The organism is Streptococcus pseudopneumoniae IS7493, from assembly GCF_000221985.1.
Classification (GTDB): Bacteria; Bacillota; Bacilli; order Lactobacillales; family Streptococcaceae; genus Streptococcus; species Streptococcus pseudopneumoniae.
In genome coordinates, this window is the sequence record NC_015875.1 from 1,198,428 (window position 1) to 1,313,770 (window position 115,343).

General features: G+C 40.6%; 103 protein-coding genes, 12 pseudogenes and 1 other annotated feature (2 of these 116 cut by a window edge). Of the genes and pseudogenes, 19 read left to right on the plus strand and 96 right to left on the minus strand.

Translation table 11 applies throughout. The annotated features are described in order from the left end of the window. The 4 genes and pseudogenes from ply to SPPN_RS06215 all read right to left on the minus strand — a co-directional run. Positions 1-653, minus strand: the start of a protein-coding gene (ply, locus tag SPPN_RS06200) for a cholesterol-dependent cytolysin pneumolysin (protein WP_014017272.1). The gene continues 763 nt to the left of window position 1, outside the view; only the first 653 of its 1,416 coding nucleotides appear in the window; its start codon is at positions 651-653; its stop codon lies off the left edge, out of view. A gap of 10 nt (positions 654-663) precedes the next feature. Further along, a complete protein-coding gene (locus tag SPPN_RS06205; RefSeq protein ID WP_000595752.1) occupies positions 664-1,074 on the minus strand; it encodes a hypothetical protein in 411 nt (136 codons plus the stop codon). Further along, a pseudogene (locus tag SPPN_RS06210) lies at positions 1,067-1,676 on the minus strand (hypothetical protein). The gene SPPN_RS06205 and the pseudogene SPPN_RS06210 overlap by 8 nt, the downstream one beginning before the upstream one ends. A 12-nt stretch (positions 1,677-1,688) precedes the next feature. Next, on the minus strand, positions 1,689-2,147 hold the full coding sequence (locus SPPN_RS06215; protein ID WP_000186950.1) for a DUF4231 domain-containing protein: 459 nt from the start codon (positions 2,145-2,147) through the stop codon (positions 1,689-1,691). A 648-nt stretch (positions 2,148-2,795) separates the two neighbouring features. Between SPPN_RS06215 and SPPN_RS06220 the strand changes: the two genes are divergently transcribed. Then, entirely contained in the window at positions 2,796-3,752 is a 957-nt protein-coding gene (locus SPPN_RS06220; protein WP_000531569.1) for a hypothetical protein, read from the plus strand. A 241-nt stretch (positions 3,753-3,993) separates the two neighbouring features. Here SPPN_RS06220 and SPPN_RS06225 read toward each other — a convergent pair whose 3' ends face one another. Genes SPPN_RS06225 through SPPN_RS06245 form a run of 5 tightly spaced genes read right to left on the minus strand, consistent with a single transcriptional unit; the run spans position 3,994 to position 8,183 of the window. After that, the gene (locus SPPN_RS06225) at positions 3,994-4,683 is read right to left on the minus strand and encodes a sugar phosphate nucleotidyltransferase (protein WP_000643965.1); all 690 of its coding nucleotides are present in this window, start codon (positions 4,681-4,683) and stop codon (positions 3,994-3,996) included. An 11-nt stretch (positions 4,684-4,694) separates the two neighbouring features. After that, entirely contained in the window at positions 4,695-5,573 is an 879-nt protein-coding gene (locus SPPN_RS06230) for a DMT family transporter (protein WP_000791828.1), read from the minus strand. After that, the gene (gene licA, locus SPPN_RS06235; protein ID WP_000411221.1) at positions 5,563-6,432 is read right to left on the minus strand and encodes a choline kinase LicA; all 870 of its coding nucleotides are present in this window, start codon (positions 6,430-6,432) and stop codon (positions 5,563-5,565) included. Before licA ends, SPPN_RS06230 begins: the two co-directional genes overlap by 11 nt. A 16-nt stretch (positions 6,433-6,448) precedes the next feature. Next, positions 6,449-7,471, minus strand: a complete 1,023-nt coding sequence (locus SPPN_RS06240; protein ID WP_000609873.1) for a ribitol-5-phosphate dehydrogenase — start codon at positions 7,469-7,471, stop codon at positions 6,449-6,451. 4 nt (positions 7,472-7,475) lie between these two features. Further along, positions 7,476-8,183, minus strand: a complete 708-nt coding sequence (locus tag SPPN_RS06245; RefSeq protein WP_000638486.1) for an IspD/TarI family cytidylyltransferase — start codon at positions 8,181-8,183, stop codon at positions 7,476-7,478. Positions 8,184-8,623: 440 nt separating this feature from the next. Here SPPN_RS06245 and tacF point away from each other — a divergent pair, with 440 nt between their 5' ends. From tacF to SPPN_RS06260, 3 genes are read left to right on the plus strand one after another with little or no spacing between them, the layout of a single operon-like run. After that, the gene (tacF, locus tag SPPN_RS06250; RefSeq protein WP_000835906.1) at positions 8,624-10,111 is read left to right on the plus strand and encodes a type IV teichoic acid flippase TacF; all 1,488 of its coding nucleotides are present in this window, start codon (positions 8,624-8,626) and stop codon (positions 10,109-10,111) included. 9 nt (positions 10,112-10,120) lie between these two features. Continuing rightward, the gene (locus SPPN_RS06255) at positions 10,121-10,924 is read left to right on the plus strand and encodes a LicD family protein (protein ID WP_000811881.1); all 804 of its coding nucleotides are present in this window, start codon (positions 10,121-10,123) and stop codon (positions 10,922-10,924) included. 1 nt (position 10,925) lies between these two features. Continuing rightward, the gene (locus tag SPPN_RS06260) at positions 10,926-11,735 is read left to right on the plus strand and encodes a LicD family protein (RefSeq protein WP_001199654.1); all 810 of its coding nucleotides are present in this window, start codon (positions 10,926-10,928) and stop codon (positions 11,733-11,735) included. Between the two features lie 69 nt (positions 11,736-11,804). Here SPPN_RS06260 and carB read toward each other — a convergent pair whose 3' ends face one another. The 6 genes from carB to SPPN_RS06290 all read right to left on the minus strand — a co-directional run bounded on the left by carB (position 11,805) and on the right by SPPN_RS06290 (position 19,156). Continuing rightward, positions 11,805-14,981, minus strand: coding sequence for a carbamoyl-phosphate synthase large subunit (gene carB, locus SPPN_RS06265; protein ID WP_001126428.1), 3,177 nt, complete (start codon positions 14,979-14,981; stop codon positions 11,805-11,807). Between the two features lie 200 nt (positions 14,982-15,181). Further along, positions 15,182-16,261: a carbamoyl phosphate synthase small subunit gene (locus SPPN_RS06270; protein WP_000166853.1), complete on the minus strand. Its 1,080-nt coding sequence runs from the start codon at positions 16,259-16,261 to the stop codon at positions 15,182-15,184. Positions 16,262-16,310: 49 nt separating this feature from the next. Beyond that, positions 16,311-17,234, minus strand: coding sequence for an aspartate carbamoyltransferase catalytic subunit (locus SPPN_RS06275; RefSeq protein ID WP_001293844.1), 924 nt, complete (start codon positions 17,232-17,234; stop codon positions 16,311-16,313). Positions 17,235-17,252: 18 nt separating this feature from the next. Beyond that, positions 17,253-17,774, minus strand: a complete 522-nt coding sequence (gene pyrR, locus SPPN_RS06280; protein WP_000850023.1) for a bifunctional pyr operon transcriptional regulator/uracil phosphoribosyltransferase PyrR — start codon at positions 17,772-17,774, stop codon at positions 17,253-17,255. A 210-nt stretch (positions 17,775-17,984) separates the two neighbouring features. Beyond that, positions 17,985-18,614 carry an endonuclease III gene (nth, locus tag SPPN_RS06285; protein WP_000244446.1) on the minus strand — a complete coding sequence of 210 codons (630 nt, stop codon included), beginning with the start codon at positions 18,612-18,614 and terminating at the stop codon, positions 17,985-17,987. Next, positions 18,614-19,156 carry a YceD family protein gene (locus SPPN_RS06290; RefSeq protein ID WP_000773219.1) on the minus strand — a complete coding sequence of 181 codons (543 nt, stop codon included), beginning with the start codon at positions 19,154-19,156 and terminating at the stop codon, positions 18,614-18,616. Before SPPN_RS06290 ends, nth begins: the two co-directional genes overlap by 1 nt. Positions 19,157-19,314: 158 nt before the next feature. Here SPPN_RS06290 and SPPN_RS06295 point away from each other — a divergent pair, with 158 nt between their 5' ends. After that, a complete protein-coding gene (locus SPPN_RS06295; protein ID WP_000389599.1) occupies positions 19,315-19,611 on the plus strand; it encodes a hypothetical protein in 297 nt (98 codons plus the stop codon). Positions 19,612-20,020: 409 nt separating this feature from the next. Beyond that, the gene (locus SPPN_RS06300) at positions 20,021-21,580 is read left to right on the plus strand and encodes an ATP-binding cassette domain-containing protein (protein ID WP_014017275.1); all 1,560 of its coding nucleotides are present in this window, start codon (positions 20,021-20,023) and stop codon (positions 21,578-21,580) included. Positions 21,581-21,623: 43 nt separating this feature from the next. Here SPPN_RS06300 and htpX read toward each other — a convergent pair whose 3' ends face one another. Both htpX and SPPN_RS06310 read right to left on the minus strand, forming a co-directional pair. Continuing rightward, the gene (gene htpX / locus SPPN_RS06305; RefSeq protein ID WP_000895740.1) at positions 21,624-22,523 is read right to left on the minus strand and encodes a zinc metalloprotease HtpX; all 900 of its coding nucleotides are present in this window, start codon (positions 22,521-22,523) and stop codon (positions 21,624-21,626) included. A 1-nt stretch (position 22,524) separates the two neighbouring features. After that, a complete protein-coding gene (locus SPPN_RS06310) occupies positions 22,525-23,085 on the minus strand; it encodes a LemA family protein (protein WP_000219833.1) in 561 nt (186 codons plus the stop codon). Between the two features lie 93 nt (positions 23,086-23,178). On the opposite strand from SPPN_RS06310, the gene rsmG reads away from it, so the two are divergent. Further along, entirely contained in the window at positions 23,179-23,892 is a 714-nt protein-coding gene (gene rsmG / locus SPPN_RS06315; RefSeq protein WP_000801938.1) for a 16S rRNA (guanine(527)-N(7))-methyltransferase RsmG, read from the plus strand. Positions 23,893-24,144: 252 nt separating this feature from the next. Beyond that, positions 24,145-25,428 carry a uracil-xanthine permease family protein gene (locus tag SPPN_RS06320; protein WP_014017276.1) on the plus strand — a complete coding sequence of 428 codons (1,284 nt, stop codon included), beginning with the start codon at positions 24,145-24,147 and terminating at the stop codon, positions 25,426-25,428. A 417-nt stretch (positions 25,429-25,845) separates the two neighbouring features. Here SPPN_RS06320 and SPPN_RS12080 read toward each other — a convergent pair. Both SPPN_RS12080 and SPPN_RS06340 read right to left on the minus strand, forming a co-directional pair. Next, a pseudogene (locus SPPN_RS12080) lies at positions 25,846-26,630 on the minus strand (IS630 family transposase). A 41-nt stretch (positions 26,631-26,671) separates the two neighbouring features. After that, positions 26,672-26,811: pseudogene (locus SPPN_RS06340) on the minus strand (IS630 transposase-related protein); the annotation flags it as partial. Between the two features lie 130 nt (positions 26,812-26,941). Here SPPN_RS06340 and SPPN_RS12085 point away from each other — a divergent pair. Continuing rightward, a pseudogene (locus tag SPPN_RS12085) lies at positions 26,942-27,742 on the plus strand (IS5 family transposase); the annotation flags it as partial. Between the two features lie 145 nt (positions 27,743-27,887). On the opposite strand, the gene aguB reads toward SPPN_RS12085, so the two are convergent. From aguB to SPPN_RS06375, 6 genes are read right to left on the minus strand one after another with little or no spacing between them, the layout of a single operon-like run. After that, positions 27,888-28,763: an N-carbamoylputrescine amidase gene (gene aguB / locus SPPN_RS06350; RefSeq protein ID WP_001246740.1), complete on the minus strand. Its 876-nt coding sequence runs from the start codon at positions 28,761-28,763 to the stop codon at positions 27,888-27,890. A gap of 9 nt (positions 28,764-28,772) precedes the next feature. Continuing rightward, positions 28,773-29,858, minus strand: a complete 1,086-nt coding sequence (aguA, locus tag SPPN_RS06355) for an agmatine deiminase (RefSeq protein ID WP_000969453.1) — start codon at positions 29,856-29,858, stop codon at positions 28,773-28,775. Then, positions 29,855-30,982, minus strand: coding sequence for a carboxynorspermidine decarboxylase (gene nspC / locus SPPN_RS06360; protein WP_000764382.1), 1,128 nt, complete (start codon positions 30,980-30,982; stop codon positions 29,855-29,857). Before nspC ends, aguA begins: the two co-directional genes overlap by 4 nt. Further along, positions 30,982-32,241, minus strand: a complete 1,260-nt coding sequence (locus SPPN_RS06365) for a saccharopine dehydrogenase family protein (RefSeq protein ID WP_000088749.1) — start codon at positions 32,239-32,241, stop codon at positions 30,982-30,984. The genes nspC and SPPN_RS06365 overlap by 1 nt, the downstream gene beginning before the upstream one ends. Further along, complete coding sequence (gene speE, locus SPPN_RS06370) at positions 32,238-33,098, minus strand: polyamine aminopropyltransferase (RefSeq protein ID WP_000366735.1); 861 nt, start codon at positions 33,096-33,098, stop codon at positions 32,238-32,240. The genes SPPN_RS06365 and speE overlap by 4 nt, the downstream gene beginning before the upstream one ends. After that, positions 33,099-34,559 carry an aminotransferase class I/II-fold pyridoxal phosphate-dependent enzyme gene (locus SPPN_RS06375; RefSeq protein WP_000732150.1) on the minus strand — a complete coding sequence of 487 codons (1,461 nt, stop codon included), beginning with the start codon at positions 34,557-34,559 and terminating at the stop codon, positions 33,099-33,101. 708 nt (positions 34,560-35,267) lie between these two features. On the opposite strand from SPPN_RS06375, the gene SPPN_RS06380 reads away from it, so the two are divergent. Continuing rightward, a complete protein-coding gene (locus SPPN_RS06380) occupies positions 35,268-35,963 on the plus strand; it encodes a VIT1/CCC1 transporter family protein (protein ID WP_000005256.1) in 696 nt (231 codons plus the stop codon). Between the two features lie 28 nt (positions 35,964-35,991). On the opposite strand, the gene SPPN_RS13940 is transcribed toward SPPN_RS06380, so the two are convergent. Genes SPPN_RS13940 through SPPN_RS06390 form a run of 3 tightly spaced genes read right to left on the minus strand, consistent with a single transcriptional unit; the run spans position 35,992 to position 38,950 of the window. Beyond that, positions 35,992-36,150 (minus strand): hypothetical protein, encoded by a 159-nt coding sequence (locus SPPN_RS13940; RefSeq protein ID WP_237701454.1) that lies wholly within the window; start codon positions 36,148-36,150, stop codon positions 35,992-35,994. Between the two features lie 51 nt (positions 36,151-36,201). Further along, positions 36,202-38,190 carry an ABC transporter permease gene (locus tag SPPN_RS06385; protein ID WP_000489385.1) on the minus strand — a complete coding sequence of 663 codons (1,989 nt, stop codon included), beginning with the start codon at positions 38,188-38,190 and terminating at the stop codon, positions 36,202-36,204. A 1-nt stretch (position 38,191) separates the two neighbouring features. Beyond that, positions 38,192-38,950: an ABC transporter ATP-binding protein gene (locus SPPN_RS06390; protein WP_000173358.1), complete on the minus strand. Its 759-nt coding sequence runs from the start codon at positions 38,948-38,950 to the stop codon at positions 38,192-38,194. Positions 38,951-39,376: 426 nt separating this feature from the next. Between SPPN_RS06390 and SPPN_RS06395 the strand changes: the two genes are divergently transcribed. Beyond that, positions 39,377-39,568, plus strand: a complete 192-nt coding sequence (locus SPPN_RS06395; RefSeq protein WP_000680781.1) for a hypothetical protein — start codon at positions 39,377-39,379, stop codon at positions 39,566-39,568. 142 nt (positions 39,569-39,710) lie between these two features. Here SPPN_RS06395 and SPPN_RS06400 read toward each other — a convergent pair whose 3' ends face one another. The 7 genes and pseudogenes from SPPN_RS06400 to nox form a co-directional block, all read right to left on the minus strand. Next, complete coding sequence (locus SPPN_RS06400) at positions 39,711-39,983, minus strand: PspC domain-containing protein (protein ID WP_001085048.1); 273 nt, start codon at positions 39,981-39,983, stop codon at positions 39,711-39,713. A gap of 58 nt (positions 39,984-40,041) precedes the next feature. Then, positions 40,042-40,491, minus strand: coding sequence for a SprT family protein (locus SPPN_RS06405; protein ID WP_001054508.1), 450 nt, complete (start codon positions 40,489-40,491; stop codon positions 40,042-40,044). Next, entirely contained in the window at positions 40,478-42,607 is a 2,130-nt protein-coding gene (locus SPPN_RS06410; protein WP_014017280.1) for a Tex family protein, read from the minus strand. The genes SPPN_RS06405 and SPPN_RS06410 overlap by 14 nt, the downstream gene beginning before the upstream one ends. Before the next feature lie 101 nt (positions 42,608-42,708). Then, a pseudogene (locus tag SPPN_RS11405) lies at positions 42,709-43,186 on the minus strand (DUF1919 domain-containing protein); the annotation flags it as partial. A gap of 300 nt (positions 43,187-43,486) precedes the next feature. Continuing rightward, positions 43,487-43,703, minus strand: a pseudogene (locus SPPN_RS14465) (IS630 family transposase); the annotation flags it as partial. 36 nt (positions 43,704-43,739) lie between these two features. Further along, positions 43,740-44,093, minus strand: a complete 354-nt coding sequence (locus tag SPPN_RS06420) for an aminotransferase class V-fold PLP-dependent enzyme (protein WP_000945719.1) — start codon at positions 44,091-44,093, stop codon at positions 43,740-43,742. Positions 44,094-44,769: 676 nt separating this feature from the next. Beyond that, a complete protein-coding gene (nox, locus tag SPPN_RS06425; protein ID WP_000036802.1) occupies positions 44,770-46,149 on the minus strand; it encodes a H2O-forming NADH oxidase in 1,380 nt (459 codons plus the stop codon). A 295-nt stretch (positions 46,150-46,444) separates the two neighbouring features. Here nox and SPPN_RS06430 point away from each other — a divergent pair. Then, positions 46,445-47,186, plus strand: a pseudogene (locus SPPN_RS06430) (FAD:protein FMN transferase); the annotation flags it as partial. Here the strand turns inward: SPPN_RS06430 and SPPN_RS12865 are convergent. From SPPN_RS12865 to SPPN_RS06535, 22 genes and pseudogenes are all read right to left on the minus strand, one after another. Next, positions 47,178-47,282, minus strand: a pseudogene (locus SPPN_RS12865) (IS5/IS1182 family transposase); the annotation flags it as partial. The pseudogenes SPPN_RS06430 and SPPN_RS12865 overlap by 9 nt on opposite strands. 105 nt (positions 47,283-47,387) lie before the next feature. Continuing rightward, positions 47,388-48,073: pseudogene (locus SPPN_RS12110) on the minus strand (transposase family protein); the annotation flags it as partial. A gap of 57 nt (positions 48,074-48,130) precedes the next feature. Beyond that, positions 48,131-50,365 carry a DNA internalization-related competence protein ComEC/Rec2 gene (locus tag SPPN_RS06440; protein ID WP_000942433.1) on the minus strand — a complete coding sequence of 745 codons (2,235 nt, stop codon included), beginning with the start codon at positions 50,363-50,365 and terminating at the stop codon, positions 48,131-48,133. Then, positions 50,349-50,999, minus strand: a complete 651-nt coding sequence (locus tag SPPN_RS06445) for a helix-hairpin-helix domain-containing protein (RefSeq protein ID WP_000387332.1) — start codon at positions 50,997-50,999, stop codon at positions 50,349-50,351. Before SPPN_RS06445 ends, SPPN_RS06440 begins: the two co-directional genes overlap by 17 nt. Before the next feature lie 67 nt (positions 51,000-51,066). After that, positions 51,067-51,636 carry a GNAT family N-acetyltransferase gene (locus SPPN_RS06450; RefSeq protein ID WP_000443735.1) on the minus strand — a complete coding sequence of 190 codons (570 nt, stop codon included), beginning with the start codon at positions 51,634-51,636 and terminating at the stop codon, positions 51,067-51,069. A gap of 212 nt (positions 51,637-51,848) precedes the next feature. Further along, the gene (locus tag SPPN_RS06455) at positions 51,849-52,853 is read right to left on the minus strand and encodes a PhoH family protein (protein WP_000658205.1); all 1,005 of its coding nucleotides are present in this window, start codon (positions 52,851-52,853) and stop codon (positions 51,849-51,851) included. Between the two features lie 84 nt (positions 52,854-52,937). After that, positions 52,938-53,153, minus strand: a complete 216-nt coding sequence (locus SPPN_RS06460) for a YozE family protein (RefSeq protein WP_001232084.1) — start codon at positions 53,151-53,153, stop codon at positions 52,938-52,940. An 8-nt stretch (positions 53,154-53,161) separates the two neighbouring features. Next, positions 53,162-54,016, minus strand: a complete 855-nt coding sequence (gene cvfB / locus SPPN_RS06465) for an RNA-binding virulence regulatory protein CvfB (RefSeq protein WP_001095471.1) — start codon at positions 54,014-54,016, stop codon at positions 53,162-53,164. Between the two features lie 59 nt (positions 54,017-54,075). Further along, the gene (gene frr, locus SPPN_RS06470; protein ID WP_001262225.1) at positions 54,076-54,633 is read right to left on the minus strand and encodes a ribosome recycling factor; all 558 of its coding nucleotides are present in this window, start codon (positions 54,631-54,633) and stop codon (positions 54,076-54,078) included. Between the two features lie 8 nt (positions 54,634-54,641). Beyond that, a complete protein-coding gene (gene pyrH / locus SPPN_RS06475; protein ID WP_000002996.1) occupies positions 54,642-55,379 on the minus strand; it encodes a UMP kinase in 738 nt (245 codons plus the stop codon). Positions 55,380-55,462: 83 nt separating this feature from the next. Next, entirely contained in the window at positions 55,463-56,797 is a 1,335-nt protein-coding gene (trmFO, locus tag SPPN_RS06480; protein WP_000083733.1) for a methylenetetrahydrofolate--tRNA-(uracil(54)-C(5))-methyltransferase (FADH(2)-oxidizing) TrmFO, read from the minus strand. A gap of 572 nt (positions 56,798-57,369) precedes the next feature. Continuing rightward, positions 57,370-58,248, minus strand: coding sequence for a 16S rRNA (cytidine(1402)-2'-O)-methyltransferase (gene rsmI / locus SPPN_RS06485; RefSeq protein WP_001166876.1), 879 nt, complete (start codon positions 58,246-58,248; stop codon positions 57,370-57,372). A 2-nt stretch (positions 58,249-58,250) separates the two neighbouring features. Next, positions 58,251-58,568: a DNA replication initiation control protein YabA gene (gene yabA / locus SPPN_RS06490; protein ID WP_000358228.1), complete on the minus strand. Its 318-nt coding sequence runs from the start codon at positions 58,566-58,568 to the stop codon at positions 58,251-58,253. Between the two features lie 39 nt (positions 58,569-58,607). Then, a complete protein-coding gene (locus tag SPPN_RS06495) occupies positions 58,608-59,498 on the minus strand; it encodes a DNA polymerase III subunit delta' (RefSeq protein WP_000806730.1) in 891 nt (296 codons plus the stop codon). Continuing rightward, on the minus strand, positions 59,495-60,133 hold the full coding sequence (gene tmk, locus SPPN_RS06500) for a dTMP kinase (protein WP_000033362.1): 639 nt from the start codon (positions 60,131-60,133) through the stop codon (positions 59,495-59,497). The genes SPPN_RS06495 and tmk overlap by 4 nt, the downstream gene beginning before the upstream one ends. A gap of 228 nt (positions 60,134-60,361) precedes the next feature. Beyond that, on the minus strand, positions 60,362-61,159 hold the full coding sequence (gene proC, locus SPPN_RS06505; protein ID WP_000689689.1) for a pyrroline-5-carboxylate reductase: 798 nt from the start codon (positions 61,157-61,159) through the stop codon (positions 60,362-60,364). 3 nt (positions 61,160-61,162) lie between these two features. Next, a complete protein-coding gene (locus SPPN_RS06510; protein ID WP_000254672.1) occupies positions 61,163-62,425 on the minus strand; it encodes a glutamate-5-semialdehyde dehydrogenase in 1,263 nt (420 codons plus the stop codon). Between the two features lie 9 nt (positions 62,426-62,434). Next, a complete protein-coding gene (gene proB / locus SPPN_RS06515) occupies positions 62,435-63,544 on the minus strand; it encodes a glutamate 5-kinase (protein WP_000875713.1) in 1,110 nt (369 codons plus the stop codon). 100 nt (positions 63,545-63,644) lie between these two features. Continuing rightward, complete coding sequence (gene cbpE / locus SPPN_RS06520) at positions 63,645-65,528, minus strand: phosphorylcholine esterase CbpE (RefSeq protein ID WP_000728244.1); 1,884 nt, start codon at positions 65,526-65,528, stop codon at positions 63,645-63,647. Between the two features lie 2 nt (positions 65,529-65,530). Beyond that, positions 65,531-66,418, minus strand: a complete 888-nt coding sequence (locus SPPN_RS06525; protein ID WP_000403211.1) for an RluA family pseudouridine synthase — start codon at positions 66,416-66,418, stop codon at positions 65,531-65,533. Beyond that, positions 66,408-66,869 (minus strand): signal peptidase II, encoded by a 462-nt coding sequence (gene lspA, locus SPPN_RS06530; protein WP_000745673.1) that lies wholly within the window; start codon positions 66,867-66,869, stop codon positions 66,408-66,410. Before lspA ends, SPPN_RS06525 begins: the two co-directional genes overlap by 11 nt. Beyond that, positions 66,866-67,774, minus strand: coding sequence for a LysR family transcriptional regulator (locus tag SPPN_RS06535; RefSeq protein WP_001025693.1), 909 nt, complete (start codon positions 67,772-67,774; stop codon positions 66,866-66,868). Before SPPN_RS06535 ends, lspA begins: the two co-directional genes overlap by 4 nt. Here SPPN_RS06535 and SPPN_RS06540 point away from each other — a divergent pair. Continuing rightward, positions 67,767-67,999 (plus strand): annotated as a pseudogene (locus SPPN_RS06540) (AraC family transcriptional regulator). The gene SPPN_RS06535 and the pseudogene SPPN_RS06540 sit on opposite strands and share 8 nt — an antisense overlap. Here SPPN_RS06540 and SPPN_RS06545 read toward each other — a convergent pair. Further along, complete coding sequence (locus tag SPPN_RS06545; protein WP_000746017.1) at positions 67,988-68,659, minus strand: CPBP family intramembrane glutamic endopeptidase; 672 nt, start codon at positions 68,657-68,659, stop codon at positions 67,988-67,990. The pseudogene SPPN_RS06540 and the gene SPPN_RS06545 sit on opposite strands and share 12 nt — an antisense overlap. Before the next feature lie 218 nt (positions 68,660-68,877). Here SPPN_RS06545 and SPPN_RS06550 point away from each other — a divergent pair, with 218 nt between their 5' ends. Together SPPN_RS06550 and SPPN_RS14410 are read left to right on the plus strand one after the other, a co-directional pair. Further along, the gene (locus SPPN_RS06550; protein WP_000593579.1) at positions 68,878-69,687 is read left to right on the plus strand and encodes a Cof-type HAD-IIB family hydrolase; all 810 of its coding nucleotides are present in this window, start codon (positions 68,878-68,880) and stop codon (positions 69,685-69,687) included. 292 nt (positions 69,688-69,979) lie between these two features. Further along, a pseudogene (locus SPPN_RS14410) lies at positions 69,980-70,349 on the plus strand (choline-binding protein C); the annotation flags it as partial. A 111-nt stretch (positions 70,350-70,460) separates the two neighbouring features. Here SPPN_RS14410 and SPPN_RS12125 read toward each other — a convergent pair. Continuing rightward, positions 70,461-71,004, minus strand: a pseudogene (locus SPPN_RS12125) (transposase); the annotation flags it as partial. A gap of 431 nt (positions 71,005-71,435) precedes the next feature. Here SPPN_RS12125 and gdhA point away from each other — a divergent pair. Next, positions 71,436-72,782 carry an NADP-specific glutamate dehydrogenase gene (gene gdhA, locus SPPN_RS06570; protein WP_000199528.1) on the plus strand — a complete coding sequence of 449 codons (1,347 nt, stop codon included), beginning with the start codon at positions 71,436-71,438 and terminating at the stop codon, positions 72,780-72,782. Positions 72,783-73,211: 429 nt separating this feature from the next. Here the strand turns inward: gdhA and rplL are convergent, their stop codons facing one another. The 28 genes from rplL to SPPN_RS06705 all read right to left on the minus strand — a co-directional run bounded on the left by rplL (position 73,212) and on the right by SPPN_RS06705 (position 100,746). Beyond that, the gene (gene rplL, locus SPPN_RS06575; RefSeq protein WP_001196965.1) at positions 73,212-73,580 is read right to left on the minus strand and encodes a 50S ribosomal protein L7/L12; all 369 of its coding nucleotides are present in this window, start codon (positions 73,578-73,580) and stop codon (positions 73,212-73,214) included. Between the two features lie 72 nt (positions 73,581-73,652). Next, positions 73,653-74,153: a 50S ribosomal protein L10 gene (gene rplJ, locus SPPN_RS06580; RefSeq protein WP_001287278.1), complete on the minus strand. Its 501-nt coding sequence runs from the start codon at positions 74,151-74,153 to the stop codon at positions 73,653-73,655. Between the two features lie 38 nt (positions 74,154-74,191). Further along, positions 74,192-74,327, minus strand: a sequence feature (ribosomal protein L10 leader region). Between the two features lie 75 nt (positions 74,328-74,402). Continuing rightward, on the minus strand, positions 74,403-75,662 hold the full coding sequence (locus SPPN_RS06585) for a TRZ/ATZ family protein (RefSeq protein WP_000862496.1): 1,260 nt from the start codon (positions 75,660-75,662) through the stop codon (positions 74,403-74,405). Positions 75,663-76,039: 377 nt separating this feature from the next. Beyond that, the gene (locus SPPN_RS06590; protein ID WP_001254298.1) at positions 76,040-77,788 is read right to left on the minus strand and encodes an ABC transporter ATP-binding protein; all 1,749 of its coding nucleotides are present in this window, start codon (positions 77,786-77,788) and stop codon (positions 76,040-76,042) included. Between the two features lies 1 nt (position 77,789). Next, entirely contained in the window at positions 77,790-79,514 is a 1,725-nt protein-coding gene (locus SPPN_RS06595; protein WP_000681711.1) for an ABC transporter ATP-binding protein, read from the minus strand. A 57-nt stretch (positions 79,515-79,571) separates the two neighbouring features. Next, complete coding sequence (msrB, locus tag SPPN_RS06600) at positions 79,572-80,510, minus strand: peptide-methionine (R)-S-oxide reductase MsrB (RefSeq protein ID WP_000818203.1); 939 nt, start codon at positions 80,508-80,510, stop codon at positions 79,572-79,574. Between the two features lie 60 nt (positions 80,511-80,570). Next, on the minus strand, positions 80,571-80,693 hold the full coding sequence (locus SPPN_RS13210; RefSeq protein ID WP_014017284.1) for a hypothetical protein: 123 nt from the start codon (positions 80,691-80,693) through the stop codon (positions 80,571-80,573). Positions 80,694-80,768: 75 nt separating this feature from the next. Beyond that, entirely contained in the window at positions 80,769-81,638 is an 870-nt protein-coding gene (gene thrB, locus SPPN_RS06610; protein WP_000692401.1) for a homoserine kinase, read from the minus strand. A gap of 1 nt (position 81,639) precedes the next feature. Continuing rightward, positions 81,640-82,926, minus strand: coding sequence for a homoserine dehydrogenase (locus SPPN_RS06615; protein ID WP_000216345.1), 1,287 nt, complete (start codon positions 82,924-82,926; stop codon positions 81,640-81,642). Positions 82,927-83,078: 152 nt separating this feature from the next. Continuing rightward, entirely contained in the window at positions 83,079-83,816 is a 738-nt protein-coding gene (mecA, locus tag SPPN_RS06620; RefSeq protein WP_000782675.1) for an adaptor protein MecA, read from the minus strand. 201 nt (positions 83,817-84,017) lie between these two features. Then, positions 84,018-85,052 (minus strand): teichoic acid biosynthesis protein TarQ, encoded by a 1,035-nt coding sequence (gene tarQ / locus SPPN_RS06625; RefSeq protein WP_000461510.1) that lies wholly within the window; start codon positions 85,050-85,052, stop codon positions 84,018-84,020. Further along, positions 85,045-86,514 (minus strand): O-antigen polysaccharide polymerase Wzy family protein, encoded by a 1,470-nt coding sequence (locus SPPN_RS06630; RefSeq protein ID WP_000565083.1) that lies wholly within the window; start codon positions 86,512-86,514, stop codon positions 85,045-85,047. Before SPPN_RS06630 ends, tarQ begins: the two co-directional genes overlap by 8 nt. A 15-nt stretch (positions 86,515-86,529) precedes the next feature. Beyond that, positions 86,530-87,516: a glycosyltransferase family 2 protein gene (locus SPPN_RS06635; protein ID WP_000446983.1), complete on the minus strand. Its 987-nt coding sequence runs from the start codon at positions 87,514-87,516 to the stop codon at positions 86,530-86,532. Position 87,517: 1 nt separating this feature from the next. Next, a complete protein-coding gene (locus SPPN_RS06640) occupies positions 87,518-88,621 on the minus strand; it encodes a glycosyltransferase (RefSeq protein WP_000225883.1) in 1,104 nt (367 codons plus the stop codon). After that, a complete protein-coding gene (locus SPPN_RS06645) occupies positions 88,611-89,456 on the minus strand; it encodes a LicD family protein (RefSeq protein WP_001062000.1) in 846 nt (281 codons plus the stop codon). Before SPPN_RS06645 ends, SPPN_RS06640 begins: the two co-directional genes overlap by 11 nt. Before the next feature lie 278 nt (positions 89,457-89,734). Further along, positions 89,735-91,009: a polyisoprenyl-teichoic acid--peptidoglycan teichoic acid transferase Psr gene (gene psr, locus SPPN_RS06650; RefSeq protein WP_000032344.1), complete on the minus strand. Its 1,275-nt coding sequence runs from the start codon at positions 91,007-91,009 to the stop codon at positions 89,735-89,737. Then, the gene (pheA, locus tag SPPN_RS06655) at positions 91,006-91,854 is read right to left on the minus strand and encodes a prephenate dehydratase (RefSeq protein WP_000686438.1); all 849 of its coding nucleotides are present in this window, start codon (positions 91,852-91,854) and stop codon (positions 91,006-91,008) included. The genes psr and pheA overlap by 4 nt, the downstream gene beginning before the upstream one ends. Then, on the minus strand, positions 91,851-92,327 hold the full coding sequence (locus tag SPPN_RS06660) for a shikimate kinase (protein WP_001151365.1): 477 nt from the start codon (positions 92,325-92,327) through the stop codon (positions 91,851-91,853). The genes pheA and SPPN_RS06660 overlap by 4 nt, the downstream gene beginning before the upstream one ends. Further along, positions 92,320-93,603, minus strand: coding sequence for a 3-phosphoshikimate 1-carboxyvinyltransferase (gene aroA / locus SPPN_RS06665; protein ID WP_000769893.1), 1,284 nt, complete (start codon positions 93,601-93,603; stop codon positions 92,320-92,322). The genes SPPN_RS06660 and aroA overlap by 8 nt, the downstream gene beginning before the upstream one ends. A 90-nt stretch (positions 93,604-93,693) precedes the next feature. Then, on the minus strand, positions 93,694-94,032 hold the full coding sequence (locus SPPN_RS06670; RefSeq protein WP_000065969.1) for a YlbF/YmcA family competence regulator: 339 nt from the start codon (positions 94,030-94,032) through the stop codon (positions 93,694-93,696). A gap of 53 nt (positions 94,033-94,085) precedes the next feature. Next, on the minus strand, positions 94,086-94,373 hold the full coding sequence (locus SPPN_RS06675; RefSeq protein WP_000421417.1) for a hypothetical protein: 288 nt from the start codon (positions 94,371-94,373) through the stop codon (positions 94,086-94,088). Between the two features lie 156 nt (positions 94,374-94,529). Further along, positions 94,530-94,679 (minus strand): hypothetical protein, encoded by a 150-nt coding sequence (locus SPPN_RS13445; RefSeq protein WP_001124152.1) that lies wholly within the window; start codon positions 94,677-94,679, stop codon positions 94,530-94,532. A 10-nt stretch (positions 94,680-94,689) separates the two neighbouring features. Continuing rightward, entirely contained in the window at positions 94,690-95,793 is a 1,104-nt protein-coding gene (locus SPPN_RS06680) for a prephenate dehydrogenase (RefSeq protein ID WP_001140489.1), read from the minus strand. 9 nt (positions 95,794-95,802) lie between these two features. Next, a complete protein-coding gene (gene aroC / locus SPPN_RS06685; protein WP_001269877.1) occupies positions 95,803-96,969 on the minus strand; it encodes a chorismate synthase in 1,167 nt (388 codons plus the stop codon). Between the two features lie 9 nt (positions 96,970-96,978). Then, positions 96,979-98,046, minus strand: a complete 1,068-nt coding sequence (aroB, locus tag SPPN_RS06690; protein ID WP_000702126.1) for a 3-dehydroquinate synthase — start codon at positions 98,044-98,046, stop codon at positions 96,979-96,981. Between the two features lie 18 nt (positions 98,047-98,064). Next, a complete protein-coding gene (locus SPPN_RS06695) occupies positions 98,065-98,919 on the minus strand; it encodes a shikimate dehydrogenase (protein WP_000762494.1) in 855 nt (284 codons plus the stop codon). Continuing rightward, complete coding sequence (gene aroD / locus SPPN_RS06700) at positions 98,909-99,586, minus strand: type I 3-dehydroquinate dehydratase (RefSeq protein WP_000767767.1); 678 nt, start codon at positions 99,584-99,586, stop codon at positions 98,909-98,911. Before aroD ends, SPPN_RS06695 begins: the two co-directional genes overlap by 11 nt. Further along, the gene (locus tag SPPN_RS06705) at positions 99,583-100,746 is read right to left on the minus strand and encodes a class I SAM-dependent rRNA methyltransferase (protein WP_014017286.1); all 1,164 of its coding nucleotides are present in this window, start codon (positions 100,744-100,746) and stop codon (positions 99,583-99,585) included. The genes aroD and SPPN_RS06705 overlap by 4 nt, the downstream gene beginning before the upstream one ends. Before the next feature lie 116 nt (positions 100,747-100,862). Between SPPN_RS06705 and SPPN_RS06710 the strand changes: the two genes are divergently transcribed. Beyond that, complete coding sequence (locus SPPN_RS06710; RefSeq protein WP_000840067.1) at positions 100,863-103,013, plus strand: LTA synthase family protein; 2,151 nt, start codon at positions 100,863-100,865, stop codon at positions 103,011-103,013. Between the two features lie 16 nt (positions 103,014-103,029). Then, complete coding sequence (locus SPPN_RS13950; protein ID WP_000390973.1) at positions 103,030-103,335, plus strand: hypothetical protein; 306 nt, start codon at positions 103,030-103,032, stop codon at positions 103,333-103,335. 153 nt (positions 103,336-103,488) lie between these two features. On the opposite strand, the gene SPPN_RS14315 is transcribed toward SPPN_RS13950, so the two are convergent. From SPPN_RS14315 to SPPN_RS06730, 3 genes are all read right to left on the minus strand, one after another. Then, entirely contained in the window at positions 103,489-103,749 is a 261-nt protein-coding gene (locus SPPN_RS14315; RefSeq protein ID WP_000590367.1) for a hypothetical protein, read from the minus strand. Between the two features lie 71 nt (positions 103,750-103,820). Beyond that, entirely contained in the window at positions 103,821-105,455 is a 1,635-nt protein-coding gene (locus tag SPPN_RS06725; RefSeq protein ID WP_001237593.1) for a hypothetical protein, read from the minus strand. After that, positions 105,436-106,185, minus strand: a complete 750-nt coding sequence (locus SPPN_RS06730; RefSeq protein WP_000569210.1) for an ABC transporter ATP-binding protein — start codon at positions 106,183-106,185, stop codon at positions 105,436-105,438. The genes SPPN_RS06725 and SPPN_RS06730 overlap by 20 nt, the downstream gene beginning before the upstream one ends. 179 nt (positions 106,186-106,364) lie before the next feature. Between SPPN_RS06730 and SPPN_RS06735 the strand changes: the two genes are divergently transcribed. After that, a complete protein-coding gene (locus tag SPPN_RS06735) occupies positions 106,365-107,819 on the plus strand; it encodes an alpha-amylase (protein ID WP_001181039.1) in 1,455 nt (484 codons plus the stop codon). An 89-nt stretch (positions 107,820-107,908) separates the two neighbouring features. Here the strand turns inward: SPPN_RS06735 and alaS are convergent, their stop codons facing one another. From alaS to SPPN_RS06765, 6 genes are all read right to left on the minus strand, one after another. Beyond that, positions 107,909-110,527 (minus strand): alanine--tRNA ligase, encoded by a 2,619-nt coding sequence (gene alaS / locus SPPN_RS06740; protein WP_000811774.1) that lies wholly within the window; start codon positions 110,525-110,527, stop codon positions 107,909-107,911. Between the two features lie 21 nt (positions 110,528-110,548). Continuing rightward, the gene (locus SPPN_RS06745; RefSeq protein ID WP_000847069.1) at positions 110,549-111,034 is read right to left on the minus strand and encodes an LURP-one-related/scramblase family protein; all 486 of its coding nucleotides are present in this window, start codon (positions 111,032-111,034) and stop codon (positions 110,549-110,551) included. 303 nt (positions 111,035-111,337) lie between these two features. Then, positions 111,338-111,643 (minus strand): hypothetical protein, encoded by a 306-nt coding sequence (locus SPPN_RS06750; protein ID WP_000661303.1) that lies wholly within the window; start codon positions 111,641-111,643, stop codon positions 111,338-111,340. An 85-nt stretch (positions 111,644-111,728) separates the two neighbouring features. Next, a complete protein-coding gene (locus SPPN_RS06755) occupies positions 111,729-112,883 on the minus strand; it encodes a GIY-YIG nuclease family protein (RefSeq protein WP_000129156.1) in 1,155 nt (384 codons plus the stop codon). Further along, complete coding sequence (locus tag SPPN_RS06760) at positions 112,876-114,807, minus strand: DEAD/DEAH box helicase (protein WP_000203246.1); 1,932 nt, start codon at positions 114,805-114,807, stop codon at positions 112,876-112,878. Before SPPN_RS06760 ends, SPPN_RS06755 begins: the two co-directional genes overlap by 8 nt. After that, positions 114,804-115,343 carry the final stretch of a class I SAM-dependent DNA methyltransferase gene (locus SPPN_RS06765; protein WP_001085251.1) on the minus strand. 2,253 nt of this gene lie beyond the right edge of the window, so the window shows 540 of its 2,793 coding nt (coding positions 2,254-2,793); its start codon lies off the right edge, out of view; it ends in the stop codon at positions 114,804-114,806. The genes SPPN_RS06760 and SPPN_RS06765 overlap by 4 nt, the downstream gene beginning before the upstream one ends.

Consider the following 115,343-nt stretch of genomic DNA (forward strand, 5'->3'; position numbering starts at 1 on the left):
ACAGTATCTTGAAACACATCTCCTGGATTTTTAACAGCATCTACGCTGACTGTATAATAAATCTGCTTAAAATTGACAATCTGAATCTGCTTTTCGCCCGAATGGACAGAATTAAAATCAATATCAAGAGAATTCCCTGTCTTTTCAAAGTCAGAACCAAACTTGACCTTGAGTTGTTCCATGCTGTGAGCCGTGATTTTTTCATACTGCATTCTAGCTGGGACATTATTGACCTGACCATAATCTTGATGCCACTTGACCAACAAATCGTTTACCGCTCCGCGAACACTTGAATTGCTGGGATCTTCCACTTGGAGAAAGCTATCACTACTTGCCAAACCAGGCAAATCAATACTATAAGTCATCGGAGCACGATCGACCGCAAGAAGAGTGGGATTATTCTCTAACAAGGTCTCATCCACTACGAGAAGCGCTCCAGGATAGAGGCGACTATCATTGGTAGCCGTCACGGAAATATCACTTGTGTTTGTCGACAGGCTCCGCTTCTTTCTTTCGATAACAACAAACTCATCGGGTAACTGATTCCCCTCTTTGATGAAACGATTTTCAATACTCTCTCCCTGATGGGTCAAGAGTTTCTTTTTATCATAATCCATAGCTAGTATAAAGTCATTTACTGCTTTATTTGTCATCTTCTACCTCCTAATAAGTTCCTGGATTGAGTTGCATAAACTCAGACTTGTTCAGCGAAATCAGCCGTGGTTGGACTAAGTGATCCAAAATTTCCTCGTACAATTCTTCTGAGACATTGCGTCGCCGTCTGGCTAGATAAGAAGTCGGAATGACCGTATTATCCAACATAAATACCTTATCTAAGTCAATCAAGGTTGGTCTTGTAAAAGGATTACGAGCTAGATCCGGCTCTTCTATCATAAAGTTCTTGACCAAACGTCTGGTCAAGAGAGCTGGTTTGAAGGTCTGATTTTTAACCAACTCTTTGTTTTTAGTCGTGCTGTTGTCAATACAGATATACATATGATTCTTCACAGCCAAATCGCTACTAATACTTGGAAAAGGCAAATAAAGAGCTACAACATCTCCTCTCTTAATCAAGCAAGAGCACCCCCTTTTTCTCCTAATGTAACATAGACAGGATTGACCAAGTCTTCTGATTGGCTCAGAATTTCCAAAGTTTGAGTTTGGCGCCCTGTCAATTTAGTAGCATCTTGTCTCTTCAATACAAAATGCTTGTCGCCAATTACCTTGACACTATAATCCTTCTCCAAAGCTGACTGGTAAATCCACATCAGATCTTGTCTGTCCTGAGAACTCAAGAGAGAAGGATGTTCAAGTCTCCCGACAGCCTGATAAAAATCAAAAACAGGAGCTAACTCTTGCCAATCTGACTGGCTAGTTGTCAAGGCTAGAAAAAGGGCTTTGCGAGCTGATACTTCTTGGTTAGCCTTGAGAGTCCCTTTTCCCTCCAAGTTTTTTAGAAATTGGGAAACTCCAGAAAGCAAATCTTTCTCTAACTGCGAGAAATAAAAACCTTGCCTTCCCAGACATAAGTCTCTCAAGTCGCTTTCTCTAGCAAATAAGAGTTCAAACATTTGATAGTAAAAGAAAAATATCTGGCACTGAGTTGCGCTCATCTTTTCCTTGTCGACTTCTTTTTTCAACCAGAGCAAGGGCAATAGGTAGCTGGATTGATACATTTCCTCCACCTCCTACTCTTTTTTCTCTGGAGCATCTGCACTAGCTGCCACTTCTTTTGACTGGCTACTTTCCCACTGGTTGATTTCCTCTGAGATAATACCTTCGCATGTCTTGACAAATAGGGCAAAAGCCTTGGTTTTTCCTGCATATTTCTCCGTTTGACATTGATAGAGGAATTTTTCTCTCTCCAGGAGTTGCGCAGTCTTTTGGTAAGAAATCCAGTGTTCTTTGGCATTATACAAATTGAGAATCCCCTCACACAGCAAGCCTAGACTGGACAAAGCAACCGAAATCAAACGGTAGCGATCACCTGGCATAGGAATAGCACAAAAAACAGCTATGAGAAAACCTGCCACGATTTCTGTTATTTTTAATACCTTATAGCGTCTACGATGTTGAACGCTTTTCTTTAAAAAATGAGCTATCTGTACATCCAATCGATCTGTCAGGTACATTTCTTCTGGCGTCATATTCGTAACCCCTTTTATCTATTCATTCTATTCAAAAAACTAGGATAACTGTCTAGTAGGTTTAGCAATTATTAATCATTTTGTCATGTTTTTTAGGAAAGGAAGTCTTATGTTTACATCTAGCGGAAAATATCGTTTCTCCCACTAGCACAGTCTCTCTATCTTAATTATTATATCATAATCGGGATAAAAAAACTTACTTACTTACTTACTTACTTACTTACTTACTTACTTACTTACTTACTTACTTATGGTAGCTGATTTTATCAATGATTGCAAGCTATTTATCTTTAAATGTCAGAATTATTAATTTTTTATTACATGCTGGTTTTTGCCATCATGAGAAGGGAGCGTTTGATTTTTTATAGCATAATAAAGTAGTAACTGAATAAAATTAGTTGAGAAATTCAAACTAATTTTTAACAATATTTTAAAAAACAAGGTCTACTATTCTAGCTTCAGTTTGCTGTATCATTCTTATTATGATTCTATCTCTGTTAAATCAAAGTTAAAATCTCCTATTTAGGTAGAGGAAGCTATCCTCTATCGGACAAAATCCATCATCTCCTCCAAGAACTGAAGACCAGCACTGAAAATCCAGAACAAGTCCAAAAACTCAAGGAAGCCTATGATAAATTCAACGAAGCATTGGGGCAATCAGAAAATGGGCTTGTCAATCAGGAGGTCTTTAATGCTGCACTTGAGGAGTATAAAAAGGCTGCTCATCTAAAGAAAGATGCAGAGGAAACTGGAGGAACCAGGAATCGTAGAAGTGTTTCCGGTCTTGTTTATGGGTTTGCTACAGGAAGTACCGGGAACGAAAAAAGATCTAGGGATGATTCAGGAAGAGAAAGAGACACTCGTAATTTATATAACGGTCAAAACTTAAACGAGATACCTTTAAAATATATTGCTACTGTAGAAACTGGAACTATTAGAAATATTTCTTTATCAGGGTTCCCAACGGTGGGTAAGGACGGTAAAACTTGGGCTACAATCAAAACAAGAATTGATAGTAATGGAAAACGAGCTGTTTTAACTATTACCGGTCAGTCTCCTAAAAATCTCTATGGGCTATACAATACAACCTTAACAGTAACTGAAGGAAGCGGTCACGTGTCTAGTAAGATTCAAGAGGTTCTGTATCAACTACCAAAACCAGAATTTGATGAATCTCCACTAAATCCAGGAAAGACTGCTCAACAAGATGTAGAGGGAAAAGCAGGAGAAAAACCTATAGTTAAGGGGAAAATTCCTACTCCACCAAATGGATTCTCTAGTTCTAATATTCCGCAAGGCTCTCAATTGAAAATGTACTTGGTTCAAGGTGGACATAATGAAAATTTTGGTGGAATTGAAACCTCAGCAGAAGGTTATGACATCGTTGCATGGGGGCTAGTAGGAGCAGATGGAACATCAGTATTATATCCGACTCAGTATAAAAAGCAATCCATAGGCGATAAACCGCTACGTCTTATCGTGGCTTATGTTCAACAAGGAACAGATCGAGTACTAAATAAGGACTTAGTTTCGCCTCTGTCTAGGGATTCCATTACACCGACATATCCGCTGGATAGGGATGGGGCTAAATCAACAAATAAATGAGCCAGAAGCTAGATAACACTCAATTGTAACCGTCCAATAACGAAGTATATTGAAAAATCTCCAAACTAGAGAACTCACTGATGGTTCCTAATCTGGAGATTTCTTATTTGCACTTTTCTTGTATAGTAGATTGAAATAGGAGACGAACACACTAATTTGACTTCCCCAATTGATTCACCTAATTCCTATTTCATTTTGATGTAACTATTTTTATCGAGACTATAACTCACATACAAAATCTTTAATTTTCGTTTTTAAGAATTTCTTCTAATTTATGATAGTCTTGGACACTATCGATCTCATAGATGCTATTACCTTCTAATTCTTCAACATAGACATCTAGCTCTTTGATGTTATCCTTAACCATATTGTCCCAGTAGAGATCAACAAATTCGCCACTTGCATAAGCCTTATCGATAAAGCTGACAATCTTTTCTGCAGTTGGAGCATCCCAGAAGGATACACCACTAAGGATGCGACCTGCCTTGCTATCAACAATAATGTCTTGAACCTTGTAGTCATCTCCATAGACCAAGAACCATTCGTTGGTACAATCTTCACGATAAACACTAAAATAAGTCGAACGTGTCAAATCATTGCGGAACATATTTTTGAAGAGATAGTTATCCGCATCAATAACATAGCTGTTAGCCAACTCTTCTTTTACAAGATAGAGAGAGTAAAAGTTATTGTAGTCAGCGTATTTATCATTGAAAACGAGGCGAACTCCATATTTTTCTTTTAAGTAATCGAATTGTTCTTTAAGGTAACCAACGATGATGATGATGTCATTAATTCCTTTTTCTTTTAAAAACTCAATTTGGTATTCAATCAAAGGTTTTTGATTAACCTGAACCAAGGCTTTAGGGGTATTTTCAGTCATAGGACGCAAGCGAGTTCCCAATCCCGCTGCTAAGATGATGGCTTTCACACGAATCTCCTTTATTCTTTAATAATAATATAAACTCCAGCAATAACGACAAGTGACGTAATAATTGTCAGCATATCTAGCGGTGCACCCAAGAAAACAACTGCAAACAAGACAGTCCAAACTACATAACTCACGTTAAGACCTGTAGCCTTGGCTGGTTGCAAGCGATTGATAGCGATATAATAAGCCAAGTAGGAAATCATATCAAAGGCTGCAAAGACAATCATAAGACCTAGCAATTGTCCATTGGCCACTTCTGCAAATGACTGATGAGAGAAGAGCACAATCACAAGATAGGACAAGAATGAAGTCACTTGACGGATTAAGAGGGCTTCGATTTCACTCAATTCACTTTCCATGGCAAAAGAGCTAAGAACACTCTCACTTCCCCATGCAATGGCACAAACCAAAGCACAAAGAATCCCAATGTAGAAGGAATTGACCTGTTCAACCTTATAGGTCTGAGCAATAATCCCTGCAATAATCAAGACAATCCCAAACACAGTATTTTTCGAAATCTTGTGCTTTAAAAAGAAGAAAGCCAATAAAACTGAAATCGCGGGGTAAATAGCCGATACAGATGAAGCTAAGGAACTTCCGATATACTTAACCGCATAAAGATTGGCCTGCATACCGATAGGACCTGCTAGCAAGGCTCCGATGATAACACTGACATTGCGAATATTTAAGAAAATTGAGAGACGAACTTTTCCTTCTTTTACCAAGAGAAAAGCTAGTAAGATAAAGATACTCAAGAAATCGTGAGCAGCGGCCACCACAAAGGGCGACAAATCTGTAAAAATCGAAAAGATATAAGCACTAATCGTTAGACCTAACCCCCAGAAAATACCTGAGAGTAGACCAAAAGAAACTCCATTTTTATTTTTCATCTGAACCTCCATAATAAGCTAGACCTTTAACAGCTCTTTGGTAACGACTCACACCATAGTCACCAAAATCTGCACCTTGCTCTTCTTTGTAGACTGTCCATAGACTCCAAATAGTGTCTTGTAAAATTTTATAAATGGCAATCTTTTCACGAGAGACAGGTGTTTGCTCACTCTCATAGTGAGATAAGAAGGCTTCTTCCTCTTGACGAGTGAATTCGGACTCTAAAAAGAGAGCAGCCAAATCCCACATTGGATCGTTCATTGATGAATATTCCCAGTCAATCAGATAAAGTCGTCCTTGTGGTGACTCGATAAAGTTTTCAGGTACCAAATCGATATGACAAGATTTTCTGTCAACACCTAAGTCAGCCAGTCTTTTTTCTAAGGAGAAGACTTCTTCTCTAACAGCTTCATAGTTGGCATAAGGGATTTTCTCTTCAATCAAGGATTCGTATTTTTTGATTTCTTCAAAAGGAGCAAATTCTCCTCTTAATTCCTTGCCAGAAGCATGAATAGTTTGTAATATTGGAGCAATTTTATCAAATTTGGTCTTGATTGACATTGAATCAAGCGTAATCGCAGATTCGATATACTCATTTACTTTGATACCAGCTTCAATATCAAAAAGATAATTTTTTACATCTAGGTCTAAATCCTTCAGTAGTTCAAGATTGTACTTTTCATCTTGACGATTGATAAGCTTTTCTGTCCCTTTACCAAAGAACTTAACAATGTATTGCTTATTTGTTGTTTTGACCAAATAGTTTTGATTGGTCATCCCCCCCAGTTGTTCAACACTGAGGACTTCCTCTTCTTGACTAAGTAGGGAAGAAATTTTTTCTTTAATGATTTTCTCCACAATTAACCTCCAGCACTTATACTTCCCACTTAAACACAGTTTTAAAGGCTGTATTTAAATCGGTAGCAAAGACACGGTGAATATCTTTAATTTCTCTTACAGGTTCTTCTAGATAAAGGATATTTTTAAGACGATTGGCAAATTTCTTGACTTCCATCATTTGGATTGCATTTTCAAAATCGATGCGACCAGAACGAGAGGAACCAACCAAGAGCAAGCCTTTTTCTAAGGCATCGCGTGTATTGAGATTGACTTTATACTCGCTAACGCCCATCATGAGAATCGTTCCCTGAGGACGAATGTAGCGAATCAGGTCATTTATAGCCGGTCCAGTACCATTACCACCACAACACTCAAAAGCATGGTCAAAGGCCAAATCTTCAGGAATATTATCAGTGATATAGCATTCTTTAGCAAATGAGAAAAGTTCCAATTTTTCCCAATGACGACCAATAACCACAATCTCTGCTTCTGGCAAAGTATAGTTGATAATATTGGCAACTACAAAAGCTAAACTTCCATCTCCGATAACGGCGATTCGGTCCCGCTTGCTATGAGCAAGGGTCAATAAGCGATTCATGGCATGCATACCGACACTGACAAACTCTGTAATGGCTGCAACCGTATCTTCGATAGCATCATAAGGCACCACACGATCTTTAGGGAGAGAAACAAACTCTCTCATAAAGCCATCAAATCCACTAGATAAGAAATGGGTCCCTGTCATGTAGTTCTCATAGAATTCTTCATCACTCTGCATAGGAGCCTGATTGGGAATCATGACAACTTTTTGCCCAACCTCATAGGTTCCTGTCGGATCAGAAATAACGGTTCCACATGACTCATGAATCATTGCCATTGGAAGCTTTTTATTCAAAATCTTGGGATCACGTTTTCCCTGGTAGTAACGCTGATCCGCATGACAGACCGCCATATAATTAGGACGGATAAGGATATGATTTTCTTGGTCAATAGCCTCTTCCTGATATTTGACATTGATAAACTTAGGCTTAGTTAGTTGATAAATTTGATTAATCATTTTACTAGTCTTTCTCAATCATACTTTTTGCAATCTTCAAATCTGTTACGGTTGTAATCTTCAGATTTGAATATTCACCCTTGGCCAAGGCTACATCTTTTCCTTTGATCACAAAGATTTTACATGCATCTGTCAAGATTTCCTTCTCTTCACCAGAAAGGGAGCCGTAAAGGTCCATGAAGTCCTTGCAACGGAATGTTTGAGGTGTTTGTCCTTGATAAAGGTGAGCACGATTTGGAATAGCTGTAATAAATTGACCGTTGGTGCTTTCAACGATGGTATCAACCGCTTCTACCACTGTATCCACTGCGTCATGATTTTGGGCAAGTTTAATATTGTCTTGAATCATGCGAAGTGTAATAAATGGACGAACAGAATCGTGGGTAACAACGATATCCTCTGGAGTAAGCGGACGATAAGCATCAATGGCTTCAATGATTTTCTCAATACTTGTATTGCGGTCAGCACCACCTTTTGTAATGATGATACGATCCTTATGAAGAGGAAGATATTTATCTACAAGATCCTCTGCATGGGAAACCCAGTCTCCATGAACCCCAACTACAATTTTTTCAATACTTGGTTCCAAGACAAATTTTTCAATTGTATGAATCAAGATAGGTCGATCACCTAGCTCTAAAAATTGTTTTGGCAAGTTACTGATTCCCATGCGTGTGCCAGTTCCACCAGCAAGAATTCCTGCATAAATCATCTATTTTCTCCTTTGTCTTACTAAAAAAACTTATTCTCTCTATTATACCACAATCTAGTCCTATCATAAAAGAAATACTAGTCATCCCGTTCTAGAATAGGAGGATTAAGCAGTTCCATTATTCATAGAAATTAGTCCACTTCTAGTAATGACTAGGAATTCTGTAGTCATTACCAATAAATGGCTGTGAAATTTTAGAGTTCTTCAGAATAATATACTTTCCTTAAAGAAAACTTAAAATTAAGATTTGAGACTTCAAAGTGATTACTTGACTTATACTCAATGAAAATCAAAAAGCAAACTAGGAAGCTAGCCGTAAGCTGTACTTGAGTACGGTAAGGCGACGCTGACGTGGTTTGAATTTGATTTTCGAAGAGTATTACTGCCCTTCATTTCTTATTAGCTGACTTTATGATATAATGAAAAACGAGGTAAATTGAATGAAAAGTATAAAATTAAATGCTCTATCTTACATGGGAATTCGTGTCTTGAATATTATTTTTCCCATCTTAACTGGAACCTATGTAGCGCGTGTCTTGGACCGAACTGACTATGGTTACTTCAACTCAGTTGACACTATTTTGTCATTTTTCTTGCCCTTTGCGACTTATGGGGTCTATAACTACGGTTTACGGGCCATCAGTAATGTCAAGGATAACAAAAAAGATCTGAATAGAACCTTCTCTAGTCTTTTTTATTTGTGCATAGCTTGTACGATTTTGACCACTGCTGTCTATATCCTAGCCTATCCTCTCTTCTTTACTGATAATCCAATCATCAAAAAAGTCTACCTTGTTATGGGGATTCAACTCATTGCCCAGATTTTTTCAATCGAGTGGGTCAATGAAGCTCTGGAAAATTACAGTTTTCTCTTTTACAAGACTGCCTTCATCCGTATCCTGATGCTGGTCTCTATTTTCCTGTTTGTCAAGAATGAACACGATATTGTTGTTTATACACTTGTGATGAGTTTATCGACTCTGATTAACTACCTGATTAGTTATTTTTGGATTAAAAGAGACATCAAACTTGTTAAGATTCACCTAAGTGATTTTAAACCACTCTTTCTCCCTCTGACAGCCATGTTAGTCTTTGCCAATGCCAATATGCTCTTCACTTTTTTAGATCGCCTCTTCCTCGTTAAAACAGGGATTGATGTCAACGTTAGTTACTATACCATGGCTCAACGAATTGTGACCGTTATAGCTGGTGTTGTAACAGGAGCTATCGGAGTGAGTGTGCCTCGTCTCAGTTACTATTTGGGTAAAGGAGACAAAGAAGCCTATGTTTCTCTGGTTAATAGAGGTAGTCGAATCTTTAACTTCTTTATCATTCCACTGAGTTTTGGACTCATGGTTTTAGGACCAAATGCCATCCTCCTTTACGGTAGTGAAAAATATATCGGAGGCGGTATCTTAACCTCTCTCTTCGCTTTTCGTACGATTATCCTGGCACTAGATACCATTCTTGGTTCCCAAATTCTCTTTACAAACGGCTATGAAAAACGTATCACAGTCTATACAGTCTTTGCTGGGCTACTCAATTTGGGCTTAAATAGTCTCCTCTTTTTCAACCATATCGTGGCTCCTGAATACTACTTACTGACAACTATGCTATCAGAGGCCTCTCTACTTGTTTTCTATATCGTTTTCATCCATAGGAAACAGCTCATTCACTTGGGACATATCTTTGGCTATACTGTTCGATACTCGCTCTTTTCACTTTCTTTCGTGGGAATTTATTTCCTGATCAATTTCTTGTATCCTGTGGATATGGTCATTAATTTGCCATTTTTGATTAATACTGGTTTGATTGTCTTGCTATCAGCTATCTCTTATATTGGTCTACTCGTCTTCACAAAAGATAGCATTTTCTATGAATTTTTAAACCATGTCCTAGCCTTAAAAAATAAATTCAAAAGATCATAGGAGTTTAAAATGAAACAACTAACCATTGAAGATGCCAAACAAATTGAATTAGAAATTTTGGATTATATTGATACTCTCTGTAAAAAGCACAATATAAACTATATTATCAATTACGGTACTCTGATTGGGGCGGTTCGACATAAGGGCTTTATCCCTTGGGACGACGATATTGATTTGTCCATGCCTCGAGAAGATTACCAACGATTTATAAACATCTTTCAAAAGGAAAAAAGCAAGTATAAGCTCCTTTCCTTAGAAACTGATAAGAACTACTTTAACAACTTTATCAAAATAACCGACAGTACGACTAAAATTATTGATACTCGAAATACAAAAACCTATGAGTCTGGTGTCTTTATCGATATTTTCCCTATGGATCGCTTTGATGATCCTAAGGTCATTGATACTTGTTATAAGCTGGAAAGCTTCAAACTTCTATCTTTCAGTAAACATAAAAATATTGTCTATAAAGATAACCTTTTAAAAGATTGGATACGAACAGCCTTTTGGTTACTCCTTCGACCTGTTTCTCCTCGTTATTTTGCACATAAAATCGAGAAAGAAATTCAAAAATATAGTCGTGAAAATGGTCAGTATATGGCCTTTATCCCTTCAAAATTTAAGGAAAAGGAAGTCTTTCCAAGTGGTACTTTCGATAAAACAATCGATTTACCCTTTGAGAATTTAAGCCTTCCCGCACCTGAAAAATATGATACTATTTTGACACAATTTTATGGAGATTATATGACCCTACCACCAGAAGAAAAACGCTTCTACAGTCATGAATTTCACGCTTACAAATTGGAGGATTAGGATGCAGTATTTAGAAAAAAAAGAAATTAAAGAAATTCAACTAGCCCTGCTAGACTATATTGATGAGACTTGTAAGAAACATGATATTCCTTATTTTCTCAGTTATGGAACCATGCTTGGAGCTATCCGCCACAAAGGTATGATTCCATGGGATGATGATATTGATATTTCTCTCTATCGTGAGGATTATGAGCGTTTACTGAAGATTATTGAAGAAGAAAATCACCCTCGCTACAAGGTTCTTTCCTACGACACTTCTTCTTGGTACTTCCATAATTTCGCATCGATTTTGGATACTTCTACTGTTATCGAAGACCATGTTAAGTACAAGCGTCATGACACCAGTCTCTTTATCGATGTCTTCCCAATTGATCGATTTACAGACTTGAGCATTGTCGATAAGAGTTATAAGTATGTAGCCCTTCGTCAACTAGCCTATATCAAAAAATCACGCGCAGTTCACGGTGATAGCAAATTAAAAGATTTTCTAAGATTATGTAGCTGGTACGCCCTCCGATTGGTCAATCCTCGCTACTTTTACAAGAAAATTGATCAGCTAGTCAAAAATGCTTCAACCAGCACTCCTCAATATGAAGGAGGAATTGGGATTGGTAAGGAAGGTATGAAAGAAGTCTTCCCAGTTGATACCTTTAAAGAACTCATCTTAACTGAGTTTGAAGACCGTATGTTGCCCGTCCCTAAAAAATATGATCAATTTTTAACCCAGATGTATGGGGATTATATGACACCACCATCAAAAGAAATGCAAGAGTGGTATAGCCACAGTATTAAAGCTTATCGCAAAAGCTGATTAAGCAGTAGTTTACAAGAAAAAATATAACAAAAAAGAGAAGATCGTTACACCTTCTCTTTTTTCTATTTAAATTGCTTCTGTGACAAAACTACGGCTTTCAAGTACCTTAAGCATAGCATTAGCTGTATCTAGGGCTGTAAAGAGTGGTACACCGTGTTCAATGGCTGAACGGCGGATTTGCTCACCATCTTCGTCAGCAGTTCGTTTGGTTCCTACTGTGTTAATGATAGCCTGGATTCTTCCTTTGCGAACAAAGCTTGGAATATCCTGATCATCATCACCAATCTTTCCAACAGGCTGAGCATGTAATCCATGACTGGCAAAGAAGGCTGCTGTCCCTTCTGTCGCGAGGATTCCATAGCCAATATTTTGGAAACGACGAGCCAAGTTCAAGGCTTCTTCTTTGGCATCATCAGCGATGGTAAATACAACGTTACCAAAAGTTGGCAAGTGGAGGTAAGAAGCTTCAAAGACTTTATAGAGAGCTTTTTCCAAAGTCGTATCAGAACCCATAACTTCCCCTGTTGACTTCATTTCAGGACCAAGTAAGCTGTCTACCTTAGCTAGTTTGGTAAAGGAGAAGACAGGTGCCTTGATATGAACGCGAGTGCTTTCAGGGTAAAGTCCATCTTGGTAGCCAAGTTCTGATAAACTTTGACCAAGAATGAGCTTAGTCGCTACTTGAGCCATAGGAATATTGGTCACCTTAGAAAGGAATGGAACGGTACGGCTGGCACGTGGATTGACCTCAATAACATAGACTTTTTCATCCTTGATGACAAACTGGATGTTCATCATTCCAAGGCAGTTAAGACCGATTGCTAGGCGTTTAGTATAGTCTGCGATTGTTTCTTGCACCTTTTGCGACAAGGTTTGTGGTGGGTAAACGGCCATTGAGTCACCTGAGTGGACACCGGCACGTTCGATATGCTCCATGATACCAGGGATGAGGACATTTTCTCCGTCTGAAATGGCATCAACTTCACACTCTTGTCCAACGATATAAGAGTCTACAAGGACTGGATGGTCAGGACTAGCCTTAACCGCTGTACGCATGTAAGAACGAAGGTCTTCTTCGTTTTCAACGATTTCCATAGCACGACCACCCAAGACATAAGATGGGCGAACGAGGACTGGGAAACCAATCTTGCGAGCTGCAAGTACTGCTTCTTCTTCATTGGTAGCCGTTTGTCCTGGTGGCTGTGGAATATCCAAATCTTTAAGAGCTTGCTCGAAGAGGTCACGGTCTTCGGCGCGGTCTAGGTCAGCAACTTGCGTTCCCAAAATAGTCACACCTGCTTTTGCCAATGGCTCCGCAAGGTTGATAGCTGTTTGACCACCGAACTGAACGATAACTCCCTTTGGTTGCTCCAAGTCGATGACATTCATAACATCTTCGAATGTCAATGGCTCAAAGTAAAGCTTGTCTGATACAGAGAAGTCTGTAGAAACGGTCTCTGGGTTTGAGTTCATGATGATGGCTTCATAGCCAGCCGCCTGGATAGCCTTAACAGAGTGAACGGTTGCGTAGTCAAACTCAACCCCTTGCCCGATACGGATTGGACCAGAACCTAGGACAAGTACAGATTCTTTATCAGACTTGATAGACTCGTTTTCCCAACCATAGGTTGAATAGAAATATGGTGTTTCAGAGTCAAATTCTGCCGCACAAGTATCTACCATCTTGTAGACTGGGACAATCTTGTTTTCCAAGCGAAGCTGGCGAACTTGGTCTGCAGTCGTTTCCCAAAGTTCAGCAATCTTACGGTCTGAGAAGCCATTGAGTTTGGCTGTTTTCAAAACTTCCAGATCTTGTGGATGGGCACCTAATTCTTGCTCAATTTCAAAGATATGCAAGAGTTTATCCAGATAGAAGATATCAATCTTAGTTAATTCAGCAATTTCTTCTGGTGTGTAGCCACGACGAATGGCTTCTGATACATAGAAGAGACGATCATCTTGGGCTTTGACTACTTTTTCAATCAAGGCATCATCAGAAACTGATGCAAGTTCAGGCATTTCATTGTGATGCACCCCAATTTCAAGGGAACGACAAGCTTTAAGGAGAGATTCTTCAATGTTACGACCGATTGCCATGACTTCTCCAGTGGCCTTCATCTGAGTACCAAGACGGCGCTCACCCTTTTCAAACTTGTCAAATGGGAAACGTGGAATCTTGGCAACAACGTAGTCAAGGGCTGGCTCAAACATGGCATAGGTTGAACCTGTAACTGGGTTGATCACCTCATCCAAGGTCAAACCTACTGCAATCTTAGCAGCTAACTTAGCAATCGGGTAACCTGTCGCCTTAGAAGCAAGGGCTGACGAACGCGATACACGAGGATTTACTTCAATAACATAATACTTAAAGCTGTGGGGATCCAGGGCCAGCTGAACGTTACATCCACCTTCAATCTTGAGGGCACGAATGATGCTCAAACTCGCGTCACGTAGCATTTGGTTTTCATAATCTGACATGGTTTGGGCAGGGGCAAATACAATGGAATCCCCTGTGTGAATCCCAACTGGATCAAAGTTTTCCATGTTACAAACAACTAAAGCATTGTCAGCTGAGTCACGCATGACTTCGTATTCGATTTCCTTAAAGCCAGCAATCGAACGCTCAATCAAACATTGGGTAACAGGTGACAATTTCAAACCATTTTCAGCGATTTCACGCAATTCTTCCTCGTTGGCACACATACCACCACCAGTACCACCAAGAGTAAAGGCTGGACGGACGATGACTGGGTAGCCAATTGTTGCTGCAAAGGCAACTGCTTCGTCTACTGTGTTGACAATTTCAGATTCTGGAATTGGTTGGTTCAATTCTTCCATCAATTGTTTAAAGAGATCGCGGTCCTCTGCTTGGTCAATAGCAGACAATTTAGTACCCAGAAGTTCCACTCCTAGCTCATCTAAAATACCATTCTTAGACAACTCCATGGCCATATTAAGACCTGTCTGACCACCGAGTGTTGGGAGCAAGGCATCTGGACGTTCCTTGCGAAGAATTCGTGTCACAAACTCAAGTGTAATCGGTTCGATATAAACCTTGTCCGCAATCTCCTTGTCCGTCATGATGGTGGCAGGGTTTGAGTTAACCAAAACAACCTCATAACCTTCCTCTTTCAACGACAAGCAAGCCTGGGTCCCAGCGTAGTCAAACTCAGCAGCCTGACCAATAATAATCGGACCAGAACCAATCACCATAATTTTTTGAATATCAGTACGTTTAGGCATAGTTTATGATACAAAGCCCGTAAAGAACACAGTGAAAATAGAAAACTCGGTGCAGACGCCTTTAGCGTCAAGACGATGTTTATCTTTTTCACACAGTTCTTAGGGCGTGTTCACTTCCGCGAACAATGTATCGTCTCCTTTCTATTCGGCAACTCTCGGGTTGCCATTAAATAAATTCTCCGACGAGCTTTTACTCGTTCTTAGTTTGATTGTTTAAAAGCTTCCATCATCTCGATAAATTCGTCAAATAGGTAGCTAGCGTCATGAGGACCAGGAGCTGCATCTGGATGGTATTGAACAGAGAAAGCAGGTTGGTATCTGTGACGCACACCTTCAACTGACTTATCATTGATTTCTTCGTGGGTGATAATCAAATGCTCTGGCAAATCCTCACGGCTAACTGCATAACCATGGTTTTGACTTGTAAAATCCACACGTCCTGTAGCAATTTCACGTACTGCATGGTTGAATCCACGGTGACCAAATTTCATCTTGTAAGTCTTAGCCCCGTTTGCCATAGCAAAAAGTTGGTGTCCCATACAGATACCAAAGATTGGGATTTTTCCTTGCACACCACGAATCATATCCAGTGCCTGTGGAACATCTTCTGGATTTCCCGGTCCATTTGACAACATAACTCCGTCAGGATTGAGATGGAGAATTTCTTCAGCCGTTGTCGAATAAGGAACAACGGTCACATTACAGTTGCGTTTAGAAAGTTCACGTAGAATTGAGTGCTTGAGACCAAAGTCCACTAGCACTACGCTCAAACCAACTCCAGGAGCTGGATAGGATGTTTTAGTAGAAACTTGTTTGATATTGTCTGTCGGCAAGACTGTCGCTTGGAGCTGGTCCGTCACATGATCCATGCTATCCCCAACATGGGTCAAGGTTGCACGCATGGTACCATGCTTACGGATAATCTTGGTAAGGGCACGCGTATCAATTCCTGAAATACCTGGAATTTTCTTGGCTTTCAAAAATTCATCCAAGGTCATTTGGTTGCGCCAGTTACTAGCTCTACGTGCTTCTTCGAAAACAACAACTCCCTTACAAGTTGGAATAATAGATTCGTAATCATCACGGTTGATTCCATAATTTCCTACCAAAGGATAAGTAAAGGTCAAGATTTGTCCATTATAAGACTGGTCTGTAATGGATTCTTGATAGCCGGTCATTCCTGTATTAAAGACGATTTCGCCTGTTACATCAATATCTGCTCCGAAGGCCTTGCCTTCAAAAACTGTGCCATCTTCTAATACTAGAAGTCTTTTTGTCATATTTTCACCTCTCGTGGACGCTCACTGGCGTCTTTTAACGTCTTGTGTTTTAGTTGGCGTTTCTACTCGCCAATACGGATTCTAAGATTGCCATTCGAACAAAGACACCATTGGTCATTTGTTGGACAATCCGTGATTTTGGTGCTTCAACCAAGTGGTCTGCGATTTCTACATCACGGTTGACTGGAGCTGGGTGCATGAGGATTGCTGTTTCTTTCAAACGATCGTAACGTTCTTGAGTCAAGCCATGTTGGGCATGGTAGTCTTCTTTGGAAAAGACTGCACCACTATCATGGCGTTCATGTTGCACACGAAGAAACATCATGACATCCACCTGATCAATGATTTCATCAATGGTTACAAACTGTCCATAATCTGCAAACTCTTGACTTCTCCATTTCTCAGGTCCAGCAAAGTAAAGTTCAGCTCCCAAGCGTTTCAAAATCTGCATATTGGATTTGGCAACACGTGAATGATCCAAGTCACCTGCAATAGCAACCTTGAGACCCTCAAAGTGACCAAATTCCTCATAAATAGTCATCAAATCAAGCAAGCTCTGGCTAGGGTGTTGGCCCGAACCATCTCCACCATTGATGATGGAAGTCGTAATCGTGGGACTAGCAATTAACTCTCTGTAGTAATCAACCTCAGGGTGGCGAATCACACAGACATCCACTCCTAAAGCAGACAGAGTCAAAATGGTATCATAAAGTGTCTCACCCTTATTGACTGAACTAGTTTTCACATCAAAGTCAAGTCGCTCCAATCCCAGTTTAATCTCTGCCACTTCAAAGGACTTATGCGTCCGTGTAGAATCCTCAAAGAAAAGATTGGAAACAATCGGATGGTCTTCATAAGGAAGCTGAGCTCCGTTTTTAAACTCAATTCCTCGCTTGATCAATTTCATCACTTGATCGACAGTGAGGTCTTCCATGGATACCACATGGTTCAATGCTTGTTGATTTTCTGACATGGCTACTCCTTTAGCTTTCTAAGCTTCTTCAGTAATCAGAACTCTGTCTTGGCCATCAAGTTCTGCCATCTCTACGATGATTTCTTCAGAACGACTGGTTGGGATGTTTTTTCCAACGTAATCTGGACGGATTGGCAATTCTCTATGTCCACGATCGACTAGAACTGCTAAACTCACGCGCGCAGGACGACCATGACCTACAATATTATCAATAGCAGCACGGATGGTACGACCTGTATAGAGCACATCATCCACCAAGATAACTTCGCGGTCTGTCACATCGACAGAAACCAAAGAAGTATCTTCTCCACTTTTAACATCATCACGGAAGGGTTTAGTATCCAATTCCACAACAGGAACTGAAAGATTTTCTAGTTGCTCCAAACGTTCTTGGATTCGGTGGGCGATAAAGACACCACGAGTTTTAATACCAGCCAAGACGATTTTATTCAAATCTTTGTTGCGTTCGATAATCTCATATGTAATACGCGTAATCGCTCGTTTGACGGTCAATTCGTCTACAACTTCTTTTGTCTTCATGACAAACCTCCAAAAAGAAAAGTCTCCTTAAACAAGGAGACTTGAAATGTATAGCCAAGCGAACCCTACTGCAAACAGTATAGACTTCACCCTTCTACTTTATCACGCTCCTTGCCTGCCTCACGGGACAGGTTTAAAGGAATATTTAATTATCACTTACTATAGCACAAAGCATGCTTAAAATCAAGCAAAAACTTTTGGTACACCATCTTATAAATTTCTAAAGTCATATAACTGTGGGTACTGGTCACACTCTGGATTTTTAGGATGGCAAATGGCTCTTCCAAAATAAATCATGGCCTGATGGGCTGCTAACCACTGCTCAGGCGGCAAGATATCCATGACCCGCTTTTCCACCTCAAGTGGTGTCGCTGATTTTTTGACGATATCGTGGTGTTTGCAAATACGCTCCACATGAGTATCCACTGCAAAAGCTGGAATCCCAAATCCTACACTCATGACAACATTGGCTGTCTTGCGACCAACACCTGCCAAACTCTCTAATTCCTGACGTGTTTGAGGGACTTGACCATCAAAATCGTCTAGTAACTGTTGGGCACATTTTTTAAGGAATTTAGCCTTATTTCGATACAGTCCCAGGCGAGAAATGTGTGAAGCAATTTCACTTTCTGTTGCAACAGACATGGCTTGTGGCGTTGGAAAGGCAGCAAAGAGACCTGGCGTGGCCTTATTTACCGCTGCATCCGTTGTCTGGGCTGACAACATGACCGCAACCAAGAGTTCAAAATGATTGGTGAAATCAAGACTGGGCTTGGCATCTGGAAACAAAGCAATGATTTCTTCTAGCACCTTTCGTGCTCGTTTTTTTGACAAGACCATTATTCGTCTCCATCAAATAGTCCTTGTAAGCCAGCAAAAGGACTATTTTCTTCTTTCTTAACTGCTTGTTGGGCCTGGTATTCTTCCTCAGTCATGATTTGCCAGTCATTTCCTGACACAAATCCTTGACCAGCCTCTTCTTCAGCCGTCAAGACCTTGATAGGAATGTTTAGTAGGATATTGTCTGACACGCTCTCAGCAAGATCAAGTTCTCCATTTTCGATAGGCAAGACCAAATCATCATCTAGCACTTCTTGATCTAGCTGGTTGGTTGCGCCTTCCATGAAAACTTCCGTAACTGGATAAGATTCAACTAACTCAACTGGCTCCATACTGCGACTTGAAGCAAGAACAATGGTATAAGATAGTTGATAATCTAAGAAATACATACAGTCTTCGTACTGTACTTTCCCAACTGCAAGGATATTTTTTACATCTAAAATTTCTTGATTACGTGCACGCAGGTCTGCGGCTAAGTCTAACGTTTGTTCAAAGTTCAAGCCTTCAGACTGCTTACGAATTTCTTGAATATTTAATTTCATACTTCCTCCATAAAGATTTACTCTCTTGATTATACCATGAAAAGCCTACAAATCAGCCCACCAAACTTTGTAAATAAAATTCGAATTTTTTACATATTTACTATGACATTTTTGTTTTTTTTATTGCTATACTACATCAGATCAAGGAGGATGCTCACATGGAAGACAAGAAACTCATTCAACTCCTATCCAAGTTAAATAAAAGCTACCAAAACTGTAAACAGGGTACGGCAGATGATATTAGACTACAAGAGCTGCTAAACACTACTATGCAAGAGCTCAAAAAAACGGAAAAGTTGAACAACAGTATCTTAATTGATCTTGAGAAATTTTACCAACCCACCAGTCCTCTGATTGGACTGGGTAGCCTAAAACTAAACGATCAAGCACGCACTGCTTGGCGAAACTATGATAAAATCCATTACGAGCATGTCAAACACGTACTAACTCTTTAGGTACCTGTTTTTGGATTTTAGAGCATAGAATTTCCAGTTTTCTGTTGACAAAATTTCCTGAAAGGTATAGGATAGAGGTACTAATACTCGGAGGTAAGGGAGACATGAACAACTAAGTCTATCAAATAAAGAACCTTTATTTAGTAGATCTTGTTTTTGTCTCTTTTTGTGTGCTCTTATGCTCTTTTTCTGGCATTTTATACTCAATGAAAATCAAAGAGCAAACTAGGAAGCGAGCTACAGGTTGCTCAAAGCACTGCTTTGAGGTTGTAGATAAGACTGACGAAGTCAGTTACATATATCTACGGTAAGGCGACGCTGACGTGGTTTGAAGAGATTTTCGAAGAGTATTGATAGAGTTTTTTTGACATAGACTTTGGCTCTACTAGGTAAAGTAGAGCTTTTTGTTATGCACTATCAACATTCTAGAAAGGGTAATCATATGATAAAAATCAATCACCTGACCATCACACAGAACAAAAATTTACGAGACCTTGTCTCTGACCTCAGCATGATCATCCAAGACGGGGAAAAGGTAGCTATCATCGGCGAAGAAGGAAATGGTAAATCAACCTTGCTTAAAACTTTAATGGGGGAATCTTTGCCTGATTTCACTATCAGGGGTGACATCCAGTCTGACTATCAGTCACTCGCTTACATTCCTCAAAAACTCCCCGAAGAGCTGAAAAAGAAAAGTCTACACGACTACTTCTTTTTGGATTTTACTGATTTAGACTACAGTATCCTCTATCGTTTGGCTGAGGAATTGCATTTTGATAGCGACCGTTTCGCTAGCAACCAAGAAATTGGCAGTCTATCAGGGGGCGAAGCTTTGAAAATTCAGCTCATCCATGAGTTAGCCAAACCCTTTGAGATTCTATTTTTAGATGAACCTTCAAATGATCTGGACCTTAAGACGGTTGATTGGCTAAAAGGTCAAATTCGAAAAATTCGGCAAACTGTTATTTTCATTTCCCATGATGAAGACTTTCTTTCTGAAACGGCAGACACTATTGTTCACTTGCGACTGGTCAAGCACCGTAAAGAAGCAGAAACGCTAGTAGAGTATTTAGACTATGATAGCTATAGCGACCAGAGAAAGGCTAATTTTACCAAACAAAGCCAACAAGCTGCTAACGACCAAAGAGCCTATGATAAAACCATGGAAAAACATCGGCGAGTCAAGCAAAATGTAGAAACTGCGCTTCGAGCTACCAAAGACAGTACTACCGGTCGCCTATTGGCTAAAAAGATGAAAAATATCCTCTCTCAAGAAAAACGCTACGAAAAGGCAGCTCAGTCCATGACCCAAAAGCCACTTGAAGAGGAAGAAATCCAACTTTTCTTCTCAGATATACAGCCATTACCTGCTTCTAAAGTCTTAATCCAACTGGAAAAAGAAAATTTATCCATTGGCGACCGAATTTTGGTGCAAGAACTACAATTAACTGTCCGTGGCCAAGAAAAAATTGGTATCATCGGCCCAAATGGTGTTGGGAAATCAACTCTGTTAGCCAAATTACAGCAACTTCTGAATGATAAAAGAGAGATTTTACTTGGTTTTATGCCACAAGATTACCATAAAAAACTACAATTAGATTTATCCCCAATAGCCTATCTCAGCAAAACTGGGGAAAAAGAGGAACTACAAAAAATCCAATCTCACCTAGCCAGTCTCAATTTCAGTTATCCAGAAATGCAGCATCAAATTCGCTCCTTATCTGGCGGACAACAGGGTAAACTCCTGCTTTTGGATTTAGTCTTGTGCAAACCAAACTTTCTCCTGTTGGATGAACCTACACGAAACTTTTCTCCCACTTCTCAACCCCACATCAGGAAACTCTTTGCAACCTATCCGGGCGGTCTCATCACTGTTTCGCATGACCGTCGTTTCTTAAAAGAGGTCTGTTCAAGCATCTACCGCTTGACAGAACACGGTTTGGAGCTAGTTAATTTAGACGATTTATAAATTTGCAACATAGCAAAAATCCAGAGACGACCTCTGGATTCTTTTACATCTGTTTCAAACGTTCGATCCGTTCTGAGATAGGTGGGTGGGTATAAAAGAGTTTTTGGAACCCTCCACCTTTCTTAGGATCATTGATATAAAGTGCACTGCTGGCATCATCGACAGGACGACTCATGGGTTTACTATTGTCTAACTTACGTAGGGCATTAATCATTCCTTGAGGATTGCGCGTCAACTCAACACTGGAAGCATCAGCTAGGAATTCCCTCTGACGAGAAATAGCTAGTTGCACCAAAGTTGCAGCGAGGGGAGCCAACACGATAGCTAGTAGGGAAACCACGAGCATAATGATTTCTAAGCCATTTCCTTCTCTGTCATCGTCACTTCGTCTGCGACCTGCGCCACCCCACCACATCATACGACCAGCCATACTAGAAAGCATGGTGATAGCACTAGCAAGGGCGACGGCAATAGTCGAAATACGGATATCGTAATTACGGATATGACTGACTTCATGTCCCATAACAGCTTCTAGCTCCTCACGATTCATGATAGCTAATAGACCTGACGTCGCAGCAACAGCCGCATTTTGAGGATTAGAACCTGTCGCAAAGGCATTTAAGGCTGGATCATCAATGATGAAAACACGGGGCATAGGAATCTGAGCGACCATAGCCATATCTTCCACTACATGGTAGAGGTCTGGTGCCGTTTGTTCATCCACCTCACGCGCTCCATTCATGGACATGACAATCTCTGTCGATTGAAAAATCATGGACAAGGCATAGATAAAGCCGATAATCAGTGCGATAACCAAACCACCAATCCCAGACCGCATAAAGAGGTAACCAACCGCATAGCCAACAAGAGCTAAGAGTAGGAAAAATACCAGCAACAAAATCCACGTTTTTCGTTTATTGCTTGCAATTTGATCAAACAACATCTTAGTCACCTAAACCGCTAAAATCAACTTTAGGAACTGCCTTTTCCTCTTCTGGTGTTTGAAGGAAATCTGCTGCTTTAAATCCAAACATTCCAGCGATAATATTGCTTGGGAAAGTTTCTAATTTTACATTGTAGTTGCTGACAACACTGTTATAGAGTTGACGAGAGTAAGAAATTTTATTTTCCGTGTTTGTCAACTCCTCTTGCAATTTAACAAAGTTGGCACTAGCTTTCAAATCTGGATAGCTTTCTGCAACTGCAAAAATACCTGAAACCTGACGAGTAAGGGCATCACTAGCTTTCATAGCTTCTGCTGGTGAAGTCGCTGCCGCCACTTGGTTACGCAGTTCTGCCACCTTTTCAAGGGTAGAACCTTCATATTTGGCATAACCTTTTACAGTCTCAATCAAGTTTGGCAAGAGATCATTTCGACGTTTCAACTGAACATCAATCTGACTCCAAGCCTCCTTTGTTTGCATACGATTCTTAACCAAACCGTTATAGCTAACAATCACAAAAATAACAATAAGAGCTAAAACTCCAAGAATAATCCAAGTCATTATATAAGTCCTTTCTGCTTTTAGATTAGTACCAGTATATCAAATTTTTAATGATTGTGGTAAAATAAGATGATACTAAAGAAGGAAATAACTATGAAACCAGAAACATTTTACAACTTGCTTGCCGAGCAAAATCTTCCACTTTCTGACCAGCAAAAAAAACAATTTGAACGTTATTTTGAGCTCTTAGTCGAGTGGAATGAAAAGATTAATTTAACAGCCATTACGGATAAGGAAGAAGTTTATCTCAAACATTTTTACGATTCGATTGCACCCATTCTTCAAGGTTTGATTCCCAATGAAACTATCAAACTTCTTGATATCGGAGCTGGGGCAGGATTTCCTAGTCTGCCGATGAAAATCCTCTATCCTCAGCTAGATGTGACTATCATTGATTCACTCAATAAGCGCATCAACTTCCTACAACTCTTGGCTCAAGAACTGGATTTGGACGATGTTCATTTCTACCATGGACGTGCAGAAGACTTGGCACAAGACAAAAACTTCCGTGCTCAATATGATTTTGTAACAGCTCGTGCGGTTGCCCGTATGCAGGTCTTATCTGAATTGACAATTCCTTACCTTAAAGTTGGCGGAAAACTATTGGCACTCAAGGCCAGCAATGCTCCTGAGGAGTTATTAGAAGCTAAGAATGCCCTCAACCTCCTCTTCAGTAAAGTCGAAGACAATCTCAACTACGCCCTACCAAATGGAAATCCGCGTTATATCACAGTGGTGGAAAAGAAAAAAGAAACACCAAATAAATATCCGAGAAAGGCTGGCATGCCCAACAAACGCCCGCTTTAAATTTTTTAGTAAAAAATGTTTACAAAGTCATCCTCGCTCTCTTATTTTTAGGCTCGGGAAAAAATGATTTACAAAATCATTTTTTTCTGCTATACTATCCTAAGCAAAGGTTTTTAATGTCATCCCGTGAGGTGACGAAGACGCAGAAATACTTGAAACTCTCTAAAATCTAGATTTTAGAGAAGTCTTACTCTGAGGGCCTATTGCTGTAAAATAATGGGCTCTTTTTTGATGCCCAAAAGTGAGGTTTATATGAAACAAGAATCAACTGTTGATTTGTTACTAGACGTTGACCAACGTCCTTCGACTGGAAAAGGAACTCTCCTTAGCTTCCAACACGTTTTCGCCATGTTTGGTGCGACCATCTTGGTACCCTTGATTTTGGGAATGCCTGTATCTGTTGCCCTTTTTGCTTCAGGTGTTGGAACACTCATCTACATGATTGCTACTGGTTTTAAAGTTCCAGTTTATCTAGGTTCTTCATTCGCCTTTATCACAGCTATGTCACTAGCTATGAAGGAAATGGGAGGAGATATATCTGCTGCTCAAACTGGAGTTATCTTGACTGGTTTGGTCTATGTCCTTGTTGCTACCAGCATCCGATTTGTAGGAACAAAATGGATTGATAGACTCTTGCCACCAATCATCATCGGACCTATGATTATCGTTATCGGTCTTGGACTTGCAGGTTCAGCTGTTACCAACGCTGGTCTTGTAGCTGATGGAAACTGGAAAAATGCTCTTGTAGCAGTTGTTACTTTCTTGATTGCTGCCTTTATCAATACAAAGGGAAAAGGATTCCTACGAATCATTCCATTTCTCTTTGCCATTATCGGTGGTTACCTCTTCGCACTAACTCTTGGCTTGGTTGACTTTACACCAGTTCTTAAAGCTAACTGGTTTGAAATTCCTGGTTTCTACTTGCCATTTAACACAGGTGGTGCCTTTAAAGAATACAATCTTTACTTTGGTCCAGAAGCCATCGCTATCTTGCCAATCGCTATCGTAACAATTTCTGAACATATCGGAGACCATACTGTTTTGGGTCAAATCTGTGGCCGTCAATTCTTAAAAGAACCAGGTCTTCACCGTACTCTTCTTGGTGACGGTATCGCAACTTCTGTTTCTGCCTTCCTTGGTGGACCAGCCAATACAACTTACGGAGAAAATACAGGGGTTATCGGTATGACTCGTATCGCTTCTGTCTCAGTTATCCGTAACGCTGCCTTCATCGCGATTGCCCTCAGCTTCCTTGGTAAATTCACTGCCTTGATTTCAACTATTCCAAACGCTGTACTTGGTGGTATGTCAATCCTTCTCTATGGGGTTATCGCCAGCAATGGTTTGAAAGTCTTGATTAAAGAACGTGTTGATTTCGCTCAAATGCGAAACCTCATCATCGCAAGTGCTATGTTGGTTCTTGGACTTGGAGGAGCTGTCCTTAAACTTGGTCCAGTTACACTTTCAGGTACTGCTCTTTCAGCCATGACAGGAATCATCTTGAACTTGATCTTGCCATACGAAAATAAAGACTAATACTCTTCGAAAATCTCTTCAAACTACGTCAACGTCGCCTTGCCGTAGATATATGTAACTGACTTCGTCAGTCTTATCTACAACCTCAAAGCAGTGCTTTGAACAACCTGCGGCTAGTTTCCTAGTTTCCTAGTTTGCTCTTTGATTTTCATTGAGTATAAGAGTCTAAACATATCAAAAAACAAGCATTTCCAATTACGGAAGTGCTTATTTTTTTGATACTTAAAAGTAAGTGTATCCCCCTAACGCTGTCTAATATGTCTCCCCTATATGCATACGCTTCCACTCAGAGAACTCTACCTTGAACAGTTCAGGGGCTTTTTTAGCATTGTTATAAACTATAATATAGTAACCTTCCTTATTCCAAAACTTTCCTAAAATCTCAGCGTCTTCCAGCTCTGCTTCATAATCTAATACTCATCTGCTTTCAAAAAGCATTCTATTCCATCTCCGATTAACGATGGACTTTATCACCTCCTTCTCCAGTCCTTGTATAACATCTTGAAGTTGATTCATGATATCTTCCAATATGGGCATCAACAGCTCCATAACAATAGCGAAATTCTCGTATATGGTGACTATGGACATGTGGACCTACTCCCATTGAAGCCCAACAAGATCCCAGTTTACTGATTCTACCGAAACCAGACTCATCTTGGTACATCAAGCGAACCTTACGAAAATGCCTACTGGTTTTAAAGCGCTTTCTTGTCTTCTTGAATTGAGATTTTATTTTTAGACGCGACAATGGTTTGAGAGTCTGCTTTCTTGGGATGTTCTGGACGTGGCCTAATATTTCGCCAACCATGGCGCTTCAAGAGTTGATAGAAGGCATCACGTGTGTAGGAAGGATCTAACTCCTTTGTATAAGCCTGAAATAAGGCATCAATTGTAACAAATTCTCCTGCCTCTGCAGCCTTCAAATGACGGGCAAGAAAGGCTTTCTCTTCCTCAATTGTCATATATGCATGGTTACGACAACCACGTGTTTCTTGAAGGAGAGAATCGCGTCCGAACTCCTCATATTTTTTTACAGTTGGCCAAATCGTTGTTTGATTACAGCCTAAAAGCTCTATAATCTCTTTATAAGATTTACCCATCAGACGAAATAGAACGATTTGAAGGCGTTTATGATATTTAGCTGTACTAGAGTCTTTTAAAAGTGTTTTGATAGCTTGGATTTCTTCTTTAGTTGATTTCATATTACTACTATATAATGCTTTTTTATTTTAGTTTAGTATGAGTGTCCTTGTTCACGTCTTTCTTTTCCCACATGAAGAGAGTTCTGACGCCAACATCAAAAACCTTGGCTGCCTCGACATGGCTGTGCCCCTCTTTGATGTAATCTAATTCTCGATGTTTAAAATCTGTACTATATGCCATAGCTTTATTATAACATGCTTGTTTGAAACTAAGAAAATATCAAAACTCCATAATTGTTTTTCTAAAATACAGCTTTCAAATATCCTTAAATATAATAGACTTCCTGTGAAACAAAAATATGATACAATAAAATTATGAAGCAAGTAAACAACTAACTGATACACGATTTAAGCTCCTTGTTGCTGTTCAGCGCACGACTTTTGAAGAGATGTGAGCTGTATTGAAAACAGCTTATCAAGGTAAACACGCAAAAGATGGATAAAAACCTAAATTAAGCCTAGAAGACCTTCTTATGGACACTCTTCAATATGTGCGAGAATATCGAACTTATGAACAAATTGCGGCTGTTTTTGGTATTCACGAAAGCAACTTAATCCGTCGGAGCCAATGGGTTGAAGTAACTCTTGTTCAAAGTGGTTTTACGATTTCAAGAACTCCTCTCAGTTCTGAGGACACGGTAATGATTGATGCGACGGAAGTAAAAATCCATCGCCTTAAAAAACAATTAGCGAATGATTCTGGTAAAAAGAAATGCCACGCTATGAAGGCTCAAGCGATTGTCACAAGTCAAGGGAGAATTGTTTCTTTGGAGATCACTGTGAACTATTGTCATGATATGAAGTTGTTCAAAATGAGTCGCAGAAATATCGGACAAGCTGGTAAAATCTTGGCTGACAGTGGTTATCAAGGAATCATGAAGATAGATCCTCAAGCACAAACTCCACGTAAATCCAGCAAACTCAAGCCGCTAACAGCTGAAGAGAAAGCCTGTAACCATGCGCTATCTAAGGAGAGAAGCAAGGTTGAGAACATCTTTGCCAAAGTAAAAACGTTTAAAATGTTTTCAACAACCTATCGAAATCATCGTAAACGCTTCAGATTACGAATGAATTTGATTGTTGGTATTATCAATCATGAACTAGGATTCTAGTTTTGCAGGAAGTCTAGTATAAAATACGGACTAATCAAGATAAAAGAATAGTGAATCATAAAAATCGATTTACTAGATACCATAGTATCTTATAGTTGCTAATAAGAAGTTAGTCTAGCAGAATGAACCTCTCATTTCTCCCCTACTAGTCCGTAATTCGTTGATACATTTCTGGTCTTCTATCTCGAAACAAGCCCCAGTTTAGGCGTTCACTTGCTCCCTTGTCTAGGTCATAAGTAGCTAACAGAACAGCTTCTTCTTGTCTTTCAGCTCGTTCTAGAATAGCTCCTGTTTCATCCGTCATAAAGGAGGAACCGTAGAAGTCAAGACTGGAACTCTGTCCGCCATTTTCCTCACTAGGCGTGACCTCTTCCAATCCATAACGATTGGCTGAGATGACTGGAACAATATTTGCTGCTGCGTGTCCTTGCATGGTACGTTGCCAATGACCACAACTATCCGTATCTAAAATTGGCTCTGAACCAATGGCTGTAGGATAAAAGAGCAATTCAGCACCATTTAACGCAAGACAGCGGGCTGTTTCAGGGAACCATTGATCCCAACAGATACCGATTCCGATCTTGGCATAGAGAGTATCCCAGACCTTGAAACCTGTGTTGCCAGGTGTGAAATAAAATTTTTCTTGATAATAATGGTCATCTGGTATGTGGGTCTTTCGATAAACACCCAGCACCTCACCATCTGCATCAATGACGGCAATAGAGTTATACAAGACATTACCATCTTTTTCATAGAAACTGATTGGTAAAACGACCTTTAGCTCCTTGGCAATGGTTTTAAAATGCTGAATAGCTGTATTGTCTGTCACCGACTGGGCATGCTGGTAGTAGTCATACTGACGTTCCTGACAGAAATAGGGACGTTCAAACAACTCGGGCAAGAGAATAATTTGTGCGCTTTGTTCTGCAGCCTGACGTACTAAACGCTCTGCGGTTTGAATATTTGTTGCCACATCCTTGGCGCATTGCATCTGAATGGCTGCAACTCTTACATTTCTCATCTTTTTCTCCTATTCTGGGATTTGTTGGGTGATACAGTGGATATTGCCACCACCTAAGAGAATATCTCTGGCTGGAATTCCGACAACTTTACGGTCTGGGAAACACTCACTGAGAATATCTAAGGCTACTTGGTCGTTTTTATCTTGAAACTGAGGAACTAGGACAGCCTTGTTGGCAATATAAAAGTTTACGTAGGAAGCTGCTAGTCGTTCACCTGCGTATCGCTCTTCTTCTCCTTCTTCATAGATGTAGCCTGGCAAATCCTCTTCGGTTACAACTTGATGAAGAGCTGGAATTGGAAGTTTATGAATGGTGAAGTGACAACCTTTTGCATCTGTTTCCTGTTCTAAGAGTTCGAGATCTGCTTTTGACATGGCATACTGGGGATCATTTTCGTCATCTGTCCAAGCCAAAACAAGCTCTGCAGGACCAACAAAGGCAACAACATTATCGACGTGTTCATTGGTTTCATCCTGATAAATACCATAAGGAAGCCAAATAACTTTTTCAGCACCAAGACTTTCTAATAATGTGTTTTCAATCTCCTCTTTAGTCAAGTTAGGATTGCGACCAGGACTAAGCAAGCAACTTTCAGTTACGAGAATAGTTCCTTGACCATCGCTATGGATTGCGCCTCCTTCCAGTACAAAAGGTTTAGCATCATAGACAGGCCTTTCCAAGGCCTCAGCAAAACGACTGGCTACTTGGTCATCCTCTTCATAATCTTGATAAAGACCATCATAGGTGCCTCCCCAAGCATTAAAGGCCCAATCCACGGCTAATTTCTTACCTTTATCATTGACGAGAATGGTTGGGCCAGTATCACGCGCCCAGGCATCATTGGTGGGAATGTCTAAATAAACAACCTTGTCTCCAAGATAGGATTGGGCTTCAGATAGATAGGCCTGCTCCACCAAAAGATAGACTCTTTCCCCTTCTGCTATGGTCTCGATGATCTGAGTAAATGCTCTTTTAGCAGCCTTTCCTTGAAAAGGCCATGATCCTGGTCGAGTCGGCCATATCATGAGGGTACCATGATGGGGTTCGTACTCTGCTGGCATGTGATAGCCTAATTTTTTTGGACTGTCCATCATGATAATCTTCCTTTAAAGTCTTGATAGCCAAAAGCTTTGAGTAAGCTACAGTCTCCCTGTTCGTCCATGAGATAGAGACTTGGCAATCCAATACCATTAAAGGTATTATTTTTGACAAAAGAATAAATGGCCATGTCTTGAAAATAAAGTCTATCTCCGATTTGGACTGGATTTTCAAAACTATAATCACCAATCACATCGCCAGTCAGACAGGTATTAGAAGAAAGTCTGTAGGTATGGGCTTTTTCCTGTGACTCAAAGCCATTTCTCAAAGGTGGACGATAGGGCATCTCAAGTACATCAGGCATATGGCAGGTCGCAGAGGCGTCTAAAACCAAGATTTCCATACCGTTTTCGACAATATCTAATACCTCAGTTGCTAGATAACCCGCATTGAGCGCAATGGCTTCACCCGGCTCGATATAGATTTCAAGATTGTAAGTTTTTCGGATACGCTTGATTTCTGAAATCAGCAAATCTACATCATAGTCTTCTCTTGTAATGTGATGGCCGCCCCCCATATTGAGCCATTTGACCTCATGCAAATAGGAACCAAACTGCTCTTCTACTGCTTTCAAAGTTGTCTCTAAATCATCTGCACCCTGCTCGCAAAGGGTGTGAAAATGAAGACCATCCACCAAATCCAGCAAATCACTAGGAATTTTATCTAGTGTAACGCCAAAACGAGAACCTGGTGCACAAGGATCATAGAGAGCATGATCTCCTTGAGTTGAACACTGAGGGTTAAGTCGCAGCCCCACGCTTATACCAGCATCCCGACAACGAGCTCCATGCTTACGCAACTGTCTCTCTGAGTTAAAGACGATATGGTCCGTTATCTCCAGCAATTCCTCCAAGTCTGCATCCTTGAAAGCAGGTGCAAAAACATGGACTTCGCCAGGAAATTCTTCCCTTGCCAATTTGGCTTCATAAAGTCCACTAGCAGTCGTACCAGATAGATACTGGCTAATCATGGGATAGGTTTTGTAGAGGGAATATGCCTTCTGGGCAAGCAAAACCTTGCAACCGGCTTCTTCTTGTACATATTGTAAAATGCGACAGTTGTCTTCTAACTTTGCCAAGTCAATGACGTAAGCTGGTGTTGGTACTTGTTCTAGCTTCATTAGTCCACCATTTGTGGATTTTCAACCACAACCCAAGGCAAGCCATACTCATTCAGAGATTCCATGAATGGATCTGGATCCAATTCTTCAAGGTTGTAAACTCCAGCTTGTTTCCAAGTACCGTTCATAACCAATTTTGTCCCAATCATGGCTGGAACGCCTGTCGTGTAAGAAATAGCTTGTGAACCAACTTCTGCGTAACATTCCTGATGGTCGCAAACATTGTAGATGTAGATAGTCTTTTCAACGCCATCTTTGACACCTGTAAAGATACAACCGATATTGGTTTTACCAACCGTGCGCGGTCCAAGGCTAGCAGGATCAGGAAGCAAGGCTTTCAAGAATTGAATCGGAACGATGTCTTGGCCATTAAAGTTAATGGCATCCGTACGAAGGAGTCCAACATTTTCAAGACATTTCATGTGCATCAAGTAAGATTGACCAAAGGTCATAAAGAAGCGAATGCGTTTAACACCTGGAATGTTCTTAGCCAATGATTCGATTTCTTCATGGTGGAGGAGATACATATCTTTTTGTCCAACTTGAGGGAAATCATACTCACGCTTGATAGACATAGCTTCGACTTCGACCCATTTCCCATCTTCCCAGTAAGAACCTGGCGCAGAAACCTCGCGGAGATTGATTTCTGGGTTGAAGTTTGTCGCAAATGGATAACCGTGGTCTCCACCATTACAGTCTAAAATGTCGATATAGTGGATTTCATCAAAATAGTGTTTGAGGGCATAAGCTGAAAAGACACTGGTCACACCTGGGTCAAAACCAGAACCAAGAAGAGCAGTCAAGCCTGCTTCTTTGAATTTCTCTTGATAAGCCCATTGCCATGAGTAGTCAAAGTAGGCTGTAAAGCCAAGTTCCTTACAACGTTTCTCATAGATGGCACGCCACTCAGGATCTTCTGTATCCTCAGCCTCGTAGTTGGCTGTATCGATATAGTGAACACCTGTTGCCAAACAAGCGTCCATAATGGTTAAATCTTGATATGGTAAAGCTACGTTCAAAACAGCTTCTGGCTTGTAGCTTTCAATCAGGGCAATCACTTCTTCAACCTTATCAGCATCAAGTTTAGCTGTCTCAATCTTTGTACTTGTTTTACCTTCTAACTTCGCTTTCAAGTCATCACATTTTGACTTAGTACGGCTAGCAATCATAATCTCTGTAAAGGTTTCGATATCTTGACAAATCTTTGAAATAGCAACTTGGGCAACACCCCCACATCCAATAACTAATAAACGACTCATTTTTTTCCTTCCTCTTCTTCTAAAATGTCTTCTACATATTTGGGCAACATAAAGGCTCCCACGTGTAAGTTTGCAGTGTAGTATTCTGTGAAAAGCTGGCGTTTTTTCCAGCCTTCCTTGTCAAAATCTTTGACAGGGTGATATTTTTTCGATGCAAATCCAAACAACCAATAGCCAGCTGGGCTGGTTGGGATATGGGCCTGATAGACCCGACTGATTGGAAAGGCTTGATTGACCTTGCGGTGCATGCTTCGACAAGCTGACTCATCTTCGTCAAAGAAAGGACTCCCATGCTGGTAAATCATGATACCGTCTTCTTTCAAGGCTCTGTAACTGTTACCGTAAAATTCCTTGGTAAAGAGCCCTTCCGTATGTCCAAATGGATCTGTCGCATCGTTGATGATAATATCATAGTCATCTTCGCAGTTTCGCAAAAAGCGTAGCCCATTTTGATAGTAAATGGTAACACGAGGATCATCTAGCCCTGCGGCAAAATCTGGGAAATACTCACGACAGACTTCAACCAACATCTCATCTGGTTCCACAATGTCGATTTGTTCCAATTCTGGATAGAGTGTTAATACTTGGGCAACACCACCGTCGCCACCCCCTATTACCAAAACTTTCTTGGGATTGGGATGCACAGCCATGGGGACGTGAACCGTCATTTCGTTGTAGACAAAATCATCCGCATCTGAAAACAAGACATGCCCATTTAAAATCAGTATTTTCCCAAAAGCTGGGGTATCCAAGACTTCGATATTCTGCCATTCACTTTTACCAGCGTAGAGTTGCTTGGCTGTTCTCAGGGACAATTTCACATCTGGAGTATGAACTTCAGAAAACCATAAATCCATCTAGATCTCCTTTCTCTTAATGACGTTGATGTGATTGACCTCTGGATCTTCCGTCCCTTGGAGGGAGCAACCACGTTCCTTGGCAAATTGGACATAATCCACAATCTCTCGTGTAATGCGTTCACCAGGAGCCAAGATAGGAATCCCTGGAGGATAGCACATGACAAATTCTCCACAGACTTGTCCAACAGATTCGTCCAAGGTTAAACTTTTTCTCTCTGAATAGAAGGCTTCCTGAGGAGATAACACCAACTCGGGCTGAATATATTCTCCTGCTATCAAGTCCTTCCCATCTCGTGAATAGAGTCTCTTGATGTCAGCCAAAGCACCGACCAAGCGCTCGATGTCTTGGATGCGGTCACCAATCGAAATATAGGCCAAGATATTGCCAATATCACCAAACTCAATCTGAATGTCGTATTCGTCTCGTAGGAAGTCATAAACCTCGATACCTGTTAAGCCAATACCCTGAGTGTAAACTGACAGCTTGGTTACATCAAAATCACAGACCGACACACCATCTATTAACTCTTTTGAGTAGGCATAGTATCCACCGATAGCATTGATTTCACGGCGAGCATACTCAGACAGTTCAATGACCTTTTCAAACGACTCTTTACCACGAAGGGCCAAGTTGCGACGTGAAATATCCAAACTAGCCATCAACAGGTAAGAAGCAGATGTTGATTGGGTCAGGTTGATGATCTGACGAACGTATTCAGAATTCATCTGCTCCCCGATAAGTAAAATGGAGCTTTGGGTCAAACTCCCACCAGACTTATGCATGGAAACTGCTGCCATATCAGCCCCTGCATCCATAGCAGAAATTGGAAGTTTATCAGTGAAATGCAAATGCGCTCCGTGGGCTTCATCTACTAAAACCATCATGCCAGCTTCATGAGCCATTTCTGTCAAACCCTTTAGGTCTGAACAGATGCCATAGTAAGTAGGATTGTTAATCAAAATGGCCTTGGCATCTGGATGGTCCTTTATGGCCTGGGCTACTCGGTCATTTTCAAGACCTAAAGCGATACCAATCTTAGGATCTACACTCATCTCGATATAGATGGGAATGGCACCACATAGAACCAGCGCATTGATGGCAGATTTGTGAACATTTCTCGGAAGAATAATCTTATCTCCTGCCTTGCAGGTTGACAAAATCATAGTCTGCACCGATGAGGTTGTTCCACCAATCATGAGAAAAGCATGGCTAGCTCCAAAAGCATCTGCAGCCAGCTCCTCTGCATCTCGAATAATCGAAATAGGGTGTCCTAGATTATCCAAGGGTTTCATCGAATTGACATCAATGCCTACACATTTTTCTCCTAACAGTTCGACAAGTTCTGGATTTCCTCGTCCACGCTTGTGACCTGGAACATCAAAGGGAACAATCCTTTTCTTGCGTAACTTCACCAAAGCCTCATAAATTGGGGCTTGGTTTTGATCTAACTTCTTCAAGACTTACTCCTTTACCGTATTTTTAGTGCCTCAAGAAGATAAAGGCGACTAAAGGTTGACTCATGAAAAAAGAGCAGGTTTCCACCTGCTCTGCAATCTTCTGACGTTTTTATGTTTGTTTCTGTTGAGTATGTCTGTTCCCGATGTTTCCTAACTCTCTAGTAGCAAATATTACGTACTTTATTGATCGTTTCACAAGATGACGTGTGCTTTCACCACACTAAAAATTTATGAATTAGGACAAGTGTCCTAACATCAACTTATAAAAGTAGGCTTTTAACCCTATCAATAATGTGGTTTTTCAACCACGCTTCGGCATTCAACCCTGCCTGTCCGTAGGCATTTTTTACTCGGGTTTATATTTGCTAGAAAACATCATCTCATTTTCTAAGCTTTATTACTATATCATGTTTTTAAGAACTTGTAAAGCCTTTTACGAAAAAAATATAAAAAGTTCGCAAAATAGTTGGATTTTATTTGATTTAATACTCATTATTCTCTTGTAAACGATTATAAAGTGAACAAAATGTTTATCCTATTTAATTTAAAATTTTTATGCTATTCTATACTCTTTACCTTCGGTGTTTGATCTATCAGAAAAGATGTCGACATTTTTATATCATTAAAATCGTGCAACTTTTTTCAGATACTTTTAAAAGATTGATTTCCCTATATTTTTCCTTTATACTGGATAAAAAGGAGATTAGTATGTCAGAAACAAATCACGAAATTGATTCAAATTTTGCAGGTCGTTTAAATATCCTGCGTGCGGGTGTTCTTGATGCTAACAATGGAATTATTTCCATTGCTGGTGTGGTTATCGGAGTTGCCAGTGCCACGACCAATATCTGGATTATCTTTTTATCAGGTTTTGCGGCTATCTTAGCTGGTGCCTTTTCAATGGCTGGTGGAGAATATGTATCCGTTTCAACTCCAAAAGATACCGAGGAAGCTGCCGTTTCGCGAGAAAAACTCTTGCTAGACCAAGATAGGGAACTAGCCAAAAAATCCCTCTATGCTGCTTATATCCAAAATGGAGAATGCAAAACTTCTGCCCAACCCTTGACTAATAAGATCTTTCTTAAAAATCCACTCAAGGCTCTGGTAGAGGAAAAATACGGTATTGAGTATGAAGAGTTTACCAATCCTTGGCATGCTGCCATCTCTAGCTTTATTTCTTTTTTCCTTGGAAGTTTGCCTCCAATGCTCTCAGTGACCATTTTCCCAAGTGAATACCGCATCCCTGTTACTGTCCTTATCGTCGGTGTGGCCCTTCTTCTCACTGGTTATACTAGTGCCAAACTTGGAAAAGCCCCAACCAAAACAGCTATGATTCGGAACCTTGCTATTGGTCTCTTAACTATGGGCGTTACCTTCTTACTCGGACAACTTTTCAGTATTTAATACTCTTCGAAAATCTCTTCAAACCACGTCAGCTTCGCCTTGCCGTATATATGTTACTGACTTCGTCAGTTCTATCTGCAACCTCAAAACGGTGTTTTGAGCTGACTTCGTCAGTTCTATCTGCAACCTCAAAACGGTGTTTTGAGCAACCTGCGGCTAGCTTCCTAGTTTGCTTTTTGATTTTCATTGAGTATAAAATACAAGAAATACCTCGATTTTGAAGTCGAGGTATCTTTTTTTACATTTGCACAATCTTGCGATAGCTTCTTGAAGTAATCATGAAAATCAACACATAGGCGATGAGGAAGATAGCGCAGATAGACAAGGTCACAATCAACATCATAGTCGTATCTATTACACCAATCACTTTTAAAATCAGACTAAGCATATGGTAGGCAAAGGCGAGATGTATGAAGGCAAAGAGCAAAGGAAGGAAGAAAACAGTTAAAACCTGTTTGTTGATGGTTTGCTTAATTTGCTTTTTATCTAAACCGACTTTCTGCAAGATAATAAAGCGCTCACGGTCTTCATATCCTTCAGAAATTTGTTTGTAGTAGATGACCAGAACGGTTCCGATCATAAAGATAATGGATAGGAAAATACCGATAAAGAAGACACCACCAAAGAGGGCACTCATCTGAGAACGAGCATCTGCTAGATTGCTACCATAAACATAGCTATCTTCTGTGTTTAATTGAGCATTAAACTGATTGAGGTATTTTTCATACTCTTCAGCGACCTTGAGTTGTTCTTCTTCACTGATATTTACATTCATACCGCCGTAAAACTGATTATAGATAGCCGAATCTGGGAATTGATCCAAAAAGGATTGTAAATCAGGTACAACAAGGTAATTGTAATCAGCAGTCAAAATATTAAACTGATTTGGGACATGGTTGACAATGAAATCTTTATCAAATTCTTCTTTGACAGAAAATTGATGATCATTTAGAGTTAGAGCTTTCTGTTCTTTAACTCCCTCATTCTTTGCAAAGAGTCCGACCTCATTTCCTGAAAGAGACAGTTTTTGACCAGTCATATTTTCATAATCTTTTTGGTCAAATACCATGAAAACTGTTGTAGGTTGAACACGATTTTGTCCTTTTTCAAAAATAGTTAACTTATTTCCTTCTTGGTTTGCAACACCAAAGTAAGTATAACGAATCACTTCTTTCTCTTTAATCTTATAACCTTTGTCACTTGCAAACTGGCTCAAGAGTTTGTCTAAATCTTCTTTTTCAACATTTTGTCCTGAAACCCCAAAATCATGAGGATTTAGAACTTTTTTAAAGGATTCTGCGGAATTGAAAATGCTTGTCGCTGCTGACATGGTTACCAAAACCATTGTTGACAAGATAGCGATGGTTGCTAGTCCAACCGCATTTTTCTTCATACGGAAAATCAAGTTGGAAACAGAGATGAGGTTATTAGGTTGGTAATAGTATTTCTTATTTTTCTTTAAGATTTGTAGGAAGACTGTAATCCCTGCATTAAACAAGAGATAAGTACCAAAGATAACCAGCAAAACAGCTATGAAGAAGGTTGTTAAGGCTGTAAGAGGATCTTTTACCGTAAGGGCAAGATAATAGCCAATCCCTAAACTAATCGAACCAAGAATCGTTTGGAGAGGTAGGAAACGACCTTTTTTCTCACCACTAGCTTTCTCACGTGAGAGCTGAAGGGCATTCATACGGGCGATTCGAAGAGCATTCAGGAACATGAGACCTAGGAAAATCAAACCGAAGACAACAAGTACTGTAATGACAACTTTCATCTGGAAGGTAGCGACTAGTTCTACCTTTAATTTCATCAGTTTGAGCAAGAAAGCAAAAATCAACTTGTCAAACAAGCCCCCAATACCAATCCCTGCACCAACAGTTAGAATTCCAAATAGCACCAACTCCTTAAAGGTCATACTGATTAGATGGCGCTTTTCCAATCCCAACATGCCATAAATCCCCAGTTCCTTGGAACGATTTTTCATGACAAAACTATTGGCATAGAGGACGATAATGGCTGACGCAAGGGTGACGACAAACATACCAAATCCAAGTGTAGCCTGAATGGTTGTTCCTCCACGGATTTCCGCAATCTTTGGATTGAAGGTTAGAGAGTAAAAGAGATAGGTGACGGTGACTGCCAAGAGAACAGCCAGCGCAAAAGGATAGTAGAGCTTGCGGTTTTTAATCAAGTTCGATACCGCTAACTTATTAGTTAATCGAAACATACTAATTCACCTCGCTTGCCATGACAGTCAAGGTATCAGAGATTTCTTGGAACATCTGACGCTCTGTCTTCTCTCCACGGTAGATTTGATTGTAAAGAATGCCGTCCTTGATAAAGAGTACACGTTTAGCTCTGCTAGCTGCTGCTGTTGAGTGGGTTACCATGAGAATGGTTTGGCCGCGCTCATTGATTTCATCAAAAACATCAAGAAGAGCTGCAGAGGACTTGGAATCAAGGGCACCTGTTGGCTCATCCGCAAGGAGAATTTCAGGTTCTGTGATGATGGCGCGTGCTACTGCTACACGCTGTTTCTGACCACCAGAAATCTCGTAAGGGTACTTCTCTTGCAATTGGTTGATACCTAGATTCTCAGCTGTCACCACCAATTTCTTCATCATCTCCGTAATAGGTCTTCTTGACAAGACAAGCGGAAGCAAGATATTGTCCTTAACAGAAAGAGTATCTAGCAAGTTAAAATCTTGGAAGACAAAGCCTAATTTTTCACGACGGAAGCTAGAAGCCTGGGAATTTTTAATGGTTGCGGTGTCCGTTCCATTAAGATAAACCTGCCCACGACTTGGTTTATCCAGCATAGCTAGGATATTGAGAAGAGTGGATTTACCAGAACCAGACTCACCCATGATGGCAACGTAGTCACCTTTTTCCACGGTAAAGTGAATATCCTTGAGGGCTTCTACTTGGTTGCCCTGAAAACGAGTTTTATAAATTTTTTGAACGTGTTTTACATCTAAAAGTGTCATGAGAATCTCCTTTCTTAATATCCCATTAAATGAAATGTTGCTTGCATCATAGCGCATCCCAGTTGAACACGCTCGATATCTTTGTGGCTTGGTTTTCTTGTTTTCTTCTGTAAGATTTGTTTCATGATGTTACTCCTTTGTTCTTTATGAGTCTAGTTTACATCAAAAAAAGACCTCTTGCCATAACCTAACCTTACAAAAAGGACTTTAATCTTACATTTTTGTAAGATTGGGGGAAATGTAGGCAAAATTACTTATAAAATGATTTGATTTCCTATTTTTAAAATTGTAAAATATAAGTGTGAAAAGGCTTACTTTGGAAAGGGGGAATCGGAACTATCATTTGAGTAAGCTTACCTAGATAACATGCCATTAAATTCAACACTTTCAAATCGAACTACCTATAAGGAAAGAAGGTGCGCCTTAATGAAACACAAAGAATATATACTCATCGGACTTCTCTATCTCCTCTCTCCATTCATCGGTCAACTCTTAGTTGAAAAAACATACTTTATCGGTACAGAATTTACAGCTACTGCTTATGCTATTTGCTGGTTATCAGTTGTTATCAGCATCCACCATTTTTCCAAAAATGTATTGTCTCAGCATGAAAAATAGATTAGAAACATGAGTTCAAAAGAATGCTTTTAGTTTGTAGATGAAGCTGGAAAAATATTATTAAAAGTAAAAAAGCTTTAAATCAAGCAGTTTAGACTATTGATTTAAAGCTTTTTGCTTATTCTAAATCTTTTGTAAAACCTCACCAAAACCAGCCTTCATTATCGTCAATGGCTTGGGCTTCTTTGCGTTTGCGTGGGCCTGTTCCGTACATTTCTGCTTCGATTTCTTCCTTGGTTGGCATGACAGAAGCTAGGATGATATAGATAATCACACCAAGTCCAAAGTTTGCGACTGTAAAAATAGCAAATAGAAAACGAACAAGGGTAACATCAAAGTTCCACTTGTCTGACAGACCTGCCAGAACTCCTGAAATCATGCGATTTCGTCTCATTTTATAAAATTTACTGTTCATGATATTTCCTCTTTCTGCTAGGTTAGACATAGTATATCACGGGTAGGCTCGGCTTTCATCAGTCCTCAGGCTGATTTACTAGTAGCAACTTTCCTCGACAAACTCCACAGCGATAGCGTTTGGTATCAATCCTTCGCTTGCGCTGATAAGTTTGCTGGCAGGATTGGCAACGATAAAGCTTGATTGGCTTGGAGTTTCTATTTGGCAAGGTTGGCACAAAGCGTAATCCATCCACTGCTTCCAAAAGTTCCTTAAAATCCCGATCCTTGTGTTGATAGCCCTTCCCTTGAAAATAGAGGTGATAATGACAGAGTTCATGTCGGACAATTTTCCTAAAAACATCCAGACCCAGTTCCTGATAAACCTTGGGATTAAAATCCAAATGCCCATCTTTGGGGAAAAATCGCCCACCTGTCGAACGTAGACGCCTATTCCACTGGGCATGATGGATAAAAGGTCTGCCGAAGTCTTCTAGCGAAACCTGCTTGACGTAATCAGTTAGATTCATCTGGAGCTAGGAGCGACAGATTGACTTTTTCACGTTCAGTATCAATTTTCTTGACCCAAACGGTCACCAAATCTCCAACTGACACCACTTGGCTAGGATGTTTGATAAATTTGCGACTCATGTGGGAAATATGAATGAGACCGTCCTCGTGAATTCCAATGTCAACGAAGGCACCGAAGTCAACGACATTACGCACCACACCCTCTAGCTTCTGCCCAACCACTAAGTCCTTGATATCCAGGACATCTTGGCGAAGCATAGGTGCGTCAAAGGAATCACGGAAATCTCGACCTGGTTTGAGAAGATCTGCAATGATATCTTTAAGAGTTTCGGGACCAAGGTCTAGCCCTTGCGCCATTTCCTTGACTGAAAGAGACTTGAGTTTGCCTTGGGCTTCTTCATTCAGGTCCTTAATGTCCAAGCGTTTGAAAAGTTCCTTAACGGCAGCGTAATTTTCTGGGTGAACTCCTGTATTATCAAGAATATTGCTACTTTCAGGGATACGAAGGAAACCAGCTGCCTGTTCAAAGGCCTTAGCCCCCAAACGAGGAACTTTCTTGATTTGGGAGCGTGAAGTGATTTTTCCTTCTTCTTCACGGTATTTGACGATATTTTCAGAGATGGTTTTATTGAGTCCAGCTACGTGTGAAAGAAGAGCTGGGCTGGCTGTATTGACATTGACACCGACTTGGTTCACCACGGTATCCACGACAAAGTCCAGACTTTCAGACAGTTTCTTCTGACTGACATCATGCTGGTATTGACCGACACCGATTGACTTAGGATCGATTTTGACCAATTCAGCAAGGGGGTCCTGCAAACGACGGGCGATAGAAATAGCAGAGCGTTTTTCAACGGTCAAGTCTGGAAACTCCTGACGAGCAAGTTCGCTGGCAGAATAGACCGAAGCACCACTTTCATTTACGATGACATAACTAACCTCAGGAAAATCTTTAAGAACTTCCGCCACAAAGGCTTCACTTTCACGACTAGCAGTACCATTTCCGATGGCAATAATCTCTACACCGTATTGACCAATCAAGTCTGCCAAATCTTTCTTGGCTTCTTCGATTTGACGAGCTGATGCTGGTTTAACAGGATAAATGACCTGAGTTGTCAGCATTTTCCCAGTTGCATCAACGACAGCTAGCTTGGCACCTGTACGAAAGGCTGGGTCAAATCCAAGAACCATGCGCCCTTTTAGAGGAGCAACCAAGAGAAGATTGCGCAGGTTGTCAGAAAAGAGTTGAATAGCTCCCTCTTCTGCCTTCTCGGTTAATTCTGTACGAATACGGCGCTCGATAGCAGGCAAGACCTTTTTCTTAACGGATTGCTGAACAACTTCATCAATATAAGCATTTTTCACCTTGAAACGAGTAGCAAAAAAGGCAAGAATACGGTCCGTCGCATGTTCAAAACCAATCTTCAAGACACCTAGCTTCTCCCCACGATTGAGAGCCAAGGTACGATAGCCTTGCATAGTTCCAACTGTCTCTGAAAAATCATAATAAATCTGAAAAACCTGCTTTTCATCAAGACTTTCATCCTTGGCTTGAGAAGTGAGTTTAGAGTGTCTCAGCACTTCCTGATAAGTCATAGAACGCAAGGTCACATCTTCCGATAAGGCTTCGACCAAAATATCAACTGCACCGGTCAAGGCTCCCTTGCCAGTCGCAAATCCTTCACAGACGAACTTTTCAGCTTCTTTCTCCAAGTCAACTATATTCTGCAAAATCAAGCGAGCAAGAGGAAAGAGTCCAGCTTCACGGGCAATGGTTGCCTTGGTACGACGCTTTTCCTTATAAGGAAGATAGAGTTCTTCAACGTCTGCTAATTTTTCGGCAACTAAGATAGCTTCTTCCAATTCCTTGGTCAACTTACCTTGTTCTTGAATCTTAGCTAAGACAGCTTCCTTACGGTCATTGAGATTTGTCAGACTTTTATCCAAATCAATAATAGCCTTAATCGCCACCTCATCCAGACTACCAGTCATGTCCTTGCGATAACGCGCCATAAAGGGAATAGTCGCCCCTTCAGCTGTCAAACTTAGAACGGTATCAATTTGCTTTAACGTCACTCCCAAATCCTGAGAGATTTTTTCATATTTTTTATCCATGAAACTATTATACCACAAGCTAAACATTTTAAATTAACTCGTAGAACATTTAAAAAATATGTAGGGAATAGATTTATATGCTACAGCGCAATAACTTGCACTTAAAGAGCATTGCCACCTTTTTTAACCAAGCCATGATATCAAAAGTATTTAATGGATCAGACATAATAGCCAGTTCTGGAAGATGTTCCTGACCTGGAATAACACATTGACTTTTCAAATTTTTATATGGACGATTGACTAAAATTAATTTATTAGAATAAGGAAGATTATCCATCTTATTTAAAATTTCTTCACTAGCTGAATCTTTATTATCAAATTTAAAATATAGATTATCCCAATTTATGCGTTTTTTCTTTTTTCCCACTTAGTCCGTGCTTCTTCAATACTAGAATAATGTAGAAAATGAATATCTATATCCCCTAAGTGCCCCAAAGGATAAACTTCATGGGTCCAGCTCGGTGAAACAAGTTCCTCTTCGAAAACAAGTTCTTGTTCCATATAGTACCGAAAATCCTTTGTAAGTTTATAATAATCATCAGGAAGAATAAATAAACCAACAAAAGGTGTTCTATATTGGCTTTACAATAATAACTTCTATATCTTTAAATGTTTGTCTATCAACTATTAATAAAGACTCTAATAAACTATTTTTATCTCCTTGATGTAATAAAATAACACTGATTAAGCAAGTCAATTTTACTACCTCCTATAATTTTCTGATAATGATTTTCTTCTTATTTCAATTATATAATCATTTAGTTTTAAAAAAGCGTTCCAAACATTCAAAAATAGTTGGGACTTCCCTTAATAAATCTGTTCCTTTCTTTTTCAAGATAGCCCATGCTTGCTCAATAGGATTCAAATCTGGTGAATAAGGTGAGCCTCTACAAAGGCTTTCAATTCCTCTAAAGGAATCTTTCGGTTTTTGACGACTCGCTTTTTCCTCTCTAAGTGTCCTTGTTCACGTAAGTTCTTTTCCCACGTGAAGAGAGTTCTGACGCCAACATCAAAAACCTTGGCTGCCTCGACATGGCTGTGCCCCCTCTTTGATGTAATCTAATGCTCGCTGTTTAAAATCTGTACTATATGCCATAGCTTTATTATAACATGCTTGTTTGAAACTAAGCAACTATAACATTTTCCAAGGTAAATAATTAGAATGGTGTTCTAATACAGACACACCTAATTTACCTTTATTATATTTTATAGACCTACTAAGTAAGTTATAAGCCTCCGTAGCACTTTTAGTGAAAAGCACATTGTAGTTACTGGCACTTAGAAAATTTTTAATTTTTTTCTTAACAGCCTCATATTCATTAGAAAAAATTAAATCATTTTTTGAATTATGTCTCTTAATGTTTATTGGAATTCCTGAATAAACTTCTGTTAATTTATTAACAACAGCTTTTGGCTTGGGAACTGTAGCTGCATTATCAAAATAAATAATATCTGATGTTTGAAAAGAAAATAAATTCCTCAACATATTTCACCACTTTGAAAATCTACTACCATTAAAAATTTCTACTTCCTAAGATTTAAAATTCGATTTATGTAATACATTGTATTGGCACATCTTTTGGGAAATACAACTGGACCATTTAATACTACTACAGAAACTTCATCACTACTATGGCTTCTGCTGACTTCTCATGATTCCTTGTTACTATGCTTTAGGCGCTCATGAAACCTCACGGGATCAGTCCTAGATCTTTCTTCCTTTATAACAGAGGACGTTAAAAGGTTACAGTGAAAATAGGAAATCGGACGCAGAATCTTTGGACTCTAGGAAGATTTATCTTTTTCACACAAACCTTAGTCCGAATTCAATTACTTTCATGACTTACAGATATAAGTTACGACTACCTATTTGGACTTTAGAGGTCTTGGCTATCTCATCTGCTAGATAGGCTTTCCTAGCACCTCTCTGTTCCTAGAACCAGGATTTCGCTATTCTTTCCTCTAACGGTTTTTATTCTAACGTCAGGGTCTATCTCCAGACCGTCTTCGTCCGCTACCTCACGATAGTCAGGATTGAGGGTCGCTATTAGGTTCATCGGTAGCTAGTGCCCACAGAGGACTTGTTCCTCAGATGTAGGCCATGACCCGTCGTACCTAAAAAACTATCCGACCTTAACTTAAGACCAGATAGTTCATCATTTTTATTTTTCAGCTGTAAGGGCAGCCATTGTGATGTAGTTGTATGGTTTGTTGAAGTGTGGCAAGAAGAAGAGGTCTGTCAATGCCAATTTATCAATTGTTACATGCTCTTGGACAGCAAGTGAGAACATGTGAATTCCCATGCTGATTGAAATATCGTGTGAAACCATTTGGGCACCAAGAATTTCACGGCTATCTTTGTCAAAGACAATCTTAATCGCTACTTCATGGTTATCGTGTTTCATGAATTCTGGTTTTTGAAGATCGTTAAATCCTGTCTCAGTCGCATTGTAACCTGCAGCTTTTGCTTTTTCAAGAGTCAAACCAGTTGAAACCATGTGAAGACCATAGATTGAGATACCGTTTGAACCTTGAACACCGATTCCTTCCAATTCATGTCCACAAGCATTGTAGGCACCAACGATACCAGTACGAACTGCGTTTGAAGCAAGGGCGATGTAGCTTGTGTCTTTACGAGCATTATCATAGACAGTCGCACAGTCACCAACTGCAAATACACCTGGAATTGAAGTTTCTTGTTTCTTATCTACAAGGAAAGCACCATTTCGGAAGAGTTCAATCTTACCGTCAGCAAGAGCTGTGTTAGGACGGAAACCAACCGCAAGAACAACCATATCCACATCAAAAGTTTCTTTATCGGTAATCAAGCGTTCAACTTTACCGTCACCTTCGATTGCTTTAACAGTTTGACCAAGAGCCAAGCGGATGTTGTGGTCTTCCAAGTTCTTCGCCATCATTTGTGTAAAGTCTTTGTCATAGTAACCGTTCAAGACAGTATCAACGATATCGACAAGGACAACTTCTTTTCCAAGACGCTCAAAGGCTTCAGCAAGTTCAACACCAATGTAACCACCACCAACAACGGCGATACGGTCAAGGTGTTGGCTCTTGTCAGCAAGTTTATTGATCACTTCTTCAGCGTTTTGGTACAATTTCACGAATTGTACGTTTTCAAGAGTTGCTTTAAATTCGCGGTTTCCTTTAAGAATTTCAACACCTTCTATTGGTGGCAAGATTGGTGTAGAACCTGTAGCGAAAATCAATTTCTCGTATGATTCTTTGTGCTCTTTTCCTTCAACTTCGGCTGTGACTACTTTGTTATCATAGTCGATTGAAAGAACAGGTGAGTTCATGTAAACCTTAGCACCTTTAGCTTCCAATTTTTCTTTATCAGAATAGAACAAGCCTTCAGCACCGTCAATTTGATTACCAATCCAAAGAGCCATTCCACACCCTAGGAAAGAGATGCTAGAGTTTTGGTCAAATACAACAATTTCGTTCTCATTTCCAAAATTATCCAACATAGTATTAATACATGCTGTACCAGCATGGTTAGCACCGACTACAACAATTTTACTCATAAAAAATTTCCTACTTTCATTCTAAATTTACCTTACTAGTATACCATTTATTGTCAGCGTTTACCAGAGGTTTGCTATTACTTTATCATTTTTTATCAAAAACAATTCTCCATTTATCCTAATTTCAAGCCTAATGAATTTTTTTAAGCATATTTCTTGACTTTTTCCAAATTTAATTTATGAAAATTCTAGCTTTATGGTATTATAATAACATGAAAATAAAATACATGGTCTTCCATTTATATAATTATTTGATATTGCAACTTATTTTCTACAAAAGAAAAAAGTTGCTAGCTTGCCTCTTCGTTCACATTCTGAACTCCTAACGGGAACCACTATCACTATTTCATTAGTTAATGAGTGAGCAGATATCTTACTCCAAAAATCCTTTGATTTGCTCAAAAAGCTTGAATACCATTTCAATGCCAATAGTCAAGAATCTGAGTTGATGGAAATCAATTATCAAGCAGGAATAGCCCCCGTCACTGTTCATCCAGACCTGTTTGAACTGATTTCACTTGGTTTAGAGCATAGCCTAGCACTCTATAGCCAGCTCAACATCAGTATTGGTCCCCTAATTCAAACCTGGCGCATTGGTTTTTCAGATGCCAAAGCTGCACAACCTCAAGAAATTGAAGCGGTGCTGTCTCTAATCAATCCTCATGATATCGAGTTAGATTCTTCTACTTCCATTGTATTCTTAAAGCAGAAAGGAATGAAAATCGATTTAGGTTGTTTAGTCAAGGGTTATAGTGCAGATAAAGGGTGCCCAATTTCTTAGAAAAGAGGGTATGACTTCTGCCTTGATCAATCTGGGAGGGAGTATCCTGACCATTGGAAAAAATCAGACAAGAGGGGATAACCCTTGGCAAATCGAGATTCAAGATTCAGCCAATCCGAGGGGAAATCACTTAATGACCATTCCCGTTGTCAATCAATCTGTCGTGACTTCAGGCATTTATGAACGTCACCTGACAGTCGATGGACAAGATTACCATCACATTTTTGACAATAGACTTCCTGCAAAACTAGAATCCTAGTTCATGATTGATAATGCCAGCAATCAAATTCATTCGTAATCCGAAGCGTTTACGATGATTTCGATAGGTTGTTGAAAATATTTTAAACGTTTTCATAGTGAAATGAAATAAGAACAGGACAAATCAATCAAGACAGTCAAATCGATTTCTAACAATGTTTTAGAAGTAGATATGTACTATTCTAGTTTCAATCTACTATACTTTGGCAAAAATATTCTCAACCTTGCTGCTCCCCTTAGATAGCGCATGGTTACAGGCCTTCTCTTCAGCTGTTAGCGGCTTGAGTTTGCTGGATTTACGTGGAGTTTGTGCTTGAGGATATATCTTCATGAGCCTTTGATAAGCACTGTCAGCCAAGATTTTACCAGCTTGTCCGATATTTCTGCGACTCATTTTGAACAACTTCATATCATGACAATAGTTCACAGTGATCTCCAAAGAAACAATTCTCCCTTGACTTGTGACAATCGCTTGAGCCTTCATAGCGTGGCATTTCTTTTTACCAGAATCATTCGCTAATTGTTTTTTTAGGGCGATTGATTTTTACTTCCGTCGCATCAATCATTACCGTGTCTTCAGCACTAAGGTGAGTTCTTGAAATCGTAAAACCACTTTGAACAAGAGTTACTTCAACCCATTGACTCCGATGGGTTAAGTTGCTTTCGTGGATACCAAAATCAGCCGCAATTTGTTCATAAGTTCGATATTCTCGCACATATTGAAGTCGCCATAAGAAGGTATTCTAGGCTTAATTTAGGTTTTTATCCATCTTTTGCGTGTTTAATTTTTAATACAGCTAACATCTCTTCAAAAGTCGTGCGCTGAACACCAACAAGACGATTAAATTGTGCATCAGTTAGTTGTTTACTTGCTTCATAATTCATAGAACTATTATACCATATTTTGTTTCGCAGGAAGTCTAATAATAATATTTATCTTTCCTATCGAACGCTTTCAATCTTCCAACTATTCCACCCCTTAAAGCGTATAGCTCCTTGCTTGTCAGTTCGGTAAACTTTGCTATTGATACCTTCCAGTCGTGTCAAAGTTTCCTGATGGGGGAGTTTCGTTCGATTGTTCTTTCCAACTGAGATGAGAGTCATCTCTGGTTTGAGCTGTTCTAAAAAGTCTGAACTTAATGATTTTTTAGAGCCATGTTGGCTAGCTTTCAAAACATCCACTTCTAGGTCAGGATAGTGCTTCAGCATGTCCTTCTCTCCTTTCTCCTCCAAATTTCCAGTGAAAAGAAAGTTTTTATCCAAGAGTTTTCCATACAAAACCAGGGTATCTTCATGATCTCCAATTTTCCTTGGAGATAGGACTTCTAACTGACTTCCAAAAATTGGCAAGTTCTCTCCTGCTGTCACACTGCGCACCTTGGTTTGAGTCGCCTGTAGTTCTGCCACAAATTCCTTCTGTTTCAGACTTCCTTTTGATACTAAAATCTCCCCTACATGAAAAGCCTTGGTCACCTCCAACAAATCTCCAACATGTTCCTTGTCCGTATTTGTCAAAATCAGCTGGTCAATCTTGGCTACTCCTCGACTTTTGAGATAGGGAATCAAGGTTCGCTGGGCATTGCTGGTCGTCGCCTTTTCTTGCCATTTTTCAATTTTCTTATCAGATTCTGCCTTGCCACCTACATCTATGAGAATGGTCTTCCCAGTTACATCCCTTAGGAAAATACTTTCTCCTTGCCCCACATCCAGCATGGTAATTTCATTTTCCAGTGGATGCTTGGTCAAGAAAAAGAGACCCACAATAAGTAAGCTGAAGCCAGCTACTCTTTTGATATTTTTCCTCAAATCATAGACCAAAGCCAAGGAAATTAACAATAAAATTAAAAACCATGCATTAGGTTGTCCAAAGACAAACGGCCTACTTGTCATCTGCGAGACCAAGCGAATCATTCCCTCCAACCATTCAAAGATAAAATTCAGTTGAATGACTGGATAGAGAAAGGAAAGGGCAAATAAGATAGACAAGAGCGGTAAGAAGGTCAAGTCAAATAGAAAGGAAAAGACAAAGGTCAAGAGGATGGACCAAGGTTGAAATTCCGCAAAATAGAAGGATAGAATGGGCAATATGCCCAAGGAGATGACTAGACTTTCACTAGCAACAGCCTTGAGCCCCTCCCCTTCTTTGCTGGTCATGGTCAGGATAAAAGCATAAGCGCAGGACAAGACTCCTCCTGCTGTCAAGAAAAAGTTTGGCATGACAATAAAGAGGAGAAACACTGTCAAGGCAAAATTATCCAAGCCCTTAACCCCATGTTGAGCCAGTAGCTTTTGCAAGAGACTGCGAATAACCGATGCTGAAAATCCAGTTAGTCCCGCATAGATAAGGGAAAAGGGATAAGTCAGCCATTTCAACTTTTCTTGGGTCAAGCCCAATCGCAAGAGAAGTTTCTTAAATCCGTTCATGAAAAAACCTACCTGCATGCCAGATAGGGCAAAGAGGTGGATAATTCCTAGACTGGAATAAAGCTCATTCATCTCCTCAAAGTCGGTGTCCAGATGTCCCAGCAAGAGTCCTGTCATGTAATTGCGCATAGGGTCTGGAAAGTGCGTCTTAATCCAAACCACAGCCTTTCGACGTAAACTGGACAAGTTTTCTCCTATATCCCAACTGCCAATCTTTTGAAGTGACTGGATTGTTTTGATATTGAGAGTCTGGTAAATTCCCTGAGTCTTCAGATAGGCTTGGTAATTAAAGCCACCAAAATTTCTCTGCCCTTCTGACTCCGAAAGCTTCCCTTCTAGTCCTATCTCATGCAGGTCGGTTAAAGCTTGAAAGGCTTCTTTCTCCTCCTCGGACTGGAGTTTATAATAGACTTGAAAAATGCGTCCATCAGCCTTGCCGCGAAAGGACAGACTATCACCATTGACCTTAACAGTGTCAGGCAGAATCCGTACCCTTTCAACAGAATCCGCCAGATTTTGACTCGCTTGGCTCTGTTGCCAATTTTGAAACAGAAACCAGAAGCCAAAGACTCCACAAATCACTAAAACTTTGCCTGTTGATTTCCATGGAAATTGGAAAAAGAGACAGACTAGCAGAAAAACAAAGCCCAACAAAGCAAGATAGGATGCTGAGAAAATAGCGTAATAAAACCAAAGTAACAAAAAACTCAGGTAAATTAGGGGAATGGGGATGTTCTTAATCCACTGTAACATAGTCTTTTAGCTTTTCTATGGTCTTAGCACCAATGCCAGAGACCTTCTTGAGTTCATCAATCGACTTGAATTTCCCATTTGCCTCACGATGGTCTATAATGTCCTGAGCTCGTTTTCCTCCCAGTCCCTTAACCTGTTTAAGCTCTTCCAGACTGGCCTTGTTGAGATTGACCTTCTTTTCCTTGCTTGTTGAAGAAGCTGTCCCCGAACCAGTCTGTTGACTAACTGCTTCTTCTCCCTTAGTAGGAACGTAAACCAGAGCCTCATCACTAACTTTCTGAGCTAGATTGAGCGACTTGCTGTCTGCTTGCTCTGTCAAGCCACCAGCCTTCTGAACAGCATCATTGACTCGACTACCTACAGGCAAGTCATAAATCCCTGGCGATTTGACAGCACCTTTGACATCTACTGTGATTAGATCTTGTTCAAGGGGTTCTTCCTTCTCTTCCTTGTTCACTTCCTTTTCGGATACCAAATCCTTGGAAACAGCTGCAACTTCAGCCTGCAAATTCGTTTCCTTTACAGGTGTTTGTGGAGCTGGCTTTAGCAGGAAAAATCCGCCTACAAGCAAGCCCAGACCAGTACAGATGACGATGATTTTATACTCTTTGATTTTCTCGATAATTGCTTCCATATTTTCTCCTCTCTTAGATTATTCGTAAGAGGAAGAAAAAACAGTCGAAAAATTTCTTTTCAACTGCTTATTTATTTGCAAAATAGTCTTCCTTGGTCAAGACATAATGAACTCTTGTCACGATTCGGCCTTTTTCATGCTGGTCCATACAAGCATAAGCTTCTTCGTGGGAAAAACGCATGCCTGATTTCTCCATGACCTTTCCTGACGCGGGATTAGCCTTATCGTGTAAAGCAACTAACTTATTCATTCCTATCTTCTCAAAAGCTAGCTCAATTACGGCACGATTGGCTTCTGTCGTCAATCCTTGATTCCAATACTTTTTATTGATAATGTAGCCAATAGCTGCCTTCTTAAGAACAGGATCAATCTTGTGCAAGTCAATGGTTCCGATAAACTTGCCGTTATCTTTTAATTCAATCCCCCAGCGTCCCAAGGGATTAGCCAAGTAGAACTGAGCAATATTATTCTTGGTTTCTTCTACATTTTGATTGGTTGAAAAAGTGTAACGTGTATTATCCTTGTCCGAGGCATAGTCAAACATTGCTTCCGCATCATTCAAAGTTACAGGTCTAAGCAACAAACGCTCTGTCTCGACTATGGGATACTGAGCTAGTTTTAAAAAGATTGATTCCATACGTTTCTTCCACTTGAAACCTTTCTAATCTAATATAAGGATATTGAATAAAACATTTAAAAAGCAAACTTATAGTAGATTGAAATAAGATATAAACAAATCAATCAGGAAAGTCAAATTAATTTCTAAAAATGTTTTAGCAGTCACAACGTACTATTCTAGCTTCAATCTACTATAGATTTAGTATTGAGATAACTTTAAGTACAAAAGAACTATCCTTCATATAGAGGTTGAGAATCTAATTCTTCACTCTCTTCTTTTTTAACCGGTTCTGGTTCATAGGCTCGGATAATCTGAGCGACAACTGGGTGGCGAACCACATCCTTGGCTGAAAAATGAACAAAGTCAATCTGGTGAATGTTCTTGAGTTTCTCTTGGGCATCAATCAAACCGGACTTGACATTGCGTGGCAGGTCAATCTGACTGATATCTCCATTGACAATCATCTTAGAATGAAAACCTAAACGAGTCAAAAACATCTTCATCTGCATAATGGTCGTATTTTGCGCCTCATCGAGAATGACAAAGGCATCATCCAAGGTCCGTCCACGCATATAGGCAAGGGGCGCAATCTCAATAATTTCACGCTCCATGAGTCGAGTTGTTTGGTCTTTCCCCAGAATCTGATACAAAGCATCATAAACAGGTCGAAGGTAAGGATCTACCTTCTCCTTAAGATCACCCGGAAGAAAACCTAGACTCTCTCCTGCTTCCACCGCTGGACGTGTCAAGATAATCCTCTTGACTTGCCCACGTTTAAGTGCAGTCACTGCTAAGGTCACTGCAAGAAAGGTCTTCCCTGTACCTGCTGGCCCAATTCCAAAGGTCACATCATGCTGTTTAACACTGTCCACATAAAGTTTTTGACCTAGTGTTTTGACACGGATAGGCTTCCCTGTATTATCCTTGATAATTTCTTCTTCATAAAGGGCGACAAATTTGTCGATTTCATCGTTTTTGACCATGCTAATCGCAGTCACTACATCTGGTGTGCCGACTGTCATTCCACGATTTACCAAAACCATCAAGGCTTGAATAACTTGTCTAGCTTCCTCACAAGCTGACTCCCCCCCCAAGACTTGTACAATCTCTGTACGAGCATGAATCACCACATCAAGCTCTTCTTCCATCAAACGAAGATGGCGCTCATTGGAACCAAAAAGATGAAACAGGTCATCTGGATGACTCAGTTGAATGTCTATTGAATGTTCCTTCAAATAAAGAACCTCTCTAATCCTTTTATTTCTTTTTATTATAGCAAAGGGATGGAGAAATTACTAGCCCAAACCCAATGAATCATGCTAGTGTTCTAAGTATTCTTGCCAGATAGCGTCAAAGTCTCCTAGGTTAAAAGAGAAACTGGCATGTTCTTCCAAAAAGCGACTCACCTCATCAAAATCATCTGTGTGTTTTGGAAAAGCTGATTCTTCAAAGGCTAGGTCTGCTAGGATAGCTTTGGGACTGTTACTTTTAGGATTGCGCTCGGTCATGAGCCAAGTGTAAAATGATTTTCTCATATGTCACCCTAGATCAATTCTGTCCCAAACTGGTCTTGCTTGATTTTACCAGCCTTCATAAGACCACCTAAAACTTTCTTGAACTGACCTTTAGAAATGCCAAAGGTTGCCTTGATGTCATCTGGAGATGACTTATCATTCAAGGTCATGAAACCGCCATTGCTTTCCAAATAAGTCAAAATCATCTGGGCATCATTTTCCAACATTTCAAACGAACGTGGTTTGAGGGAGAGGTTCAGAGTGCGGTCCACTTCGCGGAAACCAATGACACGCGCATCTAAAACTTGCCCTAAACGTGGCTCTGCATAGCGCTCGCTAGGATGGATAAAACCAAGCATGTTATTTTCTGGCAGGTAAACAAAAGTTCCTGACAGCTTGAGGCGGTATACAATGGCTGGCCAGTTTTGGTTCTGCATGTTGTTGTAGGCAGGTCGAGCCAGACGTTGGAAGTCTTCTTGATAAGCCAAGAGTCCCCAGATACGATCTTTCTTGTCCACTTCAAGACGGATGTAGAGTTGATCACCCTTCTTAGGCCAGAGTTCCTTGAGCTCAGGGAGAATATCGAGTGACACAACGATTTCCTTGTCAGGAAGGCCTGTATCCACAAAGACACCCAAGTCTTTACGAACTTCTGTGACACGTCCCCAACCAAATTGGTCCTGAGTGGCAGTCACTTCTAGAGTTGTCAAGCGGAGTTTTTGCTTCATATCCGTGTAGGCAAAACCTTTAACCGTATCCCCTACTGTATGTTGACCTTCTTCCTTGGTAAGAGCATAGGTCTGGCCATCCTTTTGAACAAAGTAAAAACGGTCGTTTTCATCGATGATGAGTCCAACGATAAAACTTGCAAGATTTGTATTCATATTTCCTTCTTTCGAACAAAACTCAGCCAGCAATGCCAACTGAGTTTTTCTGTTTATTTTTAGACTTCCAAGAGTTCTTTCTCTTTGTTGGCAGTCATGTCGTCGATGTGTTTAACAGCATCATCTGTTACTTTTTGAATGTCTTTTTCAAGAGTCTTCAATTCGTCTTCAGTGATTTCTTTTGCTTTTTCTTGTTTCTTAGCTTCATCCATAGCATCGCGACGGATATTGCGGACAGCCACTTTAGCATTCTCACCGACTTTCTTCACTTCTTTAGCAAGGTCACGACGAGTTTCTTCTGTAAGAGCAGGGATAACCAAACGAATTACAGAACCATCGTTAGCTGGTGTGATACCAAGATCAGAAGCGTTTAAGGCACGTTCGATGTCTTTCAATGAAGACTTGTCAAATGGTGTTACCAACAAAACACGCGCTTCTGGAATGGTAATTGAAGCAATTTGGTTAAGAGGAGTTTCTACTCCATAGTATTCTACATGTACACGGTCGAGTAAACTTGCGTTGGCACGACCAGCACGGATACCACCAAATTCACGAGCAAGTGATTGGTGAGACTGGGTCATTCTCTCTTTAGCTTTTTCAATAATTGCGTTAGCCATAATCTTTCTTATTCCTTTTCTTCGATATTATTTGAAACTGTTGTTCCGATATTTTCACCAAATACGACACGTTTGATGTTGCCTGGTTGGTTCATGTTGAAGACAACCAAGTCAATGTCGTTATCCATTGAGAGGGTTGAAGCAGTTGAGTCCATGATACGAAGACCTTTATTGATAACGTCACGGTGGGTCAATTCTTCAAACTTAACGGCTGTCTTGTCCTTCTTAGGATCGGCATTGTAAACACCATCGACCCCATTTTTAGCCATAAGGATAGCATCCGCTTCGATTTCAGCTGCACGAAGGGCCGCTGTTGTATCTGTTGAGAAGTAAGGTGAACCAATTCCGGCACCAAAGATAACGATACGGCCTTTTTCAAGATGACGAAGGGCACGTCCACGGACATAAGGCTCTGCCACTTGTTGCATTGCAATAGCTGTTTGCACACGCGTATCAACACCAACTTGTTGCAATGAATCGGCCATCACAAGAGCATTCATAACAGTCCCAAGCATTCCTGTGTAATCTGCCTGAACGCGGTCCATACCTGCTTCTGCTGCAGGTTCTCCACGCCAGAGATTTCCTCCACCGATAACAAGGGCAATTTCGATACCTAAGCTATGAACTTCTTGAATCTCTTTTGCGATTGTTTGAACTGTTTGGATATCAATCCCTACGCCACGTTCACCGGCAAGGGCTTCACCTGATAACTTGATTAAAATACGTTTATACTTGGGATTCGCCATTTTCACTCTCCTTCTTTTATCCTACCTATTTTATCACAATTTCTAAGATTTTTATAGTATCATGAGCGATTCTTTCAAAAAAATTAGACAGTCAAAAATTCCTCTAAATCGCTGAGGGCACGCTCTGCAATTTTTTCATAACGAGCCTTCTTATCACGGATACGTTCGCCTTCCAACTCCTTGATAATCCCAAAGTTGACATTCATTGGTTGGAAATGTTTGCTGTCGGCATGGGTGATGTAATGAGCTAGACTTCCAATCGCTGTTGTCTCTGGGAAAATAGCCTCACTTTCACCCTTGAAGAGTCGAGCCGCGTTAATACCTGCAACTAAGCCTGATGCTGCGGACTCTACATAGCCTTCCACACCCGTCATCTGACCAGCAAAGAAGAGATTTGGTTGTTTCTTAGAACGGTAGGTCTGCTCCAGAAGATTTGGTGAATCCATGTAAGAATTGCGGTGCATGACCCCATAACGAACAAACTCCGCATTTTCAAGACCTGGAATCATTTGGAAAACGCGCTTTTGCTCTCCCCATTTAAGGTGGGTTTGGAAACCGACGATATTATAGAGGCTACCAGCTGCATTGTCCTGACGAAGTTGAACCACCGCATAAGGGGTTTTAAATTCTCCATCACGAGGACCTGTGTAGTCGTCTGGATACTCAAGACCGACTGGTTTCATAGGACCATAAAGCATAGTTTTAATGCCTCGTTTGGCCATGACTTCGATTGGCATACATCCTTCAAAGTACTTTTCTTTTTCAAAAGAATTGAGCGGTGCTTCTTCCGCATTGACCAAGGCTTCATGGAAATCCATAAACTCTTGCTTGGTCATTGGAGCATTGAGATAGGCTGCTTCTCCCTTATCATAACGAGATTTGAGATAGACCTTACTCATATCGATAGTGTTGACATCGATAATAGGCGCTGCTGCATCGTAGAAATAGAAGCCATCGCCATTATTAAGGGCATGAATCTTTTCAGCCAGGGCATCGCTAGTCAAGGGACCAGTCGCCACAACTGTAATAACATCTGTTGGCAATTCTGTAATTTCATCACGCACCACTTCAATCAAGGGGTGGTTGACCACTTTTTCGGTCACCATTTGAGAGAAACCATCACGATCCACCGCAAGGGCTCCACCGGCAGGAACACGTGTAGCCTCAGCAGATTCCAAGATAACAGAACCCAAGCGACGCATTTCTTCCTTGAGAAGACCAACTGCATTTGTCAAAGCATCCCCACGCAAAGAATTGGAACAAACCAACTCAGCAAAATTGTCTGTTTTGTGCTGAGGAGTCGACTTGACACCACGCATTTCATAAAGTTTAACTGGAATACCACGCTCTGCGATTTGGTAAGCTGCTTCAGAACCTGCCAAACCAGCACCGATAACATTGATATAAGATTGAGACACGACACTAATACCTCTTTGGGAGTGTGAAGTTAAGATTCACATTGAAAAAGCCAATCAGACTTACGAGCTTTCGAGTTTCTTGGCTCAGGCTGAAAAAGTCCATTGGACTTACTTCGCTCTCGAATTTCTTGGCTCAGGCTGAAAAAGTCCCCCAGACTTTCCTCGCTCTCGAATTTCTTGGCTCAAGCTGAAAAAGTCCCCCGGACTTTCCTCGCTCTCGAATTTCTTGGCTCAAGCTGAAAAAGTCCCCCAGACTTTCCTCGCTCTCGAATTTCTTGGCTCAAGCTGAAAAAGTCCCCCGGACTTTTTCACTCCCACAAATCTTTCTATTTTTTTCTTCTACTAGTATAACAAAAAAAGGGAAGAAGGCAAACTTCCCTGTTTATACTAAATGAAAATCAAAGAGCAAACTAGCCGCAGGTTGCTCAAAGCACTGCTTTGAAGTTGTAGATAGAACTGACGAAGTCCAGCTCAAAACACTGTTTTGAGGTTGTGGATAGAACTGACGAAGTCAGTAACCACACCTACGACAAGGCGACGTTGACACGGTTTGAAGAGATTTTCGAAGAGTATTAGTCATTTTCTTGATTTTCTTCCCAATCATGGTAGGCAGCGTAGAGCTGGCTTTTATTCCACTGGTAAATCTTAGCGACTTCCTTGATAGCTTGATTTTTCTTCATGCCTTGCTGGATACGGGCTTGGATTTCTAAGAACAAGTCCTCCTCGTCTTTTTCCTCCACATCCTGACTGGCACCTTCAACAATGAGAAGGCATTCTCCTTTAAGTGGCGTTTCAGCAATGCTTTCCAATAACTCAGAAATGGTACCGCGTTGGTATTCTTCATAGATTTTAGTCAATTCCCTGACCAAGACAACCGAGCGGTTACCGTAGACTTCTAACATATTTTCCAACGTATCTGCTACACGATGAGGCGATTCATAGAAAATCTGAGTTTCAGGATAATCTTTTTTCGAGTCGAAAAATTGCTTTTGCTGGCCTGATTTTCTCGGTAAAAAGCCGTAAAAGATATGTGGTTGTGGCGCTAGACCACTGGCAATCAAGGCAGAAATTCCTGCAGAGGCACCTGGAACAGTCACAACTGCAATTTCTTCCTCAATAGCTGCCTTAACCAAATCATGACCAGGGTCTGAAATGCTAGGCAAACCGGCATCAGAGACCTGAGCAATACTTTGCCCTGCTTTCAAGAAACCAATCAAATCAGGAATTTTTTCCTTGGCATTGTGCTCATGAAAACTGATCTGCTTGGTGGAAATGTCAAAATGCTTGAGCAAAAGCCCTGTATTGCGCGTATCCTCAGCAGCAATCCAATCTACTTCTTTCAAGGTCTGGATAGCACGAAAAGTCATATCATCTAGATTGCCAATCGGCGTTGCCACTAGATACAGCTTGCCATAGGGAGACTGCCCCTTAAAACTTTTTTGAATTTGCATGCCTACTCCCTGTATAACAACTCATCACAGAACATACATTCTTCGTCCTGCTCTCGACGTTGTCCATAAAAATCATTACATACGTGAAATCCATCACGGTAAATACGACGGACACTTTCGCGAACATGCTTGGCCTTGACGGGAGCGTCTGCTTCCACCTCACCCAAGCGTTCTCGCAACTTACTATTTTCCAAGCGAAGAGCTGTATTTTCTTCTACCAAGCTCTTGAGATTTTTCTTGATGGCTTCCACATCGGCTAAGGTTACCAATAATTGTTGGGAAAAATCATCCAGCGCGTCAAATAATTCTTTTTTGTCCATAAAACAGCCCTTTCCTTTCTTTATCATTCATTTTTGAGTTTATATTTCTTTCAAGACCAGATATTCCATGGCATTTTGAAAGCTGACATTAGCTTGCCACATTTTTCTAGCTTCTAGTAAATCTTGTAGAATCACTCTTACTCTTACCTGCAAGAGGTCCTGCCCACAGAGAACTTCAAGAATCCGTAAAACCTGATCCTGTTTTTCCTTATCATCTGCCAAGTTGGCTAATTTGGCAACCTGTAGATAACTTTCTTTTTTCTTAGCTACTAACCAAGTCAGCAGGCGTTCACTTTCATCGACCAAGGTCCAAAAACTTGCCTGATTAGCCAACTTTTCTGCTTCAGCTCGCGATTGACTAAACTTAGTTAAAAGAGTCGCTTTTTTCTTAACAAGTCCCATTTGTTCTAAGAGTAAGATAAGTTTTTCTTCTTGCTTTTTAAAGTGGAAGATCTGAGTCCGACTTCGGATTGTCGGTAACATCTTTTCCTCATCGCTAGTCAAGAAGAAAATATAAACTTCACTCTGGGGTTCTTCGATGACCTTGAGCAGAGAATTGGCTGCGTTGGGATGCATTTTATCCGCTTGCTCGATGATAAAGACCTGTTGCTGGCTTTCAATCCCTGCTTGAGAAAACTGTCCCACCAATTCCCGAATGCGTTCTGTCTTGATGACCTGATTGACTGGCTTAATCAAGGTGACATCTGGAAACTCTTCCTGTTCAATCAGCTTGCAACTTCGGCATTTCTCACATGGTAAGACGCCAACTTTATCCGTACAAAAGAGGCTCTTAGCTAAAAATTGCGCCATTTCCAAGCTTCCAAAGAAACCTGAAAAGAGATAGGCGTGATTGAGCTGGTCTTGTTCTAAGATACGGACAAAACGGTCAAACTGATCTGGTTGCCAAGCCTTTAGTTGATCTTGTTTCATTTGGCCAAGCCCATTCCGTCAAACAAGACAGCCTTGGTAGTTTCCACAACTTGCTCCAAAGGGAGACTAGCATCAATCTTGACAATGCGATTTCCCTCTTTATCCAGAAGAGAAAGGTAGCCTTGACGAACTTTTTTATGCAAGTCCAACCCTTCCAAATCCAAACGATTAACCTCGCGGTCACTATTAGCAGCAATACGAGCCAGTCCTTCTTCCACCTCGATGTCAAAATAGAGTGTCAAATCGGGTTTGAGGCCATCTGTCGCAAACTGATTGAGCCAGTCAATGGCTTCAATATCTAAGCCACGACCAAATCCCTGATAGGCAACAGAACTATCGATAAAACGATCCATAATGACCAGCTTGCCAGCTTCAAGGGCTGGAAGAACTTTTTCCACCAAGTGCTGTCTGCGACTGGCAATATAGAGAAGCAACTCTGTCTTCGCATCCATCTGAGTATGACTTGGATCCAAAATTACTTCCCGAATCTTCTCCCCAATCAAGACTCCGCCAGGTTCACGGGTCGTCAGCACCTCTACCCCTTTTTCCTCTAAAATTGGTAGCAGAGCCTCTAAAACACTGGTCTTTCCTGCTCCCTCTGGTCCCTCAAGAGAGACTAAAAATCCTTTTGACATGTCTAACTCATTTCTTTTTTACTACTTCTATTCTATCAAAAAAATAGGGGTTTGTGACAATCTTTTTGTCTTCTCATTTCATACTCAATGAAAATCAAAGAGCAAACTAGGAAGCTAGTCGCAGGTTGCTCAAAACACTGTTTTGAGGTTGCAGATGGAAGCTGACGCAGTTTGAAGAGATTTTCGAAGAGTATCAACCACCATAAAAGAGGCAGACAAATCCACCTCTTATTTACCTAGTTCTTGTGTTCGTTTGTAGGCTTGACCAACTGCATCCATGACCGTTCCTCGAAAAGCATGCGCTTCTAGGCTCGCTACACCAGCGATAGTCGAACCGCCTGGGCTGCAAACTTGGTCTTTCAAAACTCCAGGATGTTGCTGACTTTCAAGGACCAATTGTCCAGCTCCTACCACAGTTTGAGCTGCCATTTTCAATGCTGTTTCTCGTGGCAATCCAGTCTGAACACCTGCATCTGCCAAGGCCTCGATAAAAAGATAGACAAAGGCTGGTCCACAACCTGCAAGACCTGTCGCTGCATCTATTAAGCTTTCTCCAAGTTCAACCAAAAGACCAGCCTTGGCTAAAAGCTGACAAAAGAGCTCACTGTCCTCAGCCCTGCAATTAGAAGACAAGGCATAACTAATCACTCCTTGTCCGATAGAAGCAGGGGTATTGGGCATCATACGAATAATTCTGTGCTGACTTGGAAGAAGACTAGCGAGTTTTCCCAAGGTCAATCCAGCTGCCATCGAAATCAAAAGAAGACTCTCTCGTTTTTCAAGGATAGTCTGGTATTGAGAAAGCAAGTCTGAGAACTGAGCAGGCTTCACTCCTAGAAAAATCACATCTGCTTCTGCAAACATTTCTTCATTGCTGGAAGCCTGACCACCAAAGTCTGCAATGAAAGCATCTACCTTAGCTTGACTACGATTGGCAAGGAGAATCTCATCTGACGTCCTAGTCTGCAAGATAGATTTTGCCAAGCTAGCACCCATATTCCCCAAACCGATAAATCCAATCTTCATCTCTTACTCCCTTATCTGTCCATCACCAGTAACCACATACTTGTAGCTAGTCAACTCTTTCAAGCCCATGGGACCACGCGCGTGCAATTTCTGAGTAGAAATTCCCATCTCACATCCAAGACCAAATTGTCCACCATCGGTAAAACGAGTTGAGGCATTGACATAGACAGCTGCAGAGTCCACTTGATCTGTAAAGTAAGCTGCAGCTTCAGCATTTTCCGTTACAATGGCATCCGAATGATGGGTACTATGGGCTTCAATATGGGCAACCGCTTCTTCTAAACTGCTCACAACCTTAACAGCTAAGACATAGTCTAAAAACTCGGTGTCAAAGTCTTGTGCCTCAGCTGCTTGACCTGAAAGAAACTGACTGGCTTTCTCATCCAAGCGGAATTGAATTGGTTCCAACCCAACTTCTTTACGCTCTGCAACTAGAACTTGCTCCAAGCGAGGAAGGAAGCTTGCTGCCTTGTCTTCATGAACCAGCAGAACCTCCATGGCATTGCAAACAGAGGGACGACTGGTTTTAGCATTGTTGATGATAGACAGCGCCTTGTCTTCGTCTGCATCCTTATCCACATAGACATGGACAATCCCAGTCCCTGTCTCGATAACAGGTACAATCGCATTCTCAACCACTGCATTGATCAAGCCAGCTCCTCCACGAGGAATGAGGAGGTCTAGATAGCCCTTGGCCTTCATCATAGCATAACTACTTTCATGGCTAGTATCTTCCACCAGTTGAATCACATTTGGGTGAATAGTAGTCGTCTCCAAGCCCTTCTTCAAGGCTGTGACAATGGCATGGGTTGTTTGATAGGCATCCTTACCACTACGAAGAACAACCGCATTTCCACTCTTAAGAGTCAAAGCAGCCGCATCAGACGTCACATTTGGACGGCTTTCATAGATAATACCGATGACACCCATAGCTACACGTTTTTTTGTGATAACCAAACCATTTTCAAGCTGACTTGTTTCTAAAACTTCACCGATTGGATCTGGGAAGGCAACCACTTCACGAATTCCTCTTGCCATCGCTTCTATACGATCTGCATCCAAATAAAGACGATCCAACATCACATCTGAGATTTTCCCCTTAGCCGCTGCCATATCGAGGGCATTAGCCGCTAAAATTTCCTCAGTAGCAGCCACTAAGTGATCAGCCATGGCTAGCAAGGCTTGGTTTTTCACTTCTTCACTAGCTGTGTTAATCGATTTTTTAACAGCCTGTACCTGTTCAAATTGTTCTTGTCTACTCACCATAGTTTACCTCTAAAATTCTGTAAAAAGTAGTTGGATTTCAGGAGTAATGGAAATCCAGTCGTCACGGTAAATCAAGACACCCTTGGCTTTTTGAGAACGCAACATATCCTCCAAAGCAGATGCTCCAAATTGCACGCGTCCTTTTCCAAGTGATTTTCCACTTTCCTTATCAAATACTGTCACGATATCACCGTAAGAAAAGGCTCCTTCTGCTTCAACGATACCAGATAAGAGAAGACTCTTTCCATGTTGAGAGAGAGCTTCCGCAGCCCCTTTATCAACCCAAATAGAACCTTGACTCTGAGCATAAAAGGCCAGCCATTGTTTCTGGGTACGAAGCCCCTTCTCTTGCGCAACAAAGTAGGAACCATCCTTGGTCTCCTCAGCCGCTTCAATCATGGCATCTGACTTCAAGGATGAGCAGATATAAACAGGAACACCCGATTCTGTCGCAATAGTTGCAGCTTTGATTTTGGTTAACATGCCCCCAGTTCCGTTTGACGAACCAGCTCCACCGGCCATATCGATAATCTCACGATTGATAGTCTCGATTTGCTCCAAACGTTTGGCTCTTGGATCTGAATTAGGATTTCCTGTATAGAGACCATCTACGTCTGTCAAGAGGATCAAAAGGTCTGCTTGGACCATGGCCGCCACCTGTGCACTCAGAGTATCATTGTCCCCAACCTTGAGCTCATCAATAACAACACTATCATTCTCATTGATGATAGGAATCGCCCCACGGCTAAGTAAAACCGACAAAGCCTGATGGGCATTTTTATAACGACGCTTATCTACAAAGTCATCCTGGGTTAGCAAGATTTGTGCAGAAACGATTTGGCGCAAGAGAAGATTGGTCGTGTATTCTTCCAACAAAAGCCCTTGTCCTACCGCTGCTGAAGCCTGTTTATCAGCAATTTTAGTCGGACGCTTTTTAAATCCTAAGGCTCCAAAACCAGCCGCAATGGCACCTGAAGACACCAAAATCAACTCATGACCAGCCTCGTGCAGCATAGCCAACTGCTGGGTAATAGCCTTTACCTTACTACGTGATAAACTTCCATCCTCATTTGTCAGAGAAGAAGTACCCACCTTAAAGACAATCCGTTTGTATTTCATAGTCTCACTCCGATTATTCATATTTATCCATTATAACATGAATAACAGGAAATAGAAAAGAGTTGATAGGAAAAAGAAGGCCCTAAAACCTTCTTTTCTACTACTGTTCTGATTCCGATTTGTTTACACTCGTTTCAGAGCTTTGTGAAGTTGAGGATGTCAAATCTTGACTAGTTGAAGAATTTGTAACACTTTCATGTTGACTCGTTTCTTTATTTTCAAGATCCTTTTTCACTACTTCTTTGGATTCTTTTATTTCTGAATGACTTGTAGTTTTAATTGTAGCAGATTTCTCGATCGGAACATCCACTAACCAGGCACCACTTGAATCCACAGTATAGCCTTCTGGTGTCTTACCATTCACAAGTAATTGACCATTTTCTTTCAAGAAGTACCATTTATCCTTGTCTTTAATCCAACCTATAGCTCGTGAACCATCTGTCTTGTAGAAATACCAATCATTTGCCTTTTTAAGCCAGCCTTGCTTCATAGCTCCTGATTCTTCTAGATAGTAATGATGTCCAGCAACTTCTATCTCACCTGTCTTCATGATACCAGTAGAATCCATATAGTACCAGGCTTCTTTATCTTTTACCCAGCCCGTTTTCATTTCCCCTGATGGAGCAAAGTAATACCATTGCCCCTTATATTGAAGCCAACCTGTCTTCATAGAGCCATCAACATCCAAATAATACCACTGCTCTTTATCTTGAATCCAACCAATTTCCATCTGGTTTTCTTTGTTAAAATAATACCAGATTCCAGCGATTTTCTTCCAATTTTTAGCAGCAACACCAGAGTTTGTCAAATAGAACCAACGATTGTTCCATTTTTTCCATTGATTCTGTAATAAGATACCCGTTTGGTTAAAGTAATACCATTCACCCTTAATTTCATTCCAACCGACAGCATATTCTCCTGTAGAATCAGGCGCTTGATACCACCAGTTTCCATATGAACTCTTATGCCAACCAGCTTGAAAACTTGGAATAGGCTTGTAGGAAGTTGAAATGTTTACTAAACCGTCTTGTCGAATATCAAAAACTGTTGCATCATAGTCTTTGCTGGCTGCGTTGATTCTCTCAATTCCTCGTTCTTTGAGCCAATTAACATACTCACTATCAACACCATTTTTCCAAGGTAGACTATCCGAAGTTTGAACAATCAAACTCGGACTCAAATTTTTAATAAAATCCTTGGTATTTGATTTGTTGGTATCATGGTGATGATTAAACTTCATCAAATCAACTTTTCCAATGAGAGGTCCATACTTATCTTCCGCTCCATGCACATTATCTAAGTCGCCCCCAAGGTAAATTTTCTTACCATTGACTTTTACTACGCTAATCAAGGAATTGGAATTATCATCCCAAATTTTCTTTAATTCACCTGATGAATCTGTTTCATTTTCATAATTATATAGTTGAATATCCATGTCTCCAAACTGAAAATGAGCATCTCCTTGTGTGATATTTTGAATAACTGAAACACCTTTTTCAGCAGCAGTCTTTAAAACCTTATCATAGCCATACAGATTATCCCAAAGACGTTCAGGCTTAGTAATACGATTATCACTATATTTCTTAAGATAGACTCGGTCAACTGGATAGGTAGACAGTAATTCATCAACATTTCCAATATGGTCACTGTGGGTATGGGTTACCAAAATAAAATCAAGTTTTTGGACACCCAATTCCTTCAAACGACGAAAGACACGGTCTGTTAGAACATGCTTATAAGTTGTATTGATACCCTGTCTCCATGGATAACGAGAATCACTTCCATCTGGGAAATCATAATCTTCTCCTGTATCCACCATGGCAAAATGTCCATTGCTTTCAAGAATAATCGCATCACTGCCACCTTCATGAACATTTATAAAGTGGATTTTATTTCCTGAACTTTCTTGAGCTTGAACATTTCCATACCATGACAAGCCTAAAAAAGCGCCTGCAAGTGCTAAACTAGTTAATTTCTTTTTCATTCTTACTTCCTCAATCTCTCCAATGTTTCCTTAAAAATTGCTGGGATATCTGCTGTAAATTCTAAGGTCTCACCTGTTCTCGGATGAGTAAAACCTAGAGTCTTGGCATGGAGAAATTGGCCATGTCCTTTTAAAGTCTTACGAGGACCATAGACTTCATCACCAGCGACTGGATGGCCAATATAAGCCATGTGAACACGGATTTGATGGGTACGCCCTGTCTCCAGTTGTAACTCCACTAAGCTATAATCGCCAAAGCGTTCCAAGACGTGGAAACGGGTCACTGCAGGCTTCCCTTTAGCCGTCACAGCCTGTTTCTTACGGTCTTTTTCACTACGGCCAATCGGTGCTTCAATGACACCACGATCATTGGGTAGATTTCCATGAACAATCGCCCAATATTTGCGGAGAGACTTTTTATCCTTGAGTTCTTGGGCAAGTGCTAGATGCGCCTCATCGTTTTTAGCAATCATGAGAAGACCTGACGTATCCTTATCAATACGGTGAACGATTCCCGGACGCAAAACCCCATTGATACCAGACAAGTCCTTAATATGATACATAAGGGCATTTACCAGAGTTCCACTAGTATGACCAGCACTCGGATGCACAACCATCCCCTGAGGTTTGTTAACGATGGCCACATCCTCATCTTGGTAGATGATTTCTAGCGGAAGATCCTCAGCCACATACTCTAAGACCTCTGGTTCTGGCACATGGTAAGTGACGACATCGCCCTCTTGGACAGTGTATTTAGCTTTCTTGACTTGACCATTGACCAAGACCTGACCTGATTTGATTTGTTCATTCGCGAGACTGCGTGATAATTCTGTCAAATCCGACAAAGCCTTATCCAAACGCAGGCCACCAGTTTCAATTTTAATTTCCATTTATTTCCTCTTTTAACATTGCAATCAATAAAATAATCACTCCAACAGTCAGATAGCTATCTGCCACATTGAAAATTGCAAAATTGATAAAGTCAAGGTGGATCATATCCACAACAAAGCCCTGACTTACCCTGTCAATAAAGTTCCCAAGACCACCTGCAATAATCAAGGTCAAACCCAAGACCATCCAGAGTGAGTCCTCCATGTGCTTATGTAGATACCAAATGGCACCTACCATAACGACAAGTGTAATGATAGCAAATAACAACTGCTGATCTTGTAACATGGAGAAGGCTGCACCTCTATTTTGCAGGTAGGTCAAGCTAACGAAATTAGGAATCCAAGAGCGTACTTCACCCAGTGGAATCTGCTGGACGATATAGGATTTAACTAACTGATCCAGCGCAATCAAAAGCAATACAATGACTGCCACTATTCCTCTTTTTTTCATGATTTCCTCTTCTGATCAAAATATTCTTGCATGACTTCTACAAAGAGAGTCCCAGCTTGACTAAGCTCCACTTCCTCACGTTTAACATAGACCATGCGATTATCTAAATTATCCTTGAGACGAATGACTGTGATGCCATTGACACTGTCGCTATCTAAAAATCCAGATCCAGTCGCATAGGCATCCGTCCGCTCCAAAATGCCATTCAAAGTAGCACGGTCTGTCACATTGAACATCTGTGAGCTCGCACTGGTATCAACAAAGTTCTCTGAATAATAAAGGTACTCATCTTTCTCTTGAGTGAAACGAACCGTTGGTAGATCTGCTAAATCCTCCATGACCAATTCCTCTTTCTGAGCCAAAGGATGCCCCTCGCGGAGATAAATGTGAGTATGGAAGGGAATCAATTCAATGACTTCAAGGCCTAGCTTTTCAACCCTTTGCATAATACCCTTTTTATTTTGATTGTTGAGGTAGATAATCCCAATCTCACTATGCCCTTGAGCCACTTCGTCTAAGATTTGAACAGTAGTTGATTCAAAAATACGAAAGTTCTTATAATCAGGATAGCGCTCTGAAAAGGCCGTAATGGTTGGTGGCAAGAAGTCATAGTGCTGACTAGCAATGGAAAATTCATCCTTTTCTTCCTCAGGATTGGCATACTGATTTTGAAAAATATCAAATCCTTTAACCAATTCTTGCGCTTTTTCATAGAATTCCATACCACGACGAGTCAAGAAAGTCCCTGAGCTGGTCCGACGGAAAATCTTAAAGCCCAACTCTTTTTCCAAATCACGAACAGAAATAGACAGACTCGGCTGGCTAACATACATCTTTTCAGCAGCTTCACGGAAAGTACCACTATTGGCAATGGCAACAACATAGCGTAATTGTTGAATGTTCATCTTCTACCCCCAACTTCTTTATCTTTTCATTATACCATATTTTAGAAGTTTTCCAAAAAGGAAAAAAGAACATCCTATTCTTCTTAACTATCTTCACTATCTGCCTTTCTCAAGCCAACCTTATTTTCAAAATCAATTCAAAAAATAACTGGATACACACCACTCCAATATCGAAAAGAAAATGCCGGAAAGTTCCGACATTGTTTTAGTAAGCTAACTTCCTGAAAATAGGAGTAACCACACATTCCAGAAGGCAGCGATATTGATGAAAATATGAACTAGTATTGGATAGTAGAGACTTTTTGTCATGCGATACAATAGAGCTAAAATGAGACCTCCACTAGCATAAATGAAAAAAGCAAGAGGAGTTAAAGCAAAATTGACATGAATATAACCGAAAATAATAGCAGAAAGCAAGACATCTCCGTACCAAGGCGAGTTTTTGAAAAAGGTTGTCATAAGCACACCGCGATAAATCAATTCCTCAGCAATAGGGCCGATGAAGCAAGCTATGAGCAAGAAATAGGGTAATTCCTGTCTCCCCATCATTTCTATCGTTTCATTCAAAGAGATTTGATTTGAAGTCGAGGGTATGAAATAAGACAAGAAGAAGTCCGACATATACGACATGATGTAGGCCAGTAAAAGGTAGATAAAGTACCTCAGCTGCCACTTGAAATGAAAAGTCTTCTTTCCTGCAAAAACTAGTAGATAGATGACTGCTGACAAAAGAACACCACTTTCCAGCAAAAGTAGAATCTGAAAAAACTCACGACTTGCTGGTAGATAAGGCTTTGCGAGATGATTGAAAAGCCTCCAAAACCAAGTTGAGTTGTAAAAAATTAAGGACAATGCTAGTAAAATCTGAATAATCCGTTTTTTCATATTAAATCCTCTGTTTTCCTTGACTAGACTATTGAATATAATGGTTTGCTTAACTGTATAACAAGTTTAGTATAGCATATCTTTGCAAAATATCCTCTCCAAATCATGAATTGTTATCAAAACATCCTAAACTGTAAAATCAATTAGCCCCAAGCTTCCTATCAATTTCTTCTCCAAAATATGCTATAATAATACCAAAAGATAAAGAAGGAAGTCTTATGATTAAACTACTAGCCTTGGATATGGACGGAACCCTCCTCAATGAAGCCAAGGAAATCCCACAAGCTCACATTACTGCTATTCACAAAGCCATTGAAAAAGGTGTCAAACTGGTTCTCTGTACGGGTCGCCCGCTTTTCGGTGTCCTCCCCTACTATCAAAAATTAGGACTCGACCTCCAGAATGAGTATGTCATTGTTAACAACGGTTGTTCAACTCACCAGACTAGTGACTGGGGGCTAGTTGACTGGCAGGAACTCAGTCCATCTGACATTGAATACCTCTATGACTTAGCTGAAAAAAGTGATGTTCAGTTGACTCTTTTTGATGAGGAGCATTATTTTGTCCTCGGTGGCAAACCTAATGAAATCATTCAAAATGATGCCAAACTAGTCTTTTCAGACCTGACTGAAATTTCTCTTGAGGAAGCGACTAGTGGCAAGTTTCGTATGTTCCAAGGTATGTTTTTAGGAACAGAGAGCCAAACAGACGATTTTGAGCAACGTTTTGCTGAGGAACTCTGCCAACGATTTAGTGGAGTTCGTTCGCAGCCTGTCATTTATGAAGCTATGCCACTTGGTACGACAAAGGCTACTGCTCTTTCTCGACTAGCAGATATTTTGAAGATTGATTCCTCAGAGATTATGGCCATGGGCGATGCCAATAACGACATTGAAATGCTCCAGTTTGCCGGCCTCGGTATTGCTATGGGAAATGCAAGCGATTATGTCAAATCTCTTGCGGATGCCGTTACAGCAAGCAACGAAGAAGACGGTGTTGCGCGTACCATTGAGAAATATATTCTATAAATCTCGTAGCGGAGCAAATGTCTCTGATCAAACTGGACACTACGAATCCTTAATCAATCCAGAATTGACCTATATGGGTTTGGCAGCCTTTGAAAACCCTGTTACTCAAAATGGATGGATTACCGTTGCACAAAGTTTCGGAACATCATCTGGTGGCTCTGAAGAATTAGCTGGTGGTTATGGAAAAGCCATTCAATACATAGAAGCCTACTCTTCTCAGATTCAAACATTTGCGACTAAGGCGAATCTTTTTGACAAAAATTTGAAGGCTATCGGAACTCATAAAATCAAAAATGAAAATAAGAGTACAACGAATAATTCCTACAATTTCTTTAACCAAATGCAAGAAGTAGGTAAAAGTATGGGTTTTTGGCGACAAGCTGGCTCGCGTTGGTAGTTTATGCAACTTGATGGGATTTTACCCTTACAATCAGTGGGCAAAATTAGATAATATCTGGTATCGCTTCGATAGTTCAGTCTGGATGCAAGCAGGTTGGTTGAAAGACGGTGAGACTTGGTACTATCTCGACGGTTCAGGTGCTATGAAAACAGGCTGGATGAAGGTATCTGGCAAATGGTACTATGCTTATAGCTCTGGTGCTCTAGCAATCAATACGACTACACCAGACGGTTACCGTGTTAATTACAATGGGGAATGGGTAGGATGGTTTAACTACAACAAAAATACTCTATACTATCTCACAGTGAGTAGTCTTCACTTTCAAATAGTATAGAGATTTTTATTTACCTAGTATAGCTCTTATCTTAGGTGTTTATAACAAACTGAAACAAGAGTGGGACAAAAGAGCCTCGTAAAAGGTATTGCAACTTGGTAATACCTTTTTGAGGTGCTTTTTGATATGAGCACATGTCTTCTCAATAGGATTGTACTCAGGTGAGTAGGGAGGAAGGGGTAAAAGTTTATGCCCAAACTCTTCACACAAGAATTCTATCCTAGCTATTCTATTGGAATCTTGCATTATCCATAATAATAACTGAGGGTGTGGTTAATGTTGGTAAGAGAAATTTCTGAAACCATGCTTCAAAAAAGTCGCTCGTCATCGTCTCTTCGTAGGTCATTGGAGCGATTAAGTCACCATTTGTTAGACCTGCAACCAAAGAAATCCCCTGATATCTTCTTCCAGAGACTTTACCTCCTATTAACTGACCCTTTGATGAGCGACCATATTCTCGATAAAAGTAAGTATCGAATCCTGTTTCATCAATATAAACAGGTGCTAAGTGCTTTAAACTATTAAAATTCTTAAGAAATAAGGCTACTTTTTCTGGGTCTTGTTCATAGATAGTATAGTACTTTATGGTTACCGAACAAGTCTAATGAAAAAATTCTGATGATAGTTCTAAATCTCAATAACCGCTTGGGTTCCATGATCCAACTCCAGCAAGACATCTATACTTGTATAGAAAATCCTGCCCTGAATAAGGAGATGTAAATATTTCTTTCCTCCAAAATGGTCATAGTTTTGCTGGCAAATCTAACATATCATGGATAAATTAACAAGTGATTTCTGAATTGCTAAACATTTTCTTTTCTTATAGCATATTTTCAGATTTTCTCTTTGAGAAAGATATTTACAAGAAAAAGGTTCGTTTTTTGTCTATTTTCAAAAAGTCTTAAAACTAAATTGAAAGAATTTTTAGAAAATTTTTGTTTTTCTCTTTACAGTTTAAAAAAATTCTGCTATAATAGCTCATGTAATAAAATATGATAACAAAAGGAGAACGATATGACATCTGCTAAAGAATATATCCAAAGCGTGTTTGAAACTGTAAAAGCTCGTAATGGGCACGAGGCTGAATTCCTCCAAGCTGTTGAAGAATTTTTCAACACTTTGGAACCTGTATTTGAAAAACACCCTGAGTATATCGAAGAAAATATCTTGGCACGTATTACTGAGCCTGAGCGCGTAATTTCTTTCCGTGTTCCTTGGGTTGACCGTGATGGAAAAATTCAAGTAAACCGTGGTTACCGTGTTCAATTCAACTCAGCTGTTGGACCATACAAAGGAGGACTTCGTTTCCACCCAACTGTAAACCAAGGGATTTTGAAATTCCTCGGATTTGAACAAATCTTCAAAAACGTCTTGACTGGACTTCCAATCGGTGGAGGTAAAGGTGGATCAGACTTCGATCCTAAAGGTAAAACAGATGCTGAAGTGATGCGCTTCTGCCAAAGCTTCATGACTGAGTTGCAAAAACACATCGGACCATCACTTGACGTACCTGCTGGTGATATCGGCGTAGGTGGACGTGAAATTGGTTACCTTTATGGTCAATACAAGCGTCTTAACCAATTTGATGCTGGTGTCTTGACTGGTAAGCCTCTTGAATTTGGTGGTAGCTTGATTCGTCCAGAAGCAACTGGTTACGGTTTGGTTTACTATACTGAAGAAATGCTGAAAGCTAACGGTAATAGCTTTGCTGGTAAGAAAGTGGTTATTTCAGGTTCTGGGAACGTTGCTCAATACGCTCTTCAAAAAGCGACTGAACTTGGCGCTACTGTCATCTCTGTATCTGACTCAAACGGTTATGTCATCGATGAAAATGGTATCGACTTCGATCTTTTGGTTGATGTTAAAGAGAAACGTCGTGCTCGTTTGACTGAGTATGCAGCTGAGAAAGCAACTGCAACATATCACGAAGGTTCTGTATGGACTTACGCTGGAAACTATGATATTGCGCTTCCATGTGCTACTCAAAACGAAATCAACGGTGAAGCAGCTAAACGTTTGGTTGCTCAAGGCGTTATCTGTGTATCTGAAGGTGCCAACATGCCGAGCGACCTTGATGCCATCAAAATCTACAAAGAAAATGGTATCTTCTACGGACCTGCCAAAGCTGCCAACGCTGGTGGTGTAGCCGTTTCAGCCCTTGAAATGAGCCAAAACAGTCTTCGCCTCTCATGGACTCGTGAGGAAGTTGATGGACGTCTCAAAGACATCATGACAAACATCTTCAACACAGCTAAAACAACTTCAGAAACATATGGTCTTGATAAAGACTATCTTGCAGGAGCAAACATTGCTGCATTTGAAAATGTAGCAAACGCTATGATTGCCCAAGGTATTGTTTAAGATTCATTTGCTTAATCCTCAATCGCTTCGATTGGGGATTTTTATCTTGAGTTAAACGGTTGGGAAATTCTAATTTAATTAAATTAAATGAAATAAAAACCGAACAAATTGATTGCGGAATTCAAACCAATTTCTAACAATGTTTTATAAAACTCAGTGGACTATTCTAAATTCAATCTATTTTATACTTTTCGAAAATCTCTTCAAACCACGTCAGCGTCGCCTTACCGTAGATATGTTACTGACTTCGTCAGTTCTATCTGCAACCTCAAAACAGTGTTTTGAGCAGCCTGCGGCTAGTTTCCTAGTTTGCTCTTTGATTTTCATTGAGTATTACTTACTCGCCAACTTCTTAAACAAAAAGAAAAACCACTACTCCTAAGAATAGCGATTTAATCATGTTTTTAAGCTACTAATGTAGTCGCTCTATTATTTAAGAGTAACTGAAGCTCCAGCTTCTTCCAATTTAGCTTTGATTTCTTCAGCTTCTGCAGTTGCAACGCCTTCTTTAACAAGTGCTGGTGCACCGTCAACAAGTTCTTTAGCTTCTTTAAGACCAAGACCTGTGATTTCACGTACAACTTTGATAACGCCAACTTTTTTGTCGCCTGCAGATGTCAATTCAACGTCGAATGAATCTTTAGCAGCACCAGCGTCAGCAGCACCAGCTGCAGCAACAGCTACAGGAGCAGCTGCAGTTACACCAAATTCTTCTTCGATAGCTTTTACAAGGTCGTTCAATTCAAGGATTGAAGCTTCTTTAATTTCAGCAATAATGTTTTCAATGTTCAATGCCATTGTTATTTCCTCCAAATATGTTTTAAATTTATAATAGATTTTCGTAGCTAGGCTACGCTACGTAGCTTAAGATTAAGCTGCGTCTTCTTTGCTTTCTGCAACCGCTTTGACTGCAAGAGCAACGTTGCGCACTGGCGCTTGAAGTACAGAAAGGAGCATAGAAAGAAGTCCTTCGCGGTTTGGAAGAGTTGCAAGTGCAAGAATCTCTTCTTTAGATGCGACAGCGCCTTCGATTGCACCACCTTTGATTTCAAGTGCTTCAGCGTTTTTAGAAAAGTCGTTCAAGATTTTCGCTGGTGCAATAACATCTTCGTTAGAAAATGCTACTGCAGATGGTCCAACGAATACTGATGCAAGATCTTCAAGACCAGCTTTTTCAGCTGCACGACGCAAGATTGAGTTTTTAATGACTTTATACTCAACTTCGCTTCCACGAAGCTCACGACGAAGAACTGTATCTTGCTCAACTGTCAAACCACGAGCGTCTACAACGACGATAGATGCAGCAGCTTTCATTTTTTCAGCTACTACGTCAACTAGTTCCGCTTTTTTAGCAATAATTGCTTCACTCATTAGTGTGTTCACCTCCGTAATTATTTTGCTTGGGGAATTTTTCCAAAAGAAAAACGCGCCCAAACCTAGACACGAAAGTACAATACGCTTCTTTTTACATGATACGTTTTGTCCTCGGTAGGATATTTATGAGTCGAGCTCCCCTACTGTCTTAGGCAGTTTTTTCAAACCGTATATAAGTATAGCATAGTCAAAAAAAGAATGCAAGATTTTTACAAACTTTTTTTAAAATTTTTCGTGATTTTTCTTCTAAAGTTCTACTGTCAGAACTTGACCTTGCTTAACAACCTGTTCTCCAGCAATATAGACATCATCAACATCACTGGATTTGACAGCATAAACTAGGTGAGAGAGCATATTTTCTTGAGGTTGGAGATGGATTTTGCCTTGTGGTTGAATAACGAGAAAATCTGCCTGCTTGCCGACTTCTAGACTTCCTATCTGATTTTCCATTCCTAGAACCTTAGCCCCTTCGATTGTCAGTGCCTTGAGAGCTGTTTCGATAGGAAATTGGCTGGCATCTCCACTTTTCATCTTCTGAAGAAGGGCTGCAGTCCGTCCCTCCTCAAACATATCAAGATTGTTATTGGAAGCGACCGAGTCAGTCGCAATTCCGACTGCTACTCCTGCTTTTTGGAGCTGGATAATTGGAGCAATTCCTGATGCCAGTTTGAGATTACTGATAGGATTGTGAGCAATAGCCACTTGAGAAGTTGCCAAGCGTTCAATTTCTCGCTCGTTTAATTCGACCCCATGAGCAAAGACAGACGGATGATCTAAGTAACCCAGTTCTTCTAGAAAGGCGAGGGGGCGTTTGCCGTATCGTTTCAGGATAATGCCTGATTCTTCCTTGGTCTCCGCCACATGGATATGGATTGGAATAGCAAGCTCTTTTGCCATTTCCAAACTCGCTTCCAGCAAGTCTCTACTGCAGCTATAGGGAGAATGAGGTGCTACCATAACCTTGAAATTTGGATTTTTATATTTTAAGATTTCGTCTATGATGGATCGAGTTCTGCTTATAGTCTCAGCAGTTGTTTCTGTCTCTGAAGAAAAAAGAGTCGGAGAAAAATAACAACGCATCTTGGAATCTTTCACTGCCTGATAAATCTGCTCAATATTCACACCATTGGGATTATACATATCATTAAAGGTTGTTGTTCCTGACTGGAGTATCTCTGTCAGAGCTTCTTTGACCGCCTTAGTAGTCATGTCGGGAGTAAACTCAGCTTCTGCTGGCCAGATATAGTCATTGAGCCATTCATGGAGATTGCTATCATCCCGAATTCCTCTCAAACCTGTCATAGCAGAATGGGTGTGGCAATTGACCAACCCAGGCATAATCCAAGCTCCCTGATAGTCTATAATCTGCTCAGCTTGCTCTAAAAACGCTGGCTTATCTTGACCGACATAGACGATTTGAGAATCCTTGACTGCTAAGATTCCATCAAGATAAACATGGAAATCTTGATCACAAGTCACGATATTTACATTCTGAAAGACTTTCATTATAGGCTCCTTTTCTAAAAGACAAGTTATACTCTCTTCAAACTACTTCAGATTCACTTTGCCGTAGGTGTGGTTACTGACTTCGTCAGTTCTATCTGCAACCTCAAAACAGTGTTTTGAGCTGACTTCGTCAGTTCTATCTGCAACCTCAAAACAGTGTTTTGAGCTGACTTCGTCAGTTCTATCTGCAACCTCAAAACAGTGTTTTGAGCTTATCTACAACCTTAAAGCAGTGCTTTTAGTAACCTGCGGCTAGCTTCCTAGTTTGCTCTTTGATTTTCATTGAGTATTACAGTGAACAATTTTTCTAGCTATTGTAACAAAAAAGTCACCCGAAGGCAACTTTTTTCGTCCATAAACTTTCAAAAGAGAATGGCTTATTCAGAGCTAAAAGCTGCTGCTTGCTGCATTTGGTAATACTTACCCTTTCTAGCCATGAGATCCTGATGATTGCCATGCTCCACGATGTCGCCATCTACCAAGACAAGAATCAAATCCGCATCCTGAATGGTTGACAAACGGTGGGCGATGATAAAGCTTGTGCGCCCCTTCATGAGTTTTGCAAAGGCATCCTGTACTAGCACTTCTGTCCGTGTATCGATGGAGGAAGTTGCCTCGTCTAAGATAAGAATCTTTGGAATAGCCAAAAAGACTCGCGCTATAGTCAAGAGCTGGGTCTGACCGACAGAGAGAGATTCTCCTGCATTTTCTAACTTGGTATCGTATCCCTGTGGCAACTGTTGGATGAAAAAATCTGCATTGGCTGCTTTGGCAGCAGCAATCACCTGCTCCCGACTGGCTTCAGGATTTCCAAAAGCAATATTGTCATGAATGGTTCCTTGCTTGAGCCAGGTTTCTTGGAGCACCATGCCAAACTGCTGTCTCAATGATACTAGGGTATAATCATAAATGGATTGCCCATCCAGCAAGATATCTCCTGAGTTAATAGGATAGAAACGCATAAGAAGATTGATAAGGGTTGATTTTCCTGCACCTGTCGGACCAACGATGGCTACCTTGCTACCAGCTGGAATATCAATAGATAAATCCTTAATCAAAATCTTTTCAGGATGGTAACCAAAAGAGACATGTTTAAAGGAAATAGCTCCCTTAACTTGGTCACTGGTCAAGACTTCCTTGCCTGTTTCAGCAACCTCAGGACTTTCTAAGACAGCATAGACGCGCTCTGCGCAAGCCAGAGCACTTTGCAACTCAGCTAGCACTGAAGAAATATCGTTAAAGGGCTTGGTATACTGTTGGACATAGTTCAAAAAAGTCACTAAACGCCCAATGGTCAAGGTTGACCCCATCATGATACGATAAGCTCCTACTCCAGCTAGAATCGCATAAATGAGCGCATTGACAAAGCGAGTCGAAGGATTGACCGTTGAAGAATAAAAGATGGCCGACTGCGAATAGCCTGCGTAGTTGTCATTAGCCTCACACAGTCTTTTGATAAACTCTACCTGAGCATTAAAAGATTGAATAATAGTCTGCTGGCTAAGCGATTCTTCAATCAACTGAGTCTGAATTCCCCTTGTCTCTGTTTGCTTCTGGAAGAGATGATAGGAGCGTTTGGCAATAAAGCGTGAAACCACCATGGAAAGTGGCGTCAACAGCAAGACTAAGAGAGTCATGAGGAGGTGAATTTGCAGCATGGCTAGAATGCTAACCAAAATCATCAAGACACCAATGAAAAATTGGTTAAAAATCATGGTCAAGCCAGCTGCTAACTGTTCGATGTCCGTGGTTACCCGACTGACCATCTCTCCACTTCCTTGCCGCTCCACAAAAGCAATCGGTAAACGATGGAGCTTATAGATGATTCGCTCTCGCAAGTCTCTGGTATAAGAGAAGATTAGGCGATTATAAAGAAGAGGATTGGCCCATTGTACCAGAGTATTTCCTATAACTACCAAGATCATCTGGAGAAAAATCTGCCAAAAAACTGGTGAAGAACCAGCCACTAGGACTTGGTCGATGACCTGCCCAATCAAGATAGGTAGGTAGATTGATAAGCCAACCTGGGTAATAGTTCCTAGAAAGGCTAGGAAAAGGAGGAAGGGATTGCTTGCTAAATCTTTTGCCAAGCGTGTGAGCGTCTGGTTTGCAGTTTGTCGTCTCATGCTAGTCCTCCTTTCCATGTTGGGATGCATTGATTTCGCGATAAACTTGACTAGATTTCATCAAGTCCTCGTGCTTGCCGATAGCTAGGAGCTCTCCTTTTTCTAAGAGGAGAATCTGGTCAGCCATCTGTAAAGTCGAGGTTCGTTGAGAGATCAAGATTAAGCTCGTATTTAGCAAATTTTCTCGGATAGCTTTCAAGAGCTTAGACTCGGTAATGGTGTCGAGGGCCGAGGTCGCATCATCTAGGATGAGAAATGGAGCTTGGCGCAAGACTGCGCGAGCAATAGACAGCCTTTGTTTTTGTCCACCTGAGAAATTTCGACCTCCTGCCTCAACAGTGGCATCCAAGAGCCCTTCCTTTTCACTAACAAAATCCTTAGCTTGCGCAATCTCCAAGGCCTGCCAGAGTTCCTGGTCAGATACTTCTTGATGTAAACCTAGAGTCAAGTTAGAACGAATGGTTCCCTTAAAGAGTTCGACTTTTTGGGGCACATAGGCAATCCAAGACCGCCACTGCTCCAAATTAAGAGGACTACGTCCATTTCGATAAAGGTCTATACTCCCCTTGTCTGCTGGATAAAGTCCAAGTAAGACTTGCACCAAGCTTGATTTACCAGAACCAGTTCCTCCGATGATACCAAGGATTTGCCCTTGCTTCATATTAAAGGAAATGTCTCTCAGAGAAGGCTGGGCCGCATCAGGATAGGTAAAGGTCAGTTCTTGAACTTGTAAAACCTGATCACTGCTAGCTTGCTTTTGTTCTAATTCTGAATGAATATCTTCTGGAGCCTCAGCAAAAACTTCCTCGATTCGCTTAGCTGAGATGTAGGACTGGTTGAGGGAATTGATCAGCATGGCTAGCTTGACCAATTCCACCAAAATCTGTAAGAGGTAATTGATAAGAGCAATAAGAGCACCTTGACTGAGCACTCCTCCTTGAATTGAAATATAGCCTTGCCAGATAATAACGAGAAGAGTTCCATTGACAATCAGATAGGTCAGAGGTGTTAATAAACTAGACCAGAAACCTGTCTTTTCTTGTAATCTAGCATAAACTTGGTTAAGGGTTTGAAAAATCTGTAACTCTCGTTTTTCTTGACCAAAAGCACGAATAACCCGCATCCCTTGCAATTGCTGGCGCGTTTCCTGAACCAGTTGGTCCGTTTTCTTTCTGAGACTACTGTAGAGAGGATTGACCAATCGAGATAACCCTACAATGACAATGGTCAAAATGGCAACCATGACTAAGAACCAGAAAGTCAACTCAGCTGAGATTCGATAAGCCATAAAAATGGCACCAAAAACGATAATGGGCGCTCGCAAAAAGAGACGCAGGAATTGATTGATACCAGTCTGAATCTGGTAGGTATCCGAAGTCAAGCGAGTGACCAAACTAGAAGTTGTCAGACGGTCTCTGCTGTCCTTGGACAAGGAAAGAATATGACGATAAAGATCGTTTGTCAATTCCTTAGCAAAGCCTACTGCTGCCTTTGCTGAGTAAAATTGAGCTATCAAGGCCACTAAAACGCCAATTACTGCAAAGATAAGGAGCAGGCCAATCTGCATCCAGAGATGACCTTGATCTCCCTGAGGTAAAGATTGGTCAACAATCCCAGCAATCACCATGGGAACCAAGAGCTCAAAAACAGCTTCTAACAGCTTGAACAAGGGGGCTAAAATTGATTCCTTGATGTAGGGTTTGAAGTAAGATAATAGGTGTTTCATAAATCCCTTCTATTCATATTCTAGAAATGAAGAAAGTGGGAAGCCCCACTCTCTGTTTTATTTGTTTAAGTAAGGCAATAGATAGCCATATCCTGCTTTTTCCATCTCATCCTTGGCCACAAAGCGTAAAGAAGCAGAATTGATACAGTAACGGAGGCCGCCTAACTCCCGCGGTCCATCTGTGAAAACATGACCCAAGTGAGCGCTGCCTGAACGAGAACGAACTTCAATTCGCTCCATTCCATGGCTCAGATCCTTGTAATAATGAATCAACTCTTTGGAAATCGGACGGCTAAAACTTGGCCAACCACAACCTGAAGCAAACTTATCCTTGGCAAAAAAGAGTGGCTCACCCGTCGTAATATCTACATAAATCCCCTCTTCAAAGGTTTGGTCATAGGCATTGGTAAATGGAGCCTCTGTAGCAGCTTCTTGTGTGACACGATAAGACTCTTCAGATAGACTGGCCTTTAACACTTCTTGGCTAGGCTTTTCATAGTTTGCTGCATCAATCAATGGCTTATCAGCATCGGTCACATCGATATGACAGTAACCTGAAGGATTCTTCCTGAGATAATCTTGGTGGTAGTCTTCAGCCAGAATGTAGTGGCGTAATTGCTCCACTTCTACTGCAATCTTTCGACCCAGCATGCGTTCCTGCTCCTGTACCACTGTGTAGATAGCTGGCAAATCTGCTTCATCCTGATAATAAATCCCAGTTCGATATTGGCGACCACGGTCATTCCCTTGTTGATTGATAGATAGAGGATCGATAACTCGGAAATAATAAAGTAAAATCTCTCTGAGTGACACTTCCTTCTCATCGTAAATCACTTGGACCGTTTCTGCATGGTCTGTTTCCTTGATCAACTGGTAATTGGTCGTTTCGACTTGACCATTAGCGTAGCCAACACTGGTTTCTAGCACTCCAGAAATGCGTGAAAAATATTCCTCTAGGCCCCAAAAACAACCACCTGCTAGATAAATTTCTGCCATCTTTATTTCTCCTTTATCACGTTTTTAACTAATACTCTTCGAAAATCTCTTCAAACCACGTCAGCTCACATCTGCAACCTCAAAACAGTATTTTGAGCTAACTTCGTCAGTTCTATCCACAACCTCAAAACACTGTTTTGAGCAGCCTGCGGCTAGCTTCCTAGTTTGCTCTTTGATTTTCATTGAGTATAAACTTCTTTTCACAAAAAGGATATGAAACCCTCTGGTCAAGAGTTTCCCCATCCTATCTTCTATTCTTTATTTTGCTTCTACACGGACACCTTGGGTATCAACTCTCAAGTCATGCAGTTTTCCTTTGAAAGGTTGCTTTTCCAATTCTGCCTTAATCCTTGGCATCTTGTCATGAGAAGCCAGAACCATAACTGTCGGCCCAGCACCAGAAAGGTAGGTTGCATAGGCCCCATTTTCTTTGGTCACTTGCTTAATCATCGCAAATTCTCTTACCAAGTCCTGACGATAGCGCTCATGGAAGAGGTCTCCCTCGATTGCTTGCCCAGCGGTCACCATGTCTCCTGCCAACAAGGCAGCAACCGCTACATTGGCGATAGAACTTGCAGCAACAGCTTCCTTATAAGACAATTTTTTAGGCAAGACACTACGGCTGTCGCGAGTACGTAATTCATAGTTTGGAATGTAAGCTAGAAAATCACACTCTGGAAAGTCTGCTACGATAGCAGAGACTTGCCCTTCAACAGAACTTGCAATAACGAGATTACCATAAATGGCTGGAGCCACATTATCAGGGTGTCCTTCAATCTTGGTCGCTAACTGCAATTTTTCATGATCAGACAAGTCGAGTTTCCCCAATTGGTTGGCTAGTTCAATCCCAGCCACAATAACTGAGCTGGAAGAACCCAAACCACGCGCCAAGGGAACATCACTGGTCATTTTCAAGCGTCTAGGTTTCAAATCTGGTACAATTTGCAAAGCGATTTTGAGCAAGAGATTACGCTCATCATGTGGAATCCATTTGCCAATCTGGTGTTCAATCAACCACTCATCTCCTTCTTCGCAGACCTCAATTTGAAGATACTTGGTTACAGCTACACCGACCGAGTCAAAACCTGGCCCGATATTGGCACTGGTTGCAGGTACAATAATCTTCATCTTATTCTCCTAGCACCTTGAAGGTATTCAAGAGGTCGAATTCTGAAACCTTCTTCAATTCAGCTGAGACATTTTCAAGCTGGGCTTTATTAATCTTGTGTGTGATGATAACGACACGCGCCTTGTCACCCTCTTTGCCATCTTGAAGGATTTGCTTAAAGGAAATATCTTGAGCATTGAAGATTTCAGCCAACTTCAAGACCTGACCTTTTGAGTCTGGAGCCAAGATTGAGAAATAGTAGTTTGCTTTGACATCTTCAGGATTTGCCAAGACCAAGTCACGGCTATATTCGTTGAAGTCTTTGCCAATAGTACCATCATTCAAACGACGAACGATACGGACAATATCAGCTACAACACTTGTTGCAGTTGGTTTTTGACCCGCACCTGGTCCGTAGTACATAGACTCACCAATACCGATAGATTCTACAAAGACAGCGTTCATTACGCCATTCACACTAGCAAGTGGGTGCGCTTTAGGTAGGAAGGTTGGAGTCACTTCTGCAGCAATACCTGAAGAAGTTTCCTCAATAGAACCAACCAATTTCACTACGTAACCAAGCTCTTGAGCTACAGCTACGTCTTCTGGTGTGATATTGCGGATTCCCTTGTGGGCTACATCATCAAAGGCAATCTTCATGCCAAAGGCAAATTGGCTCAAAATAACCATCTTGTAGGCTGCATCAATCCCATCTACGTCATTCGTCGGATCGCTTTCTGCAAATCCTAGACGTTGTGCTTCCGCAAGAGCATCATCGTAAGACCAGCCTTCTTCCACCATCTTGGTCATCATGAAGTTGGAAGTTCCGTTGACTACTCCAAGCACGCGCGTAATTTTATCAGAAGCCAAGGAATTTGCTAAAGTACGAAGAATTGGAATCCCACCAGCTACTGCTGCTTCGTAGTAAAGTGCTACATTGTGGGCTTTAGCGATTTCTAGCAATTCTGCGCCATGGACAGCCAAAAGGTCCTTGTTAGCAGTAACAACGTGTTTTCCAGCTTCCAAGGCACGAGTGATAAAGGTTTTAGCAGGTTCGATACGCCCCATCAATTCCACTACGATTGTAATGTCTTGATCTGATAAAATATCATCCACATTGGTTACAAAGTTAAAGTCATTCCCTGCTGCAAGTAAGCGATTCTTTTCATCTTCATCCTTGACCAATACCTTAGCAACTTCAATCTCTGAATGTGCTGATTGATTGATTTTTTCTCCATTTTCCTTTAGGAGGAAAGGCACACCACTTGCAACGGTACCAAATCCTAGTAAAGCAATTTTAACTGTCATCTTTATCTCCTCGAAATTTTCTAATATAGCCATTATAACAGAATTTTGTGAAAATTCCTATCATAGTAAATCACTATTTCAGTCTAGAAAAGAAAAAAACGAATCTGATGATTCGCTCTTCCTAAAATCTAGAAATAATTTTCCAGAAGTGATTATCCAATCTTTTGCAGATTGGTCACTGCATCGTGATTCATCAAGACTTGGCCATACTCCTGCAAGACTGAACGACTGATATCACTATCGTCCGCAAACTCGCGCATACGGGCCAACAGCCAAGCTGGATATGGACTTGGATGATTTTCAATATCCACTAAAATGGTCAAATAATAGCGCTCATTCATCTTGTAGAGTTCAGAAGTTTCCATCTCAAAAGTCACTGTCTTAGCAAAAGCCACCAAGTCAGCCAACTTAGCAAAAGAAAGGATGTAGTAGATGTAAGGTTCTTTCTTACTCTCAGCTTCTTGTTCAGCCTGCTCCTGCTCTTCTTCCTTGGCTTCGACTTGCTCTAAAGATTGAATCGCTTCGATATCATCCTTAGTTTTGTCTGCGATGCTCTTTTCTAAGGTTTTAATAAACTCATCTGGCGACATTTGAGCCAATTCTTCCATATCTGGTAAATCCGATAAATCTTCAAAATCTAGATTTTGGTCAATCTTTGATTTGGTTACAAAGACATCAACCTTATCAGGTTTTGGAGTCACACGGAAGCTCAACATACCTGTATCTAGAAAGCTATCAGGCATCTCTAACTCATCCAAGATAGCATAAAAAAACTCTTCTGTTTTTTCTTGAGGGACAAGAAAGTCAGCAATCTCCATGCCACGATCCATCAAATCCTCTAAAGACATCGTGATTTTCAAAGTTGTATCACTAATTTGTTTCATTTTCATTGCTAGTAACCTCATACTTTCAGTTCTATCTATTATACTAGATTTTTACGATTTTATCAAAAGAAGGCTCCTCTATACGGATAGATTTTCCCTAGGGTCTTTCTATAGGAGACTCCAAGAGAAAATTTCTGCAGACAGATAGAAAAAGCCTTCAAAATCAAACTTCTTGTTCGACTTTGAAGACCTAATACATCAGAAAGCTTATAGTTTAAAGGTTGCTACACCGAGGATAGAACGATTTAAGTTTCTAAAAATTTGAAGACTTTGTTCAAATTTCTTATAACGAGTCACTCCGTACTCTTCAACAAGAAGGACTGTATCTCTTTCCAAAAGAGATGATACATCCTGTAAATCTACAAAATGCATTCCTTTTAAAGCCTCTTGACTCTGTTTCAATTTATCTAGGATAGCTTTATTTGAGCTAACGATTGTTAATTCTTGTCCAGCATTTTTGTATGACAAGACATCTGCTAGGTTAGCAATTGTTGTAATCTCTGTTACAAAATCAATTTGATACTGAGAAAAATCACCTGCTCTATTGATTGTTGGATTAAAGAGATAAACCAATACATTTCCCATCACAACCAAAATCACACAGACTACTCCAATAACAGCTAAACGGAGAATCAAATTCTTCACATTCAATCCAAGCGCTGTCTCACCGTTTGCATTCAATTCTTTAGAGTTGATGGTTTCCAATTTTTCAATTTTTACATTTGCAAAAGTGTGTTTAAATTTCTCAATCAATCCATCAATTTTTCGCTCTAACAAATCATTAGCATCTTTACTTGATGTCAAAATTTTCACACCAACCCCTGCATCGTCAATCATATAGTAGACGGTCAATTTTTTCCACCAATAATCATTCGTTGAATTTTTCAAGGTTGTCTCTGTCGTGTCTAATTCACTGGCAATTTTTTTCAACTCACTGGGTTCTACATCATTGAAAAGATAAGCTCCATTCAAATTACCATCAATCAATTTCCCATAAAAATCACTATAACCACCAATTTGATGATTCAAAATTGTTTTAGCTGAGTCTTCTGGAGGAGTGATTTTATAGCTAAGATAAGTTGAATAACTTGTTGTATCTTTGACAGTGTTTTTATTCCTAACTGCTTTAATTGTAAATGGTACAGCAATGAGAGCAAATAAAACGATGAGAGCTAAAATATTTACTTTTCGTTTTTTATAAAGATTTGCAAACAAATCAGCTACTGAATAATGTTCAAACATGATTTTTTTCTCCTTTGTTGAGTAGATACTGGTTCTCTTTTGTAAGCATTTTTGCTACAAATACCATCACAAGAATAATTCCCCAGAATTGCATTGTAAATAAATTGAAGAAACTTTCTGAAAAGCTACTTCTAGGCATAAAGAATAGATTATTCAAGATGAGTAAGGACAAGGCAAATAGGATTGTTCTAGAGCGATAGGCTACTTGCAGCATGGCTATGAATAACATACCGAGTAAGAGACTAAGTAGAAAGACTCCTATCATACCATAGTCTGTATACAACTCCATGATATAACTACTTCCGATACCATGTCCTTTCAAATATTCCTTGTTCAAAACAAGATAGGATAAATTGTGAGCATAACTATTACTATCAATAGCTAGTTCCACACTATTGGTTGTATGTTCAAAGGCTTTTCCTCCGAAAATAGCCCCCAAACTTCCCCTTGCAAAATAATCAAGAACAGGACCAAAAGTAAAATTACGGAAATCTCGGTAAGGGAGGCTACTGTTAAATAGAAAACCTCGAGCCAAGACACCAAAACTAGTTCCTTGTTTATAGATAAAGTCAAGTAAGATATCCCAGAAACCTGTATGGGAAACTTGGACATTATCCCGTACATAATTGAGCACTCCCATCGCTAACATGAGAATAGGAGAACCTACAAAAATCGCTAACTTTTCTTTAAACCCAATCCATTTTCCTTTTTCAGTTTGCTCCCGCATAAAGTAATAAACAAAAGCAAATAGAATACTTAAAATAAAGGGATTTCGTGTCCCGATTGCCAAATGAATGGTATTAGCTGCAATAAAGGAGACAAGCACTGCTGTGGCCTGCAATTTCTTTGGCTTGGTTGCCAGATACATACACATTGCATAGACCGTAAAGGTAGACAAAATGTAGGTAAAATAAGGCAGTTTACTTTCAAAATTTGCATAGTAGGCATAGTAGGAAGTCTGCAAGCGATACAGGAGCCGTTCGAATAACCGAATGAAATAGAAAGGATAGGTGAGAAGAAAAACTCCTAGCGAAACAAAGCGTAACCGCTTGATATAAACCTCTTTTAGAGAATTTCCTATATTTGCTACTTTTATTTTCTTCCTAGCTATGAAATAACGAGCCAAGATGCCTCCTGTCGTCAAGCCCAGAATCGAAACCATGACAACTATAAAGGCAAAACGATAGGCTATGGGATGATAGGTATCCAGAGCGCCATCCCTAAAATAATCAATGGTCGGTCTTGATACCAGAAAGACAAAAATGGTTAAATAGAAAATAAAATGGATTAAGTAATACTTGATGTCATTCCAGCAGGCAATTAAGCTACTAACCAGTAAGAACAATAAAGTAGAAAGCAAGCTAACATTGTTATTATTAAACAGATACACAATTCCACTTACTAGCGTCAAGGCATAACTGACTATGGTCAAACTAAATAATAATCGTTTTCCATCAATCACTTGCTCACCCCCGTTCTAATGTAATTTTTTAGATTTTTCAATATTTTTCAGTAATAAGAATCGGTATAAGGAAATGTTTATGAATAAAGCCAAGGCACTAATTCTTCTCCCCTTACGGAAAATTGGATTCCTAGCAATAGCAAAGGCATGGCCTTTTAAAAAACGATGAATCTGAGAATAGGCTTCAAACTGTTTATACTGATCATCTAGCAACATCTTATCCAGAATAAAGAAATGGGCATAGGCCAATCTGAAAAAAGCGACCTCTTTCAAGTTAGGATAGTTTTTCACAACTTCATTATAAAACTTTTGATAGATATCAATATAGGCTAAATCCTTCTCTGCATAGGGTTTAGTCGTAATACTATCCCCTCTATGGAAATAGTAATAATAGGGTTTAGTATTAACTACATACTTATTGGCCAATTTGATTAAATCAAAATGGTAATAGGCATCTTCGTAAATCAATCCCTTTGGAAAGGATAGGGCAGTTGCAATCTCTCTCTTGATTAGCTTATTGCAAATCGTTCCTGGTATTTTTTCACCTATGAGGTATTCCTTTAGAAATGTTTGAGAATCACAGACAAAATACTCATCCTGATTGGCTGACTGTGGGCTTTCATCATTAGCATAGACATTCATGACACCACAGCTCGAAACATCCGCATCTTCTTGAACTAATTGCTCATATAAGCTCTGAATCATTTCTGGATGGATATAATCATCTGAGTCAATAAAAATCAGATAATCTCCGTGAGCCTGCTTCATTCCATCATTTCGTGCTTGCGACAATCCTTCGTTCTTTTTATGAAGCACTGACACCCTGTCATCTTGTTCAGCGATTGAATCACACAAGCGACCACTCTCATCTGTTGCACCATCATCAACAAGAATAATTTCCAGATTTTGATAGGTCTGCTTCTGAATGGAAGCTATCGATTTTTCTAGGTACTGCGCCACATTATAGACTGGCACAATGACACTAATTAATGCAGTTTCCATGCTACTCCTCTAATAGTTTTTCTACTTGTTCGATTTGTTTTGTAATTGTAAATTGTTGAATGAATTGGCTAGCCTCATCGACATCAAAGTTTGAGGCAGAAGTCATGTAATTAGTAATCGCCTGAGCTGCCTCTTGATTGCTCTCAATGATTTGTCCAAATCGTCCTTCTTGGGATAATTCCTCAGCCCCTCCAACGTCCGTAGAGATAAAAGGGAGTCCCAGACTCAAGGCCTCCACATACACTCCAGGAAAACCTTCTTGTTTAGACATAGACAAGAGAACTTTCGTCTGAGATAGATACTGATAAGGATTTTTTTGATAACCAAGGAAATGTACATAGTCCTCAATCCCATACTCTTTGACTCGTTTTTTCAGTTCCTCTTCCATATCACCAGCCCCGATAAAATAGAGATGATAGTTTTTTCCCTCTTGGTGTAATAATCGTATCACTTCCACTACACGGTCAGAACCCTTATTTTCCTCAATCCGTCCGATAGTACAGATACTTTGAGGAGCAATCTCGATATCGATCTTCTCTTGAGATTTTTCTAGAATAGTCTGAAAATCATATCCATTGTAGATTGTCTGTAATTTAGAAGCATAATCTGGATAAACTTCCTTGATAGAATTGCTGGTCTTTTTTGAAATCCCTACAATTGTATTCGCAGCATCCAACTGGCTTCTATGTGATTCTCTTTTAGAGCTATCCTTAAGAAGTTCTTCGATACTTCCATGAATCCAAGAGATTTTCTTGACTTCTTTTCTTTTAGAAAACAACAGTGGTGGATTCATAATGGTAAAAGAAACTTCAACATCATAGTCATCTTTTACAAGCAAGCGACGAGTCAGCCTTGGAAAATAAATTCTCATTCTCCACAAAAAAGCTCGTAACCATCTAGCTTGGCGATAATCTTGAAGGGATTTTAAAATGCCTACATGCTTGGGAACAGATTCGTATCCCTTGTCAAAGTGCTCCATTTCAAGAATATCAATATCATACTTTTCTGGATCCAGATTTGAAACAATGGTTGATAGAATCTTCTCTGCTCCACCCCCGAGAGAAAAAGACCACATAAAAAATAAGATTTTTTTCTTAGCCACCATATTCTCCCTTGTATTCTGTATAAGACTTATCCATATCAGCGATGACAGCATCATGATGCGGTACTTGCTTATTTGCTGGTGGTGGCGTCATATAATCTCCAAAAGCAGTGCTGAGATAGGCATCGTAGCCAACTGGAATAGGCATCTCTGTCCCTTCAAATGGTAAGAAAAGATTGTCTTCAAAAGATGCGATTGGGTACTTATTTCTCATGTAGCCAGGACCTGAGCATAATTCTGTAATGCCATCACAATCAGCCAAATCATACTTAGTCATTTCTTTCTCAGCTTTTTTCCAGATGCGATAACGGAGAGATTTTGGAGTCAAACCCAGTAAAATGCAACTTCCCCATTTCATGAGAGCACCATGCTTTTCTGGAATAGTTTGGGCACAAAAGAGTGAATAAATCAAGGCCCAGCGAACCTGTTTTTTCCGCTCAGCTGGATCTTTCGGATAATAATCCAGAGGCAAAACGTCCAAGGCCAAACCATGTGGCAAATTCAAATCCTGCTGGTAAGGTTTAATGCAGGTCGTTTCCTTGTCACGAATGGTAATAAAAAGATTACGGTCGACAAAATCCTTGTGACTCTTTGACAAGAAATAACGTTCATCTGCATAACGAGGCCATAATTCTGCTAATTTCTCATAATCTTTACGAGGCATAAAAAAGTCTAGGTCGTCGTCCCAAGGAATAAATCCCTTGTTTCGAAGGGTACCAATAGCGCCTCCGCCACAGAGATAACAGAGCAAATCATGTTCTTTACAAAAGGCCACAAAATATTCAGCCATCTCCAGACTACGAGCCTGAATTGCTTTTAAATCAGTCATATTGTTCATTATTCTTTCTATCGTATCGTTTCATTATACCACAAACAAGGGGTGAAAATCTATTGCAGACTGTAAAAAATCAAAGCCTGACTGCTATCCAAATAGCTATCAAACTTTGATTTTTCTGTCTTATACTCTTCGAAAATCTCTTCAAACCACGTCAGCTTCACCTTGCCGTAGGTATAGGTAACTGACTTCGTCAGTCTTATCTACAACCTCAAAACTGTGTTTTTAGCAGCCTGCGGCTAGCTTCCTAGTTTGCACTTTAATTTTCATTGAGTATTATCTTATCTCAAGCCCATTTGAGCGAGCTTGGTTTGATATTTGTTTTGATCAACCAGCAAGCCCAAGCCTCCATAAACATCATAGGCATCTACCCAGTCACCCAGTTCTGGAATCGTCAATTTTTCAATACCATTTTTTGCTCCATCCAAAACAGATAAACCGTTTGTTAGGAGGAAAGTATAGGGTACGTTGGTTGAGGTCATAGCAAAAACCTTTCCAAGAGCTTCAGAACCAGTGAAAAGTTTAGTGGGATCTTTAATTTGCTCTAAAATTGCTGTTAAAACTTGTTGCTGTCTTTTTGTACGGCCGTAATCCGCCTCATCATCATCACGGAAACGAGCATAATTGAGCAGGGTCGAGCCATTCATCTGCTGTTTTCCGACTTTAATGGTTTGGGTTGGAGACTCAGTCTCGGTAGCATATAAATCATCTCCGACTGTAGCTTCTGTTAGGGGACGCCCATTCAATGTTGAAAATTGAGCATCAATCGTCACCCCATCAGGGAAAAGCGTGTCAATCGCTGTGGCAAAGGCCTGGAAATCAACCAAGGCGTAGTACTTAATGTCCAAGTCAAAATTATCTTTCAAGACTTGGCGAACCATTTCTGCCCCTTTTTGCCCCTCTTGTTCTCCTAACTCGTAGGCTACGTTTAACTTGTTATCTGTCTGTTTTCTACCATTAATCACTTGACTATAACCATCTATATAGACCAAATTATCACGCATGAAACTGACTAGCTTCATTTTCTTATCTGAGCCCCCGACATTTAATACCATAATAGAGTCAGTTCGTGTCTCAACACTATTTTGACCGATTCGACCGTCTGTCCCCATAATCAAAATATTAACTCCATCTCTAGTGTCCTGACCATTAAAGACTTGAACCTGTGCTGCCTTAGCATCAGCAGTTTTCTTTGCGCTAGCATCTTGGTAACCACGCAAAAACATGAATACCATGGCCAAAGCCACACAGACCAAAAGTGAAAAAATCACCATAAAAATTCGTTTAAGACGGAGCTTCCGTCTTTTCTTTTTTGGAGGGAAAGAGAGTGCTTGTGATTTGGATTGTGAGCGACTCCGGTTCGCATAGCTTGGTAAGTCAACCTGCTCTTCTCTTTCTTGTTCCAAGCTAGAGCTACTATTTCCCCTAGCAAGAGTTAGCTTTTCTTGCAAATAGGCAAACTCATTTTTTTCTCTCTCATTGAGATAATGAATATTTTTTAGCAAATAATCATAACGCAACTGCTCATGATGACTTAAGGGATTTTCTTTACTCATCTTCTCTCCTTTCCATGGTCTGATATTGGATAAATAGGATAGGCACCCAGAATTTTATACTGGATTCCAATCGCTTCTAATTCTTTTTGGGAAAAGTGGACCAAGTCCTTATCGGTATAATCCACATCGATAATGAAAAAGTATTCACCCAGTGCTGTCTTGAGTGGACGACTTTCAATTTTTGTCAAGTCAATTCCTCGCCAAGCAAAGGTCGACAGGGCCTTATAAAGTGCACCTGGAAGGTTGTCAGGTAATGTCAAGGCCAAACTCATCTTTTCAGTTTGTGCTTGCAAGGGAATAGAAGGCTTTTCAGCTCCTAGAACCCAGAAACGTGTGAAATTGGCTTCCATTTCCTGAATATCCTCGGCAATCAGTTCCAATCCATATTCTTCAGCAGAACTTCTAGGTGCAACTGCTGCAAAGGGCTGGTCTGGATGTTCGGAAATAAAACGGGCCGCATAAGCTGTACTAGCTGTTACCTCGATTTGAGCCTCTGGATATTGTTCATCGATGAATTTCTTTCCTTGAGCCAAGGCCTGTGGATGTGAAAAAATCTTTTCAATCTTAGTATGGCCTGGAACCACCATCAACTGCTGATGAATAGGCTGAACGATTTCTGCTACTGCTTGGATGTGAGCCTGATGAAAAAGATAGTCCAAGGTTTCATGAACACTACCCTCAATAGAGTTTTCAACTGGCACCACAGAATAGTCCACTAATCCTTGCTCATAAGCCTTGATGACATCTGTAATGTTGGCAAAAGCCTGCAATTCCTCATTAGGAAAAGCTGTCTGCACAACATGGTGTGAAAATGATCCCTTGGGACCTAGATAAGCAATTTTCATCTTAGTTCCTCTATAATTTCCTCCGGACTTAGCTTGGTCACATCCAAAATCCGACTAGCCACTTCCTCATACCAAACCTGTCTTTCTTGGAAAATAGCTGCAAGTTCTTCCTTGCTATTATTTAGAAAAAGCGGGCGCTGATTATCCTTATCAGCTGCGATACGTTGGTAGAGGGTTTCAAAATCTGCTTTCAGGTAGATGTTATCTGTATTAGTCTTGAGTAAGTCACGATTTCTCTGAGAAATAACCACTCCTCCTCCAGTTGACACGACTTGGTCTGTTTGTAGTAAATTAGCTAGGACTTCTGACTCTACCTGACGAAAGGCCGCTTCGCCCTTTTCCGCGAAAAATTCCGCAATGGACATACCTAAACGCTTCTCTATCAGAGCATCCATATCAAGGTAGTCTGGGTCTAAACCTCTTGCAATAGTCGATTTGCCAGCACCCATAAAGCCTAGTAACACCTTAGCCATGAGTCAAGTTCTCCAAATCATCAAAGAAGCTAGGATAGCTGGTATTGATGGCTTCTGCCCGATCAAGTTCCACTTCTCCATCTGCAACCAAGAGAGCTGCGATGGCTGTCATCATGCCAATTCGGTGGTCTCCAAACGTATTGACTCTAGCACCGTAAAGAGCGGATTTTCCTTTGATAATCATTCCATCTGCTGTAGGTGTGATATCTGCTCCCATACTATTCAGGGCGTCTGCCACCACCTGAATGCGGTCTGTTTCCTTGACCTTAAGTTCCTCAGCATCCTTGATAACTGTTACACCTTGGGCTTGGGTCGCAAGTAGAGCGATAATGGGCAATTCATCAATCAAACGTGGAATCAAGGCACCGCCAATCTCTGTTCCTTTCAAGTCTGAAGACTCAACAGTCAAGGTAGCAGATTTAGCGACTGGGTCAATTTCAGTCATTTCCAATTTTCCACCCATGGCGCGAATGACATCAATAATACCGGTGCGCGTTTCGTTGATACCCACATTCTGCAGCACTAGACGAGAGTTTGGAACAATCAAACCTGCGACTAACCAAAAGGCTGCACTGGAAATATCTCCTGGTACGACCACCTTCTGCCCTGTCAATTTTTGTGGCCCTTGGACTGTGATTTTCTTGCCCTCCACACTTAAATGGCCACCAAATTGTTGCAACATATCTTCAGTATGATTACGGGTGCACTCTTTTTCGATAATCACTGACTCCCCCTGAGCCTGCAAGGCCGCAAAGATCAAGGCTGACTTGACTTGGGCAGAGGCAATTGGCAACTCATACTGAATAGGTCTTAGGGTTTTCGTCCCTTTTAAGTGAAGAGGAGGCAGGTCTCGCTCAGTTTGTCCCGAAATGCTAACGCCCATTTTTTTCAGAGGAATCGTCACACGATCCATAGGACGTTTGGAAAGACTGTCGTCTCCAAACATTTCTACTTCAAAATCTGCACCTGCAAGGACACCTGAAATCAGGCGAATCGAGGTACCAGAATTTCCCATATCAAGGGCATTTTGCGGAGCTTTTAAGCCTTCCATACCCACACCTTGAATGGTAATAACCCCATCTTTGTCCTCAATTTCAACACCAAGGTCACGAAAAACCTGCATGGTCGAAAGAACGTCTTCACCTCGCAGAATATCATAAACCTTGGTCTCACCCTCAGCCAAACTTCCAAAGATAATGGAACGGTGGCTGATAGACTTGTCACCTGGAACGCGGATACTGCCATGTAAGTGGCGAATGTTTGTTTTTAGTTTCATACTGGACCTCATACTTGCAATACTTTTACCTATTTTATCATAAAAAGCCAGAAATTCCTTAAAAATTCTGACTTTAGGATAGTTCTTTTCTTATTTTAGCAATTCTGAAACTGGTTCGAAAACAATTTTTTCAATGTCAGAAAGGTAAATGGCCAATTGTTGTTGCTTGGTAAAGAATTCTGACAAGAGGCTGTTCCCTTGAATCTGTTTACCAAAGCCTTCCATTTTCGCTTGGAAGGATGCGTCTGGCATTTGCCCTGTCTGGGCTAGTCTTTGAATTTCTTCTTGGAAGGCAACATATTCTGTAAAGATTTTACTTGCCTCAGCATCTGCTGCAATCGCATCTTTAGCTGCTTTAACAGCCTTGTATTCTGGTAATTCGCGTAGACCGCGACTGAGTTCGTTTGCACTATCGTAAATATTTGACATGATTTTCTCCTTATTCATTTCTTTTTAAATTACTAGTCACTCTGTGGTCTTTATTATTGTGCAATCACTTTTATATGACCTCTTGAATGTCCATTGCTTAATTCCTTATCTGGTATATACTCTATCTTCAAAGTTCCTAAATTAGAACCTGTTTTTATTTCATTTGACATAAGATTATCAAAATAGTTCTCTATCTCATCATCAGATAAGGATGATTCAATCGATTTAACAATATCATGAAATACTTCTTTCATTCCTGCAACACCAGATTCACTATTTTCATTTGTCTGATTTATTGTTACATTGATTTTATCAGTATCATTTGCATGTAAAAGCTCCAAGTAGTATCCGTAGCTTGATGCGAAATATTTACTTTTATATTTTATTTTTATATTTCCTTTTTTGATATTTTCTAATGGGCTATTAGAATTTTGATTATAGCTATTGATAAACTCATTAATAATTCTATCGTCTACATACTTTGAATTGGTTTTCTCTTAACTTATTTCCTTGTTGGATGGTTCATTTTTTGTCTCAACACTGGCTTCTGAAGTAGTTTTCACATCTTTTTTAACAGCGTAAGCTCTAAGTAAGATAAAAGAAATAAAGATAACACCAAATATGAATTTAAGCTCTATTTTAGGCATATTTTTCTCCTTATTTGATGACGACTGTGTGGTCGGTATTTTCTGTTATGAGATGCTCGGCTCTTTCCAAGTCTTGAGCATTTTTAAATGAAATTTGTAGGATTCCGTGAATATCTTCACGATTTTCCTCGTTGATGTGGATGTTAACCAAGGAAGTTCCACGTAGCAGTTCCAAAATCCGCAGGATGACATCTTCTTCATCAGGAACGTCAACATAGAGGTCGTAAGAGCTATCCACACCACCACGCTTATGGATTTCCATGGTCTGGCGTTGTTCACGCGCTTGGTTAAAAAAATTCCAAATTTGCTCTTCATCCCCCTTACTAATGGCCTGACCAATCGCTTCCAAACGTTCCTTAAAATCCTCAATTCGGTCTAGAATAGTCTCACGATTGGACAAGAGAATAGAGGTCCACATACCCGGCTCGCTTTCCGCAATTCGGGTCATATCTCGAAAACCACCGGCCGCAAAGCGCCTTACCATCTCATGTTCTTGAGCATAGACCGCAGTCTGCTCCATGAGACTAGAAGCCAGAATATGAGGGAAATGGCTAATCTGAGAAGTCACACAATCATGCTCCTGGGCATCAATCTCGATAAAACGAGCATGAAGACCTGAAAGCAGATCCTTCATTTCCTTAAGCGTGTCCTGACTTGTCAGCCTCGAAGGTGTGAAGATATAATAGGCGTTTTCAAAAAGATTGACATCCGCAGAAGCTGCCCCTGTCTTGTGACTACCAGCCATGGGATGGGCCCCGACAAAGCGAACAGACTTGCCAGCCAAATACTGCTCCGCCGCATCCACAATGGCTGACTTGGTCGAACCAGCATCTGAAATAATGACCCCTTCTTTCAAGTTCAAACCTGCCAACTCCTGTATAAAAGCAATGGTCTGCTTGATTGGCAAGGTCAAAATGATGACATCAGCCAGAGGAGCAAAACTGGCAAAATCATCCGTTGCTCGGTCAATCATGCCTTCTTTCAAGGCAATATCTCTCGAAGCTTGACTGCGATTATACCCTAAAATTTCATAATCTGGATGATCGCGTTTGATACCAAGTGCCATAGAGGCTCCAATCAAACCAAGACCTGCGATATAGATTGTTTTTGCCATAGGAACTCCTTAATAGTTCTTTGTATAATCTCGGTGTTGGGCTACCGCTTCTTTTAATTCCTCTAGATTGTCTGATGAGAATTTTTCAAGGATTTCTTGTGCCAGAACCGTTGCCACAACGGCTTCCATAACCACTCCTGCTGCTGGAAGAGCGGTCGGATCACTTCTTTCGACTGTTGCCTTGTAGGGTTCATGGGTTTCGATATCCACACTCATAAGTGGTTTGTAGAGAGTAGGGATGGGCTTCATCACGCCGCGAACAACGATGGGTTGCCCATTAGTCATACCACCTTCAAAGCCACCTAGATTATTGGTACGGCGGGTATAACCGTCTTCTTTAGACCAGAGAATTTCATCCATGACTTGGCTGCCTTTACGATAACCAGCTTCAAATCCAAGACCAAATTCCACCCCTTTAAAAGCATTGATAGAAACAATTGCTTGGGCCAATCTTGCATCCAATTTTCTGTCCCATTGGACATAGGAACCAAGACCAACTGGAACACCTCCAACGACTGTCTCCACAACCCCACCGATGGTATCACCGTCACGTTTGATTTGGTCAATGTAATCCTTGATTTCCTGTTCCCGTTCTTGGTTGACAATAGAAACGTCAGACTGGGCAGCTCGTTTCTTAATCTCAGCAACTGTGAGATTCTCAGGAACATCGATTTCCTTGCCACCAAAAACCACGACATGATTAGCAATCTCCATACCCAGCTCAGCCAAGAGGCGTTTGGCCACTGCCCCCACTGCTACCCGCATGGTGGTTTCACGAGCTGATGAACGCTCCAAAGAATTTCTTAAATCATCAAAACGGTACTTGATGCCCCCAACCAAGTCGGCGTGACCTGGACGAGGATGGGTGATTTTTCGTTTGCTTTTAAGGCGGTCTTCAATGTCCTCTGCAGACATGATGTCCAGCCATTTCTGGTGGTCCTTATTGACGACATCCATGGTAATAGGCGCCCCTGTCGTCTTCCCGTGGCGAACGCCCGAAGTAAAGATAACTTGGTCGCTCTCAATTTTCATACGACCACCGCGGCCGTAGCCACCCTGACGGCGTTTAAGGTCGCCATTGATATCCTCAGCTGTCAAAGGAAGCCCAGCTGGAATTCCCTCAATGATAGCTGTCAGACGGGGGCCGTGTGATTCTCCTGCAGTTAAATATCTCATACACTCTCCTTATTTTACCAAGTAGTCTTTCATCTCTTCCAGAGAAACTGGGTGAATGGTCGCTGAACCAAGCTCTGGCACCAAGACCAATTTCAAGATGTTGCCACGCGCTTTCTTGTCATGAGTCAAAGCCTGATAAAGCTTGTCAACATCCCAGTTTTCATAGTCAACAGGCAAGCCAAATTTCTGACACATAGCTGTAATGGACTGAGTTATTCCTTCTGGCATAAGGCCTTTTTCCTCAGCCACCTTGGAAATCTGCACCATTCCCATGGCAACAGCTTCACCATGCATGACTTTCCCATACCCAGCCGTCGCTTCAATGGCATGACCAATGGTGTGGCCAAAATTGAGGTAAAGGCGAACACCATTGTCCAACTCATCCTCAACTACCATCTTGCGCTTGACCTGACAAGAATGTTCAATCAAGGTCTCTGCATGTTCCAGAATGCTCTCAACAGAACCATCCAGCTCCGTCAAAAGAGCCCACAGTTCTGGATCCTCAATCAAGCCATACTTGATGACCTCCCCCATCCCTTCAATCAACTCTCTTTTTCCAAGCGTTTCAAGGACAAGCGGGTCAATCAGAACCCCATCTGGTTGGGCAAAGGTACCCACCATATTCTTAGCAAATGGAGTGTTAACGCCTGTCTTTCCACCGATAGACGAATCCACCTGGGCAGTTAAACTGGTCGGAATCTGAACAAAGTGAATACCCCGCATATAGGTAGAGGCTACAAAACCAGCCAGGTCCCCAACGACACCACCGCCGAGAGCCACGATTCCATCGCTACGAGTCAACCCCTGCTTAACTAGAAATTCATATACTTTCTGAACAGTAGTTAAATTCTTTCTTTCTTCCCCTTCTAAAAAGTCAAAAACAGCTACCTGAAAACCAGCATCTTCTAGGCTGAGTTTGACCTTCTCAGCATAAAGAGAAGCTACATGGTTGTCTGTTACGATTAGCACTTTTTGTGGTTGCCACAGTTCTCGCAACCATTGACCAGCCTGAGCCAGACAACCTTTTTCAATCTGAATATCATAAGGATGATGAGGAATATCGATTCTGATTTTCATAGGAGAGTCTCCCTTTCTTTATTGGTATTTTTCTGTTAAAGACTGCCAAATCTCTTCTGTCGGCATTTCCTTGCCTGTCCACAGTTGAAAAGCTTCTGCAGCTTGATAGAGCAACATTCCCAGACCATTGACTGCTGGATTGCCCTGACTTCTAGCCCATTTCAAAAATGGCGTTTCAAAGGGTTGGTAAATGATATCTGCGACCAAGAGAGTCTCTGTCAGATTGATGTTTTCTGGAACTGGGGATGATTGACCATCCATGCCCACACTAGTCGCATTGACCAGTAAGCCCGAATCGGCAATCCTTGCTTGCAGTTCCGAAACATCTTCTAAAGCATACAAGTCCACTTTAAAGCCTGTCTGCTCCTGTAACTTGTCTAGGTGAGGTCTTGTTTTTTCCATAGAAACGGAACGAACAAAGACCGAAATCTGACTGACACCATCCAAAATGGCTTGCGCTATAATGGACTTGGCCGCACCACCTGCACCCAGCAGGGTCATCTTCTTACCTGTAATTGTAAAAGAAGGCAAACTCTTAAAGAATCCCTTGCCATCTGTATTATATCCAATCAAATTCCCATTCTCATTGACAACCGTATTGACCGCACCAATCAAGCGCGCCTCATCGCTCAGCCCGTCCAAATAAGGAATCACCTGCTCCTTATAGGGCATGGACAGATTGATGCCAAACATCTGGTAGCGACAAATATTGGCTACTGTTTCTGCCAAATCACTCGCTTCAATCTCCCAAGCAACATAAACACCATTGGTAGCTGTCGCCTCAAAGGCCCTATTGTGGATGAAGGGAGAAATAGAATGTTTAATAGGATTGGCAACAACTGCAGCTAAACGTGTATAGCCATCAAGCTTCATCCAAAATCTCCCTGATTTTTTTCATGCTAGCTAGAGAAATCTGACCAGGGGCACTAGCCTCATCCAGACTGGCAAAAGACCAACTCGAACCAGTCACATCCGCAGTGATACGAGAAACCTTGCCCACCTTACCCATAGAAATAGTTACATATTCCTGCTCAGGATTGAGGGTTTTAAAGCCCCGTGTATAGTTCATCAAGTCTAGCACATCCTGCTCCGTATGAGCCATCACCGCAACCTTGACAAGTTTTGGATTTAGGCTCGTCAACTCTGACAAGATTTCCATCATATTTTCAGGTGTTTCTTGGAAATTGTGGTAACTCAAAACGAGATTTGGGAAGTCCAGCATTTCCTCAAAAACATCCTTGTAGCTATAGTACTCAAAATCAATATAGTCTGGTTGATAGAGTTGCACCACTTCCTTGATTAAATGGATATATTCTTCTGAAGAAAGGTCAATTTCTCCCCCTTCAGAGCGAGTTCGTAGCGTGAAAACCAACTCACGACCTGCGAATTTTTCAAAAATAGCTGGAGCCACCTGCAAAATCGCTTCTTTAGGCAGATAGTCGGCACGCCATTCAATGATGTCGGCATCCAGGTACCTTGTGGCATCCAGAGCCTGGGCCTCCTCTAAACTTCTTGGCATTACTGAAACGATTAATTTCATTTACTAACCTTCATACTAATCACCTTGAGGTAATTACTACTTTCATCTTTTTTATTATAGGCGAAGTCTGCTGGAAGACCGTATTTATTTAAAATCTGGTAACTTCTTCCTGCAAAGCCTTTATCAATTTGTTCTGTAAATTTCTGACGGGAAACATTGGCAGCATTGGTACTAGCAATGATAATCCCTCCTGGATTTAAAATCTCAAGACTCTGGGAAATCAACTTGTGATAATCCTTGGCCACAGAGAAGGTCTGTTTTTTGTTCCGAGCAAAGCTAGGCGGATCTAGGACAATCACATCGTAGGTCAAGCCTTTTCGTTTGGCATACTTGAAATATTCAAAGACATCCATGACCACAAAACGATGGTCGTCTGTGCTGATTCCATTTGCCTGAAAATGCGCTTGAGACAATTCTCGTGAACGTTTGGCTAGGTCCACAGAAGTTGTCTGACTTGCTCCTCCCATGGTCGCAGCTACTGAAAAAGCTGCTGTATAGGAAAACATATTGAGCAAGGATTTGCCCATAGCCAAGCCATCGACCAGACTACCACGAACCTCATGCTGGTCTAGGAAAATTCCTGTCATCAAGCCATCATTCATAAAGACTTGATACAGAACACCATTTTCCAGAACAGTGAAAAAGTCAGGTGCTTCTTGACCATAAACATGGGCAGATTCATAGTCCAAACCCTTAAAGCGTATCTTCTCATAGGCCCCTAACACCTCAGGAAAAACCTGTCTAAAGGCTTCTGAGATGGTCTGACGAATCTGATAAACATAAGAGTTATACCAAGAAAAGACAGCATAGTCGCCATAGAGGTCCACTGTCAGACCGCCAAAGCCATCTCCCTCTTGGTTGAAGAGACGAAAGGCAGTTGTCAAATCATCTTGATAGTAGGCTCTTCTCTTTTCTTTAGCTTGTCTAAACAGCATTTCAAAGAAAGCTTGATTGAAGGTGATCTTGTCTTTACTGATAAACCAACCCAAGCCCTTGTTTTGCTGAGAAAGGTAGGCAGTCCCAAGAAAGGTTCCTTCTTGACCCTGCACTTCTACTTCCTGATCCTTAAGATTGACATTTTCAAGATCACTGGCTTCTAGTAAAACTAGCCCCTTAGCAAGCTTCTTTTCAACCCTTTTGCTAACTCTTATTCTATTCATAACTACCATTATATCAAACTTTTAGACAATTCTCAAAAAAGAAACTACCCTTGCTTTTTTACTCTTCTTTTAAAAAATGGTATACTAATACTAATAAAAAATTAGGAAGTAAATGTGTGAAAAGCAATTTTAACAAAATCCAAAAAGCCATGGGTACCAGACTGGGTTTTGTCCTAACCCTTTTAATCCTCTATTGGCTCAAAACCTTATTAGCCTATGCCGTTGACTTTAATTTAGATATTCAAGTGGGCAAGTTGCAGGGAAATTACCTTGCCTTTATCGCCTTTTTCAATCCCCTTCCCTTGGGGCTACTCCTGCTGGCTCTAGCCCTCTATGCTCGGTCAACCAAAATCTTTTATGGTCTGAGTATAGCTATTTATAGCCTTTTATTCATTTGGCTTTATTCCAACGTCTTTTACTATCGAGAATTTAGTGACTTTATCACGGCTAATACCATGAAGGTGGTCAGCAAGGTGTCTGTTGGTACTGCAGAATTAGAGTTACTGCGCTTTTGGGATTTCATCTATTTTATGGATTTCCCACTGCTGGCTTTCCTTTTCTATAAAAAATTCATCCAGCTGGATAGGAGACCTTTCAAATTCCGCTCCAGTGTTGCCATCACTGCTCTCTCTGCCCTGCTCTTTTCAGCTAACCTTTTCTTGGCTGAAATTGAGCGTCCCGATCTCCTATCGCGAGGATTTTCGAATTATTATGTTGTCCGCGCCCTCAGTTTACCAGCTTTTTTAGGCTATAGTGCCAACCAATCCTATAGCGCTAATAAAGAACGGGCTAAGGCCTCTGAGACTGACCTTCAACCTATTACAGATTATATTCAAGAGCATTCGGCTAAGCCCAATCCAGACTATTTTGGCTTGGCCAAAGGAAAAAATGTGATTTATCTCCACTTGGAGAGCTTCCAGCAGTTCCTACTTGACTATAAACTCAACCTAGATGGAACTGAGCATGAAGTCACTCCCTTTCTTAATTCCCTCTACCATTCGCAATCTACACTAGCCTTTTCGAATATCTTTAACCAAGTCAAGGCTGGTAAAACCTCAGATGCGGAAACCATGCTAGAGACTGGTTTGTTTGGACTTGACCAAGGTTCCTTTATGGTCAACTATGGAAGTACCAATACCCAGCAGGCAGCGCCTTTTATCCTAACAAAAAATGGCTATCAATCAAGTGCTGTCTTTCACGGTAATATTGGGACCTTCTGGAACCGAAATACGACCTACAAACAATGGGGCTATCAATACTTCTTTGATGCATCCTACTTCACCAAGCAAGACAGTAGCAATTCTTTCCAATATGGTTTAAATGATAAAATCATGATGAAAGATTCTATTCAGTATCTGGAGCATTTGCAGCAGCCTTTTTATGCCAAGTATATCACGGTGTCCAATCACTATCCCTATGCTAGCAATCTGACTGGCGATGAGCTTGGTTTCCCACTGGCTAAGACCAAAGATGAAACAATCAATGGCTACTTCCAAACAGCCAACTATCTGGACAGTGCCATTAAAGCCTTCTTTGACTATCTCAAAGAAAGTGGCCTCTATGAAAAATCCATCATCGTCATTTACGGAGACCATTATGGTATTTCCAACTCCCGCAATCCTGAGCTGGCACCCTTGATTGGAAAGACTTCTGAGAACTGGTCGAATTACGACAATGCCATGTTGCAACGAGTGCCTTTTATGGTGGTCATGCCTGGCTATGAAAAAGGACAAATCATCAATACCTACGGTGGACAAATCGATATCTTACCGACTCTCGAACACCTCCTTGGTATTGAGTCCAGTTCCTTCCTTCAAGTTGGGCAAGACCTTCTGTCTCCAGACCATCAAGAAATCGTTGCCTTTCGAACTGCCAATTCCTTCGTCACACCCAAATATACCAGCTACGACGGACGAACCTACTACACTGAAAGTGGTCTTGAAATCAGCAATCTTGATGAACAAACTCAGACTGAAATAGAAATTGTTCGTCAAGCAGCTAGTCAACAGCTGAAAATCAGCGACCAGATTCAAACTGGCGATTTGATCCGTTTCTACCAAGCAGATCATCTTGGAAAAGTTGATACAGAAAGTATTTCTTACCTCAATTCCTTGCCCATTCTGCAAAAGATTGAGCAAGAAAAAGGAAGTCAGTCAACCAGCCTCTTTAGCCAACGACAAGGCAAAACTAGTACTGACCTTTTCAAGGCACCAAGTTACCAAGAACTCCACCCAGAGTCGGCTGAAACCGAATCAAAATCACAATAAAAAATGCTCTTCCGTCTTGGAGGAGCATTTCTTTTTATCAACAAAAATCAAAGAGCAAACTAGGAAGCGATCTGCAGGCTGCTCAAAGCACTGCTTTGAGGTTGTAGATAAGACTGACGAAGTCAGCTCAAAACACTGTTTTGAGGTTGTGGATAGAACTGACGAAGTCAGCTCAAAACACTGTTTTGAGGTTGTGGATAGAACTGACGAAGTCAGCTCAAAACACTGTTTTGAGGTTGTGGATAGAACTGACGAAGTCAGTAACCATATCTACGGCAAGGCAAAGCTGACGTGGTTTGAAGAGATTTTCGAAGAGTATTAACTTTGAGATTGTAGCTGGAGAGGCTGTACCTGCAATATGTGTCTGTCAAGTTTAGTGACGTAGATAGTAGAATAAAGATGAGAAGGCATAGAGAGAAGATAAATCAGCCTCAGCAGGTATCTGGAAAATTTGATTCTATAGAGAAGACTTTTGTTACAAACTCAATATACTATCAATAAATAATATCATAGAAGCAACAATAATTAAAATTTCACCTATTTGCATCATTCTATTTCGAACTTTAAATATATGTTCTATCAAAAATACTTGGATCACACACATTATAGGAATGAAAGTTTTTGAAATTGAAAAATATCCCAATAAATAAACTATAAACAACAAAAATAGAACTATGTTATATTTCTTATTCAAAACATTCCTCCCTATATATTTTTGATTACCAATCTTAATCATTTACAACTACATTCTAACAAACTATAAAAGCGTTTGTCGAATTGAATTTATCAAGCAAGCAACCAACTAGCTCATCTTTTTTCTATTTCTGCCAATATGCGTGACAGGTAGTAATGATAGCCAAAAATAGCAAGAGCAAGCAAGAGGATAAGAACTCCTACTCCCAAGCTGATGGCAAGGACAGGGACGAGAGACCGAACCAAGAATAAGCTCCCTATTACAAGGGCCATTAAGATTGCACTATAAATAAAAATCAAAACTATTGCTACTATACGATTTGAACGGTTTACCAGGTCTGTAATGCTACTCCAATTGGTTGACAGATTTTTCACGTCCTTAAAGTAATTGTGGCAAGAAAGGATGACACTGGCAAGGATCCATGCCACAAGGAGGTAAATCATCGAAAGGATGGGCAAGCCTAGATATAGAGAAAGTCCAAATAAAGTCAGAACTGGTAAAAAGGACTGGACAGCAAATATAATCCAAAATTTCACTTTCACATAACAAGCAAAATCAAAGGGTAAACTCTTAAGAAAATCAACATTTTCTCTCTCCAAGGACAAGGCAATTGAATGTAGGCTGGTGATATTGTTATTGACAACTGCTATAAACACTCCTACAAAAAACAAGGGTAACCAGTATGGAGGATGAATGTCTGGAACTATCTGAGAATCTCGGATTTTGGAAATCAGACCGATCATCATGAGATAAGGAAGGAAAGCACTTGTAAAAAGCACTGTAATCACGCCAGTCCCCTGTCCCAAGAGGGTGAGGTGGTAGCGTAAAACCATACGGAAAAATCCCTTTTTAGTAGTTGAAATTCTCTCCTTACTGCGACGTTCTTTCTTGACCTTCTCCTCACTGTTAAGCAGAATCACGTCATAAAAACGAGGAAAAACCTTCTTTTTGCTCAAGTAAAGCACGAAGACAGTTAGTCCTATCCAAGCGAGCAGACCCAGGATGGCTTCTGTCGAAAAAGGCTCCACTGCTATTTTGTAAAAGAGATGAATAGGATAAAGGAGAAATGGAATGTCTCTAACTTTGTCAACAATACGTCCAGAAGTCGACTGTAGAAAGAAGACATATATTAAAGGTATGAGAACTCCTATCCCAATCATCACATTCGAAAAAATAGACTGATACTTTCTGAAGACCCTAGTCTGAGCCAAGAAATGTACTGCCACTACCATCACTAAAGTAACAGAGACAAATAATAGGGTCAAGGACAGTAGCATCAAAGGCAAACCCAGCCATAGAGAAGGAGCTAGCCTAATATAGAGGACTAGAAAATAAGCTAGGATTGGTACAATTCCAGTTAGAGCTGGCAAGAGAACAGACAGTCCTTTAGCAATTATAATCTCTGATTCTTTAAAGGCATAGGGCCTATACGATGCCAAGTCCTTACTCTCATAAAAGACATTGTAAAATGCAGTGAAAGAAGTTGAAAAGGCAAGCACCAGTAAAATAGCAACCATGCTACTAAAAAAACTTGGTATTTCCTCAAAAGGAAAATGAATGGCTATATTTATAAACATGATGAGCATCAAGAGACTGGAAAAAATGTAAGAACTTAGGACTCTAGCGGAAACATTTACTTTTTTTCCAGGATTTTTAGCTTGCTTCTTTCGTAGGTTAGCCAGATTAGCTTCTTGAGATGAATAGAGGATATTGATATCAACTAATTTTTTAATGACCTTGAGACGCATCTGAAACCTCCTCTTTTCTACCAGCAAGGCTAAGATAGATACTTTCTAAAGACTGGTCTGGATGGTCTTTTCTCAAGTCCTCTACGCTACCACAATAAATCAAATGTCCCTTTTTCAAAATGGCAATCCGATCACAGACTTGCTCAGCTACCTCTAGGACATGAGTTGAAAACAAGACCGTCTTGCCTTTTTGTACATGTTCCTTCATCATTTGCTTCAAATCAAAGGCAGCCTGGGGATCCAAACCAGTCAAGGGTTCGTCCAAAACCCAAATATCAGGATCAGACAAAAGTGCCCCGATGACAAAGACTTTCTGACGCATTCCGTGAGAAAGGGTTTCAATAACCTGATAGCGATTTTCAGCAAAATCAAAAACGTTCAATAGCCTAGCTAGATTAGCCTCCAAGTCAGAGCTAGTCAGACCATAGGATGAAGCAATCAATTCCCAAAATTCATTGGCCGTTAAACGTAAAAATAAGTCAGGCGAGTCTGCTACGTAGCCAATCTTTCGTTTAATAGCCAAGCGATTTTCCGATAACTCCTGACCATCTACCAAAATACGACCACTGCTGGGCGAAATGATACTGACTAGGGATTTTATGGTGGTCGATTTCCCAGCACCATTATGGCCAATCAAGCCCATAATCTCCCCATTTTCAATCTGCAAATTGAGATTGCTCAAAGCCTCTTTATCACCATACAACTTACTAACATTTTGAAATTCAATCATGGGATGACTCCTATCTTTATCTATATCACATACTATTATACTAGCACTTTGATACAAAAAAATCAACACTTTATTTTAAGTAGATACAATAGTTTCCTTCTATTCTTACGCAAACGTTTGCGCCAAGAGATACTTTATGATAGAATAAAGAACAAGATTGACAAGTAAGAGGAAACATCATGCAAAATCAAACACTCATGCAATACTTTGAATGGTATCTGCCCCACGACGGTCAGCACTGGACGCGTCTGGCTGAAGATGCTCCACACCTAGCTGATCTCGGTATCAGCCATGTCTGGATGCCACCAGCTTTCAAGGCTACCAATGAAAAAGATGTCGGCTATGGGGTCTATGACTTATTCGACTTAGGAGAGTTTAACCAAAAAGGAACTGTCCGCACCAAGTATGGTTTTAAAGAAGACTATCTTCAAGCTATTCAAGCTCTAAAAGCACAGGGAATTCAACCTATGGCTGATGTAGTTCTCAACCACAAGGCTGCTGCCGATCACAGGGAAGCCTTTCAGGTTATTGAGGTGGATCCTGTTGACCGTACAGTCGAACTCGGAGAACCCTTCATCATCAACGGCTGGACTAGCTTTACCTTCGATGGTCGCCAAGATACCTATAATGACTTCCACTGGCACTGGTACCACTTCACCGGTACAGACTATGATGCCAAACGCCGAAAGTCTGGGATTTATCTGATTCAAGGGGATAACAAGGGCTGGGCTAACGAGGAATTGGTCGATAACGAAAACGGTAACTACGACTACCTCATGTATGCTGATCTAGACTTTAAACATCCTGAAGTCATCCAAAATATCTATGACTGGGCTGACTGGTTCATGGAGACGACTGGTGTAGCTGGTTTCCGCTTGGATGCCGTTAAGCACATTGATTCTTTCTTTATGCGCAATTTTATCCGTGATATAAAGGAAAAATACGGTGACGATTTCTACGTTTTTGGTGAATTTTGGAACCCAGACAAGGAAGCCAACCTAGACTATCTTGAAAAAACGGAAGAACGATTCGATCTTGTCGATGTTCGTCTCCACCAGAATCTCTTTGATGCTAGTCGAGCAGGTTCCAACTACGATCTTCGTAGCATTTTCACAGATAGCTTGGTTGAACTCAAACCTGACAAGGCTGTGACTTTTGTCGACAACCACGATACACAACGAGGTCAGGCTCTTGAGTCTACCGTTGAAGAATGGTTCAAACCAGCAGCCTATGCCCTCATTCTGTTACGCCAAAATGGCCTTCCATGTGTCTTTTACGGCGACTACTATGGGATTTCAGGGCAATATGCTCAACAAGATTTCAAAGAAGTCCTTGACCGTCTCCTAGCCATCCGAAAAGATTTGGCCTATGGAGAGCAAACAGACTACTTTGATGACGCAAACTGTATCGGTTGGGTACGTTCAGGTGCTGAACATCAATCCCCAATCGCAGTCCTTATCTCAAATAACCAAGAAAACAGCAAGTCAATGTTTGTCGGCCAAGAATGGGCTAACCAAACTTTCATAGACTTACTTGGAAACCACCAAAGTCATGTTACAATCGATGAGGAAGGTTATGGACAATTCCCAGTCTCAGCTAGATCCGTAAGTGTCTGGGCAGTCAATACCATCTAATAGTTCATAATAACCAAGCCAGGTCCAATCGGATTTGGCTTTTTTGCATTCACAAAAAGACCTACCCAAATGGATAGATCTTTACTCAATTACAATTTACCTGCTACTGCATCCAACAATTCTTGGATTTTAGCTTGGTTGCTTCCTCCTGCCATGGCCATGTCTGGTTTACCACCACCACGTCCATCAACGATTGGTGCTAATTCTTTGACAAGGTTTCCTGCATGAAGGTCTTTTGTCTTGCTTGCTACAAGGACATTGACTTTATCACCAATAGCGGCAACTAGGACAAGAAGATCAGAGTAGTCTTTTTGTTTCCAGTTATCTGCAAAAGTACGAAGGGCACCAGCATCAGATACAGACACTTGACTAGCAATGTAACGGTGACCGTTGACTTCCTTAACATCCTTGAAGATGTCGCCTGCGGCTGCAGCTGCGGCCTTTTCTTTCAATTCAGCATTTTCTTTTTGCAATTGACGAAGTTGTTCTTGAAGTCCTTCTACCTTGTGAGGTACTTCTTTAAGTTGAGGTGCTTTAAGAGTTGCTGCGACTGCTTTAAGAGCATCTTCTTGTTCACGGTAGGCTTCAAAGGCTTCCTTACCAGTCACTGCCAAGATACGGCGAGTTCCTGATCCAATCCCTTCTTCTTTGACAATCTTGAAGAGGCCAATTTCAGAAGTGTTGCCAACGTGGGTACCACCACAAAGCTCGATAGAGTAGTCACCGATAGTAACAACACGGACTTCTTTACCGTATTTCTCACCAAAGAGGGCCATAGCTCCCATTTCTTTGGCAGTGTCAATATCCGTTTCAACTGTCTTCACTTCAAGAGCTTCCCAGATTTTCTCGTTGACTTGCTGTTCAATCGCGCGCAATTCTTCAGCAGTCACTGCTTGGAAGTGGGTAAAGTCAAAGCGAAGGAATTCAACTTCGTTAAGAGATCCTGCTTGTGTCGCGTGGTTTCCAAGGATATTGTGAAGGGCAGCGTGAAGCAAGTGAGTCGCAGTGTGGTTTTTCATGACACGGTGACGGCGATTGCTATCAATTGCCAAGGTATATTCTTGGTTCAAGGCAAGCGGTGCAAGGACTTCAACTGTATGAAGGGCTTGACCATTTGGGGCTTTCTGAACATTGGTCACAGTAGCCACAACCTTACCTGACTCATCCAAGATTTGTCCGTGGTCAGCTACCTGTCCACCCATTTCAGCATAAAATGACGTTTCCGCAAAGATAAGAGAGGCAGTTCCTTCTGAAACAGCTTCTACTTCTGCATTGTCCGCCACGATAGCTACCAATTTAGAAGACAATTGGCTAGCATTGTAGTTGAAGACACTTTCTACAGTGATGTTTTGAAGAGTTTCATTTTGCATACCCATTGAGCCACCCTTGACAGCTGACGCACGCGCGCGTTCTTGCTGTTCTTTCATGGCTGCTTCAAAACCTTCACGGTCCACAGTCATACCAGCTTCTTCAGCAATTTCTTCAGTCAATTCAACTGGGAATCCATAAGTATCATAGAGTTTGAATACATCTGAACCAGCGATGACCGATTGACCTTTTTCTTTCAAGTCAGCTACAATGCTTTGGGCAAAGTGTTGACCTGAGTGTAGGGTACGAGCAAATGACTCTTCCTCGCTCTTAACGATTTTTTCAATAAAGTCACGTTTTTCAAGCACTTCTGGGTAGTAGCTTTCCATGATTTTTCCAACAGTTGGAACGAGTTTATAAAGGAAAGGCTCGTTGATGCCCAATTTTTGACCATGCATAGAGGCACGACGAAGGAGACGACGAAGGACATAACCACGACCTTCATTTCCTGGAAGGGCACCATCACCGATGGCAAATGACAAAGAACGGATGTGGTCAGCGATAACCTTAAAGCTCATGTTATCGCCATCTTGGTCATAGACCTTACCAGACAATTTCTCCACTTCACGAATGATCGGCATGAATAGGTCCGTTTCAAAGTTGGTCTTAGCCCCTTGGATAACCGCCACCAAACGCTCCAAACCAGCGCCCGTATCAATGTTCTTGTGTGGCAATTCCTTGTATTCGCTACGAGGAACAGCAGGGTCTGCGTTAAATTGTGACAATACGATGTTCCAGATTTCGATATAACGGTCATTTTCGATATCTTCTGCAAGCAGGCGAAGACCGATATTTTCTGGGTCAAAAGCCTCTCCACGGTCAAAGAAAATCTCTGTATCTGGTCCAGAGGGTCCCGCACCAATTTCCCAGAAGTTATCTTCGATTGGAATCAAGTGACTTGGATCCACTCCCACTTCAATCCAGCGGTTGTAAGAATCCTTATCGTCTGGATAGTAGGTCATGTAAAGTTTTTCAGCTGGGAAGTCAAACCACTCAGGGCTTGTCAAAAGCTCATAAGCCCAAGTGATAGCTTCATCACGGAAGTAATCCCCGATTGAGAAGTTACCCAACATTTCAAACATGGTATGGTGACGCGCAGTCTTTCCTACGTTTTCAATGTCGTTGGTACGGATAGCCTTTTGGGCATTGGTAATACGTGGATTTTCAGGAATGATGGTCCCATCAAAGTATTTCTTAAGGGTTGCTACCCCAGAGTTGATCCACAAAAGTGTTGGGTCATTTACAGGAACCAAGCTAACTGATGGTTCTACAGAGTGACCTTTGGTCGCCCAGAAGTCAAGCCACATTTGGCGTACTTGTGCACTAGATAGTTGTTTCATATTGTCTCCTTATTTACTTGTTTAATGTGATTGGCTTTCCAGCATTTCCACATAGTCAATCGCGACACAGAGGGAAATGACTAGGTCTGCATAAGTGTCCTCAAGAACCGTTACGGTATAGGTAGAGGTCAGATGGAAGAGTTCCTTCTTAATTTCTGCAATCATCTGATCACGATCATCCAGCAATTTGAAATTCAAGTCCCAGATATTGCCCTCAATACGAAGACCCAGATTATCAAACTCATACTTATTTCGCCAGAAGGTCAACTTCTTACGAATAACGAAATTTGAACCGTCCCTAAGCTGAATCTCGAAACGTGGAAGCAAGGTCAAGATTTCTTTACTGATCTGACTGACTTGTTCACCATTAACATCATAGATGGTAAAGGTTTTAGGAATCTTAAAGAATGATCCCTCCACCTGATAGGCGATTTCTCCCCTGTCATCCTTGATAGCGAAGCGTTCGCCTCCAAGACGAAACTTTTGTTTGACAAGAAATGTTTTCATCAACACCTCCAAAAACTAAAAGACAAGCTCATATCACGAAGGGCGAAAAACCGCGGTACCACCTTCATTCAATGAACTTGTCATTCTCTTATTCTTATGCAATTGTTAAATTGAGTAGCATGACTTTCTAGCTTAGATGGCTCGCAGCACCGCCATTTCTCTGGACTAAGACAAGTGAAAATCAATTCTCAACTTTCTTATTATAACGTTTTTTTAAGCTTGCGTCAACTGGAAATGATCTTAACTAATAGCACTTTTATTCTAATACATCTCAGAAGGCTCTATTTTGCCTTCTAACACTGTTTAATAGGTTTCCCCTATATCCAGACGCTTCCACTCAGAAAACTCCACCTTGAACAATTCTGGAGCTTTTATAGTCTTATCATACACCACAATGTAGTAACCTTTTTTATTCCAAAACTTACCCAAAATCTCAGCGTCTTCTAACTCTGCTTCATAATCTAGCATCTCATATCGTTGTGTTTCTTTGACTGTTTCTATTTCATTACTTCTTTGAGTTCCTAAGATATAACCACCAAAGCTTACCCAAAAGAAGATAAAAACCATAAATACAATTGTAGCATATTTCAATAATTTCAGTTCTTTCATTTTCCTATTATTCCTTTTAGTTTAATCAGTCTAAAATATTTTGTGTTCTCTAAATATTAAATAATCTTATAAATAGTGTCTTTCTTTATTTGAATCTAATTTCAAATCCAATTTTTTCAATCACTTCTTGGATTTCATCTAGCGATACTAAAAACCATTCTTTAGGAACAAAGCTCTCTCCATTTGGTGCTATTAATTCTATGTCTAACTGTTTGTCTGCAAAATAATGATGAAGAGTCGTTTCTAATTTTAGAGCGCTGAAATTCTGAACCTCAAAACTAGCTACTAAACGGACAGGAGCATAAAGATAGGTTCCTTCTTTTTCTGCATTTGCTAACCGTTTTTCAATTTGATCCTGTGTAAAACCGATTTTATAGAGATTACGGATGTTAGCAATTTGAGGATTGCTACTCAAGGATTTCACTACATAGATATATCCAGTTGTAATGCGTTCACTCGGACTAATGCCAGTCATCACATCTTCTATCAATTCTGTTACCATTCGTCCATGTCGGGTTCTATCGTGTAAATTTGAGACAAAAGAACGGAGTAAGGCCTTCTTATTTTCTGTACCATTTTCATATACGAGATGAAGTTCAGCGTTTGTATAGCCATTCTTGTCAGTGAAGTCTTCTCCTTTAGAAGCAACATAAACCATTACTCCATTATCAACATAGAACATACCAGGTTTAATTTCTTTTTCTTTTATTACATCAGAATTTCTGACTTGACGGCGACCTTCACTAATTTCATCATGAACACGAGTAAATAATCCTTGATAATCTTCAAAATTGCCCATCCGTTTACGTGTTCGTATTTTATCACGCGCTTGAATCGTTCGTTTATAACGTGAGACATCAAATAACGATTTTTCAGCACTATTTACCGACTCAAACAATTCATCTGATAAAATATCTGTTAAACTAGCAGGACTTGAAATAGGGGTCTCGGACTCAACGATATCTATTTTTAGTAGCCCAAATTCATCATAAGGTTCTAACTTTCGGATGCTATCAGGAGATTTTCTAATACCATTCAATCGAGAAAATAAACTGCGTTCTTTAATATTTCTAGACTTTTGTGGCTCTTGCCCATTATTTTCTCTCACCCAATCTATAATTTCTAAAAATTTCTCTACTTCATGATCTGTAACTATTTTTTTCTTAGGTTTTAAAGGAGCTATTAAATGTTCAAAATCAGAATCGTTAAATATGTCATTTAAGTTTTTAAAATCAGTCATTACCACTCTCCATCTTCAGCTTCATCTGAGACAATTGTAACAAAGCATAAGCAAGTCTCTGTTCGTACTTATCATGACTTGATTTATCTGGATGACGACCATTTTCATTTAAAAACTGCTTAATTTGAGGATAAAGAATTAACAGTTCTTCTTCAGAAAACTCCATCTTCTGACCATCCATATAATCTTGTATTAGACGCAAAGTCGGAGCATCAATTTCACGTGATATAACTTCGTAAGCTCTCTGGAAAGGATTAATCTGATCAATCAAATCAATGGATAAGTCATCAATATTCACAAATTTATCTGCCATTTTTAGAAAGTCTGTTTGCCCTACTCCCTCTTTCCGTTCAGCTGATTGAACTACCGATTGACTAATAAACTGTTGACGAACTTCTTCAACTTCAGCCCCACTTAAGTCAGGATAGATTTGTTTAATGATGGCTGGAATCATTTGCTTATTAATGACTTCTGCATCCGTTCCCGCAGCAATTGCAGTTTGGATACGCGGTTCTTGCAATATACTAGCACGTAAGTCATTCAAATCATTTTCTATGATATCCTTTGTTCTTTGAGTGCTAGGCTCTTTTAAGCCTTTCACAAACATTTCGGCACCAGAAGATTTCTGGTCTTCTCGATCTTTTCGTTTGAACTTAAAATTTGGTGCTAAAACAGACTCCATCAATAGGCTAGCTGTAATAACCTTCATAACATTATTCACAGCAAAGAAAACTTCATCATCTTGAGCATCTGGTTGAGAAATGAGATTGGTAAATTGAGCATGTGACTTATTGGAACTATCCCGTGTTACTCGACCTATAATCTGAACAATTTCTGTCAGCGACTGACGATAGCCAATCGTTAAAGCATACTCAGCATAAGGCCAGTCAAAACCTTCTTTAGCCATACCAAGTGCGATAATGATATCGAGATCATCTAAACTGGTCATCTTGTTTAGATAATCCTGTACTTTTTCACGCCCTTCTTCTGTGACAAGGTCAGCGACCTTCAATACACGACCTGTTTCCTCAGTAACCAACCATAATCCAGTCTTAGGGTCTGGAACGGCTTGCCCCAGTTCGTCTAAAATTCGGTCAACTTCATCATACTTATCCTTGGTTGATTCACCTGAGTTTACATTGGGAATATGAATAATAGTTTTCTTGCTTGTGTCCAGTACTTCGTGCAAAGCATCCGTGTAACGACCACGATAAAAGTTATAACCCATAGCAAAACTTTTCAGATATTTGTACCCCTCCAACTGTTCATAATAAGTATAGGATACCTTATCAAATTTTTGCTCATCTTCAGGTGCCAAAATAGGGACAGAATCTCCACGGAAGTAAGATCCTGTCATAGCCACTACATGAGCTGTTGAATTGGCTAATATGTTTCTCAAAGCATTCCCTAAAACTGAATTATCATCTTGAGATACATGATGAAATTCATCGATAGCTAAAAGAACATCATTAAAATCACTATCAGCCAGCTGTTCAAAGGCAAAACGCAAGGTGGCATGCGTACAGATTAGAACTCTATCGTCAGGCGACTCTGAATGCATAAAGTCTACAAACTGTTTTACCTTACTTTTGCTGGTTCCTTGTTCAGTCAAATTATTTTTTGGAAGCACTTCCCAGTCCCAGTAAAAACCATATTCAGTCAATTTTGTTGAACGAAAGGATTTTCCGATAGATCTTTCTGGGACTGCTATAATAGCTTTTTTCAGGCCTTGAGCATGTAGTTTATCAAGAGCAATAAACATCAGAGCTCTCGACTTACCAGAGGCAGGAGGAGCCTTAATCAATAAGTGTTGAGAAGTTCTCTTAGCATATACACGCGCCTGCATTTCACGCATTCCAAGTGCATTATTTGATTGACTAGCACCTGTACCATTGTAATTGATTTCAAATATATTTGAGGTCATTTCGCTTCCTTTTCTGTCATTTCTTTGTACAGATTCAATAAGACACTGAGCCTTTCTTCATCTGATTCAAAAGTTTTTTGCTGGTAGGCACGTTCTACGATACCATCAATTTTTTCATGTGCTTGGCGAAGACGTTCGTTCATCGGCTTATTGGCTCCACCGTACAATTCAGCCAAGGTTCCACCTTCTTCTTCTCGAACATCCAGCATTTCAAAAACAGCATCCTCAAGCATACTTTTCCGAGATTCCGAAAGTTCTGGAATTGGGAATGTATTATAGACCAACCCAGCTGAATAACGATAATCTGTCTTTAATTTACCACCAATTGAACGAAGCCAAACCATGTGCATTTTGGATTCTAAGATACCAAGAAGCCAGATAGGAGCATTGTAAATAACCATGGCAGAATCTGATACAATTGTGTCATCTTCAATAAATCCCATAGGTACATAAGTACGAGATTCTGATGATACACGTGGAACAATAATGGCTTGACAACCTTCTATATCGCCTTTTTCATATGCTTCGTCCCATTC

What these genes read in the sequence shown, in the direction of transcription:
- SPPN_RS06215 (WP_000186950.1), bottom strand. Translation starts at nt 2,147, where the DNA reads ATGACGCCAGAAGAAATGTACCTGACAGATCGATTGGATGTACAGATA.
- SPPN_RS06230 (WP_000791828.1), bottom strand. Translation starts at nt 5,573, where the DNA reads ATGAAAAATAAAAATGGAGTTTCTTTTGGTCTACTCTCAGGTATTTTC.
- SPPN_RS06240 (WP_000609873.1), bottom strand. Translation starts at nt 7,471, where the DNA reads ATGATTAATCAAATTTATCAACTAACTAAGCCTAAGTTTATCAATGTC.
- SPPN_RS06245 (WP_000638486.1), bottom strand. Translation starts at nt 8,183, where the DNA reads ATGATTTATGCAGGAATTCTTGCTGGTGGAACTGGCACACGCATGGGA.
- tacF (WP_000835906.1), top strand. Translation starts at nt 8,624, where the DNA reads ATGAAAAGTATAAAATTAAATGCTCTATCTTACATGGGAATTCGTGTC.
- SPPN_RS06255 (WP_000811881.1), top strand. Translation starts at nt 10,121, where the DNA reads ATGAAACAACTAACCATTGAAGATGCCAAACAAATTGAATTAGAAATT.
- SPPN_RS06260 (WP_001199654.1), top strand. Translation starts at nt 10,926, where the DNA reads ATGCAGTATTTAGAAAAAAAAGAAATTAAAGAAATTCAACTAGCCCTG.
- carB (WP_001126428.1), bottom strand. Translation starts at nt 14,981, where the DNA reads ATGCCTAAACGTACTGATATTCAAAAAATTATGGTGATTGGTTCTGGT.
- SPPN_RS06270 (WP_000166853.1), bottom strand. Translation starts at nt 16,261, where the DNA reads ATGACAAAAAGACTTCTAGTATTAGAAGATGGCACAGTTTTTGAAGGC.
- SPPN_RS06275 (WP_001293844.1), bottom strand. Translation starts at nt 17,234, where the DNA reads ATGTCAGAAAATCAACAAGCATTGAACCATGTGGTATCCATGGAAGAC.
- pyrR (WP_000850023.1), bottom strand. Translation starts at nt 17,774, where the DNA reads ATGAAGACAAAAGAAGTTGTAGACGAATTGACCGTCAAACGAGCGATT.
- nth (WP_000244446.1), bottom strand. Translation starts at nt 18,614, where the DNA reads ATGGTCTTGTCAAAAAAACGAGCACGAAAGGTGCTAGAAGAAATCATT.
- SPPN_RS06290 (WP_000773219.1), bottom strand. Translation starts at nt 19,156, where the DNA reads ATGAAATTAAATATTCAAGAAATTCGTAAGCAGTCTGAAGGCTTGAAC.
- SPPN_RS06295 (WP_000389599.1), top strand. Translation starts at nt 19,315, where the DNA reads ATGGAAGACAAGAAACTCATTCAACTCCTATCCAAGTTAAATAAAAGC.
- SPPN_RS06300 (WP_014017275.1), top strand. Translation starts at nt 20,021, where the DNA reads ATGCACTATCAACATTCTAGAAAGGGTAATCATATGATAAAAATCAAT.
- htpX (WP_000895740.1), bottom strand. Translation starts at nt 22,523, where the DNA reads ATGTTGTTTGATCAAATTGCAAGCAATAAACGAAAAACGTGGATTTTG.
- SPPN_RS06310 (WP_000219833.1), bottom strand. Translation starts at nt 23,085, where the DNA reads ATGACTTGGATTATTCTTGGAGTTTTAGCTCTTATTGTTATTTTTGTG.
- rsmG (WP_000801938.1), top strand. Translation starts at nt 23,179, where the DNA reads ATGAAACCAGAAACATTTTACAACTTGCTTGCCGAGCAAAATCTTCCA.
- SPPN_RS06320 (WP_014017276.1), top strand. Translation starts at nt 24,145, where the DNA reads ATGAAACAAGAATCAACTGTTGATTTGTTACTAGACGTTGACCAACGT.
- aguB (WP_001246740.1), bottom strand. Translation starts at nt 28,763, where the DNA reads ATGAGAAATGTAAGAGTTGCAGCCATTCAGATGCAATGCGCCAAGGAT.
- aguA (WP_000969453.1), bottom strand. Translation starts at nt 29,858, where the DNA reads ATGATGGACAGTCCAAAAAAATTAGGCTATCACATGCCAGCAGAGTAC.
- nspC (WP_000764382.1), bottom strand. Translation starts at nt 30,982, where the DNA reads ATGAAGCTAGAACAAGTACCAACACCAGCTTACGTCATTGACTTGGCA.
- SPPN_RS06365 (WP_000088749.1), bottom strand. Translation starts at nt 32,241, where the DNA reads ATGAGTCGTTTATTAGTTATTGGATGTGGGGGTGTTGCCCAAGTTGCT.
- speE (WP_000366735.1), bottom strand. Translation starts at nt 33,098, where the DNA reads ATGGATTTATGGTTTTCTGAAGTTCATACTCCAGATGTGAAATTGTCC.
- SPPN_RS06380 (WP_000005256.1), top strand. Translation starts at nt 35,268, where the DNA reads ATGTCAGAAACAAATCACGAAATTGATTCAAATTTTGCAGGTCGTTTA.
- SPPN_RS13940 (WP_237701454.1), bottom strand. Translation starts at nt 36,150, where the DNA reads ATGAAAATCAAAAAGCAAACTAGGAAGCTAGCCGCAGGTTGCTCAAAA.
- SPPN_RS06385 (WP_000489385.1), bottom strand. Translation starts at nt 38,190, where the DNA reads ATGTTTCGATTAACTAATAAGTTAGCGGTATCGAACTTGATTAAAAAC.
- SPPN_RS06390 (WP_000173358.1), bottom strand. Translation starts at nt 38,950, where the DNA reads ATGACACTTTTAGATGTAAAACACGTTCAAAAAATTTATAAAACTCGT.
- SPPN_RS06395 (WP_000680781.1), top strand. Translation starts at nt 39,377, where the DNA reads ATGAAACACAAAGAATATATACTCATCGGACTTCTCTATCTCCTCTCT.
- SPPN_RS06400 (WP_001085048.1), bottom strand. Translation starts at nt 39,983, where the DNA reads ATGAACAGTAAATTTTATAAAATGAGACGAAATCGCATGATTTCAGGA.
- SPPN_RS06405 (WP_001054508.1), bottom strand. Translation starts at nt 40,491, where the DNA reads ATGAATCTAACTGATTACGTCAAGCAGGTTTCGCTAGAAGACTTCGGC.
- SPPN_RS06410 (WP_014017280.1), bottom strand. Translation starts at nt 42,607, where the DNA reads ATGGATAAAAAATATGAAAAAATCTCTCAGGATTTGGGAGTGACGTTA.
- SPPN_RS06420 (WP_000945719.1), bottom strand. Translation starts at nt 44,093, where the DNA reads ATGTTGAGGAATTTATTTTCTTTTCAAACATCAGATATTATTTATTTT.
- nox (WP_000036802.1), bottom strand. Translation starts at nt 46,149, where the DNA reads ATGAGTAAAATTGTTGTAGTCGGTGCTAACCATGCTGGTACAGCATGT.
- SPPN_RS06440 (WP_000942433.1), bottom strand. Translation starts at nt 50,365, where the DNA reads ATGTTACAGTGGATTAAGAACATCCCCATTCCCCTAATTTACCTGAGT.
- SPPN_RS06445 (WP_000387332.1), bottom strand. Translation starts at nt 50,999, where the DNA reads ATGGAAGCAATTATCGAGAAAATCAAAGAGTATAAAATCATCGTCATC.
- SPPN_RS06450 (WP_000443735.1), bottom strand. Translation starts at nt 51,636, where the DNA reads ATGGAATCAATCTTTTTAAAACTAGCTCAGTATCCCATAGTCGAGACA.
- SPPN_RS06460 (WP_001232084.1), bottom strand. Translation starts at nt 53,153, where the DNA reads ATGAGAAAATCATTTTACACTTGGCTCATGACCGAGCGCAATCCTAAA.
- cvfB (WP_001095471.1), bottom strand. Translation starts at nt 54,016, where the DNA reads ATGAATACAAATCTTGCAAGTTTTATCGTTGGACTCATCATCGATGAA.
- frr (WP_001262225.1), bottom strand. Translation starts at nt 54,633, where the DNA reads ATGGCTAACGCAATTATTGAAAAAGCTAAAGAGAGAATGACCCAGTCT.
- pyrH (WP_000002996.1), bottom strand. Translation starts at nt 55,379, where the DNA reads ATGGCGAATCCCAAGTATAAACGTATTTTAATCAAGTTATCAGGTGAA.
- rsmI (WP_001166876.1), bottom strand. Translation starts at nt 58,248, where the DNA reads ATGCAAATTCAAAAAAGTTTTAAGGGGCAGTCTCCCTATGGCAAGCTG.
- yabA (WP_000358228.1), bottom strand. Translation starts at nt 58,568, where the DNA reads ATGGACAAAAAAGAATTATTTGACGCGCTGGATGATTTTTCCCAACAA.
- SPPN_RS06495 (WP_000806730.1), bottom strand. Translation starts at nt 59,498, where the DNA reads ATGAAACAAGATCAACTAAAGGCTTGGCAACCAGATCAGTTTGACCGT.
- tmk (WP_000033362.1), bottom strand. Translation starts at nt 60,133, where the DNA reads ATGTCAAAAGGATTTTTAGTCTCTCTTGAGGGACCAGAGGGAGCAGGA.
- proC (WP_000689689.1), bottom strand. Translation starts at nt 61,159, where the DNA reads ATGAAGATTGGATTTATCGGTTTGGGGAATATGGGTGCTAGCTTGGCA.
- SPPN_RS06510 (WP_000254672.1), bottom strand. Translation starts at nt 62,425, where the DNA reads ATGGTGAGTAGACAAGAACAATTTGAACAGGTACAGGCTGTTAAAAAA.
- proB (WP_000875713.1), bottom strand. Translation starts at nt 63,544, where the DNA reads ATGAAATACAAACGGATTGTCTTTAAGGTGGGTACTTCTTCTCTGACA.
- cbpE (WP_000728244.1), bottom strand. Translation starts at nt 65,528, where the DNA reads ATGAAAAAGAAATTAACTAGTTTAGCACTTGCAGGCGCTTTTTTAGGC.
- SPPN_RS06525 (WP_000403211.1), bottom strand. Translation starts at nt 66,418, where the DNA reads ATGGAAATTAAAATTGAAACTGGTGGCCTGCGTTTGGATAAGGCTTTG.
- lspA (WP_000745673.1), bottom strand. Translation starts at nt 66,869, where the DNA reads ATGAAAAAAAGAGGAATAGTGGCAGTCATTGTATTGCTTTTGATTGCG.
- SPPN_RS06535 (WP_001025693.1), bottom strand. Translation starts at nt 67,774, where the DNA reads ATGAACATTCAACAATTACGCTATGTTGTTGCCATTGCCAATAGTGGT.
- SPPN_RS06545 (WP_000746017.1), bottom strand. Translation starts at nt 68,659, where the DNA reads ATGAAAAAACGGATTATTCAGATTTTACTAGCATTGTCCTTAATTTTT.
- SPPN_RS06550 (WP_000593579.1), top strand. Translation starts at nt 68,878, where the DNA reads ATGATTAAACTACTAGCCTTGGATATGGACGGAACCCTCCTCAATGAA.
- gdhA (WP_000199528.1), top strand. Translation starts at nt 71,436, where the DNA reads ATGACATCTGCTAAAGAATATATCCAAAGCGTGTTTGAAACTGTAAAA.
- rplL (WP_001196965.1), bottom strand. Translation starts at nt 73,580, where the DNA reads ATGGCATTGAACATTGAAAACATTATTGCTGAAATTAAAGAAGCTTCA.
- rplJ (WP_001287278.1), bottom strand. Translation starts at nt 74,153, where the DNA reads ATGAGTGAAGCAATTATTGCTAAAAAAGCGGAACTAGTTGACGTAGTA.
- SPPN_RS06585 (WP_000862496.1), bottom strand. Translation starts at nt 75,662, where the DNA reads ATGAAAGTCTTTCAGAATGTAAATATCGTGACTTGTGATCAAGATTTC.
- SPPN_RS06590 (WP_001254298.1), bottom strand. Translation starts at nt 77,788, where the DNA reads ATGAGACGACAAACTGCAAACCAGACGCTCACACGCTTGGCAAAAGAT.
- SPPN_RS06595 (WP_000681711.1), bottom strand. Translation starts at nt 79,514, where the DNA reads ATGAAACACCTATTATCTTACTTCAAACCCTACATCAAGGAATCAATT.
- msrB (WP_000818203.1), bottom strand. Translation starts at nt 80,510, where the DNA reads ATGGCAGAAATTTATCTAGCAGGTGGTTGTTTTTGGGGCCTAGAGGAA.
- SPPN_RS13210 (WP_014017284.1), bottom strand. Translation starts at nt 80,693, where the DNA reads ATGAAAATCAAAGAGCAAACTAGGAAGCTAGCCGCAGGCTGCTCAAAA.
- thrB (WP_000692401.1), bottom strand. Translation starts at nt 81,638, where the DNA reads ATGAAGATTATTGTACCTGCAACCAGTGCCAATATCGGGCCAGGTTTT.
- SPPN_RS06615 (WP_000216345.1), bottom strand. Translation starts at nt 82,926, where the DNA reads ATGACAGTTAAAATTGCTTTACTAGGATTTGGTACCGTTGCAAGTGGT.
- mecA (WP_000782675.1), bottom strand. Translation starts at nt 83,816, where the DNA reads ATGAAAATGAAACAAATTAGTGATACAACTTTGAAAATCACGATGTCT.
- tarQ (WP_000461510.1), bottom strand. Translation starts at nt 85,052, where the DNA reads ATGTTTGAACATTATTCAGTAGCTGATTTGTTTGCAAATCTTTATAAA.
- SPPN_RS06635 (WP_000446983.1), bottom strand. Translation starts at nt 87,516, where the DNA reads ATGGAAACTGCATTAATTAGTGTCATTGTGCCAGTCTATAATGTGGCG.
- SPPN_RS06640 (WP_000225883.1), bottom strand. Translation starts at nt 88,621, where the DNA reads ATGGTGGCTAAGAAAAAAATCTTATTTTTTATGTGGTCTTTTTCTCTC.
- SPPN_RS06645 (WP_001062000.1), bottom strand. Translation starts at nt 89,456, where the DNA reads ATGAACAATATGACTGATTTAAAAGCAATTCAGGCTCGTAGTCTGGAG.
- psr (WP_000032344.1), bottom strand. Translation starts at nt 91,009, where the DNA reads ATGAGTAAAGAAAATCCCTTAAGTCATCATGAGCAGTTGCGTTATGAT.
- pheA (WP_000686438.1), bottom strand. Translation starts at nt 91,854, where the DNA reads ATGAAAATTGCTTATCTAGGTCCCAAGGGATCATTTTCACACCATGTT.
- SPPN_RS06660 (WP_001151365.1), bottom strand. Translation starts at nt 92,327, where the DNA reads ATGGCTAAGGTGTTACTAGGCTTTATGGGTGCTGGCAAATCGACTATT.
- aroA (WP_000769893.1), bottom strand. Translation starts at nt 93,603, where the DNA reads ATGAAACTAAAAACAAACATTCGCCACTTACATGGCAGTATCCGCGTT.
- SPPN_RS06670 (WP_000065969.1), bottom strand. Translation starts at nt 94,032, where the DNA reads ATGTCAAATATTTACGATAGTGCAAACGAACTCAGTCGCGGTCTACGC.
- SPPN_RS13445 (WP_001124152.1), bottom strand. Translation starts at nt 94,679, where the DNA reads ATGCCTAAAATAGAGCTTAAATTCATATTTGGTGTTATCTTTATTTCT.
- SPPN_RS06680 (WP_001140489.1), bottom strand. Translation starts at nt 95,793, where the DNA reads ATGGCAAAAACAATCTATATCGCAGGTCTTGGTTTGATTGGAGCCTCT.
- aroC (WP_001269877.1), bottom strand. Translation starts at nt 96,969, where the DNA reads ATGAGATATTTAACTGCAGGAGAATCACACGGCCCCCGTCTGACAGCT.
- aroB (WP_000702126.1), bottom strand. Translation starts at nt 98,046, where the DNA reads ATGAAAATCAGAATCGATATTCCTCATCATCCTTATGATATTCAGATT.
- SPPN_RS06695 (WP_000762494.1), bottom strand. Translation starts at nt 98,919, where the DNA reads ATGAAGCTTGATGGCTATACACGTTTAGCTGCAGTTGTTGCCAATCCT.
- aroD (WP_000767767.1), bottom strand. Translation starts at nt 99,586, where the DNA reads ATGAAATTAATCGTTTCAGTAATGCCAAGAAGTTTAGAGGAGGCCCAG.
- SPPN_RS06705 (WP_014017286.1), bottom strand. Translation starts at nt 100,746, where the DNA reads ATGAATAGAATAAGAGTTAGCAAAAGGGTTGAAAAGAAGCTTGCTAAG.
- SPPN_RS14315 (WP_000590367.1), bottom strand. Translation starts at nt 103,749, where the DNA reads ATGATTAAGATTGGTAATCAAAAATATATAGGGAGGAATGTTTTGAAT.
- SPPN_RS06725 (WP_001237593.1), bottom strand. Translation starts at nt 105,455, where the DNA reads ATGCGTCTCAAGGTCATTAAAAAATTAGTTGATATCAATATCCTCTAT.
- SPPN_RS06730 (WP_000569210.1), bottom strand. Translation starts at nt 106,185, where the DNA reads ATGATTGAATTTCAAAATGTTAGTAAGTTGTATGGTGATAAAGAGGCT.
- SPPN_RS06735 (WP_001181039.1), top strand. Translation starts at nt 106,365, where the DNA reads ATGCAAAATCAAACACTCATGCAATACTTTGAATGGTATCTGCCCCAC.
- alaS (WP_000811774.1), bottom strand. Translation starts at nt 110,527, where the DNA reads ATGAAACAACTATCTAGTGCACAAGTACGCCAAATGTGGCTTGACTTC.
- SPPN_RS06745 (WP_000847069.1), bottom strand. Translation starts at nt 111,034, where the DNA reads ATGAAAACATTTCTTGTCAAACAAAAGTTTCGTCTTGGAGGCGAACGC.
- SPPN_RS06750 (WP_000661303.1), bottom strand. Translation starts at nt 111,643, where the DNA reads ATGAAAGAACTGAAATTATTGAAATATGCTACAATTGTATTTATGGTT.
- SPPN_RS06755 (WP_000129156.1), bottom strand. Translation starts at nt 112,883, where the DNA reads ATGACTGATTTTAAAAACTTAAATGACATATTTAACGATTCTGATTTT.
- SPPN_RS06760 (WP_000203246.1), bottom strand. Translation starts at nt 114,807, where the DNA reads ATGACCTCAAATATATTTGAAATCAATTACAATGGTACAGGTGCTAGT.